116 protein-coding genes, 2 tRNA genes and 1 pseudogene (2 of these 119 cut by a window edge) are annotated in these 115,343 nt (G+C 42.5%); 53 read left to right on the forward strand and 66 right to left on the reverse strand.

Annotation, left to right across the window (positions count from 1 at the left end; genetic code table 11):
- On the forward strand, positions 1 to 994 hold the 3' portion of the coding sequence (locus A391_RS0111720) for an ATP-binding protein (protein WP_019899534.1). Its footprint begins 287 nt before the window's first position; only the last 994 of its 1,281 coding nucleotides appear in the window; the start codon falls outside the window, past its left edge; its stop codon occupies positions 992 to 994.
- A 9-nt stretch (positions 995 to 1,003) separates the two neighbouring features.
- On the forward strand, positions 1,004 to 1,582 hold the full coding sequence (locus A391_RS0111725) for a response regulator transcription factor (protein ID WP_019899535.1): 579 nt from the start codon (positions 1,004 to 1,006) through the stop codon (positions 1,580 to 1,582).
- 39 nt (positions 1,583 to 1,621) lie between these two features.
- Here the strand turns inward: A391_RS0111725 and A391_RS0111730 are convergent, their stop codons facing one another.
- From A391_RS0111730 to murJ, 5 genes are all read right to left on the reverse strand, one after another.
- A complete protein-coding gene (locus A391_RS0111730) occupies positions 1,622 to 2,260 on the reverse strand; it encodes a molybdopterin-dependent oxidoreductase (RefSeq protein WP_019899536.1) in 639 nt (212 codons plus the stop codon).
- Between the two features lie 29 nt (positions 2,261 to 2,289).
- Positions 2,290 to 2,751, reverse strand: a complete 462-nt coding sequence (lspA, locus tag A391_RS0111735) for a signal peptidase II (protein ID WP_019899537.1) — start codon at positions 2,749 to 2,751, stop codon at positions 2,290 to 2,292.
- Positions 2,744 to 5,566, reverse strand: coding sequence for an isoleucine--tRNA ligase (gene ileS / locus A391_RS0111740; RefSeq protein ID WP_019899538.1), 2,823 nt, complete (start codon positions 5,564 to 5,566; stop codon positions 2,744 to 2,746). The genes lspA and ileS overlap by 8 nt, the downstream gene beginning before the upstream one ends.
- Positions 5,567 to 5,667: 101 nt before the next feature.
- Entirely contained in the window at positions 5,668 to 6,582 is a 915-nt protein-coding gene (locus A391_RS0111745; RefSeq protein WP_019899539.1) for a bifunctional riboflavin kinase/FAD synthetase, read from the reverse strand.
- Entirely contained in the window at positions 6,583 to 8,127 is a 1,545-nt protein-coding gene (gene murJ / locus A391_RS0111750) for a murein biosynthesis integral membrane protein MurJ (protein ID WP_019899540.1), read from the reverse strand.
- 183 nt (positions 8,128 to 8,310) lie between these two features.
- On the opposite strand from murJ, the gene rpsT reads away from it, so the two are divergent.
- Positions 8,311 to 8,574 carry a 30S ribosomal protein S20 gene (gene rpsT / locus A391_RS0111755; protein WP_015831476.1) on the forward strand — a complete coding sequence of 88 codons (264 nt, stop codon included), beginning with the start codon at positions 8,311 to 8,313 and terminating at the stop codon, positions 8,572 to 8,574.
- A 331-nt stretch (positions 8,575 to 8,905) separates the two neighbouring features.
- On the opposite strand, the gene A391_RS0111760 is transcribed toward rpsT, so the two are convergent.
- From A391_RS0111760 to rplU, 6 genes are all read right to left on the reverse strand, one after another.
- Entirely contained in the window at positions 8,906 to 10,066 is a 1,161-nt protein-coding gene (locus A391_RS0111760; RefSeq protein ID WP_019899541.1) for a 5-(carboxyamino)imidazole ribonucleotide synthase, read from the reverse strand.
- The gene (purE, locus tag A391_RS0111765; protein WP_019899542.1) at positions 10,063 to 10,569 is read right to left on the reverse strand and encodes a 5-(carboxyamino)imidazole ribonucleotide mutase; all 507 of its coding nucleotides are present in this window, start codon (positions 10,567 to 10,569) and stop codon (positions 10,063 to 10,065) included. Before purE ends, A391_RS0111760 begins: the two co-directional genes overlap by 4 nt.
- 68 nt (positions 10,570 to 10,637) lie before the next feature.
- A complete protein-coding gene (proB, locus tag A391_RS0111770) occupies positions 10,638 to 11,780 on the reverse strand; it encodes a glutamate 5-kinase (RefSeq protein ID WP_019899543.1) in 1,143 nt (380 codons plus the stop codon).
- Positions 11,767 to 12,858, reverse strand: a complete 1,092-nt coding sequence (cgtA, locus tag A391_RS0111775) for an Obg family GTPase CgtA (RefSeq protein WP_019899545.1) — start codon at positions 12,856 to 12,858, stop codon at positions 11,767 to 11,769. The genes proB and cgtA overlap by 14 nt, the downstream gene beginning before the upstream one ends.
- Positions 12,859 to 13,082: 224 nt before the next feature.
- Entirely contained in the window at positions 13,083 to 13,340 is a 258-nt protein-coding gene (gene rpmA / locus A391_RS0111780; RefSeq protein ID WP_015831469.1) for a 50S ribosomal protein L27, read from the reverse strand.
- Positions 13,341 to 13,369: 29 nt separating this feature from the next.
- Positions 13,370 to 13,684: a 50S ribosomal protein L21 gene (gene rplU, locus A391_RS0111785; RefSeq protein WP_019899546.1), complete on the reverse strand. Its 315-nt coding sequence runs from the start codon at positions 13,682 to 13,684 to the stop codon at positions 13,370 to 13,372.
- A 384-nt stretch (positions 13,685 to 14,068) separates the two neighbouring features.
- Here rplU and ispB point away from each other — a divergent pair, with 384 nt between their 5' ends.
- A complete protein-coding gene (gene ispB, locus A391_RS0111790) occupies positions 14,069 to 15,037 on the forward strand; it encodes an octaprenyl diphosphate synthase (protein WP_019899547.1) in 969 nt (322 codons plus the stop codon).
- A 50-nt stretch (positions 15,038 to 15,087) separates the two neighbouring features.
- Here ispB and A391_RS0111795 read toward each other — a convergent pair whose 3' ends face one another.
- Entirely contained in the window at positions 15,088 to 15,459 is a 372-nt protein-coding gene (locus tag A391_RS0111795; protein WP_019899548.1) for a hypothetical protein, read from the reverse strand.
- A gap of 222 nt (positions 15,460 to 15,681) precedes the next feature.
- Between A391_RS0111795 and A391_RS0111800 the strand changes: the two genes are divergently transcribed.
- From A391_RS0111800 to A391_RS14000, 5 genes are all read left to right on the forward strand, one after another.
- Entirely contained in the window at positions 15,682 to 16,551 is an 870-nt protein-coding gene (locus A391_RS0111800; RefSeq protein WP_019899549.1) for a prepilin peptidase, read from the forward strand.
- 10 nt (positions 16,552 to 16,561) lie between these two features.
- On the forward strand, positions 16,562 to 17,179 hold the full coding sequence (gene coaE / locus A391_RS0111805) for a dephospho-CoA kinase (RefSeq protein WP_019899550.1): 618 nt from the start codon (positions 16,562 to 16,564) through the stop codon (positions 17,177 to 17,179).
- Between the two features lie 76 nt (positions 17,180 to 17,255).
- Complete coding sequence (gene zapD, locus A391_RS0111810; protein ID WP_019899551.1) at positions 17,256 to 18,014, forward strand: cell division protein ZapD; 759 nt, start codon at positions 17,256 to 17,258, stop codon at positions 18,012 to 18,014.
- 78 nt (positions 18,015 to 18,092) lie between these two features.
- Positions 18,093 to 18,284: a DNA gyrase inhibitor YacG gene (locus tag A391_RS0111815; protein WP_019899552.1), complete on the forward strand. Its 192-nt coding sequence runs from the start codon at positions 18,093 to 18,095 to the stop codon at positions 18,282 to 18,284.
- 38 nt (positions 18,285 to 18,322) lie between these two features.
- Positions 18,323 to 18,829, forward strand: coding sequence for a copper chaperone PCu(A)C (locus A391_RS14000; RefSeq protein ID WP_019899553.1), 507 nt, complete (start codon positions 18,323 to 18,325; stop codon positions 18,827 to 18,829).
- 6 nt (positions 18,830 to 18,835) lie between these two features.
- Here the strand turns inward: A391_RS14000 and A391_RS0111825 are convergent, their stop codons facing one another.
- The 3 genes from A391_RS0111825 to cysS are packed head-to-tail and all read right to left on the reverse strand — an operon-like array spanning position 18,836 to position 22,600.
- A complete protein-coding gene (locus A391_RS0111825) occupies positions 18,836 to 19,861 on the reverse strand; it encodes a Nudix family hydrolase (RefSeq protein WP_019899554.1) in 1,026 nt (341 codons plus the stop codon).
- 46 nt (positions 19,862 to 19,907) lie between these two features.
- The gene (argJ, locus tag A391_RS0111830; protein ID WP_019899556.1) at positions 19,908 to 21,134 is read right to left on the reverse strand and encodes a bifunctional glutamate N-acetyltransferase/amino-acid acetyltransferase ArgJ; all 1,227 of its coding nucleotides are present in this window, start codon (positions 21,132 to 21,134) and stop codon (positions 19,908 to 19,910) included.
- Positions 21,135 to 21,181: 47 nt separating this feature from the next.
- A complete protein-coding gene (gene cysS / locus A391_RS0111835; protein ID WP_019899558.1) occupies positions 21,182 to 22,600 on the reverse strand; it encodes a cysteine--tRNA ligase in 1,419 nt (472 codons plus the stop codon).
- A 174-nt stretch (positions 22,601 to 22,774) separates the two neighbouring features.
- On the opposite strand from cysS, the gene A391_RS0111840 reads away from it, so the two are divergent.
- The 5 genes from A391_RS0111840 to A391_RS0111860 all read left to right on the forward strand — a co-directional run bounded on the left by A391_RS0111840 (position 22,775) and on the right by A391_RS0111860 (position 27,059).
- Entirely contained in the window at positions 22,775 to 23,749 is a 975-nt protein-coding gene (locus A391_RS0111840; RefSeq protein WP_019899559.1) for a tetratricopeptide repeat protein, read from the forward strand.
- Between the two features lie 26 nt (positions 23,750 to 23,775).
- Positions 23,776 to 25,035 carry a L,D-transpeptidase family protein gene (locus A391_RS0111845; protein WP_019899560.1) on the forward strand — a complete coding sequence of 420 codons (1,260 nt, stop codon included), beginning with the start codon at positions 23,776 to 23,778 and terminating at the stop codon, positions 25,033 to 25,035.
- A gap of 38 nt (positions 25,036 to 25,073) precedes the next feature.
- A complete protein-coding gene (locus A391_RS0111850; RefSeq protein ID WP_019899561.1) occupies positions 25,074 to 25,643 on the forward strand; it encodes a peptidylprolyl isomerase in 570 nt (189 codons plus the stop codon).
- 62 nt (positions 25,644 to 25,705) lie between these two features.
- Complete coding sequence (locus tag A391_RS0111855) at positions 25,706 to 26,197, forward strand: peptidylprolyl isomerase (RefSeq protein ID WP_019899562.1); 492 nt, start codon at positions 25,706 to 25,708, stop codon at positions 26,195 to 26,197.
- 94 nt (positions 26,198 to 26,291) lie between these two features.
- On the forward strand, positions 26,292 to 27,059 hold the full coding sequence (locus A391_RS0111860) for a UDP-2,3-diacylglucosamine diphosphatase (RefSeq protein ID WP_019899563.1): 768 nt from the start codon (positions 26,292 to 26,294) through the stop codon (positions 27,057 to 27,059).
- Between the two features lie 41 nt (positions 27,060 to 27,100).
- Here A391_RS0111860 and A391_RS0111865 read toward each other — a convergent pair whose 3' ends face one another.
- The 6 genes from A391_RS0111865 to A391_RS0111890 all read right to left on the reverse strand — a co-directional run bounded on the left by A391_RS0111865 (position 27,101) and on the right by A391_RS0111890 (position 33,202).
- Positions 27,101 to 28,747, reverse strand: coding sequence for an HD family phosphohydrolase (locus A391_RS0111865; RefSeq protein WP_019899564.1), 1,647 nt, complete (start codon positions 28,745 to 28,747; stop codon positions 27,101 to 27,103).
- A gap of 101 nt (positions 28,748 to 28,848) precedes the next feature.
- Entirely contained in the window at positions 28,849 to 29,574 is a 726-nt protein-coding gene (locus A391_RS0111870) for an FHA domain-containing protein (protein WP_019899565.1), read from the reverse strand.
- 11 nt (positions 29,575 to 29,585) lie between these two features.
- Complete coding sequence (locus A391_RS0111875; protein WP_019899566.1) at positions 29,586 to 30,425, reverse strand: Stp1/IreP family PP2C-type Ser/Thr phosphatase; 840 nt, start codon at positions 30,423 to 30,425, stop codon at positions 29,586 to 29,588.
- Positions 30,426 to 30,480: 55 nt separating this feature from the next.
- A complete protein-coding gene (nusB, locus tag A391_RS0111880) occupies positions 30,481 to 31,020 on the reverse strand; it encodes a transcription antitermination factor NusB (RefSeq protein ID WP_019899567.1) in 540 nt (179 codons plus the stop codon).
- Complete coding sequence (gene ribH, locus A391_RS0111885) at positions 31,017 to 31,466, reverse strand: 6,7-dimethyl-8-ribityllumazine synthase (protein WP_019899568.1); 450 nt, start codon at positions 31,464 to 31,466, stop codon at positions 31,017 to 31,019. Before ribH ends, nusB begins: the two co-directional genes overlap by 4 nt.
- Before the next feature lie 110 nt (positions 31,467 to 31,576).
- Positions 31,577 to 33,202, reverse strand: a complete 1,626-nt coding sequence (locus tag A391_RS0111890; RefSeq protein WP_019899569.1) for an OFA family MFS transporter — start codon at positions 33,200 to 33,202, stop codon at positions 31,577 to 31,579.
- Between the two features lie 207 nt (positions 33,203 to 33,409).
- Here A391_RS0111890 and phoB point away from each other — a divergent pair, with 207 nt between their 5' ends.
- The 3 genes from phoB (at position 33,410) to A391_RS0111905 (ending at position 36,273) form a co-directional block, all read left to right on the forward strand.
- Positions 33,410 to 34,111, forward strand: coding sequence for a phosphate regulon transcriptional regulator PhoB (gene phoB / locus A391_RS0111895; protein WP_019899570.1), 702 nt, complete (start codon positions 33,410 to 33,412; stop codon positions 34,109 to 34,111).
- Between the two features lie 117 nt (positions 34,112 to 34,228).
- Positions 34,229 to 35,527 carry a phosphate regulon sensor histidine kinase PhoR gene (gene phoR, locus A391_RS0111900; protein ID WP_019899571.1) on the forward strand — a complete coding sequence of 433 codons (1,299 nt, stop codon included), beginning with the start codon at positions 34,229 to 34,231 and terminating at the stop codon, positions 35,525 to 35,527.
- Complete coding sequence (locus A391_RS0111905; RefSeq protein WP_019899574.1) at positions 35,524 to 36,273, forward strand: hypothetical protein; 750 nt, start codon at positions 35,524 to 35,526, stop codon at positions 36,271 to 36,273. The genes phoR and A391_RS0111905 overlap by 4 nt, the downstream gene beginning before the upstream one ends.
- Before the next feature lie 142 nt (positions 36,274 to 36,415).
- Here A391_RS0111905 and A391_RS0111910 read toward each other — a convergent pair whose 3' ends face one another.
- Entirely contained in the window at positions 36,416 to 40,285 is a 3,870-nt protein-coding gene (locus A391_RS0111910; RefSeq protein WP_019899576.1) for a DUF3683 domain-containing protein, read from the reverse strand.
- Positions 40,286 to 40,477: 192 nt separating this feature from the next.
- On the opposite strand from A391_RS0111910, the gene A391_RS0111915 reads away from it, so the two are divergent.
- The 8 genes from A391_RS0111915 to A391_RS14005 all read left to right on the forward strand — a co-directional run bounded on the left by A391_RS0111915 (position 40,478) and on the right by A391_RS14005 (position 46,381).
- A complete protein-coding gene (locus A391_RS0111915) occupies positions 40,478 to 40,978 on the forward strand; it encodes a peroxiredoxin family protein (protein ID WP_019899578.1) in 501 nt (166 codons plus the stop codon).
- Positions 40,979 to 41,404, forward strand: coding sequence for a CopD family protein (locus A391_RS0111920; RefSeq protein ID WP_019899580.1), 426 nt, complete (start codon positions 40,979 to 40,981; stop codon positions 41,402 to 41,404). It abuts the gene before it with no gap.
- A 15-nt stretch (positions 41,405 to 41,419) separates the two neighbouring features.
- Positions 41,420 to 42,199: a hypothetical protein gene (locus A391_RS0111925; RefSeq protein WP_019899581.1), complete on the forward strand. Its 780-nt coding sequence runs from the start codon at positions 41,420 to 41,422 to the stop codon at positions 42,197 to 42,199.
- A 63-nt stretch (positions 42,200 to 42,262) separates the two neighbouring features.
- Complete coding sequence (locus A391_RS0111930; RefSeq protein WP_019899582.1) at positions 42,263 to 42,826, forward strand: TetR/AcrR family transcriptional regulator; 564 nt, start codon at positions 42,263 to 42,265, stop codon at positions 42,824 to 42,826.
- Between the two features lie 136 nt (positions 42,827 to 42,962).
- Positions 42,963 to 43,919 (forward strand): carbohydrate kinase family protein, encoded by a 957-nt coding sequence (locus A391_RS0111935; protein ID WP_019899583.1) that lies wholly within the window; start codon positions 42,963 to 42,965, stop codon positions 43,917 to 43,919.
- 39 nt (positions 43,920 to 43,958) lie between these two features.
- On the forward strand, positions 43,959 to 44,411 hold the full coding sequence (locus A391_RS0111940; RefSeq protein WP_019899584.1) for a glycine zipper 2TM domain-containing protein: 453 nt from the start codon (positions 43,959 to 43,961) through the stop codon (positions 44,409 to 44,411).
- 263 nt (positions 44,412 to 44,674) lie between these two features.
- Positions 44,675 to 45,463 carry a GNAT family N-acetyltransferase gene (locus A391_RS0111945; RefSeq protein ID WP_019899585.1) on the forward strand — a complete coding sequence of 263 codons (789 nt, stop codon included), beginning with the start codon at positions 44,675 to 44,677 and terminating at the stop codon, positions 45,461 to 45,463.
- 129 nt (positions 45,464 to 45,592) lie between these two features.
- Positions 45,593 to 46,381 (forward strand): lysophospholipid acyltransferase family protein, encoded by a 789-nt coding sequence (locus A391_RS14005; RefSeq protein ID WP_019899586.1) that lies wholly within the window; start codon positions 45,593 to 45,595, stop codon positions 46,379 to 46,381.
- Here the strand turns inward: A391_RS14005 and A391_RS0111955 are convergent.
- Together A391_RS0111955 and A391_RS0111960 are read right to left on the reverse strand one after the other, a co-directional pair.
- Positions 46,376 to 47,209 (reverse strand): symmetrical bis(5'-nucleosyl)-tetraphosphatase, encoded by an 834-nt coding sequence (locus tag A391_RS0111955; RefSeq protein ID WP_019899587.1) that lies wholly within the window; start codon positions 47,207 to 47,209, stop codon positions 46,376 to 46,378. The genes A391_RS14005 and A391_RS0111955 overlap by 6 nt on opposite strands.
- Positions 47,210 to 47,307: 98 nt before the next feature.
- Positions 47,308 to 48,177 (reverse strand): c-type cytochrome, encoded by an 870-nt coding sequence (locus A391_RS0111960; RefSeq protein ID WP_019899588.1) that lies wholly within the window; start codon positions 48,175 to 48,177, stop codon positions 47,308 to 47,310.
- Positions 48,178 to 48,336: 159 nt separating this feature from the next.
- Between A391_RS0111960 and A391_RS0111965 the strand changes: the two genes are divergently transcribed.
- Positions 48,337 to 48,413: transfer RNA gene (locus A391_RS0111965), tRNA-Arg, on the forward strand.
- Between the two features lie 522 nt (positions 48,414 to 48,935).
- On the opposite strand, the pseudogene A391_RS14770 reads toward A391_RS0111965, so the two are convergent.
- The 5 genes and pseudogenes from A391_RS14770 to A391_RS0111990 all read right to left on the reverse strand — a co-directional run.
- Positions 48,936 to 50,000, reverse strand: a pseudogene (locus A391_RS14770) (recombinase family protein); the annotation flags it as partial.
- 21 nt (positions 50,001 to 50,021) lie between these two features.
- A complete protein-coding gene (locus A391_RS14470; protein WP_019899590.1) occupies positions 50,022 to 50,165 on the reverse strand; it encodes a hypothetical protein in 144 nt (47 codons plus the stop codon).
- A 29-nt stretch (positions 50,166 to 50,194) separates the two neighbouring features.
- Positions 50,195 to 50,389, reverse strand: coding sequence for a hypothetical protein (locus A391_RS0111980; RefSeq protein ID WP_198291937.1), 195 nt, complete (start codon positions 50,387 to 50,389; stop codon positions 50,195 to 50,197).
- A 17-nt stretch (positions 50,390 to 50,406) separates the two neighbouring features.
- Positions 50,407 to 51,492: a hypothetical protein gene (locus A391_RS0111985; protein WP_019899593.1), complete on the reverse strand. Its 1,086-nt coding sequence runs from the start codon at positions 51,490 to 51,492 to the stop codon at positions 50,407 to 50,409.
- On the reverse strand, positions 51,476 to 52,054 hold the full coding sequence (locus tag A391_RS0111990) for a hypothetical protein (protein WP_019899594.1): 579 nt from the start codon (positions 52,052 to 52,054) through the stop codon (positions 51,476 to 51,478). Before A391_RS0111990 ends, A391_RS0111985 begins: the two co-directional genes overlap by 17 nt.
- Positions 52,055 to 52,306: 252 nt before the next feature.
- On the opposite strand from A391_RS0111990, the gene A391_RS0111995 reads away from it, so the two are divergent.
- The 4 genes from A391_RS0111995 (at position 52,307) to A391_RS0112010 (ending at position 57,973) form a co-directional block, all read left to right on the forward strand.
- On the forward strand, positions 52,307 to 52,978 hold the full coding sequence (locus A391_RS0111995; RefSeq protein ID WP_029144166.1) for an NACHT domain-containing protein: 672 nt from the start codon (positions 52,307 to 52,309) through the stop codon (positions 52,976 to 52,978).
- Positions 52,979 to 53,022: 44 nt separating this feature from the next.
- Positions 53,023 to 54,249 carry an IS256 family transposase gene (locus A391_RS0112000; RefSeq protein WP_019897592.1) on the forward strand — a complete coding sequence of 409 codons (1,227 nt, stop codon included), beginning with the start codon at positions 53,023 to 53,025 and terminating at the stop codon, positions 54,247 to 54,249.
- Complete coding sequence (locus A391_RS0112005; RefSeq protein ID WP_157261360.1) at positions 54,224 to 55,417, forward strand: hypothetical protein; 1,194 nt, start codon at positions 54,224 to 54,226, stop codon at positions 55,415 to 55,417. Before A391_RS0112000 ends, A391_RS0112005 begins: the two co-directional genes overlap by 26 nt.
- Before the next feature lie 348 nt (positions 55,418 to 55,765).
- Positions 55,766 to 57,973: an OsmC domain/YcaO domain-containing protein gene (locus A391_RS0112010; protein WP_019899595.1), complete on the forward strand. Its 2,208-nt coding sequence runs from the start codon at positions 55,766 to 55,768 to the stop codon at positions 57,971 to 57,973.
- A gap of 80 nt (positions 57,974 to 58,053) precedes the next feature.
- Here the strand turns inward: A391_RS0112010 and A391_RS0112015 are convergent, their stop codons facing one another.
- A complete protein-coding gene (locus A391_RS0112015; protein ID WP_019899596.1) occupies positions 58,054 to 58,944 on the reverse strand; it encodes a LysR family transcriptional regulator in 891 nt (296 codons plus the stop codon).
- A gap of 113 nt (positions 58,945 to 59,057) precedes the next feature.
- On the opposite strand from A391_RS0112015, the gene A391_RS0112020 reads away from it, so the two are divergent.
- The 3 genes from A391_RS0112020 (at position 59,058) to A391_RS0112030 (ending at position 61,221) form a co-directional block, all read left to right on the forward strand.
- Positions 59,058 to 59,918, forward strand: coding sequence for a pirin family protein (locus tag A391_RS0112020; protein ID WP_019899597.1), 861 nt, complete (start codon positions 59,058 to 59,060; stop codon positions 59,916 to 59,918).
- Positions 59,919 to 59,966: 48 nt separating this feature from the next.
- Complete coding sequence (gene ycaC / locus A391_RS0112025) at positions 59,967 to 60,593, forward strand: isochorismate family cysteine hydrolase YcaC (RefSeq protein ID WP_019899600.1); 627 nt, start codon at positions 59,967 to 59,969, stop codon at positions 60,591 to 60,593.
- Between the two features lie 61 nt (positions 60,594 to 60,654).
- Positions 60,655 to 61,221, forward strand: coding sequence for an antibiotic biosynthesis monooxygenase (locus tag A391_RS0112030; protein ID WP_019899601.1), 567 nt, complete (start codon positions 60,655 to 60,657; stop codon positions 61,219 to 61,221).
- Positions 61,222 to 61,230: 9 nt separating this feature from the next.
- Here the strand turns inward: A391_RS0112030 and A391_RS0112035 are convergent, their stop codons facing one another.
- Positions 61,231 to 62,010: an ankyrin repeat domain-containing protein gene (locus tag A391_RS0112035; protein WP_019899603.1), complete on the reverse strand. Its 780-nt coding sequence runs from the start codon at positions 62,008 to 62,010 to the stop codon at positions 61,231 to 61,233.
- A 283-nt stretch (positions 62,011 to 62,293) separates the two neighbouring features.
- Here A391_RS0112035 and A391_RS0112040 point away from each other — a divergent pair, with 283 nt between their 5' ends.
- From A391_RS0112040 to A391_RS0112055, 3 genes are all read left to right on the forward strand, one after another.
- The gene (locus tag A391_RS0112040) at positions 62,294 to 62,626 is read left to right on the forward strand and encodes a DUF4144 family protein (protein ID WP_019899605.1); all 333 of its coding nucleotides are present in this window, start codon (positions 62,294 to 62,296) and stop codon (positions 62,624 to 62,626) included.
- Positions 62,627 to 63,035: 409 nt separating this feature from the next.
- Positions 63,036 to 63,653, forward strand: coding sequence for a LexA family protein (locus tag A391_RS0112050; RefSeq protein WP_019899607.1), 618 nt, complete (start codon positions 63,036 to 63,038; stop codon positions 63,651 to 63,653).
- A 150-nt stretch (positions 63,654 to 63,803) separates the two neighbouring features.
- Positions 63,804 to 64,112 carry a thioredoxin family protein gene (locus tag A391_RS0112055; protein ID WP_019899608.1) on the forward strand — a complete coding sequence of 103 codons (309 nt, stop codon included), beginning with the start codon at positions 63,804 to 63,806 and terminating at the stop codon, positions 64,110 to 64,112.
- Between the two features lie 88 nt (positions 64,113 to 64,200).
- Here A391_RS0112055 and A391_RS14520 read toward each other — a convergent pair whose 3' ends face one another.
- From A391_RS14520 to A391_RS0112070, 4 genes are all read right to left on the reverse strand, one after another.
- Complete coding sequence (locus tag A391_RS14520; RefSeq protein WP_019899609.1) at positions 64,201 to 64,344, reverse strand: hypothetical protein; 144 nt, start codon at positions 64,342 to 64,344, stop codon at positions 64,201 to 64,203.
- 155 nt (positions 64,345 to 64,499) lie between these two features.
- Entirely contained in the window at positions 64,500 to 64,571 is a 72-nt protein-coding gene (gene pqqA / locus A391_RS14720) for a pyrroloquinoline quinone precursor peptide PqqA (protein ID WP_012777389.1), read from the reverse strand.
- A 138-nt stretch (positions 64,572 to 64,709) separates the two neighbouring features.
- Positions 64,710 to 65,855, reverse strand: coding sequence for a PQQ-dependent sugar dehydrogenase (locus A391_RS0112065; RefSeq protein ID WP_019899610.1), 1,146 nt, complete (start codon positions 65,853 to 65,855; stop codon positions 64,710 to 64,712).
- 246 nt (positions 65,856 to 66,101) lie between these two features.
- Positions 66,102 to 66,186: transfer RNA gene (locus A391_RS0112070), tRNA-Leu, on the reverse strand.
- 62 nt (positions 66,187 to 66,248) lie between these two features.
- On the opposite strand from A391_RS0112070, the gene queA reads away from it, so the two are divergent.
- Together queA and A391_RS0112080 are read left to right on the forward strand one after the other, a co-directional pair.
- Positions 66,249 to 67,286 carry a tRNA preQ1(34) S-adenosylmethionine ribosyltransferase-isomerase QueA gene (gene queA / locus A391_RS0112075; protein ID WP_019899612.1) on the forward strand — a complete coding sequence of 346 codons (1,038 nt, stop codon included), beginning with the start codon at positions 66,249 to 66,251 and terminating at the stop codon, positions 67,284 to 67,286.
- Between the two features lie 104 nt (positions 67,287 to 67,390).
- Entirely contained in the window at positions 67,391 to 68,263 is an 873-nt protein-coding gene (locus A391_RS0112080) for a hypothetical protein (protein WP_019899614.1), read from the forward strand.
- Between the two features lie 93 nt (positions 68,264 to 68,356).
- Here A391_RS0112080 and A391_RS0112085 read toward each other — a convergent pair whose 3' ends face one another.
- The 12 genes from A391_RS0112085 to A391_RS0112140 form a co-directional block, all read right to left on the reverse strand.
- Positions 68,357 to 68,929 carry a lytic transglycosylase domain-containing protein gene (locus tag A391_RS0112085; RefSeq protein ID WP_088177639.1) on the reverse strand — a complete coding sequence of 191 codons (573 nt, stop codon included), beginning with the start codon at positions 68,927 to 68,929 and terminating at the stop codon, positions 68,357 to 68,359.
- Between the two features lie 94 nt (positions 68,930 to 69,023).
- Complete coding sequence (locus A391_RS0112090) at positions 69,024 to 70,745, reverse strand: proline--tRNA ligase (RefSeq protein ID WP_019899618.1); 1,722 nt, start codon at positions 70,743 to 70,745, stop codon at positions 69,024 to 69,026.
- A gap of 96 nt (positions 70,746 to 70,841) precedes the next feature.
- Entirely contained in the window at positions 70,842 to 71,498 is a 657-nt protein-coding gene (locus tag A391_RS14015; protein ID WP_019899620.1) for a hypothetical protein, read from the reverse strand.
- Positions 71,467 to 72,012, reverse strand: a complete 546-nt coding sequence (locus A391_RS0112100; RefSeq protein WP_019899622.1) for a TPM domain-containing protein — start codon at positions 72,010 to 72,012, stop codon at positions 71,467 to 71,469. The genes A391_RS14015 and A391_RS0112100 overlap by 32 nt, the downstream gene beginning before the upstream one ends.
- Positions 72,012 to 72,809, reverse strand: coding sequence for a TPM domain-containing protein (locus A391_RS0112105; protein WP_036317294.1), 798 nt, complete (start codon positions 72,807 to 72,809; stop codon positions 72,012 to 72,014). The genes A391_RS0112100 and A391_RS0112105 overlap by 1 nt, the downstream gene beginning before the upstream one ends.
- 74 nt (positions 72,810 to 72,883) lie before the next feature.
- The gene (locus A391_RS0112110) at positions 72,884 to 73,480 is read right to left on the reverse strand and encodes a LemA family protein (protein ID WP_019899624.1); all 597 of its coding nucleotides are present in this window, start codon (positions 73,478 to 73,480) and stop codon (positions 72,884 to 72,886) included.
- Positions 73,481 to 73,608: 128 nt separating this feature from the next.
- Positions 73,609 to 74,343: a uracil-DNA glycosylase family protein gene (locus A391_RS0112115; protein WP_019899625.1), complete on the reverse strand. Its 735-nt coding sequence runs from the start codon at positions 74,341 to 74,343 to the stop codon at positions 73,609 to 73,611.
- Complete coding sequence (gene rimI / locus A391_RS0112120) at positions 74,340 to 74,801, reverse strand: ribosomal protein S18-alanine N-acetyltransferase (RefSeq protein WP_019899626.1); 462 nt, start codon at positions 74,799 to 74,801, stop codon at positions 74,340 to 74,342. Before rimI ends, A391_RS0112115 begins: the two co-directional genes overlap by 4 nt.
- Positions 74,798 to 75,487 (reverse strand): tRNA (adenosine(37)-N6)-threonylcarbamoyltransferase complex dimerization subunit type 1 TsaB, encoded by a 690-nt coding sequence (tsaB, locus tag A391_RS0112125; RefSeq protein ID WP_019899627.1) that lies wholly within the window; start codon positions 75,485 to 75,487, stop codon positions 74,798 to 74,800. Before tsaB ends, rimI begins: the two co-directional genes overlap by 4 nt.
- 169 nt (positions 75,488 to 75,656) lie before the next feature.
- Positions 75,657 to 76,061 carry an alternative ribosome rescue aminoacyl-tRNA hydrolase ArfB gene (arfB, locus tag A391_RS0112130; RefSeq protein WP_019899628.1) on the reverse strand — a complete coding sequence of 135 codons (405 nt, stop codon included), beginning with the start codon at positions 76,059 to 76,061 and terminating at the stop codon, positions 75,657 to 75,659.
- Positions 76,062 to 76,247: 186 nt separating this feature from the next.
- Positions 76,248 to 76,511: a hypothetical protein gene (locus A391_RS0112135; protein WP_019899629.1), complete on the reverse strand. Its 264-nt coding sequence runs from the start codon at positions 76,509 to 76,511 to the stop codon at positions 76,248 to 76,250.
- Positions 76,512 to 76,732: 221 nt separating this feature from the next.
- Positions 76,733 to 78,664, reverse strand: coding sequence for an ATP-dependent DNA helicase (locus A391_RS0112140; protein ID WP_019899630.1), 1,932 nt, complete (start codon positions 78,662 to 78,664; stop codon positions 76,733 to 76,735).
- 99 nt (positions 78,665 to 78,763) lie between these two features.
- Here A391_RS0112140 and A391_RS0112145 point away from each other — a divergent pair, with 99 nt between their 5' ends.
- The gene (locus A391_RS0112145) at positions 78,764 to 79,318 is read left to right on the forward strand and encodes a C40 family peptidase (RefSeq protein ID WP_019899631.1); all 555 of its coding nucleotides are present in this window, start codon (positions 78,764 to 78,766) and stop codon (positions 79,316 to 79,318) included.
- A 96-nt stretch (positions 79,319 to 79,414) separates the two neighbouring features.
- Here the strand turns inward: A391_RS0112145 and A391_RS0112150 are convergent, their stop codons facing one another.
- Both A391_RS0112150 and A391_RS0112155 read right to left on the reverse strand, forming a co-directional pair.
- Positions 79,415 to 79,873 carry a ferritin-like domain-containing protein gene (locus A391_RS0112150; RefSeq protein WP_019899632.1) on the reverse strand — a complete coding sequence of 153 codons (459 nt, stop codon included), beginning with the start codon at positions 79,871 to 79,873 and terminating at the stop codon, positions 79,415 to 79,417.
- Positions 79,874 to 79,967: 94 nt separating this feature from the next.
- Positions 79,968 to 80,258 (reverse strand): SelT/SelW/SelH family protein, encoded by a 291-nt coding sequence (locus A391_RS0112155; protein WP_019899633.1) that lies wholly within the window; start codon positions 80,256 to 80,258, stop codon positions 79,968 to 79,970.
- Between the two features lie 243 nt (positions 80,259 to 80,501).
- On the opposite strand from A391_RS0112155, the gene A391_RS0112160 reads away from it, so the two are divergent.
- From A391_RS0112160 to A391_RS0112180, 4 genes are all read left to right on the forward strand, one after another.
- Positions 80,502 to 81,947, forward strand: coding sequence for a S41 family peptidase (locus tag A391_RS0112160; RefSeq protein ID WP_019899634.1), 1,446 nt, complete (start codon positions 80,502 to 80,504; stop codon positions 81,945 to 81,947).
- Between the two features lie 124 nt (positions 81,948 to 82,071).
- On the forward strand, positions 82,072 to 83,262 hold the full coding sequence (locus A391_RS0112165; RefSeq protein ID WP_019899635.1) for a (Fe-S)-binding protein: 1,191 nt from the start codon (positions 82,072 to 82,074) through the stop codon (positions 83,260 to 83,262).
- Between the two features lie 117 nt (positions 83,263 to 83,379).
- Positions 83,380 to 84,015, forward strand: a complete 636-nt coding sequence (coq7, locus tag A391_RS0112175; protein WP_036317295.1) for a 2-polyprenyl-3-methyl-6-methoxy-1,4-benzoquinone monooxygenase — start codon at positions 83,380 to 83,382, stop codon at positions 84,013 to 84,015.
- Between the two features lie 19 nt (positions 84,016 to 84,034).
- Entirely contained in the window at positions 84,035 to 84,352 is a 318-nt protein-coding gene (locus tag A391_RS0112180) for a DUF2322 family protein (RefSeq protein ID WP_019899638.1), read from the forward strand.
- Positions 84,353 to 84,533: 181 nt separating this feature from the next.
- On the opposite strand, the gene A391_RS0112185 is transcribed toward A391_RS0112180, so the two are convergent.
- From A391_RS0112185 to A391_RS0112205, 5 genes are read right to left on the reverse strand one after another with little or no spacing between them, the layout of a single operon-like run.
- Positions 84,534 to 86,339, reverse strand: a complete 1,806-nt coding sequence (locus A391_RS0112185) for a TolC family protein (protein ID WP_019899639.1) — start codon at positions 86,337 to 86,339, stop codon at positions 84,534 to 84,536.
- Positions 86,336 to 87,652, reverse strand: a complete 1,317-nt coding sequence (locus A391_RS0112190) for an HlyD family secretion protein (protein ID WP_019899640.1) — start codon at positions 87,650 to 87,652, stop codon at positions 86,336 to 86,338. Before A391_RS0112190 ends, A391_RS0112185 begins: the two co-directional genes overlap by 4 nt.
- Positions 87,649 to 89,310 (reverse strand): ATP-binding cassette domain-containing protein, encoded by a 1,662-nt coding sequence (locus A391_RS0112195; protein ID WP_019899641.1) that lies wholly within the window; start codon positions 89,308 to 89,310, stop codon positions 87,649 to 87,651. Before A391_RS0112195 ends, A391_RS0112190 begins: the two co-directional genes overlap by 4 nt.
- Positions 89,311 to 89,327: 17 nt before the next feature.
- Positions 89,328 to 89,621 (reverse strand): P-II family nitrogen regulator, encoded by a 294-nt coding sequence (locus A391_RS0112200; protein WP_019899643.1) that lies wholly within the window; start codon positions 89,619 to 89,621, stop codon positions 89,328 to 89,330.
- A gap of 12 nt (positions 89,622 to 89,633) precedes the next feature.
- Positions 89,634 to 90,641 carry a sodium-dependent bicarbonate transport family permease gene (locus A391_RS0112205; RefSeq protein ID WP_051089078.1) on the reverse strand — a complete coding sequence of 336 codons (1,008 nt, stop codon included), beginning with the start codon at positions 90,639 to 90,641 and terminating at the stop codon, positions 89,634 to 89,636.
- 246 nt (positions 90,642 to 90,887) lie between these two features.
- Between A391_RS0112205 and A391_RS0112210 the strand changes: the two genes are divergently transcribed.
- On the forward strand, positions 90,888 to 91,784 hold the full coding sequence (locus A391_RS0112210) for a LysR family transcriptional regulator (protein ID WP_019899646.1): 897 nt from the start codon (positions 90,888 to 90,890) through the stop codon (positions 91,782 to 91,784).
- Positions 91,785 to 91,917: 133 nt separating this feature from the next.
- Here the strand turns inward: A391_RS0112210 and A391_RS0112215 are convergent, their stop codons facing one another.
- The 4 genes from A391_RS0112215 to bioA all read right to left on the reverse strand — a co-directional run bounded on the left by A391_RS0112215 (position 91,918) and on the right by bioA (position 95,842).
- Entirely contained in the window at positions 91,918 to 92,346 is a 429-nt protein-coding gene (locus A391_RS0112215; RefSeq protein ID WP_019899648.1) for an OsmC family protein, read from the reverse strand.
- A gap of 188 nt (positions 92,347 to 92,534) precedes the next feature.
- On the reverse strand, positions 92,535 to 93,008 hold the full coding sequence (locus A391_RS14020; protein WP_019899650.1) for an FKBP-type peptidyl-prolyl cis-trans isomerase: 474 nt from the start codon (positions 93,006 to 93,008) through the stop codon (positions 92,535 to 92,537).
- A gap of 108 nt (positions 93,009 to 93,116) precedes the next feature.
- Positions 93,117 to 94,520, reverse strand: a complete 1,404-nt coding sequence (gene dacB, locus A391_RS0112225; RefSeq protein WP_019899652.1) for a D-alanyl-D-alanine carboxypeptidase/D-alanyl-D-alanine endopeptidase — start codon at positions 94,518 to 94,520, stop codon at positions 93,117 to 93,119.
- Positions 94,517 to 95,842, reverse strand: a complete 1,326-nt coding sequence (bioA, locus tag A391_RS0112230) for an adenosylmethionine--8-amino-7-oxononanoate transaminase (RefSeq protein ID WP_019899653.1) — start codon at positions 95,840 to 95,842, stop codon at positions 94,517 to 94,519. The genes dacB and bioA overlap by 4 nt, the downstream gene beginning before the upstream one ends.
- Positions 95,843 to 95,956: 114 nt before the next feature.
- Between bioA and A391_RS0112235 the strand changes: the two genes are divergently transcribed.
- Positions 95,957 to 97,876 carry a peptidase U32 family protein gene (locus A391_RS0112235; protein WP_019899654.1) on the forward strand — a complete coding sequence of 640 codons (1,920 nt, stop codon included), beginning with the start codon at positions 95,957 to 95,959 and terminating at the stop codon, positions 97,874 to 97,876.
- Here A391_RS0112235 and A391_RS0112240 read toward each other — a convergent pair.
- From A391_RS0112240 to A391_RS0112250, 3 genes are all read right to left on the reverse strand, one after another.
- A complete protein-coding gene (locus A391_RS0112240; protein ID WP_019899655.1) occupies positions 97,873 to 99,489 on the reverse strand; it encodes a diguanylate cyclase in 1,617 nt (538 codons plus the stop codon). The genes A391_RS0112235 and A391_RS0112240 overlap by 4 nt on opposite strands.
- Before the next feature lie 161 nt (positions 99,490 to 99,650).
- The gene (locus A391_RS0112245; protein WP_019899656.1) at positions 99,651 to 99,992 is read right to left on the reverse strand and encodes a zinc ribbon domain-containing protein YjdM; all 342 of its coding nucleotides are present in this window, start codon (positions 99,990 to 99,992) and stop codon (positions 99,651 to 99,653) included.
- A gap of 189 nt (positions 99,993 to 100,181) precedes the next feature.
- The gene (locus tag A391_RS0112250) at positions 100,182 to 101,252 is read right to left on the reverse strand and encodes an aldo/keto reductase (protein ID WP_019899657.1); all 1,071 of its coding nucleotides are present in this window, start codon (positions 101,250 to 101,252) and stop codon (positions 100,182 to 100,184) included.
- A gap of 162 nt (positions 101,253 to 101,414) precedes the next feature.
- Between A391_RS0112250 and A391_RS0112255 the strand changes: the two genes are divergently transcribed.
- Together A391_RS0112255 and groL are read left to right on the forward strand one after the other, a co-directional pair.
- The gene (locus tag A391_RS0112255) at positions 101,415 to 101,702 is read left to right on the forward strand and encodes a co-chaperone GroES (RefSeq protein WP_015831377.1); all 288 of its coding nucleotides are present in this window, start codon (positions 101,415 to 101,417) and stop codon (positions 101,700 to 101,702) included.
- Between the two features lie 86 nt (positions 101,703 to 101,788).
- On the forward strand, positions 101,789 to 103,429 hold the full coding sequence (gene groL, locus A391_RS0112260; RefSeq protein ID WP_019899658.1) for a chaperonin GroEL: 1,641 nt from the start codon (positions 101,789 to 101,791) through the stop codon (positions 103,427 to 103,429).
- A gap of 221 nt (positions 103,430 to 103,650) precedes the next feature.
- Here the strand turns inward: groL and A391_RS14205 are convergent, their stop codons facing one another.
- Together A391_RS14205 and A391_RS0112270 are read right to left on the reverse strand one after the other, a co-directional pair.
- Positions 103,651 to 104,088: a hypothetical protein gene (locus A391_RS14205; protein ID WP_019899659.1), complete on the reverse strand. Its 438-nt coding sequence runs from the start codon at positions 104,086 to 104,088 to the stop codon at positions 103,651 to 103,653.
- Between the two features lie 95 nt (positions 104,089 to 104,183).
- Entirely contained in the window at positions 104,184 to 104,906 is a 723-nt protein-coding gene (locus A391_RS0112270; protein WP_019899660.1) for a hypothetical protein, read from the reverse strand.
- A 176-nt stretch (positions 104,907 to 105,082) separates the two neighbouring features.
- Here A391_RS0112270 and A391_RS0112275 point away from each other — a divergent pair, with 176 nt between their 5' ends.
- From A391_RS0112275 to A391_RS0112285, 3 genes are all read left to right on the forward strand, one after another.
- On the forward strand, positions 105,083 to 105,709 hold the full coding sequence (locus A391_RS0112275; RefSeq protein WP_029144172.1) for an FKBP-type peptidyl-prolyl cis-trans isomerase: 627 nt from the start codon (positions 105,083 to 105,085) through the stop codon (positions 105,707 to 105,709).
- A 109-nt stretch (positions 105,710 to 105,818) separates the two neighbouring features.
- A complete protein-coding gene (locus tag A391_RS0112280) occupies positions 105,819 to 106,628 on the forward strand; it encodes an alpha/beta fold hydrolase (RefSeq protein ID WP_029144173.1) in 810 nt (269 codons plus the stop codon).
- Between the two features lie 180 nt (positions 106,629 to 106,808).
- Positions 106,809 to 108,059, forward strand: coding sequence for an OmpP1/FadL family transporter (locus tag A391_RS0112285; protein ID WP_019899665.1), 1,251 nt, complete (start codon positions 106,809 to 106,811; stop codon positions 108,057 to 108,059).
- An 85-nt stretch (positions 108,060 to 108,144) separates the two neighbouring features.
- Here the strand turns inward: A391_RS0112285 and A391_RS0112290 are convergent, their stop codons facing one another.
- On the reverse strand, positions 108,145 to 109,290 hold the full coding sequence (locus A391_RS0112290; RefSeq protein ID WP_019899667.1) for a hypothetical protein: 1,146 nt from the start codon (positions 109,288 to 109,290) through the stop codon (positions 108,145 to 108,147).
- 302 nt (positions 109,291 to 109,592) lie between these two features.
- The gene (locus tag A391_RS0112295; protein WP_019899669.1) at positions 109,593 to 110,495 is read right to left on the reverse strand and encodes a LysR family transcriptional regulator; all 903 of its coding nucleotides are present in this window, start codon (positions 110,493 to 110,495) and stop codon (positions 109,593 to 109,595) included.
- A gap of 174 nt (positions 110,496 to 110,669) precedes the next feature.
- Here A391_RS0112295 and A391_RS0112300 point away from each other — a divergent pair, with 174 nt between their 5' ends.
- Together A391_RS0112300 and A391_RS0112305 are read left to right on the forward strand one after the other, a co-directional pair.
- Positions 110,670 to 111,371: a pirin family protein gene (locus A391_RS0112300; protein ID WP_019899671.1), complete on the forward strand. Its 702-nt coding sequence runs from the start codon at positions 110,670 to 110,672 to the stop codon at positions 111,369 to 111,371.
- 48 nt (positions 111,372 to 111,419) lie between these two features.
- On the forward strand, positions 111,420 to 112,298 hold the full coding sequence (locus tag A391_RS0112305) for an SDR family oxidoreductase (protein ID WP_019899673.1): 879 nt from the start codon (positions 111,420 to 111,422) through the stop codon (positions 112,296 to 112,298).
- A gap of 295 nt (positions 112,299 to 112,593) precedes the next feature.
- On the opposite strand, the gene A391_RS0112315 is transcribed toward A391_RS0112305, so the two are convergent.
- Positions 112,594 to 113,418, reverse strand: a complete 825-nt coding sequence (locus A391_RS0112315) for a DODA-type extradiol aromatic ring-opening family dioxygenase (protein WP_019899674.1) — start codon at positions 113,416 to 113,418, stop codon at positions 112,594 to 112,596.
- A 478-nt stretch (positions 113,419 to 113,896) separates the two neighbouring features.
- Between A391_RS0112315 and A391_RS0112320 the strand changes: the two genes are divergently transcribed.
- A protein-coding gene (locus A391_RS0112320; RefSeq protein ID WP_019899675.1) for a UvrD-helicase domain-containing protein crosses the window boundary here: on the forward strand, positions 113,897 to 115,343 show its 5' portion. Its footprint extends 770 nt past the window's final position; the window shows 1,447 of its 2,217 coding nt (coding positions 1–1,447); it begins with the start codon at positions 113,897 to 113,899; its stop codon lies off the right edge, out of view.

The raw sequence follows: 115,343 nt of genomic DNA on the forward strand, positions 1-115,343 counted from the left end.
TGGTGGTTACAGCAACCCTTTGGTATGGATGTACCTACTACCGTTAACTGTTGCTGCTGTTGCATTAAAACGTGAATACGCTTGGCTACTGGCAATCATAGCCGTCAGCTGTTATTCGACACTCGTGTTTTATTACGTACCACTCTCTCATCTCCACATGCACTACTTGGCAGGGAAGTCCCTAGATATTCATTTGGTAGGCATGTGGCTAGGCTTTGTGGTGAGCGCAGGTATTATTGCCTTTTTTGTCACACGCATTGGCCAGAGCTTGCGTGATTATGATCAGATGATGGCTTCCATTCGCGAAAAGTCACTAGAAAGTGAGCGTGCACTATCACTAGGCACCCTAGCAACTAGCGCAGCACACGAACTGGGGACGCCCTTGGCTACCATGGCAGTCATCAGTAAAGAGCTCGCACAAGACCTATCAAATCAACCAGAACAATTGCAACAGCTAGAAATCATCCGCACTCAAATTGGACGTTGTAAGGAAATATTGTCCTCAATTACCCATCATGCGGGGCAAAGCCGTGCTGATGCTGGACATGGATTGACGCTAAGCCAATTTTTACAAGAAGCAATCCAGCGCTGGCGTGATACTCGTCCAGCAACTGAATTAGTAATTGATTTAAACAATGGAAGCAGCGACCCATTAATCTTTACTGACAAAACGCTGACCCAAGCAATACAGAACTTGTTAGACAATGCAGCAGACGCTTCACCAGAGCGCGTGTTATTCAACGCGATCTGGAATAACGATACCTTAAAAATTCAGATTAGGGACTTTGGTAATGGTCTCAGTGACGAAGTTAAAAAGCAGCTTGGAACGCCATTTTTCAGCTCAAAAAATGGAAATGGCATGGGGCTAGGTGTTTACCTCACAGAAATTATTCTCGCAAAATTTGGCGGCACGCTCACACTAAGTAATCATAGCGAAGGTGGTGTACTTACTGTTGTGAAATTACCGCTACACAAATTACGAATCGCTCACTGAGGATAAACAATGAGTGACCTCAATACAGACACAAGAAATAGTGATGAACACCCTACGCTACTGCTGGTTGATGATGATGATGCTTTTTTAAATGCTCTTGCAATGGCCATGCGTAAACGCGGCTTTCTCGTTACGCTTGCCAATAGTGCTGAAACAGCATTTGAACTTGCACAGGCCGACCCACCAGAGTTTGCAGTAGTTGATCTAAAAATGTCGGGAAACTCAGGTTTGGTATTAGTTAGACAGCTTGCAAGCTTACAGGCCGCTACCAAAATAGTAATACTAACGGGCTATGCCAGCATCGCTACCGCAATTGAAGCCATCAAGCTAGGCGCAACTCATTATTTAGCAAAGCCTGTGGATGCAGATGAAATTGTCGCCGCATTTTCAAAACAATCTGGCAATGAAGAAATTGAGCTATCACACAACCCATTATCAGTGGATCGTTTAGAGTGGGAGCATATTCAACGTGTGTTAGTAGAGAATGACGGCAACATCTCGGCCACAGCGCGTAGCCTTAATATGCACAGACGCACGCTACAGAGGAAATTAGGTAAGAAACCTAGCATCAACCCAACGATTATCTAAGCTAAGTCAGCCTTTGCTCAATGAGCTAATACAACTCATTTAATCGTCACTAAATCGCTCTTCTTTCCACGGATCAGCTTCATTGTGGTAGCCGCGCACCTCCCAAAAACCAGGGCGATCATACTCATGTAATTCAATGGCTTTCAGCCATTTAGCACCTTTCCATGCATAACGCTTGGGCACAATAATGCGAACAGGGCCGCCATGTGCTGGTGTTAAAGGCGCACCTAATACACTGTGTGCAATGATAACGTCATCATCTAACAACGCATCTAAGGGTAAATTAGTGGTATAGCCGTCATAGCCATGCAAGGTAACGTATTTTGCCGTTTGTAACGGCTCAGCCATTGCGATAAGCTCACGTGCTGGTACGCCCTGCCAATCCATATCTAACTGGCTCCAACGCGTCACACAATGAAAATCAGAAACCTCAGTGACTTGTGCCATCGCCTGAAATTGAGCCCAATTAATATTAAGCTCTTTCTCCACTAAGCCATAAATACGGAGAGTCCAGTTCTCTGTCGTCACGTCAGGACGAATGCCTAAGTCTAGGGTCGGAAAGTTTTTAACCTCAGTTTGACCAGCAGGAATACGCGCACTCTCATTAGCTTTACCTGGCTTTGCTCCACGTTTTGCTAATGCAATTTTGCCTTCAATCAGCTTTTTCCAGTCTGGCATAAGTAATCCCGAGATTAACTTTTAAAGATTTAAGATACTTGCGACTTCTTAAAACTATCGATAAGCAACAATCCAACACCTACACAAATGGCACTATCTGCCACATTGAATGCTGGCCAATAGAGTTGGTCGATGTGAAAGAATAAAAAGTCCACCACATAACCCAAGGTCAGCCGATCATACAAATTACCAATCGCCCCACCTAACACTAATGCCAAACCTAGGCTAAATAGCTTTTCTTGATGGTGCTTTTTAATCAGGTAGGTAATCACAATAACTGCAATCGCAGTGACTGCGGTAAAAAACCACTTTTGCCACCCGCCAGCATCTGCTAAAAAGCTAAATGCAGCACCTTCATTATGAAAACGCACTAAATCAAAAAAACCAGTGATGGTTAAATGCTCACCGTACACAAAAGCATTTTGAATTAAATGCTTAGTGTACAAGTCTAGCGCGACCACAATGGCACTGATAACAAACCATTTACGCATGTGAGCGTGCCTCGCCTTTACCAAACAAATTGCTTACACAACGTCCACATATATACGGATGTGCTGCATCGGCACCTACATCAGCACGATAATGCCAGCAACGGTCACATTTAGTATGGGCACTTGGATGAACCAACAACATCCTCAATCCCTCGTTACCAGAGTCTGAAACCACAGCACTTGATGTAATCATTACAAACCGTAAATCATTCCCTAGACTTGTTAACACGCCCAAATCATTATCTGAAACTCTAAAGTCTAGTTCTGCTTGCAAAGATGACCCCAACTCCCCTCTTTCACGACAGTTTTCAATTTCTTTTGCGGCCCAGCGTCTTAAAATCACAATTCGCTGCCAATCCTCAATCCTTTCAATAGAAAGTTCATGTGCAGGCAACGCATACCACACCTCTTCAAATACAGTTTTATCTGCATCCAGCCCTAGCGTTTGCCAAATCTCGTTGGCGGTAAAGCTCAAGATTGGCGCCATCAAACGCATCATGGTGTGCGTAATATGATGCAATGCACTTTGCGCGGCACGACGTGCATGTGACGCCTCACCCGTGGTATACAAGCGGTCTTTAAGAATATCTAAATAGAACCCGCCCAAATCCTCCGAACAGAAACTAACAAACTTCTGCACCGCTAAGTGGAACTCATAGCGATCATAGTCTGCCAAAATTTCCGTTTGCAACTTGTCAGTTAGATGCAATGCATAACGGTCTATTTCCAACCACTCGCTTACTGGCAATAAATCTTTAGAGGCATCAAAGTCAGCCAAGTTCGCCAATAAGAAACGTAAGGTGTTACGAATACGTCGATAACTTTCTGCAACGCGTTTTAAAATCTCATCTGAAATGGTGAGTTCACCAGAGTAATCAGTCGAAGCAACCCATAGACGTAAAATATCAGCACCATAAGTATCCATCACTTTTTGTGGCGCAACGACATTACCTTTCGACTTACTCATTTTATGGCCACTGCCATCCACCACAAAACCATGTGTTAGCAATGCCTTATAAGGCGCATGTCCATCAATCGCACATCCTGTCAGTAAGCTCGATTGGAACCAGCCTCGATGCTGATCCGAGCCTTCTAAATACAAATCTGCTGGGAAAGCTAACTCAGGACGACGCTTAAGCACTGCCGCATGCGTGCTACCAGAGTCAAACCATACGTCTAAAGTGTCAGTCACCTTCTTGTACTGCTCTGCGCTCTCAGGCGCATGCTGTGCCAAGAAAGCTGCACCGTCCAAGCTAAACCAAGCCTCTACCCCTGTTTTTTCTGTCAGTAAGGCTGCCTGCTCTAACAGCTCCGATGTTCTTGGGTGCGGCTCGCCTGTTTCCTTATGCACAAACAATGGCATCGGCACACCCCAGTTACGCTGACGTGAAACACACCAGTCAGGACGATTTTTAATCATGGCTTCTAAACGAGCACGACCCCAACTTGGGAAAAACTCAGTCTCATCCACGGCTTTATTGGCATGCTCACGCAACGCTTTACCATTGATGTCCTGTGCATTCATCCCAATAAACCATTGGTGTGTTGCCAATTGCATTAATGGTGTTTTATGACGCCAGCAATGAGGAAAGCTATGGTTTAAACGCGCGCTCGCAAGTAAGTGGCCACTCTCCTGCATTTTTGCCAAAATTACTTTGTTAGCATCTTGTCTGGTCAATCCGCGGATTGCCTCAAACTCAACCAATTCACTCGCAAAGAACTTACCATCACCACCCATTAACACTCTTGGTTTTTGTTCTGGGAAGTTAGCGCGCATCACCAACCAGTCATCATTACCATGTGCTGCTGCAGTATGCACTAACCCTGTACCAGCCTCTGTCGTCACGTGATCTCCGCATATCACCGGCACTTGGCGGTTGTCGAACGGATGTTGTAATTGTAAGTGCTTTAAAGCCTCCCCTTTACATATTGCAAGCACTTTAGAGTCCAGTTCGCCATAACGTGCTAACGTAGCTTCAGCCAAAGCGTTTGCAAGTATGAGTAAACCCTTGCTTGTTTGAATCAAATCATAATCAAGTTCAGGATGCACACTGACAGCTTGGTTTGCTGGCAATGTCCAAGGCGTCGTTGTCCAAATCACCGCATAAGCATCAGCTGTCACCTCTAAGCCAAATGCCTTGCTCAATGCCGCACGGTCCACCACTTTAAAACCTACGTCAATCGCTGGTGAGTTCACATCCTCATACTCAACCTCTGCCTCTGCTAATGCAGAACCGCAATCCACACACCAATGCACAGGCTTGCTACCCTGATACAAATAGCCATTATTATAAATATCACCCAAAGCACGCATGATGTCAGCTTCAGTTTGATAATCCATCGTTAAATACGGATTATCCCAATCCGCCTGCACACCTAAACGAATAAAGTCTTTCTTTTGTTTTTCTACCTGCTCGGCGGCATATGCACGACACAACTCACGAAACTTGGCAGGGTCTATATTTTTGCCGTGATTCTTTTCTACAACCAACTCAATCGGCAAGCCATGGCAATCCCAACCTGGTACATAAGGTGCATCAAACCCTGAAAATGTTTTAGATTTTACAATGATGTCTTTTAAGATTTTATTAACAGCATGTCCAATGTGAATATCACCGTTGGCATAAGGAGGGCCGTCATGCAGAATGAATTTTTTCGCACCTTTACGCGCTTTGCGGATACGCTCATAGAGCTTTTTGTCCTGCCAAGCCTTCAACCATGCAGGCTCACGCTTAGCCAAGTCCCCACGCATCGGGAAAGCGGTCTCAGGTAGATTTAATTGATACTTACTTTGCTCTTTATTATCTTCAGTCATTTAAAATCTCAACACATTTCATTTTGATTATTTCGGCCTATCCAGTGATTGACTAGATAGCTATTTGGCTAAATTCAGCCGATTAATTTAGCTGGTGATGTTTACCGCGAAGCTGGAACAGCTGCTCCAAAAAAATTTCTTGCCAATTTTACATCATTTGCAATTTGCGCTTTCAACGCATCCAAACTTTCAAACTTCATTTCATCACGTAATTTATGTAAAAATTCTACATGCACATGCTTACCATACAAGTCCTGATTAAAATCAAGCACATGCACTTCCAGTGAAAGCTTAGGCACGCCAGCAATGGTTGGACGCACCCCTAAATTTGCAACGGCATTCAAACCATCTAATTTTACTGCATACACCCCTCTTAACGCAGGCCGTTCGTGACGCATATGCACATTAGCCGTAGGAAAACCAAGTTGCCTACCACGCTTTGCGCCATGCACAACCTTACCACTAATGCTATAACCCCTACCTAAGAGCTGTGCAGCCTCATCTAAGCGCCCATCTGCCAATGCAGAGCGTACGCGTGTACTCGACACCCTAACATCTGCCAAATTCACTTGTGGCAAACTCACTAGGTTAAAACCTTCTGCAACAAAATCGCTCACAGAACCCGCGCGTTTTGCGCCAAAACGGAAATCCTCTCCCACCAAAATCACTTGTGCATTAATTGAGTTACGTAACATGTCGTGCATAAAAGCTTCAGCAGTCACCTTTGCAAAGCGTTGGTTAAATCGACACACATACACACGCTCGACACCAGCCTGTGCAAAGTACTCCAACTTTTCCCGCAAAGAACACAGTCGAGCAGGCGCACTTTCTGGTGTAAAGAACTCACGTGGATGAGGCTCAAATGTCATCACCGCAGCTTCTAAGTTAAAAGTTTCAGCTGACTGCTTAAGTTGCGCCAATAGCGCCTGATGTCCCAAATGCATGCCATCAAAGTTACCAATCGCTAACGCACATGATTGTTGCAACCTAGCAGGTATATGCCTGAAAACCTGCATCTATCGATTCACCCTACGCATATAGTCGCGAGGTCTAAACCCCAGCAATAGCAACAACGCAAAATAACTCACTGCGCCCAACGCTACTAAACCACTCAGATAACTTAAGCGTCGCATTAAACCAAAATCTAACCATAACGCGGTATCACCCATCGCAAAAAACAACACCAAACCCATGGCACTCAGTGCAATCAACAATTTAAACATAAACAACAACCAACCTGATTGCGGATGGAATATATTTGCTTTACGTAAATGATGGTATAACAAGGCGGCATTAAGACATGCTCCTACGCCAATTGCCAACGCTAATCCAACATGCTGTAAATCCAACACAAAAACAAAAAGCAGATTCATCACCTGCGTCATTACTAAGGTAAATATTGCAATTTTCACTGGGGTTTTGATATTTTGTCGCGCATAAAAACCTGGCGCCAGAATTTTAACCAAAATCAAACCAAGCAACCCTACACTATAGGCAATCAAAGCTTGCTGGGTCATTAAAACATCTAATGGCGTAAATTTGCCATAATTAAACAACGTGGAGACCAAAGGGGTAGCCAACACGGCAAGCGCAACCGCAGCCGGGGCAGCTAAAATAAAGGTTAGCCTTAAGCCCCAGTCCAACAGTTGGGAATACTCACCATCATCTTTACCTGCATAAGCTTTAGATAAACTAGGCAACAATATCGTCCCTAGCGCAACACCCAACACGCCTGTAGGGAACTCCATCAGTCGGTCTGCATAATAAAGCCAACTGACGCTACCTGTATCTAAAAATGAAGCAAAGATTGTATTAAGAATAAGCGAGATCTGAGCCACTGACACACCCAGCACAGCTGGCCCCATTAACTTTAGTATGCGCCATACCCCTTCATCATCTGGCTTGAAATCAAACCTAGGCAACAACCCAATCTGCTTCAAAAATGGAATTTGGAATATTAGCTGTAAGAACCCGCCAAAAAATACAGCCCATGCCAACACCTTAACAGGCTCATCAAAATAGGGCGCGAAGAACAGTATGGCAACAATCATAGAAACATTCAGCCATACTGGCGTAAACGCTGGAACACCAAATTTATTATAGGTGTTAAGTACACCACCTGCCATGGAAACTAAAGATATAAAGAAAATATAAGGGAACGTAATACGCAGCAACTCAATAGTGAGTTGCATTTTCACCGCATCCCCTCTAAAACCAGGCGCCACCAAACTGACAATCCAAGGTGCCGCCAACATTCCAAGTATCGTGACCACAACTAAAATCAACCCTAACCAAGTGGCAACGCGATTAATGAGTCGATGTGTCTCATCAAACCCTCGCTGACTTTTATATTCAGACAAAATAGGCACAAATGCTTGACTGAATGCACCTTCAGCTGAAATTCTACGTAATAAATTAGGGATTTTAAAAGCAACAATAAAAGCGTCACTCAACATACCAGCACCAAATACGCGTGCAATTAGCGTATCGCGGACGAATCCTAAAATACGCGAAACAAAAGTCATGCTGCCGACTTTAGCCAGCGCGTTGAGTAAATTCATGCTTTATCGTTATAATGTAGTGGTGAAAAGTTTAGTATTAACAACATATTGCGTAATTTTAACACGCCAATAGTCACTAGGTATTATTTACAAACATATTTGCATTATTTTAACTTGCAATATATTTATAAAATAGCTATGATTATGGGCTTCGAATTTTGAATAGCTTTTTAGGAAAAACAGATGGCAAATACCGCACAAGCAAGAAAACGTGCTCGTCAAGCAGTTAAGCAACGTGCTCACAATGCAAGCTTGCGTTCTACTTTGCGCACAGCAATTAAAAAAATCATTAAAGCTGTAGAAGCTGGCGACAAAGCCGCTGCTACTGCTGCATACAGCGAGAATGTAAGCGTCATTGACCGCATTGCGGACAAAAACATCATTCACAAAAACAAAGCTTCACGTCATAAAAGCCGCTTAAACGCAGCGATTAAAGCAATGGCATAATTAACCTTTTAAGTGTTTACTCACTTAAGTCGTTATTGGTAGTTATTAAATAAATAAAAAAGCCGAACATTTGTTCGGCTTTTTTATTTGATATTGTTATCAACACCACTTTCGCCAACAAAATCTTAGCAGAAGCTTGATGTCAAATCACGATTAAAATATCACTTAACATGACAACGCGTCTTAACGATGGCATCAAAGGTTACAAAAACATTAATAATGGTTTTTATAACTAATCATAAAAAGTAACACACAAAGTAAGCATCAAAAAAATGGCATTGATTTCAAAAAACAATCAATGCCATTAATCGCAACACATCTTAAATAAACTTTAGTTACCGATATTTAACTCAGATCGCACTTGTAGCGCCAACTTAATAGCGTCATCTCGGCTTGTGTTCAATACAGTAAAATGTCCCATTTTCCTACCCGCGCGCGCCTCGTTCTTACCATACAGATGCATCTTCAGTGTAGGTACGCCAAAAGCCAACTTCCAGTCAGGCTCAGTTTGCTGAGTCGCTTTAGCATCTGGCCAGATGTCACCTAATAAATTCACCATCACAGCAGGGCTATGCTGACGACCACTACCCAAAGGAAGACCTGTCATTACACGTACTTGCTGTTCAAACTGATTAGTAACACAAGCATCAAGCGTATAGTGGCCAGAGTTGTGAGGCCGAGGTGCAATTTCATTGACAAGCAACTCACCATCACACACAAAGAATTCCACACCCAGAACCCCAGTGTACTCTAACTTCTCGGCAACACTAATGGCAAGCTTTTGTGCCTGATGATTAACAGCATCACTACCTCGAGCTGGCACAATTGATACATCCAAAATACCATTCAGATGACTATTTTCTGCCGTAGGAAAAGTTGCAACATGCCCATTTACATCACGCGCAAGCACTACGGAAACTTCATAATCCAATTTCAGCATTTTTTCCAGCACGCACTCCTCTTGTGAGAATGCTGAAAATGCAGCCTTGGCTTCATGCAAATTTGCCACACGTGCTTGACCTTTACCATCGTAACCAAATCTCGCCACTTTAAGAATTGCAGGATAGATTTCGTTATCATCCGCAGGCAAGTCGGATTCAGCTCGAATTACTGCATAAGGCGCAACTGGCAAACCAGCATTTTTAATAAAGTTCTTTTCACTCACCCGATGCTGTGCGATTGCCACTGACTCAGCAGATGGTCGAACAGGCACAGACTGCGACAACTTACTTAATGTGGCAGCAGGAACATTCTCAAACTCAGTGGTAATCGCCTGACAAGTTTGCGCCATTTTATCCAATGCAGCTTCATCATCATATTTAGCACAAATATGTACATCAGCAATCTGGCCGGCAGGGCTATTCTCATCCGGGTCTAACACAGTGACTTTATAACCCATTTCATGAGCAGCAATCACAAAAAAACGGCCTAATTGACCGCCACCTAACATACCCAGCATCGCTGGTGGAAGAATCATAGAAGATTGACTCATGGTTTGTCACTTAACTCCATGTTAAATACTTTTTCTGTTTGTTTAGTACGAAACTCTGCGAGCTTATTAGCAAGCACCGCATCCTGATTTGCCAATATAGAAACAGCAAACAAACCGGCATTAGCAGCACCCGCATCACCAATAGCAAAAGTCGCCACGGGAATACCTTTTGGCATCTGCACAATAGACAACAATGAATCTTGGCCTTGCAAATACTTAGATGGTACAGGCACACCTAAAACAGGTAACGTTGTTTTAGCGGCTACCATCCCAGGTAAATGGGCAGCACCACCAGCGCCAGCAATAATCACTTGAATGCCTTTGGTTGCCGCAGTTTCGGCAAACTCAAACATCAAATCAGGTGTACGATGCGCAGAAACCACCTTCGCTTCATAAGCAACGCCAAAATCTGCAAGCATTTGTGCAGCATTTTTCATTACTGGCCAGTCACTGTCTGAGCCCATAATAATGGCTACCAATGGTTGATTATTTGCCACATGCATTCCTTTTATGTAATCTAAATTAAAACTAAAAGACTCTATTAAACCTGATGAATTATTTTACAACTGCCTTAGCCTGCCTTAAGCAAGACAAGATTATCGCGGTGAATCAACTCAGACTCGTCCACATAGCCCAGTATTGATTCGATCTGCTGACTAGGCTTACGCATCACTCTGGCAGTTTCACTTGCAGAATAGTTCACTAAGCCACGAGCAACCTCATTACCATCAACATCAACACAAGCAACAACATCCCCACGCTCAAAATAGCCCTCTACAGCAGTCACCCCTATCGGCAACAAGCTCTTACCTTCAGCCACCAGCACACGCACAGCACCATCATCCAGCACTACTTTTCCCGTGGTGCGCAAATGATCTGCAAGCCACTGCTTACGGGCCGCTATTTTCATTTGTGTAGCCTCAAGGTGAGTACCAATTAGCTCACCAGCACTAAGTCGCACAAGCACATTATGTTCACGTCCTGAAGCAATGACTGTATGCGCGCCACTACGTGCTGCGCGCTTTGCCGCTAAAATTTTGGTGAGCATGCCACCAGTGCCTACGCTACTGCCTGCGCCTCCAGCCATTTGCTCCAAGGCTAAATCACCAGCAGTGGCACGCTGCACAAATTGAGCATTTGGATCCTTACGGGGATCTGCCGAATACAAGCCTTGCTGATCTGTCAAAATCACCAAGGTATCAGCCTCAATCAAATTAGCAACCAACGATCCTAAAGTATCATTATCACCAAACTTAATCTCGTCCGTTACTACAGTGTCATTCTCATTAATAATTGGAATAACTTTTAAATCCAGCAAAGTGCGCAATGTGATTCGTGCATTCAGATAACGTTTTCTATCAGCCAAATCATCATGCGTAAGGAGAACCTGCGCAGTATGCAACTGATGCTGACTGAAGCAGCGTTCATACATTTGCACTAGTCCCATTTGCCCTACTGCCGCAGCCGCTTGCAACTCATTCACAGCAACTGGGCGCTTTTTCCAACCCAGCCTTTGCATTCCCTCAGCGACTGCCCCACTTGAGACCAATACCACTTGCTTACCCTGTTGGACGAGTGTCGCTATTTGTGAAGCCCACTCTGCGATAGCAATATGATCTAAGCCATTACCATTGTTAGTGACTAGGCTAGAGCCTACCTTAACAACAATGACTTTTGCATCTGATACTAAAGAGTTAAATTCAGGCGACTTCATTCCCAGCTTCTTTATCTTCACTAACGCTTGTAGCAACGTCACGATTAGGCACAATCACTTCTTCGTCATGCTGCTTATTGTCTTCGATATGCTGCATGATGGCGTAAGTAAGTTCCTTGCAACCAATGCCACTGATTGCAGAAATAGCAAATACCCGGCCATCCCAACCATAAGCTTTCACAAAATCTTCTACCACCTGCTTAGACTCAGGCAACATATCAATCTTATTCAAGACTAGCCAGCGTGGCTTATTGTAAAGCGCTTCATCATACTTCCTAAGCTCCTCTACAATTGCTTTTGCTTCATACACAGGATCTACAGCCTCATCAAATGGGGCAATATCTACCAAGTGCAGCAACAATGATGTGCGCTGCAAATGGCGTAAGAACTGATGACCTAAGCCAGCACCCTCTGCCGCACCCTCAATAATCCCTGGAATATCAGCAATGACAAAACTGCGCTCAGCATCTACACGCACCACACCTAAATTAGGGTGCAATGTTGTAAATGGATAATCAGCCACTTTAGGTTTAGCTGCTGAAACCGATCGAATAAATGTAGATTTACCCGCGTTAGGCATCCCTAGCAACCCTACGTCCGCCAGCACTTTAAGCTCTAAATAAAGCTCAAACTCCTCACCTGGTTCGCCTTTGGTACACTGGCGTGGCGCACGATTTAAACTAGATTTAAAATGCACATTGCCTAAGCCGCCTTTACCACCCGTGGCCATTTGTGCACGTTGGCCGTGCTCACTTAAATCTACCAGCATTTGCTCGCTAGACTTATCTGAAATCACGGTACCTACTGGCACACGCAAAATCATGTCCTCGCCTTTAGCACCATAACACTCAGCACTACGGCCATTTTCTCCGCGCTGCGCTCTAAAGCTGCGAGTATAGCGATAGTCCACCAAAGTATTAATATTACGGTCAGCTTCAATAATGATAGAACCACCACGACCGCCATCACCACCGCTTGGTCCACCCATTGGCTCGTATTTTTCACGACGAAACGTAGCTACGCCGTTACCACCGTCGCCCGCATAAATTTTAATAGTTGCTTCGTCAATAAATTTCATAATACCTAGAGTGTGTTATCAGTTCATGTAATTATCGCGCAGGATTCTGTTTTGTAGGAGTTTTTTATAAAAAAGTAAGCTATACCAGCATGATTAATCTACAAAAAACTTTAAATAAACATAAAACTAGCAAGAACGCACGAATTGATAAAACATTCTGCCAGCGCGAACCAAATAAAAAAGCCCTATCAAACGACAGGGCTTCTTAAATTAGCGTAAAAAAACTAAGCTGGAATAATATTCACAGTTTTACGTTTTAATGCGCCTTTAATTGTAAAGCTCACTTTACCGTCTGCTTTAGCATACAAAGTATGGTCTTTACCCATACCTACGTTTTCACCAGCGTGCATTCTAGTACCACGTTGACGCACGATAATGCTACCAGCTGAAACAAATTGCTCACCAAATGCCTTAACGCCTAAACGTTGGGCTTGTGAGTCGCGACCGTTACGTGAACTGCCGCCTGCTTTTTTGTGTGCCATGATTTAATCCTTAACTTAACGATAACTGCTTATTTAGCAGCAATTGCTTCAATTTTAATTTCTGTAAAACTTTGGCGATGGCCTTGTGTTTTACGGTAGTGCTTACGACGGCGGAATTTAAAAATCATTACTTTGTCGCCACGGCCGTGTGAAAGAACCGTTGCTTTAACAGTAGCGCCTTTAATAATTGGCGAACCAATTGTCGTGTTATCACCGTCAGAAACCATCAGAATTTGATCTAGCGTCACTGTGCCGCCAACTTCAACTTCTAGTTTCTCAACTTTTAATCTTTCGCCTTGAACTACGCGATATTGTTTACCACCAGTTTTGATCACTGCATACATGATTATGCCTTTAACTCATACTTCAAAAGAATCGCGCATTATACGCAATTTATCCTGTAAAGCAAACCTTAATCTAAGCAAATCCACAAAAATGTTAGATTAAATTTTATTAGGAAAATTGCCATCAGTTTACTCATACTAAATTAGCAATGCGCACCTACCTATTTGGCCGCGTTCCAACCGAAAGAATTATCAAAATTGCGACAGTTGCTAGACTTGCGTCAGGACTAACCCCAACAGCTTTCACTGCATAAAGTCGTCAACGGTTTAAAACCAAAGATACTATTATATATGATGAATAACACTAAAAAACCATGTCATGGAAAATCTTGGATTTAAATAGGCTGTGATAAAATCGAATTTCATTTTATAGGCTATATTAACGTGACTCCGAGCATCATTCAATCCTGCATAGACAACGACATGCGCATGGTGGATCAAACTATCCGCCAATCACTACACTCCGAAGTTACGCTAGTTAATCAGGTAGCAGAGTACATCATCAACAGTGGTGGAAAACGATTGCGCCCGATGCTAGTTTTACTATCTGCAGGATTGTTTGGCGAAATTCAGTCACAGCACCACCAACTAGCTGCTGTAGTTGAGTTTATTCATACCGCAACGCTACTTCACGACGATGTCGTTGATGAATCGTCAAAACGCAGAGGTCAAAGCACAGCTAATGCACTATTTGGAAACGCAGCAAGCGTTTTGGTAGGCGACTTTGTTTACTCCCGCGCATTCCAAATGATGGTTTCAGTACAAAACATGCGGGTCATGGAAGTATTAAGTAATGCAACCAATGTAATTGCTGAAGGTGAGGTTCTGCAACTGCTAAACGTCAACAATGCCGATATTTCTGATGAAGCCTACTTACAAGTGATTCATTATAAAACCGCAAAGCTTTTTGAGGCCGCAACAAGACTTGGTGCAATCATCAGCCATGCCAGCGAAAAGGATGAAGTCGCACTCACTGCTTACGGCATGCATTTAGGTACAGCCTTTCAACTTATAGACGACATTTTGGACTTGAGCGGCAATAGTGAAGATATCGGCAAAAACCTTGGGGATGACCTTGCTGAGGGCAAACCTACCCTTCCTTTATTATATGCAATGCGTAATAGCAACTCAGAGCAAAGCACAATAATCCGTAATGCAATTGAACAAGGCGGACTTGAACATTTATCCGAAGTCATTGAAATAGTGAAAAATTCTGGCGCACTGGACCATGTAAAGAAAATTGCAGAAGCGGAGTCAGCACAATGCCGCTCAGCAATTGCTCACTTTCCAGACTCCCAATTTAAGCAGGCACTAATCGAACTTGCAGACTTTGCGGTAAAAAGAAACTTTTAAGCAGGACTTTTAACCACCCTTAATTGAAAACAGATTAATTAAATACTAAATTAATTCAAGATAATTTTCTCACCGCTATCAGCATGATAATAAGTCAAATGGGCACAATCACTTGTGCCGGCAGTTAATGAACCATCAAACAAAGATTGGCCCTCAACATCAACAACGGCATATCCGTTGTGGTATAAAGTTACTTCAGCTAACTTTGGTGTTTTAACTGCAATTTCACGCATCGCGAAACTAATGCAGTTCTCCTCCTCAGCCTCAGAATAGACCTCCCAATCTTTACCGCCTGCCAATTGGGACAACCAGCTCGGCAGGTCAACCTCAACACGGCAAATAATGGGCTCATCCCACTCTGGATGGTGTAACTCAGCCTGAGCAAGTTCCATTGCGTTCTGTTGATGATTAGTGTCTGTCATATTGTGTCCTTAATACAAGTTACGGCTATATTATAATATCAATTACTCAGTCTATATTTGCGGCGGCATATCAAAATTTCAAGTCTAAAGACGCAAACTAAATTCATGATATCCATGTGCATTTAACGTTAGAAGATGGCATTAAGTTTACAGTTACTTAACGGCGCGTTATAGTTTTATCTTGAGGCGACATTAACAATAAGCTCTGACAAAAGGATTACCATGCTGTCTGCATTGAATGAACTATCAAATATCCTTCAACAAAACAACACGTTATTTATCGCACTATCCACCCTATTAGGCCTCATGGTAGGCAGCTTCTTAAATGTAGTGATCTATCGTCTCCCTAAAATGATGGAGCAAGAGTGGCACAACAACTGCCTAGAACTTCAAGGGAAAGAGATTTCCACCAACATTCAATACAGTCTATCCAGGCCACGCTCAGCTTGCCCGCACTGTGGCCACAAAATATCGGCATGGGAAAATATTCCTATCATTAGTTACCTAGCCCTCAAAGGTCGCTGCAAAGGATGCAAAGCGCCTATCAGCATGAGATACCCATTAATAGAAGCGCTCACTGGCATTCTCATTGGTTTAATCAGTTGGAAATTCGGTTATTCTGGCACCACACTCATGGCGTGGATATTCGCATTCGCACTGATTGCACTTACTTTTATCGACTTTGATACACAACTGCTGCCTGATGACATTACATTGCCATTACTCTGGCTTGGGCTGTTGTTTAATTTAAACTTTGGCTTCACCGATTTAAAATCAGCAGTGATTGGCGCGATGGCTGGATATCTTATTTTATGGTCTGTATATTGGCTATTTAAGATTATCAGAGGCAAAGAAGGTATGGGGTATGGTGACTTCAAACTATTAGCAGCGATTGGCGCATGGTTTGGGTGGAAGCTCTTACCCGCCGTTATTTTGTTATCTTCTACATTAGGCGCGATTATAGGCATCGCCTTAATCGTATTTACAAAACGTGGCAAGGAAGTTCCAATGCCGTTTGGTCCGTTTTTAGCAATAGGTGGAGTTGCGGCTTTGTTTTTTGGCCAGACACTTGCCTCATTCTATTTGCCATAACTTATTACCAATGTACATAGTTGCTCTCACAGGTGGCATTGGTTCTGGTAAAAGTGAGGCTTCTAGGCTATTTGCCAACTTAGGAGTCCCAGTCGTTGATACAGATGTGATTGCACATCAACTCACTGCAGCAGGTAGCACAGTACTCGAAGAGATTAATCAAACATTTGGCGCAGATTTTTTTAACCCTGATGGCACACTTAACCGTGCCAAGCTACGTACACACATTTTTAACGATGCTAATGAAAGAGTTAAGCTTGAGCGACTACTCCATCCTGCTATCTACAATAAAGCACTAGACACACTTCAAGACAATCAACAACGACTGCAACCAATCTACCAATTGCTGGTTGTACCTCTGCTGTTTGAGAGTAATCGCTATCAGTCGATAGTCAATCAGACATTAGTCATTGACTGCGATGAGTCGTTACAAATTAGCCGAGCAATGAGGCGCAGCAATCTCACAGCTAATGAGGTAAAAAAACTGATGCTTGCACAAACATCCAGAAAAAACAGATGCAGTCTCGCCGACACGATTATTGACAACAACGGCACAGTAAGTGAGTTAGCAGAAAAAATTAATGAATTCCATAAAAAACTCATTAATACTTGCATAGTTAGCAAATAAATTTGATAATCCAGTTCAACTTTAAATTCAATGCAATGGCCTAACCTTAAAAAGCATTTGGCTCACATGATAAAACATGCCTAGTTACGACTATCCTTTTAATGAACGCATACGCACGCTGCTGCGCGTAGAGGATTTGTTTGCCAAACTTTTACATAATCTTGCAGCAGACCATGAGTTTCAACATCACTGCGCACTACTAACGCTATTACAGATTTTAGATGTTGTAGATAGAGCAGAACTAAAAGTTGACCTACTTCAGGAGCTTGATCGCCAAAAAACGGCCATGCGTATGTTAATTGGCAATCCAGTCATCTCCGCTGAGGCACTAGAAGCCACACTTGATGATATTAACCTTGCTGCAGATGCATTACGTGCCGAAACGACGAAACTTGGCCAAACCTTACGTGCTAACGAATGGCTAATGAGCATCAAACAACGCGCAGGGATTCCGGGGGGTGTATGTGAGTTTGATGTCCCTTCATATCACTACTGGTTAGGTTTAGGCGCAGAGCGCCGCAAGCACGATTTAGAATCATGGATTAAGCCGCTAATCCCAATGCAGCAAGCTATTATCATTATTTTACGGATCTTACGTGGCAGTGGCAGCACGAACAAACTAGTTGCTACCAACGGTGTTTATCAGCAAATGCTTGGTGGAGTCAGACCTGCACAAATGTTAAAAATCAATTTAGCAGATAACCTCAACTGCTTCCCTGAGGTCAGCGCTAATAAATATGCAATCAACATCAGATTCAACACATTAGACTGCACTCAAAAACCGCAGAAATATGAAGAAGATGTCGACTTCTCGTTAACACTTTGTAATTTATAAGGTTTACACCCCTACTGCACAGGGATTACCTTCAGCTATATAATACCTACTCACAATGCAACAACAAAGTATTGACTCATGAATCAAAGCAAACGTCTTGTCGCATGCCCTACATGCAAAAAACTAGTGGAATTTTCACCACTCAACGCTTTTAGACCTTTCTGCAGTAAACGCTGTGAAATGATTGACTTGGGCGCATGGGCAAATGAAGACTATGCGATACCATCCGTTGTAAAAGACGATGACTTACCTGATGAATTAACACAGTAACCCCTTAATGACTCAATTAACTGCTATTGGGACCAATTATGATAGAACGACATAGACTTCATCTTTTACCTTTTAGTCTTGCGCTCTTACTGATGATAGTGAGCAGCATTACTCAGGCCCAAGATATTGTGTCGATCCAAAACCCTTGGGTTCGCGCCACAAATCCTGGGCAAAATATTAGTGCTGGATATATGACCATGACAAGCACTCAGGATGTCACACTAATAAGAGTCAAAAGCGATGTCACTGAAAGTGTAGAGATGCACAGCATGAAAATGGAAAACAATGTCATGAAGATGCGTATGTTAGATTCTCTTGCATTAAGCTTAGGGAAGCCATATAAGCTAGAGCCCGGCGGCTACCACCTCATGCTGTTTGATCTGAAAAAATCTCTTTCAGATTCACAAACAGTAGATTTTGAAATGACATTTAAAAATAACAAAGGTGCCGAATTTACGCAAAAAGTAAAAGCGATTGTTAAAGGTTCAGAAAACAATCATCAGCAATTGCAACAGAGTGATCATGAGCATCATCATAACCATTAGTCAACTTTATAGCGCACCCCATACATCACGTTGCATAGCGATTCCGTGAGCGCCGTATGACTTGGCCGTACCTAAATCCTCTCGCAGCATTCCACCAAGTGCGAAAACAGGTAACGAGAACCCATAAATTAGTTGATTAAATGCATCCCAGCCGATTGGTCTTGCATCTGGATGGCTCAAAGTAGATTTGACTGGTGACAACATTACGTAATCCAAGGCTAGCATTTCAGCATGCGCTAACTCTGCCGCATTATGACAAGAGGCACCCACCAGTAAACCTTCAGGCTTTACCTGAAGCTGCATTAATCGTTCCGACGACAAATGCACACCTGATGCATTGAGTTGCTGCGCCATTGGAACATCAGCATTGATGAACACTTTAGCCTCGAAAGGCTTGGCAAGGGCAATCACATGCTCAGCAAACAACATTAAATCTCGCTTAGAAAGATGGGGCTCGCGCACTTGTATCATCATCAATCCATTTTCCAACGCTGCTCTTAAGCGTTCAAGAAACGGTGATTCACCCATCTCTTTTAAATTGGTAATCGCGCAAGTGGTCGACAAACTAAGCGCTGTAAGAATTGGCGCATTGGCTGGTAGCATTGGTCCAACCGTTAGCTTTTCTGGATTTTGCCAACTCAGCAATTGGTCCTCCAATCCAACGGGAGCACCTTGCCACTCAACCACGATAAAAAAATGTAACTTTACCGTTTTAGCCGGTGTAACGATTTTGCCAGAAGAATCACACTTAGCTTCATAATCGTAAGTGCGTGTGATCCAAGGATAAAAGCGGGTAATCGTAATGCCGAGCTCTTCCTGCAACTCTCTTTTCAATGCCTGTGCTGGCGTCTCACTTGACTCAACTTTACCCCCCGGAAACTCCCAGTAGCCCTCCCAGGGTTTACCTGCAGGACGCTCACCTAACAACACCATACCATTATCCAATTGCATAATACCAACAGCAGCCTCCGTCACCTTCAAATCAGACTCGCTGGCCGTTGCATTAATGTTGGATAAGTTAAGTTTACTCATTAATATGGTTTCTTTTCAGCACTTGCTTTATTTGGATTCATCCGTATCAAGAGCGGTAATCTGCGTTAATTTTCACGTAATCATAAGAGAAGTCACACGTCCAGATTGTCGCTGACGCATCACCTCGATTAAGTACTACACGCACTAGAATATCAGATTCACTCATGACAGCAGAGCCTTGCTCCTCAACATAAGAGGCAGCTCTTCCGCCTTTTTCCGCTACAAGCACATCACCTAGATACAAATCTAAAGTATTCACATCTAAATCATCAACCCCCGCATAGCCAATTGCCGCTAATATGCGCCCCAAATTAGGGTCGGACGCAAAAAATGCAGTCTTCACTAGTGGTGAGTGTGCGATGGCATAGGCAACTTTACGGCACTCTTCTTCGCTTTGGCCTCGCTCTACAACGATAGACATAAACTTGGTTGCACCCTCACCATCTCGAACAATGGCTTGGGCAAGCTCAATCGCCACCTCAGTGAACGCATCTCGTAGCGCGATGTAGTCTGCGCTATTTTCTTTAACTTCAGCATTGCCAGCTTGATTTGTCGCCATCAAAATCAAGCTATCATTGGTTGAAGTATCGCCATCCACCGTAATACAGTTAAATGATTTATTGACTGCATATTGAATCATGCTTTCCAGAGCAACTTGACTAACGGCTGCATCCGTTGCGATGTACCCCAGCATCGTGGCCATGTTAGGGTGAATCATGCCGGAGCCTTTGCTCATTCCTGTAATCGTGACTTGCTTACCATTGATATCCAAACGACGAGAAGTCCCTTTAGCCACAATATCTGTGGTCATGATAGACTCGGCTGCATTCAACCAATTATCTTCTTTTAAATTTGCAATGGCGGCAGGCAGGCCTGCTACGACCTTATCAACAGGCAACGGCTCCAGAATAACACCAGTAGAAAATGGCAGTACTTGGTTTGCATTAATATTGAGTAAATTAGCTAATGCATCACAACTCTGTTGTGCACGTTTTAAACCATCTTCCCCTGTGCCAGCATTCGCACAGCCAGTATTGACAAGCAGAGCACGAATGCCAGCTTCTTGCGCTAAAAAGTCCTTACACAGCACAACAGGGGCTGCACAGAAGCGGTTTTTAGTAAAAACACCGGTCACACGTGAGCCCTCAACGAGTTTAATCACCAATACGTCTTTACGGTTAGGCTTCCTTACGTGCGCCTCAGCATATCCTAATTCAACCCCTTTGACTGGCAATAAAGATGAAGCCAAGGGTGCAGCTAATTTAACTGGCATAAAATTTCCTTACTCTATTTCAAATAATGTTTGATGCAGCAAGCTGACTAAGCGCTGCGCCAAGTTGTACCTTGTGGTGTATCTTCTAAAATGATGCCAGCTTCTGCCAACTCTTTACGAATGCGGTCTGCCTCAGCAAAGTTTTTAGCTTTTTTTGCTTCAAGTCGCTTTGTAATTAAATCATCAACGTTCAACGTTGTAGCATTATCGGTTAATTTAGCACCATCAGCGTTCGCATTGATTGCGTTTGATTTACCTTGCAAAAAATCGTCTGAATCGCGAGATAACAACCCAAGTACACCAGCCAAGTTCTTAAGCAAACTCACAACATCAGCTGACTTAGTTTTATTGACCTCATTTGCCAAATCAAACAATACTGCCATCGCCTCTGGTGTATTGAAGTCATCATCCATCGCTTGCTTAAAACGCACGGCATAAGGATGCTGCCAATCAACTTTGGCATCAATGACATCGAGACCACGTAAAGCAGTGTAAAGACGGGTGAGCGCTATTTTTGCATCATCTAAATGCTGATCACTATAATTGAGCGGGCTACGATAATGCGCGCGCAAGATAAAAAAGCGAACAACTTCAGCGTCATATTTCTCAAGCACAGTGCGTATAGTGAAAAAATTGCCTAAAGACTTAGACATTTTCTCGTCATCAACACGGACAAAGCCGTTATGCATCCAGTAGTTCACCATCTGGCATGGTTTACCATCGTGACTATGCGCAGCCTCTGACTGTGCTATTTCATTTTCATGGTGAGGAAATTGCAAATCTTGCCCACCACCGTGAATATCAAATTGCTGCCCCAAATGGTGTGCGCTCATCGCCGAGCATTCAATATGCCACCCTGGACGCCCTTTGCCCCATGGAGAATCCCAGCTTGGCTCACCTGGTTTGGCTGCTTTCCACAACACAAAATCCATGGGATCCCTTTTAAAGCTATCCACCTCAACACGCTCACCTGCACGCAAGTCTTCTAATGACTTACCTGAGAGCTTGCCGTAGCCCTGAAAGCTACTAACAGAGTAAAACACATCACCATTCGCTGCGGGGTAAGCAAATCCTTTTTCAATCAGTGCGGCAATCATCGTTAACATGCCACCGACAAACTCTGTTGCTTTAGGCTCTATATCTGGGCGTAACACACCTAACTTGGCGGAGTCTTCATCCATCGCGTCAATAAAACGCTGGGTAAGCTGCGCGATTGTTTCATTATTTTCATTGGCGCGCTTAATAATTTTGTCGTCAATATCCGTCACATTGCGCACATAAGTCACGTCATAGCCAGAAGCCCTTAACCAGCGACTCACCATATCAAAAACCACCATCACGCGTGCATGCCCCAAATGACAATAATCATAAACGGTCATACCACATACATACATACTGACCTTACCTGCAACAATTGGTGTGAATTTTTGCTTTTCGCGGACTAATGTATTGTAAATTTTTAACATATTTTCAAGAGCTAGAGGATTGGTTATTTGTTTTTATCTCAAACTAAGGCCAGTTAGGCTGATTAATGAGAGGAATGAAGAAATATATTGGCTTAAATCAAAATGAGCTATTGGAGGTTGCTTAGGCTATTGATAGAATTACACTTTATTTATTCACACAAAAAGTATATCACAATGAATAATTTTATTGCGTCACTGACTCCTTCAATCGCTCGGTTTGTTCTAGTAGCCTCTGCAAGTTTTGCATTTAACGTTGCCTCTGCAGATGAGCTCAAAGATATTTCAAAACTAGCGGATCAAGGCCAAACGGCTGTTGCACTTGACCGCATTAACACCTTTATTGCAGCAAACCCAAAGAATGCACAAGCATTATTCATGAAAGGCGTTTTGCTCGCTGAGCAAGGTCGCAGAGACGAGGCAATCAAATCATTTACAGAAGTCACTGAAAGATTTCCAAATTTGCCAGAGCCTTATAATAACCTAGCAGTGCTATATGCAGACCAAGGCCAGTTTGATAAAGCACGCAAAGCACTTGAAACCGCGATCAAAACACACCCTAGCTATGCAACGGCTCACGAAAACTTAGGCGACATTTATGCTCGCATGGCAAGTGAGGCTTATGATAAAGCACTGCAACTTGATACTGCTAACACGCGTGCACAAGGTAAGCTATCTTTAATTAAAGATCTGTTCGGTACTGGCAACAAAACAACCATCGCAGCAAGAGAACCAGCAAAGCCAGTCCCTGTAGCCAATGTAGCACCTGCAACTGAAGTTAAAAAGACGCCTAGCACATCAACTAATAATGCAGACAACATTACAGCTGCAGTTAATGATTGGGCAAAAGCTTGGGCTAACAAAGACCTGCCTAAATACTTTGCTAGTTATGCAGATGATTTCAAGCCAGCTAAAGGCCAAAGCTACAAAGCATGGGAAAAACAAAGACGCGAACGTATTAACGCCCCTTCAAATATCAGTGTAGAACTTAACAATGTAGTCGTCACTGCAAATGAAGGCAACTCTGCAAAAGTACAATTTAAACAAAGCTACCGTGCAGACAAACGCTCTCCTATTCGCACTTCAAAAACGCTATTGTTGAAAAAATCTGGTGACAACTGGTTGATCGTAGAAGAAATTGCAAGCAACTAGTAATTAATGGTATTGAAATATAAGGCATGATCATTAATAAAGCACTTACCTACTCGCTATTAGCTGCCATTACTTTGGTGCCATGGAATGCAACTGCCGTCAATCGCTTTAGTTTTGGCAACCTACTACCCAAAACAAGCTTCAGTAGCGCTGCAACTATTGCATCAACCGCGGCAGCTGATCTCGTAGAGGGTTTGTTGGTTAAAAGTTTACTTGAAATATCAGAAGGCAAACACCAACAAGCACTTAATACGATAGATGAACTGATTCAAAGCGTACCTAACTTCAAACTCGCTCATCTTGTACGTGGCGACCTGCTCATGGCACAGGGAAAGTATCTACAAGCTTTTGGCGACCCTGTTAACAACCGCCCAGACGCTGTTCAAGACCTGCAGGAAGAAGCACGCGTACGTATTGAACGTTACTTAGCAAAGCAATCACAAGCTGAAGAAAAACAACCAAATCTGATACTTGCACCGAACGCTCAGCAAAGCCATTTGATGCTAATTGATACAAGTAAATCTAGATTGTATTTGTATCAAAAAAATAATGACCACCTTAAATATGTAGCGGATTATTACATTACGGTCGGTAAAAATGGTGTAGAAAAACAAAGCGAAGGTGACAAACGCACCCCAATTGGCGTTTATTTTGCCAGCACCAAACTGAAGCAGCAATTACCTGACTTTTATGGTGAAGGTGCATACCCACTGAGCTACCCAAATGAATGGGATAAAGCTCATAACAGAAATGGATCCGGCATTTGGCTACACGGCACGCCTAGTAGCACATACAGTCGCCCACCTCGCGCGAGTGATGGTTGTGTAGTTGTTGCAAACCAAGACCTCAAGGCACTAGAACCTGCACTACAGTCAGGAAAAACACCTATTATCATTGCCAATAATTTGGAATGGTTAAATGACTCCAGCACACCTGAGCGAGAGAAAGAAATACTAAACACAGAAATAGACAATTGGCTGAATGATTGGAAGTCACAAGATACGGAAAAATATCTATCGTATTACTCAAAAGACTTCTCTACGAATGGTATTAACTATCAGCAATGGGCTGAACATAAGTATCGGGTACAGGCTAATAAACCTAAGATAGATATTTCTATGTCTAATATCAGTATGTTTAGTTATCCCGATCCACAGAAAAAACTAGTGGTGGTTGACTTCACTCAGAACTTCAGCAGCTCGCATTTAAAAAACAAAATGCAAAAGCGCCAATACTGGATTCAAGAGGGCAACCGTTGGAAAATTATCTATGAAGGCGCAGCTTAGTTTCAGCTAAGTTGCTTTAATCATACTCAAGGAGCTATATGCAAAAATTATATGTTTTTCTTTCCCTGTTATTAATCAGCACCTCTGTCATGGCAGCCAACCCACAAGTCACGGTTGAAACAAATCGCGGCAACTTCGTCATTGAACTTTATCCTGAAAAAGCCCCTAAAACCGTGGCTAACTTTTTAGAGTATGTGAACTCAGGTTTTTATCAAGATACTATTTTCCATCGTGTGATTAATCGGTTTATGGTTCAAGGCGGTGGCTTCGATACTAATATGGTAGAAAAACCAACACGTGCACCAATTATCAATGAGTCGAATAATGGACTTAACAATGATATTGGCACAATTGCTATGGCCAGAACCTCTGACCCGAACTCTGCAACATCCCAGTTTTTTATTAACTTAGAGAATAATCAGTTCCTCAATTACAGAAGCCCAGAACCAGATCTGATTGGTTATTGTGTATTCGGCAGAGTATTAAAAGGGATGGATGTGGTTCGTGATATCGCAGTTACTTCAACCGCTAATATAGGCCCATACGGCGACGTACCTAGATCACCGATCATTGTGCATCAAGTGAGGGTCAACAAAACTGCTTTATAAACCTAAGCCTACTTTTAGTATTCATTTCAACAGCTTTAACAATTATTTTATAAGGACACTCCGTGGTTAAACTACATACAAATTTCGGTGACATTACCATCGAGCTCAATGCTGAAAAAGCACCGATTACCGTCGCTAATTTTTTACAATATGTGGATAGCGGCTTTTATGACAGCACTATTTTTCACCGTGTAATTAACGGCTTCATGATTCAAGGCGGTGGCTTTGACACATCAATGACACAAAAAAGTACAGAAGCTGAAATTAAAAATGAAGCTGACAATGGCTTAGGTAACGAGAAATATACCATTGCAATGGCACGTACTTCAGCGCCTCACTCTGCCAGTAGCCAGTTCTTTATTAACGTTGCTAACAACGAATTTCTAAACCATACAGCACCTAGTGGTAATGGTTGGGGCTACTGTGTTTTTGGTAAAGTGATTGAAGGTATGGATGTTGTTGATAAAATCAAACAAGTTGCAACTACTAGCCTTAAAGGCCATCAAGATGTGCCAGCAAGCAATGTAGTCATTGAGCGTGCAACACGTGCTTAATCATTGCAGCATTGTTACCCATTAGTATTTTTCACAATGCTTGGGTATCAAGAAGACATGCTGAAGTACTTAAGTAAAATAGGGGTTGTTCATTTTGGTTAATCTCGATATCGACAACCCCAATTTGTCAGAAGTGACTATTTTCATTTCTGATCTTCACCTCTGCGCAAGTCGTCCACAAATCACAGAATCATTCTTAGGATTTTTAGAAACCCAGGCAAAGTCTGCACACGCACTTTATATACTAGGTGACTTGTTTGAATACTGGGCTGGTGATGATGACATTGAAGACGCCTTTAACAAACAAATTATTCAAGGGTTTAAATCCTTAGCAGCTTCTGGTGTATTAATTTATCTAATGCACGGCAATCGAGACTTTTTAATCACTGACAAGTTCTGTAAAGCATCAAGTATTCATTTGATTAGCGATCCAACCCTGATTAACCTATATGGAAATACTGCACTGTTAAGCCACGGCGATGAGTTATGTACGGATGATGTAGCATATCAGCAATTTCGCCTGCAAGTGAGAAGTAAGCAGTGGCAATCAGAGTTTTTGAGCCAACCATTACAAGCACGTAAGAATCAGATAGAGACAATTAGGCTACGTAGCGAGCAAGAGAAATCTAGCAAATCAGCTCAGATAATGGATGTTAACCAAGATGCAGTGATTAGCTTGCTGAAAGAGTATCACTATCCTGATCTACTCATCCATGGACACACGCACAGACCTAACCGACACCCAGTGACAGTCGATGGGAAGTTGATGACGAGATGGGTACTAGGTGATTGGTACGAGCAAGGCAGTTACCTTATTTGCGATGCATCCGGCTGTAAAAGCGTTAATCTAAACTCTCATTAGCACGATACATTTTTCTGGTTGCACGGATACAGACACCTTGATTAAGGCTGATATCCGGGTATTTTACTCAAATCTACCAGATCAATTTGCTCAGGCTCTAAAAACTCCTGTGCGTATTTCAAATAGATTTCTTCTCTGATAAAAACATCGAACAAATCTGCATCAATATGCTGATCGACTTTCATCTTACCCAAGATTGCCAATGACTCCGAAAGAGTTTTCGCTTTTTTATACGGCCTATCTTTAGAAGTAAGCGCCTCAAAGATATCAGCGATCCCCATTACGCGCGCTGGAATCGACATTTGTTCTCTTGTGAGACCTTTAGGATATCCACTACCATCCATATGCTCATGATGCCCGCAAGCATACTCAGGAACCCGCGCTAAGCTCTGGGGATAAGGCAACGACTCAAGCATACTAATCGTGACAACGATGTGGTTATTAATCACCTGACGCTCTTCTGCAGTTAGCGTACCTCGCTTGATACTAAGATTGTAGGTTTCATCATCATTCAAAAATGGAACCTTATTCCCGATAGCGTCTAAGATTTGCAAGTTAGCGATATCCTGAATACGCTGCAGATCAGCCGCAGTCATCGACTCACTGCCAATATTGGCGTGTTGCAAAAAAATCCTAGCTTCATCACAGTGGGCATTGAAAGCATCTAATTTAGCCTGCTGATACTTTAATTTCCCCTGCTTTTCTTGATTTAAGCCACCATCTTTTAGCATCTCTACTTGCTCTTTGAGCATAGCAGATTCAGCCTGTTGCTTTAACAGCTCAAATCGTTGATCCACCAACTGAATTCTATCAAAGATTGAAGACAGCTTTGTAGGCTTATCCATAATGGCTTCAGGCGTCGTTACTTTTCCGCAATCATGTAACCAACTTGCCACCTTTAACTCATAAAACTCATTCTCATTTAGGGTAAAGTCTTTAAAAGGCCCAGTTTTAGCGTCAATTAATGCCTGAGTAAGCATCATAGTTAGTTCTGGGACACGTCGGCAATGCCCCCCCGTATAAGGTGATTTTTGGTCAATGGCATCAGCGATTAACTCAATAAAAGCTTCAAATAAACCTTTAAGCCCTTCGATAAGATGATGGTTCGTCATTGCAACTGCTGCCTGCGATGCCAATGACTCGACAAGCGTCTGGTTTGCAATTGAGAATGGAACGATAGCACCAGTATCTGCATCAGTAGCATTAATAAGCTGAAGAACCCCAATTACCTTGGACTCATGATCCTTCATCGGAATCGTTAAAAATGACTGCGAGTGATATCCAGTTTTTTGGTCAAACTTACGCGTACCTGAGAAGTCGAAGTTTTCCACTTCATAAGCATTGGCAATATTGACAGTTTTATTGTTCAGAGTTGCGTAAGCTGCCACTGTCGTTAAGTTCGGACTACCATCTTCCAGGTACAAAGGGAGCGGTAAAAATGGAATTTCCTTACCAGTCGTTCCACCTAAAGACATACTCAGCGTTTTATTACGCATCATCTCAAACTTGAGTTTTTTGTCTTGGGTAATGGTATAAAGTGTACCGCCATCTGCATTCGTGATTTCTTGGGCACCAAGTAAGATCATCTCTAATAAACGCTGATTATCACGCTCTGCTGAGAGCGCAATGCCAATTGCATTAAGGCGCTCAAGTCGCTCTAGCAAGTATGACTGCTGATTATCAAACATTTGATGCTACACCCCGATTAATTAGATAACTGAAGCCTCTAACGCAACTGAGAAATTTGCGCACAAAAGCATGTACGAGTAATACTTAATACACATTAAATCTAACTATTGGATAAATAAAATTCCATTTTCACACCTGCAAGCTCAATCACATCATGGTCTGCTAATGCACGTGCTTGCACTCCAATAGAGTCTCCATTTACGATCGGCAAAACCTTGCCTTCCACATGCGTAATGAAGTAGCCATCTAGGCGCTTTGTAATGACAGCAACCTGTACACCGGTTTTACCTAACGTAGTCAATGCTTTGTTCAAGACAAGCTCTCGTCCACTACTCGAGCCATTGAGCACCTGTATCTTACCAACTAAGGCAGGCTTGGGGTGCTCTTTGCTAGATTGGCCGGTTGAGGAGTGTGATGCTACTGCCGATGCAGGGACTTGCACTTGTTCTGGATGAGAAAAAGCCTGATGTGATTTAGTACTAAATGCCGACGGGTGAACCATCATTGTCTTCTCAAATGCTGAGCTTGCATTAGGTACGCTGTCATCAAGAAACGTTAAATTAAATCGGCCTAACTCAATCACATCTTCATTTTTAAGAAGCTGCTTTTTAACAAGTATATTATTTAGTCGGGTTCCGTTGGTACTATTTGAATCTTCAATATGAAAATCATGACCATCTTGAACTACAACGGCGTGCTCGCCACTAATTGCTAAATTATCTAGGTGAATATGATTAGTGGATTTGCGGCCTATCGTAGTTTTTGAGTGGCTTAAAGTATATTCATTTAAGTATGAGCCGTCTAATGTAAGAATAAGCTTTGCCATCATCGATCCTGTTACTTTAACCAACCAACAAAATTATCATACCAAGTATTCTTATCTTCATACGAATTATTCACTTTGGCTAGTATGACAGAAATATTATCGTTACCACCATGTTCGTTCGCCAATTTCACTAGCGCATCTGCAGCCTTAGTCAAATCTAACAAATGAGAATTAAGCGTTGATTGTATTAATTCATCATCAACTAAATCAGTCAACCCATCAGAGCAAAATAGATAAACATCAGCTATCTCAACATCGAACTCATTAAGCTCCATCTCAACTTTAGGATCTACGCCTAACGCTCGAGTGACTAGGTTTTTATGGGATGAATGTTTGGCTTGCTCTGGGGTAATAATACCAGCTCTAATCTGCTCTTGAAGCAAAGAGTGGTCTTCAGTCATTTGTACTAAGTGCTGGTTTCTTAAGCGATAGATTCGAGAGTCGCCAATATGTCCAGCTAACAATTCATTGTTGATGAACAACCCTAAGACCAAGGTCGTCCCCATGCCCGCGCATTGCGAGTAAGTTTGTGATGCATGATAAATGGACGCATTGGTATATGCAACCGCATCAATCATTAGTTTTTTTAATATCTCTTTATTTAAAACAGGTCGATCAATATCAGGCAAAATATACTGAGATGAGCCGCCGCCTAGCGCCTCTTTTAGTTCCGCGGTAATAGTGAGCACAGCCATCTCACTTGCCACTTCGCCTGCATTGTATCCACCCATGCCATCGGCAAGAATGACAAATCCGATACTAGCATCACTTGCTATTGCGTCCTCATTATGACGGCGCACCAAACCAGTATCGGTTAATCGTACAATATCAAGGACTTCACTCAAATCCATTTAATCCAGCCTTGATTTAGCCATGCAAAAAGCAATTTAGCATGAGCGTTAAAGACTAACTTCTTGCGGCTCTTACCTCAACTTCACGCACATCTGCTGCAAACTTATCTAAAACGCCATTAATATATTTATGGCCGTCTGTACCACCGAATACTTTTGCTAGCTCAACACCCTCATTGATCACTACGCGATAAGGAATACTTAGGTCGAACATTAACTCACAACCCGATATGCGTAAAATGGCATGCTCCACAGGACTTAGCTCATTAATTGAGCGGTCAATAAAGCCAACAATTTTTTCATCAATTGCCACTAAATTTTCAGTGACTGCCTGTAATAAATGCTTAAAATAAGCTTCATCGGCTTTGTTATAGTCTGGGTCATCACGCATGTCACGCAGGATGTGTGATAACTCAGACTCGTTTAGCATGCCGCGGTATACCGCCTTTAATACAAGCTCACGAGATTTTCTACGATTCTGGCTACCACTCTTTTTCGCGCCACTTCTAGTTACTGGCTTTTTATTGGTAGCGTCACTCACACCAGCGTCGTTATCCACTACTAAGCTGGTCACTACTGGTTTATTGTCAGTCATAGCGCTTTAACCAAATTAAACATTTCAACGGCTACCTGTGCAGCTTCTGCACCTTTAATATGCATACGAGCAATTGCCTGATCATCATCTTCTGTGGTCAAAACCGCATTTGCGACAGGTACGCCTGTATTTAATTGCACTTCTGAAATACCACGAGCAGATTCATTTGCAACCACTTCAAAATGATAAGTCTCGCCACGAATAATCGCACCCAGTGCAATCAGCGCATCGTACTTTTCACTTAGTGCCATATGCTGAAGTATTAGCGGGGTTTCCAGTGCACCTGGTACAGTTGCGATTGTAATCGCATCACTAGCAACACCTAATTTTAGCAACTCATTTTTACAAGCCTCAAGCAAGCCATCGCCAATATTGCTGTTGAATCTTGATAAAACAACACCAACCTGCATCCCAGAGCCATCTAGGTTTTTCTTAATTTCTCTCACGTAATACGTCCTTTAACTTGCATAAACTTAATAAAGCGATATTTTAACGCATATCACCAGTTTAATAGGCGATATATTCATGCAAGCTAGGATCTAGAAATTAAGCAACGCTAATTAAACAATATCCAAGCTTTTTGCAAGGTGCTATAAATGCCATATCCTATGGGAATAGCAACCAATGTCCACGCTACAAAAACCAGTAAAGGATGGTTCTCAGACTGCTGGCTTTCCACTTTATCGCCATTTAATTTAATTGATTTTTCATGTGCTAACTTGCGTTCTGCTTCAAGCTCAGCATCCGTCATATAATGTTTTTCAGCTACTGGCTTCACCAGCAAGTTACATACAAACCCCAATAACAAAAGTGCAGCTAACACATACATAATGACATTGTAAGCTTCACTTGCAGGTACTCCATGATCCAATTGATAGTCACGCAGATAATTGACAATCACAGGCCCTAGCACACCAGCTGTAGCCCAAGCCGTCAAAAGTCTCCCATGAATAGCACCGACATGCTGGGTACCAAAAATATCAGCCAAATAAGCTGGTATTGTTGAGAAGCCTCCACCATACATTGTTAATATAATGCAAAATAGCCCAGCAAAGACCGCAACGCTACCTACCGTGCCAGCCCAGGGGGCAGAGACATACAAAAAGAAACCTAAAGCAAAAAAGATAATATACGTGCGCTTGCGCCCTAGCGTGTCAGATAAAGAAGCCCAGCCGATTCGGCCTAAAATATTAAATAAAGAGAGCAACCCAGCAAAACCTGCGCCAATAGCCGTCACTCTTAACAGCTGATCGGATGAAAGCTCAGATAATTTCAACTGCTCTCCTATTAATGCACCACCAAACACCTCTTGTAGCATTGGGGAAGCCATCCCAATCACACCAATGCCTGCACTAACGTTTAGACATAGCACTGCCCAAAGCAACCAAAATTGTGGAGTTTTATGTGCATGATTCACATGGACATGCCGATTAGTAATCATGCTATTGCCATTACTTACCGGTGGCACCCAGCCTTTTGGTACCCAGCCAGTAGGTGGCACGCGATAGCATAATGCGCCTATCATCATGGCAATAAAATAGAATACCCCCATTATTGCAAAGGTCTGCCAGACGCCGACAGAAGTTGGCGTTGAAAAATGAGCCATCAGGGTATTTGCAAGAGGAGCTCCAATCATTGCACCTCCACCAAACCCCATAATCGCCATGCCTGTCGCCATGCCACGTCGATCTGGAAACCATTTAATTAATGTAGATACAGGAGAAATGTAGCCTAAACCAAGACCTATACCGCCAATCACGCCAGAACCCAACCACATCAGCCATAATTGATGTGTATATACGCCATAAGCAGATAAAAGAAGTCCACCACCCCAACATAATGCTGCAACAGCACCTGCTTTACGTGGCCCAGCATGCTCGAGCCAGTGCCCAAACACGGCAGCAGATGTTCCTAAGAATACAAAAAACAATGTGAACATCCACCCCAAGTCGCTGACTTTCCAATCACAATCTGTCGCAAAAGCACGCGCCCAAATACTCATGCTATCTGCACATGCAATCGGATCTTTAATACCAAGCGCTTTAGAAAGAGGTAACCAGAAGACGCTGAAACCATAAGCCATACCTATAGATAGATGGATTGCTAATGCAGCAGGCGGCACTAGCCAACGATTAAAGCTAGGGTTAGCTGTAATTCTTTCTTTTGAAAAAAAATCCGTCATTCCATTATCTCCAAACACATTATTATTTTTCCATCACACTGCTATATTAGACTAAACAGTATATTGTAACAAAATGTAAAAAATGGCAATTTAGTTATCAAATTAACTTGATATTTATATGTTTAAACTTTGTCATGAATATGTCATATTAGCGTCATAAACTGATTAGGCTTAAACATTTCAGGCAAATTAATTAAGGAAATATATATGCCAGCCAATATATTAGTGATTGAAGACGAACCAGCCATCCAAGAATTACTAGCACTGAACATTACACAGGCTGGTCACAATGCCATTCGTGCACTTAGTGGTGAAATTGCGCTAGACCTGATGCGTGAAACAGTACCTGACTTAATCTTACTAGATTGGATGTTACCAGGCATGAATGGGCTTGAGTTAGCACGTAAACTTAAATCAGATACTTACACTAAAAACATTCCTATCATCATGCTGACAGCTCGCGGAGAAGAATATGACAAGGTGAGAGGTCTTGAAGTAGGTGCTGACGATTATGTTACCAAACCATTTAGCCCACGTGAACTTAACGCTCGTATCAAAGCAGTTTTGCGTCGCAGAGCCCCACAAATGACGGATGATCCAATTGAACTTAGTGGCCTGAGATTAGACCCAACCACACACCGAGTCACTGGCAACCAGAAAACAATAGAGTTAGGCCCTACAGAATTTAGACTATTACACTTCTTCATGACCAATGCTGAACGTGTACATACACGTAGCCAGTTACTGGATAAAGTATGGGGTGATCGAGTCTTTGTTGAGGATCGTACTGTCGATGTGCATATTAGACGTTTACGTAATGCCTTATCTATTTCAGGACATGAAGACCTGATACAGACAGTAAGAGGAGCCGGCTATCGATTATCCTCACAACATAATCAGGCAAACTAATACTGAGACATTTAGGTGTTCACAATAAATTAAGCTGGAATGCAGCTCTAAAACTCATGCTAATTGACAAATCCTCGCTATAATCATCCTGATAAAAATAACTGAAAAGTACGCTCCGTGATTGATCTACGTTGGAAATCTGCTTTGTTTATTTGCGCGTTAAGTATAGTGAGCATTTTTTTATGGCTCATTACTAGCTTAACCACAGCATTAATCGTATTTTCTGTTGGCCTTTTGTTTTATGTTGTTAACCATATTTTTTGGATACATCAATTAAACCGCTGGCTAAAATCTCCGGACCTAAGTCAAGTGCCTGAGGGCACTGGGCTATGGGAAGACGTCTACAGTAGTTTATTGAAATATGAGCGTAGCAACACACTCAAGCAGACAGAGCTAAATTCAGCCCTAGAGCGATTCCAAATTGTCGCGAATGCAATTCCTGATGGGCTCGTCATTTTAAGCGCAGCCAATACAATCGAATGGTGCACCTCACATGCTGAGTATCAACTTGGCCTCAGCCTAAAAACCGACATTAATCTACCTATTGTTAATTTACTTAGGAATAGTCACTTTATTGCTTATTTATACAATGAAGTTTATGACGAGCCTTTCAAACTCAAAGATGTTAAAAATGCTGAGTCAACACTTGAGATTTGGTTGATTCCTCTTGCTACCAAACAAAAATTGCTGATTAGCCGCGATGTGACTCAAATCGAAAAAGTCGACGCCATGCGTCGAGATTTTATTGCCAACGTTTCACATGAGTTGCGCACACCACTAACCGTGGTAGGTGGTTTTATTGAAACACTATCAGATATGGAGGGGGCTATACCAGATAGCATACGCAGCTACTTTGGGATGATGCAAGACCAAACTACACGTATGCGACGGCTGATTGAGGACTTACTCACACTTTCACATATTGAAAGCAACACTCAAGCCCCTGATGACAATCCAATCAACATGTCCATGCTAATGAATATGTTGTTGAATGATGCCAACGCACTGAGCCAAGGCAAACATCGCATCAGCGTTCAAACCAATCCACATTTTGATCTATCAGGTGCAGTAGACGAGTTACAAAGTGCGCTTGGCAACTTAGTAAGCAATGCAATTAGATACACGCCTGAGGGTGGTGAAATTAAGATAAATTGGCAATTACGTGATGACCAAGGTATCTTTAGCGTGACTGACAATGGGATTGGCATAGATCAGCAACACATCCATCGCCTAACTGAGCGTTTTTATCGTGTAGACAGAAGTAGGAGCAGAGAAACTGGTGGTACAGGACTCGGCCTCTCTATTGTCAAACATATTTTAACCAGACATCAGGCAAGGCTTGAAATTACTAGTGAACTTGGTACTGGTAGTACATTTAGCGCTGTTTTCCCAAAAGCACGGATCATACAAAAATGAACGCATTCAGCTCAAAGTTTAAAAGAGGCAAACCATATTTATTATGTACACTTTTACTCACCGCATGCGCTACGAATACACAATTAAACACCAACAACAAGAAAAACGTACCTGAGCAAAAAGACAAAAGCACCATCAATCAAATCGTCAAAGCAGATATAGACCGCATGGCGGATGTTGAAATGCGAGAAAATACACAAAGCCTGCGCTTGTTAATGCTCAAGCTATACAAACGAAATCCGCAAGAATTAAAGAAAAGCACCTCAGATCCTGCTGAAAAAATGATTAACTGGGTTTTTGAGGGTGGTGCACAGCATCACTATCAATTTGCAGAGTTGAATAATCTGGTGATGACAGAGGCAATTTTTCTAACATTCAACCCAGACTATAAGGGTGACCGTGTACTTGCTTTCATCGTGGGACTACATACGATGTTATTAAAAGCACATAATGATAAGACAGATTTTTACTTCACCGACAGCATTGATCCACAAAAAGTTTATAACGTTGCACGCAATATAGAAATTGCAGTTTGGAAACTCTCAAATGCAAGAGATGAAAATGGTGCGCTTTATTTACTTAGCAATGAAATCAACGATCATGAAAAGAACTTATCGTTCGAGCGTGAATTTGGGAAAATGATTGGTCGAACTGAGTTATATGCGATTGCACTTGCTGAAAAATCTCAACGTTTAATTTCACGCGTTGTTCAAAACCTTGCAACAGCACTATTTCTACCGTTTTAATTGATTTTCTAGTGCCCATGTATCATGAGCATCATGAACAATCCTCGCTAACACAATACATCTAGATTAAACAACAACTGCAATGCTGAACGATCTCACTCAAATTGTGGTGTGCAATTAAAATGAGATCGTTAAGTAACTATTACAACAATACTTTCTCAATACCGCCATTATTGGCTTTATGCACATATTCTTGCATCCAGTTTTCACCAAGGATATGTTTAGCCATTTCAACCACAATGTAGTCTGCTTCAATGCCAGTATCTTCACCGTAACGTGACAAACCTTGTAGACAGCTTGGACAAGAAGTTAATATTTTAACTTCCATTTCAGGCGCACCTACTGTCAAGCCCATTTGCTGCAGCCCTTTTTCAAGCTCTTCCTGCTTACGCATTTTCACTTGAGTTGAAATATCTGGGCGCGCTACTGCAAAGGTACCGCTCTCACCGCAGCATCGGTCATTCAATGCAACATCCTGCCCCATCAGTGCACTTGTCACTTCTAGCGGTTTGTAGGTTTTCATTGGTGTATGGCAAGGGTCGTGATACATATAGCGTGTACCAGTGACAGCCTGCAAGCGCATATCTTTTTCCATCAAATACTCATGAATATCCAGTAAGCGGCAGCCAGGGAAAATCTTCTCAAACTCGTATTTTTGCAACTGATCCATACAAGTACCGCAAGAGACAATCACTGTTTTAATATCAAGATAATTCAATGTGTTAGCAACTCGATGGAACAGCACACGATTATCTGCCGTGATTTCCTGACCTTTATCATGATTACCCGCAGAAGTTTGCGGATATCCGCAACATAAGTACCCTGGTGGCAACACGGTAATCGCCCCCACTTCATACAGCATTGCTTGCGTTGCCAGCCCTACGTTTGAGAACAAACGCTCAGATCCACAACCTGGGAAGTAAAACACTGCTTCAGAGTCATCTGTTACCTTTTGCGGATTACGAATCACAGGAATCATGTGATCATCTTCTAAACCAAGCATCGCGCGTGAGGTTTTAGATTGCATTTTCTTCGGCATTGGGCGATTAATAAAATGAATCACCTGTGTTTTGATATCAGCTTTACCGACTGTCGCTGGTGGGTGCTTTTTATCACGCAACAATCCAAAACGCTTAGCCAGAGTATGCGCAAGGTTTTGCGCTTTATAACCCCAATTAATCATCACTGTACGCAATAATTTAATGGTTGCAGGGTCTTTAGCATTTAAAAATGCCATGCCCAACGCAGTGCCTGGATTAAATTGCTTTTTACCCTGCTCACGTAAGAAATTACGCATCTTGATTGAAACATCACCAAAATCAATATCGACAGGGCATGGTTTCTCGCAACGATGACAGACCGTACAATGATCCGCCACATCATTAAACTCATCAAAATGCTTAATTGAAATACCACGACGTGTTTGCTCTTCATACAAGAAGGCCTCGATGAGCAACGAAGTACCTAAAATCTTATTACGTGGGCTATACAATAAGTTTGCACGAGGCACATGGGTAGAACAAACCGGCTTACATTTCCCGCAACGCAAACAGTCACTGATGTCATCTGCAATTTCTCCAATTGCAGATTGCTCCATGATGATAGATTCTTGCTCAAGCAAACCAAAACTAGGCGTATAGGCATTTTCTAGACCAGAACCAGCCAGCAACTTACCTTTATTAAAGTGCCCGTTTGGGTCTACTTTATTTTTATAGGTAGTAAAAGTATCAATCGTAGATTGATCCAAGAACTCCATTTTAGTAATCCCGATGCCATGCTCACCAGAAATAACACCATCTAAATTACGTGCAAGCGCCATCACTTTTGCGACAGCAGCATGTGCATCTTGCATCATTCCATAGTCATCAGAGTTTACTGGGATGTTGGTATGTACGTTCCCGTCACCAGCATGCATATGCAATGCAATAAAGACACGGCTTTTGAGTACTTGCTTATGAATTTCATCGCAGCGCTCAAGAATTTTCTGATACTCGCGTCCAGCAAAAATATCTGCCATTGGTCGTTTGAGTTCGCGCTTCCATGAAATTCGCAAATCATAAGACTGTACCGCTCTAAACACATTTTCATAATGTGCGTATGCCTTACCCGCTTCACCTAATACAGCAACTGGTGCATCTAAGTTATCTAAGATGAAACTCCAGCGTGTACGTAAATCTTCTAGTAACGCTAATGCCATTGTTTGTTTGGTTTTCACCATATTCAAATCAGCATTGCCCTCTTCATCCGCTTGCAAAGGTAGTTCACCTTGCATAAAGACTTTTAAGGCGTCGATTAGCTTCAGCTTGTTCTTGATCGACAAATCAATATTAATGCGCTCGATACCATCAGAGTAGTCACCCAAGCGTGGCAACGGAATCACCACATCTTCGTTGATTTTGAACGCATTGGTATGCTTAGCAATCGCCGCTGTGCGTGCGCGATCTAGCCAGAACTTTTTACGGGCTTCGCTTGATACCGCAATAAAGCCTTCGCCATTACGTGCGTTACACAAACGCACCATGCTTGAGGCAACTTCACCCACTGCATTTTCATCATCGGATGCGATATCTGCAATCAATACCATTTTAGGACGTTGTTGGCGCGCGGCTTTAGTTGCATAACCAACCGCCTTAATATAGCGCTCATCCATATGCTCAAGCCCAGCCATAATCACGGCTGGTGTTTGTTTGGCAGTTGCATCTAAGTAATCTTTAATTTCAACGATCGCTGGCACAGCATGTGATACGTTACCAAAGAACTCCAATGCGATGGTGCGCACGTACTTAGGCATACGATGCAAAATGAAAGTGGCACTAGTAATTAAACCATCGCACCCCTCTTTTTGAATGCCTGGCAAACCTGACAAAAACTTATCCGTCACATCTTTACCCAAGCCAACTTTTCGGAAACTTGGCCCAGGTATTTCTAATATCTCAGGCTCAGACAACAGCGTTTTCATATCTTCGCTGTAGCGACTGATTTTAAATCGAGCCATCTCAATGTCATGAATTTTGCCTAGATTGTGGTCTAGACGTTCAACTTCCATCCACTCACCATCCGGTGTCACCATACGCCATGAGGCTAGGTTATCTAAAGCAGTACCCCATAGTACAGCTTTTTTGCCACCCGCATTCATGGCTACGTTACCGCCGATACAAGAAGCATCAGCACTGGTTGGGTCGCAAGCAAATTCTAAACCTGCATCAGAGGCAGCCTCCATCGCGCGCCTGGTCACGACACCAGCACCACACTCTATCGTTGCCACTTGGCGCGCAACGCCAGGCAAGGTGCGCATTTGCACGCCAGTGTGCTGATCCAGTTTTTCTGTATTAATCACTGCAGACAAAGGTGTGAGTGGAATAGCGCCACCCGTATAACCAGTGCCGCCACCACGAGGAATGATAGTAAGGCCCAACTCAATACATGCGCGTACTAACGCAGCAATTTCATTTTCCGTATCTGGCGTTAATACCAAGAAAGGATATTCAACACGCCAATCGGTAGCATCGGTCACATGAGACACGCGTGACAGACCATCAAACTTCACGTTATCTTTACGCGTTATTTTTGAAAGTTTAGCCAATGCTTTCTTACGAAGATTTGCTGTGTGCTTGAACTCATTCTCAAATTTAGTCACAGCCTGACGTGCCGCTACGACTAGCTTAACGACCTTAGCGTTACCAGCACTGCGCTCATCAATCGCGGCAATACGATGATGTAAAGCATCCACCAACGCCTTGCAGCGCTTCGGGTTCTCTAGCAGATCATCTTGCAGATACGGGTTACGGGACACAACCCACAAATCTCCCAACACTTCAAACAACATACGAGCAGAACGCCCGGTTTTACGCTCCCCGCGCAATTCGTTTAAAATGCTCCAAATCTCTTCGCCAAGAAACCGAATGACAATTTCACGGTCAGAGAATGAAGTATAGTTGTAGGGAATCTCGCGCAAGCGCGTGGGAGCTTTAGGCTCTGCGTTTAATATAGTGCTTAATAGAGGTGCGTTCATTGTAGTTTTTGACAAATAGCTTTGCTATTAAAGGTTCATTATAACATGGTGTATGCTAGCAAATAAGCGCGACTTCGATATGGTTATTAGTTATACACACAGGACATAAGATAGCGGCAGTTCAAAAAGATTCATTATAAAATTTATTGAAAAACCACAGAAAAAAACCGTAAATAAAGTTAGACTATCCGTATGAATCAATTATTAAAAAAATCTTTACTACCCATTGTAATTATCGCACTGCTCGCGCTACTTGGTTTACAGCTTACCAAAAAGCCACAGGCGCCTGACGTAACATTTAGCACCCTTGATGGCAGACAAATTTCCATGGCATCTTTAAAAGATAAAGTGGTGATTGTTAATTTTTGGGCCACAGACTGCCCTGGCTGCATCAAAGAGATGCCCGACCTGATTAAAACCTACCATACCTACCAACCCAAGGGGCTTGAAATCATCGCTGTTGCTATGCCTCATGACGAAATTTCACAAATTAAGAATTACAGCAAAGCACAAAACTTACCTTTTCCAGTGATGTATGACCAACAGGCGGAAATGACAGAGCTGTTTGGCAAAGTGAGATTAACACCCACTGCATTTATTTATAATAAAGAAGGTGACTTATTGCAAAGAACAATAGGTGAATTAGATTTTTCTGCATTGCAACAATTATTAAATAAAGAACTGGGTGTATAAATGCTTTGGATTAAAGCGCTTCATATTATTTTCATCACTAGCTGGTTTGCTGGTTTATTCTACCTACCAAGACTGTTTGTTAATCATGCAATGGTGTTAGACGCACAAACACCAAACCAAGCAACCTCTGACCAGCTAAAACTAATGGAAAGAAAGCTTTACCGTTTTATGCTACCACTTGCCTTACTCGCACTCGGATTTGGCCTCTGGCTATGGTTGGGATACGGCATCTCTGGTGCGTGGATGCATGCAAAACTAACACTCGTGGCGATACTTGTTTGTTATCATTTTTACTGTGGGAAACTCGTCAAAGATTTCAACCAAGATAAAAACCAACACGGTCACATCTGGTACCGTTGGTTTAATGAATTACCTGTCATCCTGCTTACAGCAGTCGTAATACTGGTTGTTGTAAAACCTTTTTAACAGAAAGCCATCAGCATGAATTATGATGATTCGGATTTATTGAGCTCGTCTTGGCTAATCTACATGCTAGCAAAATCAAGCGACACACCTGAGGGTCGCTTATTAAGTTTGTTTGATATTCTTAACGACTGGCTAAAAGCACCGAACATGCTTAAACACTGCCATTTAAGCAATGCCAACCACTCATTGTTATTAGATTACTGCATCACACAAGCCCAAACTTTAGGTGCAGAAAACCCTGAGATTCTTGCCGAACATATCGTATTGATCGCTCGTAATGCCGCGCAGCAAAATATTACTCACCCATCCAGCAACAGCCTAACTCACGCAAAAAAAGCAGCTAGTGCACTTATTCTTGCTCAAACCCAACCTGTCATCACAAAGTCAATCAAACCCGCATTATCTAAGCCTGTTACTTACAGCATTGCAGCTACATTAGCATTGGCTGTCTGCGCATCATTAATATGGGCACCTTTCTTAAAAGACCAGCAATCGACAGAACATGTGAATGCTGAGTTAAATAAGGACAATACCTCAATAGTTGCGAAAAAAGATGATCAGCCTTTAACCGCCCACGACGCAACGCAAATGTATGCGAAGTATGAGCTGATGCGTCAAGGCACATGCCAGTTCCCTGAGGCATTATTAATGCCAGACAAACACAAGGCTATCTATTTAGAAAATGTAGTAGGTGGAAAACTACCTTCAAACCTAGAGGATTTAGCCATCGCGAATGACTATTTAGAAAAAGTGAAATGCAACTTCACCCCTATGCTAATGGCAGCATCGAAATAACCTCTACTTAATGCTCAAAAATAATAGTTGCAATCATCCTATACAGATTAGTATAATCGTAGTATGACTGGCTTACGTGAAAAAATACTCACTACTGCGAGCAATTTATTTCAAACGCAGGGCATTAACTCAACTGGAGTTGATACGATTGTGGCTGTCGCCGGAACGACTAAAATGACCTTGTACAAATACTTCGGCAGTAAAGAAGTATTGATTCTTGAAGTACTAAAACAAGGCCACCAAGATTTTCAAAACTGGCTTAACGACAAATTAAGTACCAACACCAAGCAACCGACCGAAAAACTTCAAAAACTGTTTGATTACATTGAAGAGTGGGTAACATCACCAGATTTTCATGGCGTTGGGTTCATTAAGGCTTCGGCAGAGTTTCCTAAAGAGGACAACCCTGTTCATCAACTCTCTTCGCAGCAATCACAACAGTTCAAGCAATATATTCATCATTTAGCGACAGAAGCTAATATTAAAGATGCTGAGGGTTTAGCTCTGCAACTTTCCCTTCTATTTGAAGGTGCAGTCCAAGCCGAACAAATGAAACGTGGCTCTGGCGCAATTAAATATGCAAAAACGGCTGCAAAATTTTTAATTGACGGTGCTCTCAAGCATTAGAGCCACTCCCTGATAGCAGGTAATAGGATCTTAACGGTTTATATTCTAGTTTATCTCCAGCCTGCCCAATCTATCACTTGCTTATCTTAGTAAATACCTAAGATAATGTTTCTTTTTTCAGTTCATCATTGATTTCATGCATACACTCATTTGTGGCTCACTTGCCTTTGACACCATTATGGTGTTTCAAGATAAATTCAAAAACCATATCTTGCCTGACAAGATTCACGCTTTAAGTGTGGCATTTTATGTCCCTGAAATGCGCCGTGAGTTTGGCGGCACCGCTGGTAATATCGCCTACAATTTGCAATTACTGGAAGGTAATCCGCTAATTATGGCAACAGCAGGTGAGGATTTTGGTACGTACACCCAATGGTTAAACAAAAACAAAATCAATACTACTCACATCAAAACTATTCCTAACAGCTTCACTGCTCAAGCATTTATTACCACCGATACGGATGACAATCAGATCACCGCATTCCACCCAGGCGCGATGACAGAGTCACACCAGAATAGCGTGAATGATGCGGCTGATGTAAGCCTAGCAGTCATTGCTCCGGATGGGCGAGATGGTATGTTTCAACATGCACGTGAATGTTTCGATGCAAAGATTCCTTTCCTGTTCGACCCGGGGCAAGGTTTACCTATGTTTAATGGTGAAGAGCTACTGCACTTTATTGAAATGGCTGATTATCTTGCCGTGAATGATTATGAATCACAAATTATTCAAGATAAAACGGGTTTGTCACTCGACGAATTAGCGCAGAAAGTAAAAGCACTCATCGTGACACTAGGCGGCAAAGGCTCTCAAATTTATGCTGACGGTCAACGCTTTGACATCCCTTGCGTTGAAGCTAGTGAGATTGTTGACCCAACAGGTTGTGGTGACGCATATCGTGCAGGTTTACTGTATGGTATTTCTAAAGGCTGGGATTGGCCAACATGTGGCAGACTTGCCTCTACCATGGGCGCAATTAAAATCGCTAGCCGAGGTGGACAAAACCATACGCCAACACGTGCAGATATTGAAGCAATTTATACGCAGGCACTTGTGAATCAAACAGCATTAACAGAAGGCATCACTGCTTAATTTAATTGATTACCGTCAACTTAAACAAAGGAAAAGAAAATGCATATTAGTCGACTGATCGTCATCACATTACTCAGCGTTTTTTTAGCAGCATGTGCAAGCTCTAATTCAGGTTCTGTATATAGCAGAGAAGATGCTAGAAAAACACAAACTGTAAGAACAGGTACCGTAGAAAGCGTACGTCAGGTAAAACTTGAAGGGACAAAATCACCAATAGGTACGGTTGCAGGTGGCGCAATTGGCGGCATTGCCGGCAGTTCAATTGGTAGCGGCAAAGGTAGCACGATTGCTGCTGTCATTGGCGCTGTTGTTGGTGGTATTGCAGGCTCTGCGGCAGAAGAGGTCGCAACCAGAAAAGATGCACTAGAAATCACTGTCAAACTTGATGGTGGTGGCCTACTTGCTATTGTGCAAGAAGCTGACGAGGCATTTTCCGCTGGTGAAAGAGTGCGTCTAATTGAAAGTGGTGGTACAACTCGAGTATCCCATTAAACCGCTCCCACAGAAGCAAACATAAGCCATACTGTCTTAATAGTTGAAGCAGCTTGGCTTATGCTATCACACACTCTAAGTAATCTAGCAACATAGCAGACTTAAGCCAAACATCTCCTGCCCTAAGCTTTACCAGACATGACATAACAACATTGGGCATATCAATACGCTGTCAACAAAGCGTCATCTACGCGTCATCTACGCGTCATTAATTCTTCATATTTACACTTTAAAGTGCTGTTCAATCTTAATAGATAAATTTCATGGAGAGCACCTTGATAATACGCAAAGATTTGAGCTTTATTGACAGTGTTAACACACGGAACCAAGAGCCAGCTTCACAACGCAGACTTTATGTAAACTTAGCACACACACAGGCTGAAATTGAAGAAGCACAGCGTTTACGTTATAAAGTGTTTGCCGAAGAAATGGGCGCACAGCTTTCGGGTACTGGCGGATTAGATATTGATGGCTTTGACCAATTTTGCGATCATTTAATCGTCAGAGATAGTGGTACTAATCAGGTGATTGGTACATACAGAATTTTAAGCCCATCAAAAGCAAATGAAGCAGGCGGCTACTACTCTGCTGGAGAGTTTGATTTAAGTCGACTATCCCACCTATTTGACCGTACAGTTGAAGTAGGTAGAGCATGCGTGCATCAGAACTATCGCAATGGTGGCACGATCACCATGTTATGGGCTGGCCTTGCAAAATACATGCAAATTCACAATTATGAATATATGATAGGTTGCGGCAGCGTAAGTATGTCTGATGGCGGCCACAGTGCAGCGAGCCTTTACAACAAACTACGTGATGAATATCTATCACCTTTAGAATACCGTGTATTTGCGCGCAACCCATTACCAATACAAGCGCTACACAATAACCTACAAGTTGCATGTCCACCGCTAATTAAAGGTTATTTACGCTTAGGTGCGTACATTTGTGGCGAACCAGCATGGGACCCCTACTTTAATACAGCGGATATGCTCGTGATGTTGCCATTATCAAGAATCAATCCAAGGTATGCGGCACATTTTTTAAAATAAGTTGCATCGCTAATAGAGCGTAGATTTGTGAAGGCAATCAACTAGCGTAAGGTGTATAACGTATTATTCATCAATGTAACTACTCAACTGATGTAGAATAAAAGTCGACTTATTGACTAGCCTATTACTTTGCAAAGCATAAAACTCAACACCAATCCAACCAACAGGATCACTCGTTACTTTAGGGTAACGCGCGTTCTGTTACACACATTGATTGGTCTACTGATTGCCTCAATTTTGTTTCCATTCGCTGGCAATACAATAAAAGCGAAACTGATTCAATGGTGGTGTAGCAGACTACTTGCGGCATTCAATATCAAAGTAAACGTTATCGGAAGCCCACCACCGAATAGTGTACTACCCTCTTCCAACTCAATGCTGGTAGCTAACCATATTTCATGGTCTGATATTCATGCACTCAACAGCGTGACTCCATTACGCTTTATTGCGAAATCTGAGATTAAAGGCTGGCCTATTTTTGGTTACCTAGTCACTAAAGCGAACACACTTTTTATTGACCGTAGCAAACGACAAGATGCTAAACGCACTATCGAGACGGCTTACGCCAGCCTACAAAGTGGTGATAATTTATGTTTTTTTCCTGAAGGCACTACAACTGATGGCTCAGAAGTTAAGCCTTTTAAGAGCAGCCTAATACAGGCCGCGATTCTGGCAAAATCTCATATTTGGCCAGTGGCAATTCACTACCCTAATCCAGATGGAAGCATCAATACCAAAATAGCTTACGCTGGGGAAACTACTTTGGTCGAATCGATGCGTAATATGCTGTTGCAACAAAACCCAGTGATCGTACTGAATTTTCTAGCTCCAATTTCACCACCAGATTATGAGGCAATGGACAGGCGGTCACTCACACAGCATATTGAAAGCTTGATTCGCAAGCAACTTATGCTATGACTTTTTAATTTGAATTGGTCGATCTAAAGGGTGAGCGTCGACCTGCACAATCGCTTTTGTATCTAAATTCATCGCTGTTAATTGGCCACCCCATAGACACCCAGTATCTAAGGCAAATACATTTTTTCGCTGTTGCAAACCTAGCGCAGACCAATGACCAAAAATCACCTGCATATCACGACTTGCTCTATTACGCACATCAAACCAAGGTAGATATCCATGAGGAATATCCTGCAACTCCCCCTTAAACTTAAACTCCATTTCACCTTCTACCGTACATATGCGTAATCTAGTGGCCGCATTGGTAATCACGCGTAGACGATCAACACCCGACAAATCTGAATCCCAATGATTAGGTAAGTTGCCATACATGTGTGTTAGAAAATGCAAATAGTCTTTGCCACGCAATGCTGACTCCACCTCTGCGGCATAGCTGAGCGACTGCTCAACAGTCCATTGTGGTAACAAACCTGCATGCACCATTAAATAATCAGCCTCTTGGTAGATTAAAGGCTGGTTGCGTAACCAAGCCAACAAAACATGGCAGTCTTCGGCGGCGAGTAAGGTATCAAGCGTGTCACCTCTATGTGCAGAAACGATTCCTTCAGCCACTACTAATGCATGTAAATCATGATTACCTAAAACAATACGTAAACTATCTTGATGTGCGTAGCACCAGCGCAACACTTCCAATGTACCACTGCCACGATTAATTAAATCTCCCACTAACCAAAGCTTATCTTTATCTTGGTTAAACTCAATACGTGCCAATAGTGCCTGAAAAGCATGATAGCAACCCTGAATATCTCCTATTGCATAAGTAGCCAAAACTCAACACCGCCTTAATGATTAAAATAGCTCGTTAATAAAAAAGCCACTTATACAATAAGTGGCTTTTAATGCACTACTTTAAACTAAATATCTAATTAAAACCCAGCACCCGCTGCATTTGCCATATGTTTTACGGCCGCAGCAACTTCTGCATCTGATAATGCAGGGTTTCCTCCTTTTGCAGGCATTGTACGTATACCTTTAACAGCATGACTAACCAAAGTATCGTAACCTTGAGCAATGCGTGGCGCCCATTGTGCTTTATCGCCAAATTTTGGTGCATTCATTAATCCAGCAGCGTGACACATTAAGCAAACTGATTTATAAACTTCTTCGCCACTTTTGCCAGCTACTGCTGGTGCAGATGCGGCAGCTGCTGCAACAAGGTCAGTTGCCTTCCCTGGTTCAGCAGTTTTAGCTGGCTCAGCCACTACAGGCGCAACTTCGGCTGCTTTGGCTGGAGCTGCTTTTGGTGCAGGTGCTGTAAATTTAGCGCCAGAAGCATTTGCCATTTCAGCAACTGCACTAGCCACTTCTTCATCTGTTAACGCAGGATTGCCACCGCGCGCAGGCATTGTACGAATACCTTCTATCGCATGCTTAACCAAAGTTTCATAACCTTGTGCAATGCGCGGCGCCCACTGAGCGCTGTCACCAATTTTTGGCGCATTCATTAAACCAGCAGCGTGACACATTGAACATACAGCCTTAACTACCTCTGCACCAGACTTACCAACTGGCTCACCAGAAACCTCTTCAGCAACTTCAACAACCGCAACAGGCTTAATGTTCTCTTCAAGCTTTGCAACGACAGCAACAGGCTCATCAACCTCAACTGGATCTGTCACGCCAAAAATCTTGGCGACAATCACCACAAATGCAACAATACCAACGATACCAGCAAAAACTGCGAGCAAAATTTGCCCTAGAGAGTAGCCGTTAGCTTGATTATCTACATTGCTCATTACGTTTATTCCCGAAAATTATCGATAAAAATCTTATTATACCTACACTTTAGCTTAAGGTAAAAAACACATCTGCAAAAAATATCAAGACTTCATGCAATCTCAGTAGCATAAGCCCGCAAACAACACGTCAGTTTGCTATAATGCCACGTCACTTAAGCGCCCGTAGCTCATTTGGATAGAGTATCGGTTTCCGAAGCCGAGGGTAGTGGGTTCGAATCCCGCCGGGCGCACCAAACAGATATAGAAGTGGGCACTTGTTTCAGGTGACCCACTTTTTTATCGTCTATTGTTACCGCATGCGCTAACGCACCATAGCTGCCTCTTATTGTGGCGGTGTTATCTTTCACTACAATTTCATCCACTAATAGATTCAAGTAGCTTTTTGCGATGGCAGAGTCTTTGGCAAGCAGTTTAGCTTTTAAGGTCTTAGCAAACGCGTCTACTTGGCTGGCTTTGAGCTGGTCTACAGGGAGGGAATGTTCACGTCGAACCCCTGCTTGCTCTATCAATAGTGCTTCTCGCGCAGACTTGAGCTGCTGTGCACGTCGTTGTACTGTCTCATCAAGATCAACGATGCCTGTTTCGATGGCATCTAATAGCCGATGTTGGCGTTCCTCAACTACTTTTAATTGGCGATTCAGTTCATTGACGCGTTGTTGCTGTGTGTCTTTGCTGCTTTTAATACGCTTACGGAGTGCAGTCATCATGCTATGCACGCGTTCAGGCGTAAAAACCTTTTCAGCGAGTTTATTGAGCACTTGTTGATCAGTGGCTTCCATTGGGTGGTTACTGCTAGAACAAGCGTGATTGCCTTTGTTTTGTCGTGTGGTGCATTTGTAGTATTTATAGCGCCCACTTTTGCCAGTGACTAATGTCATGCTGCCACCACATACGCCACACTTGAGTAGTCCAGTTAATAATGTGGGTGATGTAGTAATGCGCGGTGGCGTTTTCGCGGGCGCACGCAGCAGGCGCCGCGTGCGTGCCTGCTCAAACTTCTCCGCGTCGATAATCACGGGTATATTAGTTTTGACCCACTCGGTTGGTGGTCGCTTTTGTTTGGTCTTGGAGTCAATGACGTTGAAATAGTAATCACCCATGTAAAGTGGATCAGACAGTATTTTATGGACTTTCTGAATCCTCCATGATTTACCACGCATGAGTAAGCCTTTATCCGTAAGATGCTTTGCAATCTCTTTGCATCCCATCTGTTTGCCTTGATAGCCATTTAAATAGAGATCGTAGATGATGCGCACGATCCCTGCTTCTGCTTCGTTGATCTCTAGCTTTTTCTTTTTGCGTCCATGACTGCCGTCGGTTTCTGTGGAGGCAGCAATATAACCAAACGGTGGTTTTGAGCCATTGAAGAAGCCCTGACGTGCGTTTTCTTTCATGGCGCGTGAGGTGTGCTTGCTGTTTTCTTTTGAGTTGTATTCATCGAAGGTGTTAATGATGCGTCGCATCATTTCACCCGCTGAGTCGTCACTGGTCTGCTGTGTGATAGAAAATACTTTGACTTTGTTTTTGCCGAGCTTGCGTTCATACACACCGAATTGGATGGCGTCTCTAAAGAAGCGTGAGAAGCTGTGAATGATGATCGCTTCAAAGGTTTGTGGTTTTTGTAATGCGTCATTGATGAGCTGCTGGAATATAGGACGCTTGTCATCGGTGGCAGATGCGCCAGGCTCGATGTACTCATGCACGACCAAATGCCCGTTAGCTTTACACCATTCATTGAGCTGTCGTAACTGATCAGGAATTGATAGATCGTTGTCAGCTTGTCTAACGGTAGAAACGCGAGCATAGAGTGCGACGTGCATGAGGTGTTCTCCTATTACCTTTTAATCATCGTCTTGATGTTCCTGCATCATTGCAAGAATAAGATCAGGCATGATTGATTCAATTAAAGCGAGTTCTTCTTCAAGAATACTAAGTGCGAGATGCTGAGTGTTGAAACGAATTTCTAGGTTTGAACTTTCTTCCACTCATGATGGCACCCCCTTTCGCGCATAGTCTATTCCTGCCCATTCCTGTTTTCTACTAGATGATTTCCTTCATCCAGTAATTTTGCTAATTCTGACTCCAAGCCCTCTTTACCTAGCTCGTCCAACACAAGGCTTCTATAGGCTTTGAACTGATGCTCAGTCATACCTACCTGTGCATAGGTTAATATTTTGCTCTTACGTGCATTAAGCAACGTTATTATCATCTGCAAGAGGTGTGCGCTTACCATTCGCCCAATCTCATTTCTTTGGCTCTGCGATTTACATCTTGCTGCCAAGTCAAAGGATCATGTAATTCTGTGACCCTATTCTGTAAATGTTGAAAGGCTTCATCCATGTAGGATTTTTCATTGCCTGTGTATAAGGCATCAATGGCAGCCACTCTTTTAACGTAGCCATACACACTGATGGCAATCCTAGTGAGTCGTTCTTCAAGTAGCGCCAGCTCATCCAGCTCTTTAATGACGCCTAGCCCATCCATTTGATTCACTCGTTCTATCAAGTCCAGCCAAAGTGGATGGATAGCCCAGCGTGATCGGTTGCTATCGTTTGATTTAACTCTGAGTGTTGTATGATCTTTCACTAAGACTCTGAGCAAGTCGCCTTGACGCTCTGCCAAGCTCGCAAATGAGCTAATCCCTAATTGGCGCAGATAGTCTTTTCTGACTTGCCACTCAATCCGCCAAACATCATGATCAATCCCCCACAGATCAAACAACCATGTTTTATGGCTTATCTCGTTGATCTCGTCGGTTTTATTGTAGAGTCGCAGCACGACTTTATCTGTGCCGAATTTAAGCGTTTGGATTTTGCCGTTTTTACGGTGTTGATTGTCTTTCGTTGCCTGTGAGATAAAACTATCTTCATCAAAGTCCAGCTCAGGCAGAAAGTAATCAAAGGCATAGTCTGCCCTTGATAGCCTCTCAGGTTGAGATGGCATCATCCCAACAGATGAAGCCCATGCTAAGAAACGCTCATGCAGTTTTAATGCGCCATGATGCCATAGTGCAATGCTGCGAAATTTCACATAAAAATTGGGTTTATTAAACTCACCAAATTGAATAATGAATGCTTCGTTTTCGATCACAAACGGGTAACCGCTTGTCGTGCCATGTGATGCGAGCAAAAATTCTTCTGAGCCTAGCTTGATGGCTTGTTGTTTGCTATTTTTAGCGCGTGTGAGGTTTTCTTTCTGAACTGCAAGCGAAACAAAATCCAACTGGAATTGATCAGTCGGGATTAAGTAGTAGGCACACTCGATGGTGTCAAAGCCTGAGATCAGAAAGTTAAAATTAGAAGAAATGATCATTTTCCATCTCTTCTTTTAATGATACTAATGATTCTTCATAATCAAATATTCCAAAATGGTCATACCATTTACCCTTTAACCAAATATACTCGGGTAAAAAGAAAAACTCTTCCTCTGCAATTTTAAATGCATCCTCAATTGTTTTTGGAGTTTGACCTGAATAGCGAAAATAAACAAAATTAATTTCTAGATCTTCAAGAAAATACCTTTCATCTTCATTTAAATCTTCTTGACGCTTGTATTGTCTTTGCGACAAGAAATCCAAGTAGATAAGGGAACCTATTTGATGATCATGAATAAAGTGACTGTCTTTAGAAGGAGGATTCTGTGTAGCATCCTTTACATCCATAGCTATAGCGAAGCCCCTCCTATACGACTCTTCAGAAACGGCGGTTATTGCTGCTGACTTTTGAAGGTGCTCCCAATTATTAAAGTCAAGCTTTCTAGCCTCGAGATTTAAAGCCTCATGGTATGGTATGTTTTGGGATTTTTTTTGTGCACGCGCTTCATTACGAAGTTTTTTGACTGTACTTGCACGAATTACATGAATTGTTTGTGACATTTCAATTTCCTAGTAATAACAGCAAATCCCTACCGCTCACCTCATAGTAATGCTGTAACTAAGAAAAAGATTTTCTTGATATTAATAGTATCTCTGGGACTTCGCCTTAAGGTGAGCGACTGGCGTCTATCAAGCCAAGTCATAAATTACATTAATTTTAACTATTATGTCAAGAGGTAACTTTGTGATTTAATATGTTGTATTTATAGCCCCCCGTGTTACATAAACGGGAAATAACTTTGAGGATAGAAAATGGTAGCGACACCCGCAGCTTTAGCATTGAGTCTTTTAAGAAAGCCTTTAGAAGACTTATACAATCTTGGAAAAGAAAAATTTGAGACTGAGCTAAACGAATGGAAAAATGACGCTAAAGCCAAACAGTTAGTAAGGAAAGTTCTTGTTTACGATAAAGTGAGGACGATCTGGCAGAAAACAAAAGATGTTCGTATATCTCAAATGTACTATGCCCCACGAATTATTTTTTCAGATGAAGTTACTAGAAGTGTAGACAGCCTAGCAAAAATACCCACAGCACAAAACTATGTTATTGAAGGTACTGTTGGGCAGGGTAAATCTGTATTTCTTAGATATCTATGCTTGCAAGAACTTAAAGAAAATAGCACTGGAAGAATTCCTATTTTTATTGAATTAAGGACTATTGAAAAACACTTATCTTTAGAAAATGCAATAAAAGCGGGATTAGATAATTTGGGATTTGTAATAAATGATGCTTTGTATGAGTTTTATTTAAAGTCGGGAAAAATAGTTTTACTTCTTGACGGATTCGATGAACTTCCATCTAAGCACATACTTTCTGTAATGGAGGAACTAGAATGCCTTTCTGTGAAATATTCAAGCCTTCAAGTAATTGTAACAAGTCGACCAGATAGGGATATTCAAGGGGGTGTAAATAATTTTGTGTAAACGTCATTTTGCAGGAAACTGCTATTTTCAGGAATGGAATAAAAATGACGATACCAAAAGTATTACCCAATGATCTAATTGATAGCTTATTAGCTAACTATAAAAAACCAGAAGACCTGATTGGTGAGAATGGTCTTCTCAAGCAACTCACCAAAGCACTGGTTGAACGTGCGCTGCAAGCTGAGATGGCTGAACACCTTGGCCATGACAAACACGAAGCAGTAATGAATGGCACTGGCAATGCCCGTAACGGTAAAAGCCGTAAGACGCTCAAGGGTGAATTCGGTGAATTGCCTATTGAGATTCCCCGTGATCGTGATGCCAGTTTTGAACCGCAACTGATTCCTAAACATCAAACACGCTGGACAGGCTTTGATGACAAGATCATCTCCCTGTACTCGCGTGGCATGACGGTGCGTGAGATTCAAGGCCACTTGGCTGAAATGTATGGCACTGAAGTGTCACCTACGCTCATTTCATCGGTCACTGATGCTGTGGTTGAAGATGTGAAGCAATGGCAGTCTCGCCCATTGGATGCTATTTACCCAGTGGTGTATCTGGATTGCATCCATGCCAAAGTACGAGATACCGGTGCGGTCAGGTCTAAGGCAGTCTATCTTGCCATCGGCATCAACATTCAGGGAGAGAAAGAAGTATTGGGGTTGTGGATCGCCCAGACCGAAGGTGCCAAGTTCTGGCTAAGTGTTGTGACTGAACTCAAGAATCGAGGGGTACAGGACATTTTCATTGCCTGTGTGGATGGTCTAAAGGGCTTTCCTGAGGCGATCGAAACTGTCTATCCCAAGGCAACGGTTCAATTGTGTATTGTGCATATGGTGCGTAACAGCTTGAATTACGTGGGCTGGCAGAAGCGTAAGCTTGTGGCTGCTGATTTAAAGCGCGTTTATACCGCGTCAACGATTGATGAAGCAGAACAATATCTGTCTGAGTTTGAAGTAAGATGGGATGATGCCTACCCACCGATTGCACAATCCTGGCGCAGCAACTGGGCGCGTATCATACCGTTCTTTGATTACCCACCAGAAATACGCAAAATCATCTACACCACCAATGCGATTGAATCGGTGAATATGAGTTTACGTAAAGTGACGAAGAGCCGTGGTTCATTTCCAAATGATGAAGCTGTGATGAAATTGTTCTACTTGGCGCTGCAAAACATCAGCAAGAAATGGACGATGCCACTACGTGATTGGAAACCTGCTTTAAATAGGTTTACTATTCAATTTGAAGAGAGGATGCCTCAGCAGTAATCAACCGACGTTTACACAAAATTCGGGACACCCTCATATTCAAAAATCCGTTCGTTTTTCTGTTATTAAAATCTCGCCTCTAAACAGCAATGATTTTGAACCGTTTTTAACAAAAATTAAAGTACCCCCAACTTTAAGAAATCAATTACTTAAAGCGCTGTCTTCTGAAGCATCTAAAATATCAGCACTTTTAACCACACCTCTAATGCTTACATTAGCTGCTTTTGTTTATAGGGCTGAAAGGGATATACCAGCAGAATTGCCACAGTTCTTTGAGATACTATTTCAAACAGTATTCACCGCTCACGATAAATCAAAAATTGCATTTACACGAGAATGTAAAAGTGGATTAGATGACGCCAGTTTACAGCGATTTTTTGAAGCATTTTGCTTTATGTCTATGCAAGCAGGTCATCTGCGCAGTTTAAAAAGTGCGTCTTTTGAGACCGCCTACCAAAAAACATCACAATTCACAAAGCACAATTGCAAAATGAGTGATTTCAAACATGATATTGTTCAGGTTGCATGTTTAATGCAAGTGGAAGGATACGATACAACATTTATTCATCAGAGCGTGCAAGAGTATTATGCCGCCTCATTTATAAAACATTGTATTGATGAAGCCGCGCAGAGGTTTTACGACTCTGTAAGAAAACGTAAAGAATATAAATGGATACAAGTGCTACAGTTTTTGAAATTAATTGATGAGTACCGTTGGGCAAAATATTATCGATTACCTATAATTAAATCAGCAAAAGAATATCTTAGCCAGTGCACCTCATGGGAAAAAACAAAGACTTTAATAATAAAAAGCGAGCTAAAGATTGATTTTGATGAAAACAAAAGAGTGGTAAATTGCAGAGCATTTTATTCAGAAGATAACAGTAATGATGAATTATCTATAATGAGTCATAAAATTCTCTTTAAAGTGTTAGAGTGCCTCCATGAAAACTATGACTTTATTTACAAATTATCTAAGACAAAAAATATCAACTCCTTGCATTTTGACAGTGGATCAACGGTACTATCTTGTATTGATATACTCTCTGAGGAAAAGCATTTAGCTATTTTTAGCGAGATAAAATCAACAGTGAATAACCTCTCCGAAGAAATCTTACAACTTGAAAAAATAGTAAATCTAGAGGAAAGTAAAATTAATATATTTTAAGAAAGATGCTCACTCTTAAAAAGTTAGATTGTAGTTCTATCGTTAGGGAAATTAATAAATCAAATTATAAATATTAACTCCTGCCAGTGCCCATCTTCATTACCTTGGGCGCGCCATATAAAAAAGTCTTACAGTTTAACGACTGTAAGACTTTTTTCTTATGTATCTCGCATCGGTAAATTTTAGATTTTCTTGCACCTCAATACTGACTAAATTTCGTGCTCTACACGGAAGACCTAAATCATTTTAAGCAGTGGATTTGAAATACATCGATGGATTACACGGTATTAGCGTTGTGAGGGATAATAGTGTCCTCATCATTTTTTGCAGCATTTTCGGAATAATCCCATGGAAATTAAAGTCAACTTTCTTGATAAGCTACGTCTTGAAGCTAAATTCGACGATTTCACGGTGATTGCCGATCAGCCTATCCGCTATAAAGGCGATGGCTCAGCGCCAGGCCCTTACGATTACTTTCTAGCATCATCAGCCTTATGTGCAGCTTACTTTGTGAAGCTGTACTGCGACACACGTAACATTCCCACCGAAAATATCCGCCTTTCGCATAACAATATTGTTGATCCGGAAAATCGTTACCAGCAAACTTTCAAGATTCAAATCGAGTTGCCGCCAGATATCTCCGACAAGGACCGCCAAGGGATTTTGCGTTCCATCGACCGTTGTACGGTTAAAAAGGTGGTGCAAACTGGGCCTGAGTTCTTGATTGAAGAAGTCGCGAATTTAGACGCTCATGCACAGGCGCTACTGGCGATGAGTCCAGCTAACGACACACTTACCTATATTGCTGGTAAAGACTTACCTTTAGAACAAACCATTAATAATATGTCTGCCTTGCTAGCGGGTTTAGGTATCAAGATTGAAATCGCCTCATGGCGCAATATCATCCCAAATGTGTGGTCACTACATATCCGCGACGCGCATTCGCCGATGTGTTTTACCAATGGCAAGGGCGCCACTAAGGAAAGTGCTTTGGCGTCAGCCTTAGGCGAGTATATCGAGCGCCTGAGTAACAACCATTTCTATGCCGGGTCGTACTGGGGGGAAGATATTGCTAATGAAGCGTTTGTACATTATCCGAACGAGCGCTGGTTCAAGCCCGGCCGCAAAGATGCGTTACCGAAAGAAATTCTCGATGAATACACGCTAGATATCTACAACCCTGATGCCGAGTTACGTGGCTCGCACCTTATTGACACCAACTCCGGCAATATTGAGCGCGGTATCTGCTCGTTGCCGTTTGTTCGCCAGTCAGATGGAGAGATCGTTTATTTCCCGTCAAACCTGATTGAAAATCTCTACGTCAGCAACGGCATGAGTGCCGGCAACACGTTAGCAGAAGCACAAGTGCAATGCTTATCGGAGATTTTCGAACGTGCTGTCAAACGCGAAATTCTAGAAGGTGAAATCACCCTGCCTGATGTACCGCAAGCTGTGCTGGCGAAATACCCGAGAATTCTGGCCGGCATTCAAGGTCTGGAAGAGCAAGGCTTTCCTGTACTGGTTAAAGATGCGTCACTGGGTGGGGTCTATCCAGTGATGTGCGTCACCTTGATGAACCCGCGCACTGGCGGTGTGTTTGCCTCGTTTGGCGCACACCCAAGCTTAGAGGTGGCACTGGAACGGAGCTTGACTGAATTGCTGCAAGGGCGCAGCTTTGAAGGCTTAAACGATTTACCGCAGCCAACCTTCGCAAGTGAGGCAGTGACTGAACCAAATAACTTTGTTGAACATTTTATTGACTCTAGCGGCATTGTGTCGTGGCGCTTTTTCAGTGCTAAAGCGGATTACGATTTTGTTGAGTGGGATTTCTCTGGCAAAGGTGAAAACTCCAATATACAAGAAGCTGAGACATTGTTTGGCATTCTCGAAGCCATGGGCAAAGAAGCCTATGTGGCAGTGTATGACCAGCTAGGCGCGACAGCTTGCCGAATATTGGTGCCTGGTTATTCAGAAGTATATCCAGTAGAAGATCTAGTTTGGGATAATACCAATAAGTCACTGCTGTTCCGCTCGGACATTCTGAACCTACATCGACTAGATGATAAGAGTTTGGAAGCACTACTTGAGCGTTTAGAGAATAACGAGCTGGATGATTACGGCGATATCGGCACCTTAATCGGCATTGATTTTGATGAAAATACTGGCTGGGGTCAACTCACAGTGCAGGAGTTGAAACTTCTCATTCATCTTGCATTGAAGCAGTTTGATGAGGCGCATGAGCTAGTGGGAGCCTTCTTGCAGTATAACGACAACACGTTAGAGCGTGGGTTGTTTTACCAAGCTTTAAATGTAGTGCTGGAGGTGGCTCTGGATGATGAACTAGAGTTAGACGACTATGAGGTCAACTTCCGCCGCATGTTTGGTGATGATAGGATGGATGCCGTTATGGGTTCGGTCGACGGCAGCGTTCGCTTCTTTGGCTTAACACCAACCAGTATGAAGTTGGAGGGGCTAGACAGACACCATCGACTAATTGACAGCTACAGGAAGTTGCATAAGGCGCGTGCCAATTGGTTATTAAGCCAGTTAAAATGACGAGTCAAGGCCTTTGTGTTGAGGGCAAATAACGTGAATCTTTATTTGTTTGCCAATATTTTTGGTGTAAGCCTAATTGCCTAGCAAATAAATTGTGACACTAGCTCGTTTTGTGCAAGATCTAAAAATGCGCGCAATTTCGGTGGCATAAATCGCTGCTTCGGGTATACCAAATGGACAGGATCCGCTTTACCTTGCCAGTCAGGGAGGACTCTTAACAAATCACCACTAATTAATCCTTGTTTGCAGATAAAAGCAGGCAATAGTGCGATCCCCTGCCCATTTTCTGCCATCGATTTAACAATTCCGATACTATTGGCCATCGTGCGTGCTTGTAGTGGAATACTGAGATTACTTTCAATATTACTTAAATTCCAAATATCCCGCCCCATTGGGGTAAATTGTAAACAATGATGAGCATGTATGTCATGAGGAACGTCTAATGGTGCAGACCTCTCTAAATAATCACGACTAGCAAATATTGCCCAGTGTATTGTTCCCAGTGACTTTGCTACTAGACTGGAATCACGTAAATCACCCGTGCGTATAGCTACATCAACCCCCTCTGCCACTAGATCAACATAGCGGTCAGTCAAAATCAATTCCATCTCTAATTCAGGAAACTCTAGCTGTGTACGCTCTATCAACTTAGCTAGCATGCTATCACCAAGGTCTGCAGGCGCTGTCACTTTTAACTTACCCTGAGGCCGCTTTCGAGCTTCGTCAATAGCAGCCTCTGCCTCTAGCAAATAACTAAGACCCTGAGATGCATGGTGATAGTAAACAGTCCCAGCCTCAGTAAGGCTTAGTCTCCTCGTTGTGCGCTGCAACAAGGTAATACCCAGTCTCTTTTCTAACCTAGAAACTCTGGTGCTTATTGTTGAAGTTGGCAAACCAAGCTGCCTCGCTGCAGCACTGAAACTGCCGGCCTGCACGACTTTTACAAATACTGCAGACTCATTGAAGTCCATGATTGTTCAATCAAATGAAAAGTTATTTCATATTTAACCATCTAGTTTATGATTTGTCATGTGTTTATAGTGATAACCATCGTAACGCAGCACAGAAATAAAGGAAAAATATCATGAAAAAACTAGCATTTATCAAACGCAGCAATGGCAATCATTGGGTAGGTGATGGCTTTCCTGTGCAAAGCATTTTTTCGTACAGAGATATTCATGAAGAGATGTCACCGTTCTTACTCATGGACTACGCAGCAAAAACAAGTTTCGAACCAACCAAGCAACGTCGAGGCGTAGGCAAACACCCTCACCGCGGTTTTGAGACAGTGAGCATCGTCTACGATGGACAAGTTTCGCACCATGACTCTACTAATGCTGGTGGCACTATTGGCCCAGGTGATGTGCAATGGATGACAGCTGGCTCAGGCATTATTCATGAGGAATACCATGGTGATGATTACGCTAGAACAGGTGGACCTTTCGAGATGATTCAACTCTGGGTAAACCTTCCGGCTAAAGACAAAATGACTGCACCAGGCTATCAAGGTATTACGAGTGCACAAATTCCAGAAGTTCAACTTGCTAATGACGCAGGCATAGTGCGCGTGATTGCAGGTGCATTTGCAGAGCAAAAAGGGCCAGCGCATACTTTCAGTGAAATGAATGTCTGGGATGTAAGGTTGAACGCAGGAAGTACATCAGCATTCACTTTACCAGAAGGTCATACCACTGCCATATTCGTCCTGCATGGTCTAGTTAAGATAGGTGATGCTCACCAGATCCAACCTGCAGAACTTGCTGTGATGCAGCTTGATGGTACAGAGTTGGTATTAGAAGCACAGCAAGACGCAGTTTTATTGTTATTAAATGGGGCGCCGCTAAATGAACCAGTGGTTGGCCACGGCCCCTTCGTCATGAATACCTGGGAAGAAATAAACCAGGCAGTTGATGACTACAACCATGGCCGCTTGGTAGCAGCATAGCGTTAAACGATTATTTTATTTTCAGATGATTTATTAAGGAGAAAAACCATGAGCAAACCATATGTACGTCTAGACCGTGATAACGCAGTAGTATTATTAGTAGATCACCAAGCAGGCCTTTTATCATTGGTACGTGATATCGACCCAGATCGCTTCAAAAATAACGTACTGGCACTTGCAGATGCCGCAAAATTTTTCAAACTGCCAACGATCCTCACGACCAGTTTTGAATCTGGTCCGAATGGTCCACTCATGCCAGAACTGAAAGAAATGTTTCCGGACGCACCTTACATCGCACGTCCGGGCCAGATCAATGCTTGGGATAACGAGGACTTCGTTAAAGCGATTAAAGCCACAGGCAAAAAGCAAATTATCATTGCAGGCGTTGTGACAGAGGTATGCGTAGCATTCCCCGCTTTATCTGCAATTGAAGAAGGTTTTGAAGTGTTTGTGGTAGCAGATGCATCAGGCACATTCAATGAAATGACACGCGATGCAGCATGGGATCGCATGTCAGCTGCTGGCGCCCAAATGATGACATGGTTTGGCGTTGCATGTGAGTTACATCGTGATTGGCGCAACGATATTGAAGGATTAGCCACACTTTGTTCAAACCATATCCCTGACTATCGCAACCTGATGACCTCATACAGCACCCTGACAGCGAAGAAATAACTATCAACACCCCAAGACACTTCGTCGCGTCTTGGGGATCTACTAGATTTAGGATGACAGCATGACTACCACACCAGACACTGAACAAACAGCGACTGTTGTAATTTTACACCACGTGAAAGATGACGCTAAAAACAATTATGAAGCATGGTTAAAGGAAATCATTCCAGTTTCTAAGGGATATCCTGGGCACTTAGGGGTGGGCATCGTACATCCCGTTCCTGGCGCTACGGTTACCTATACTGTGATTATCCGGTTTGACACGCGCAAAAACTTACTTACCTGGATGCAATCTGAGGATAGAAAAAAACTCATTGAGAAAGTACAGCCATACCTAATCGACGATGATCAATTCTTTGTTCGTAGCGGCTTAGATTTTTGGTTCACCCCTGGAGAGGCAAAAGCCAAACTACCCACAAAGTGGAAGCAATTCCTCATCACGTGGTCGGCTATTTTCCCATTAGTACTGACTATATCAGCACTAGTAGACTGGCTATCAACATCTACACAGCTTAGCCTAAATCATGAGCTAAAGGTATTGAGTATTACATTTCTTGTAGTATTCATGATGGTGTATGTCGTCATGCCGCGCTATACCAAATTAGTACATCAATGGTTATTTAGTTAACACCAGCGTTTATTCTGTGACGCCTTTCATTTTTAATAACTCAGCAATGTGAGTGTTACCCGAACTGTTGGCTAGTGCTAATGTAGACTTTCCATTTTTACCACGCGCAAAAACATCAGCACCTCTCTCAATCAACAGTTCAGCTACTTCAGCGGTACCGCCTGAAAGTGAAAGTAATAATGGAGTAAAGCCAAGGCTATCTCTGTCATTGACATAAGCCCCTCTTTTAATCAACATTTCTGCGATTGTTTTATAGCCATGCATCTGCTTACCACATACCAGCAAAAGTGGTGTTACCCCTCTCCTATCATAGGCATTAACATCTGCACCTTTGTTAATTAATATACCAGCAATCACTGTGTAGCCTTTTTTTAAAGCAAGAAGTAAAACCGGCGTACCCTCTTCATCAGCAATATGTATATTAAAATTACTACGCACAAAAAGATCAACTACCGCTTGATCGCCATCACTCACCGCACGTAAAAACTGCTCGTCATTGCGCTCAATACCCAGCCGCTTCAACTCATTGATAGCAGTCTCTATCCCTTCTGACTCACGGATATATTGAGACTGACGCACTTGTCTAAGTCTGAGAATATCGTCAATCACATCCTTAGGAAACCCTTGTCGGCCTCCGCGAGAATCAATAATTAAGCTACTAAAGTAATCGTGTATCTGCGGTGTATGCCACAACTGCTCAATCTTGATCAAAATGCGGTCAAAGCGCGCTTCAAGCGCGTATGGGTAATTTTCACCAAGGTATTCGAAAAAAGGATGTTTCACTGCCATAGTTGATTACTTAATTATTCCATCATTTAAGTTAAATTAAATTAAACCCACTTTTGCTACCTTCAACTAATAGCGAATAATTATCATTACAATAGTTGAGAACTAATAATAACTTGGGTTACGAAGTGGAGCAAATTTTGTTAAATTAATCACAGGGGTATGACGTTTATTGTTTCAACAATCGGCGAGTATTAGGTGCACAGTTTATTATAATTCATCACAACAGAGGATAAGCTTATCTGTTGTTGCGCCAACATAAGATGATTTGAATATAATAAGTACCATGAGTCAATCCAACTTGAATTTAGTGAAGTTCCCTGCCGTCATCAAACTTCATGCAGATGATGAGTTGATGTTAATTACAAATAAGTTTGAATTTGAGAATGACCAAAATATCAGCAACATGTACTTTCAGCCGCAAGACATTCTGATTGATAAACGTGGACATGTTTTTAATCTTCACAAAGCTGAACGGCTAACATTATTAAAAACTGATGATATTCTGTCACTTGACGAAGTAATTATGTTGGTAAAATTGCATTTATCCAACCATGGAGCGTGCTGCATATCAAAATTTTCAGCTAAATCTATTGAAGACGCACTTCATTGTCTTTAATAAAAAACTACTCCACATTACACTGAGTATGCGGCTGCATTAGCACTTAAGATCTGAACCTTTTAAAGTAATTGAATGCTATTTTCTTGAAAGCATAAACTCTTGATAAATATTTCTGTGCTTCATGCATGCTGCGCTTGTTTTATCTACGCATGTTTCTCGTAATTTACAAAAGCAAGTCATGGCTACCATTTCATCCAAATTTGTTACTTGATGAGCATTGATAGCATGATGCATATCGGGCTGATTGTTAAAGTTTGAGCTCATACCAAGTCCTAATTAATATATTCAATTGTAAGACTCAGCGCATATTAATTAGTTTAGAAAATATGCTAAACATTTAAGTCATTTTAATGTAATGCTACGAATCTGATTGCGTATTCGTTTTGATTAACGTAACATTAATTAAATGAATGATTTATTTAAAATCAGCAAAGCAGGTGGAAAGCGCGAAGGTGCGGGCCGTAAGGTTGGCTCAGGAAAGTTTCGCGAGTCAACATCTGTACTCAGAGTCCCAACCAGTCAAGCGCCTGTCATCAAAGACTTCCTAGCAGCTTATCAACGAAAAAAAATGATGTCCGACTTAGATGCAGTAACTCAATTTGAATTTCCCGCCTTAAATACACAATCTGTTGAATTACCATTATTTAGCTCAAAAGTATCAGCAGGGCAACCCAGCACTGCTGAAGAACATATAGAGCAAAGGCTAGACCCTAATGATTTTCTCATTGATAAAAAAGACACTACTTTCTTCGTGACGATTCAAGGCTACTCAATGGTGGATATTGGTTTATTGCCAGGTGACAAAGCGGTAGTTGACCGCTCAAAAATTGCCTCTATCGGCGATATTATATTAGCGGTCATTGATGGTGAGTTTACGATTAAAACCTTAAGTAGAACCAAAGAAGGCAATATTCGCCTACTCCCTGCAAACTCTACTGGCACTTACGCTCCAATTAACATCACAGAAGAAATGAACTTTGAAGTTTGGGGTGTGGTGACAGGCTCTTTTAGGCGCTTTAAATAATCTAACTCAGGTAGTTGTTTTGAATATCCAACACCACCTCTTCAAGATTACTCCACAATTTCTGTGGGTAAAGTTGTGGGATGCATGGGTATATATAAGCTAAGTAACTGGTATCTTTCAATATATTCTTTAAGAAGCTTTATTAAACATATGCAACCAGCCACACCGATTAATCGCGAATTTTTAGATCAGCTTTCAGGTGGTGTGATGGTGGAGTTCGGTGCAGAATGGTGTGGATATTGCCAAGCTGCTCAAGCTATCATTAAACATGCAATCGCAGGCTATCCAGATATCAAACATATCAACATTGAAGATGGCAAAGGTCAACGCCTAGGACGTACTTATGCGATTAAACTTTGGCCAACCCTCATTTTTTTAAAGGACGGCGTCGAGATCGAACGAATTGTTCGCCCATCAAACCTGGAAGCCATTACGAATGCTTTAGATATGCTTAAATGACAAACGTCAACTATCTTCAAATGATCCCATCACAAGCCATTCTAAGAACGTATGCTTTGACTGATTTCAAGCAAGCAAATTTTAAATACTAGACCATGAAAAACTGTATGGTGACGACGGGTGGAACGATAAATACGGCAGCAACAAATACTGCGGTGAAAATAAAACGGATAAGTTTGTTTGATTCAAACACGGCAATTTGGCGTGTTTCATCATGATGATTGATATTCATTTAAATCTCCTAAAGAAACTTTTGGTTTCTTGTTTATTACAAGTGAAGTGGGTAACTTCGGCGAATGCTTTAATAGTAGGTAACTATAAGCCAGCTTCATGTCATACAAATGACAAAGGGAGCCTAAGCTCCCTATTGTAACGCATGAACAATAATTATTTGTTCATTACGTACATTGTTACTTCAAAGCCAAAACGCATTTCTGTAGCTGCTGGTGTTGTCCACATAATATTTCTCCAAAGTTTAATCTTGTAAGAACCGACGGCTGTCTTGTTCGTGTGATTGAATTATGCGCTGATTCAAACAATCAACCCTGTTGTTGTTCATGAACAGCAGCTAAGTAAAATCATGAAAAGATAATTAAGTTAATACGCAGGTTTCAGCTGAAACACTTTGTCATCTGCAACCATATATAACAAACCATCAGGACCTTGACGCACATCCCTCACCCTACCAACATTTTTGAATAGGCGCTCTTCACTGACCACTTTATCGCCATCAAGCTTTAGCTTAACCAAGGTCTGGAACTTCAGTGACCCGACAAAGAGCTGCCCCTTCCAGCTAGGGTAAGCATCACCGGTATAAAACGTCATCCCTGAAGGAGCAATTGATGGCACCCATTTATAAATAGGCTGAGCCATGCCTGCTTTGTGCGTGCCCTCACCTATTTTGGTACCAATAAAATAATTGACGCCATAAGTAATCACTGGCCACCCATAATTCACACCTGCTTGCAAAATATTAATTTCATCGCCACCTTGTGGACCATGCTCATGCGTCCATATTTTCCCTGTCCATGGATTCACTGCCGCCCCCTGAACATTACGATGTCCGAATGTGTATGCTTCAGTTGATTGCTCAGATGGACTGATGACAGGATTATCTTTTGGAATACGACCATCATCATGCAATCTAATTACCTTACCAATATGATGACTAATCACTTGCGCACGCTCTTGCTCGCCACGGTCGCCCAATGTGATATACAAATACCCTTGTTGGTCAAATAGGATACGCGAGCCAAAATGATGATCTTTTTGTAATTTCGGTCTTTGTGTAAAGATCATTTCTTGCTGCTGCAGTTGATTGTTTTGTAGCTTTGCTCGTATGACCTCAACCCCAACACCTTGCTGATCTTTGGCGGTATAAGTCAGGTATAGCCAACCGTTTTCACGATAATTAGGGTGCAGTACGACATCGAGCAAACCGCCTTGCCCTATTTCTTCCACAATCGGAACACCTGCAACTGGGGCTGCTAATAACTTCCCATGTTCAATCACACGTAAGCGCCCTGGCTTTTCTGTCACCAGTATTTTCCCATCGGGTAAAAATGCGACACTCCAAGGAGAAGCTAGGCCTGAAGCAATAGCCTTAAGCGCGACATTTTTAACAGTAGTTGTATTTGCTTGCTCTGCTGACAAAGGCATATAAATTGCAACACCAACTGTCGCTAACAACAATAGCAAACCAAAAAGAATAAGTTTTCGTGCCTTCATTAACTTAGCCATCATTCCCTCATCTCTTCAACATCAGTTAGTTAATTACTATCAATTTGTGATTAAACAAACACTAAAAATTGCTCACATCATGTGATCGACCAAGTTTATCATCATAAATTCAAGTTGAAAAAGCAACCAGTCCAGCAATACAGATATCTCTTTTGTTTTGTAGCAAGTGACAATTTGAGAGATGTGTTTTTAGAAAATACAAGATGGAAATAAAAAAGGCTTCTCAAAGAGAAGCCTTTTTTATTATTTTGGTGCCCAGGGCCGGAATCGAACCGGCACGCCTCGCGGCGCGGGATTTTGAGTCCCGTGCGTCTACCAATTCCGCCACCTGGGCCTCTTGGAATTATACATTCCTGTATAATTGCGATTCCGCTATTATAGCAAGCTATCAGCCATATGAAAACCCAAGATTTCGATTTTTATCTACCTTCTTCATTAATTGCACAACATCCTTCCACTGAACGTACAGCTAGTCGCATGCTATACCTGAATAGCGCGACCAGTGAATTAACGGATAAACAGTTTTTAGACTTTCCTGATTTCTTTAACGCTGGTGATTTACTTATTTTTAATGACACCCGAGTGATCAAGGCACGCCTATTTGGCCACAAGCACTCTGGCGGTAATGTCGAAGTATTAATTGAGCGAGTCATTAACCAAAATACTGCTTATGCACACGTTCGAGCATCGCGCGCACCTAAAATTGGAAGCCGCATCACCCTTAGCGAGGCATTTGATGTTGAAGTCACTGCACGTCATGACGACTTATTCGAATTACATTTTTTAAGTGATGTTTCTGTGTTTGATTTACTGGAGCAACATGGTGCATTGCCGTTGCCTCCTTATATTACCCACAGTGCAACAAACCATGATGAAGAGCGCTACCAAACCGTATATGCAAAACACCTAGGCGCAGTGGCTGCACCTACAGCAGGCTTACACTTCAGCACAGAGATTTTGGAGCAACTCAAAGCTAAAGGTGTAAATATCGCTTATGTTACCCTGCACGTAGGCGCGGGTACATTTCAGCCCGTCCGTGTAGATGACGTGGCAGACCACAAAATGCACAGCGAACTATTCCATGTGCCACAAGAAACCGTCGCCTTAATTGAAGCAACAAAAGCGAATGGCGGCATTGTCGCAGCAATCGGTACAACCGCAATGCGCGCTTTGGAAAGTGCGGCAAGAAGTGGTACGCTGGCCGCTGGCGAAGGAGATACAGATATTTTCATTACACCAGGGTATCGGTTTAATGTGGTTGACCGCCTGCTGACTAATTTCCATCTACCTAAAAGCACCTTACTCATGCTAGTCTCTGCGTTTGCAGGAACAGATAATATTAAAAAAGCTTACGCACATGCTGTAGATAATCAATATCGATTCTTTAGTTATGGCGATGCGATGCTAATTGAAAAGCTAGACCCAAAATTGTAATAAAAATAGTACGTTGATTAAAAATAATCATTAGAATTAATTGAACAAAGTTTCATAGTGTTCTGACTAACAATCACTTAACCGTTTCAAGAAATAGAGAAAAAATGCGCGCATTGACCTTACTCATTCCTATTGCCCTAATGACACTAGCGACAACTGCTAAGGCGGAGATCTTACCTGATGCGCAAGTTGGGATTAAGATTCCACTAGTGAAAAAACCAACCACACGCCCAATGACGGTAGCACATATACCAGGCCTGAAGCGCTATTACATTGCAGACGGCGGCCTAGCGCCAATGGGGAGTGAAACAGAGGCGCCTTATTCAAAGTCAATGATTCATGCTTATGATGAAAACAGTCAGTACATTAACTCTTCACGTCCAGGCTACGATAACCGTTCGCTTTACTACAATACCAACACGCACCAGCTAGAAACCATTACCTACAATATTTCTAGCGATTTAGGCTTTGCGCCAAACTCAGGTATTTTCTCGATTCATTTAACTGAATCAGGCGAATTAAAAGACTCTTCTGATGAAATTTCGCAGTTCAATCCAGCATTCGGCGACTCAGCAACCATACCAAGCTATGATGCTGAAAATAAACGGTATTATGCAAAACAGGCACGCAGCAATAAAGTATTGATTGTGGACCCAAAAAGTAGAGAAAAAATTGGAGACATCACGCTAGAACTAGATAAAGCAGGTGCTGCACATGACGACATCAGCGACTCATTTATTGCCTATACTGCAATCAAAGGTGAAGAACTTGCTTTACTCGATGTAGACCATAAAGCAATCTTAGTATTTGATATTACGGGAAAATATGTTGGAAGGTCGGCTTTGCCTAAAACGATGAAGTTACGCGCTAACAACCATTACACTGGCCTAGGCTATGCAAACCAGATGCTTTTTGTTTTCCATGAACCTGAAGGTGAGTTTGGCACTTATTATGGATTTAAAATTCAAAAAGAATAGCTAAGCTGTGCTCGTCATGAAAAAAAACCGCCATCTTTTGAATGGCGGTTTTTTTATACCTAAAACTCAAATACCTAACCCAATAATGTTTAGTTAAATATTTCTAGGCGTGACTTTCCAGCTATTTGGTGTGTAATCCCAATGTTTACGCCAAGCACCAAGTACTAAGTTTGGATATTGCGGCTTACCCAAGCTACCGTTATAACGACCCAGTGCACGATATAAATCACCGCGCTCAATATCGACATAGTGTCTTAAGATTGTGCAGCCATAACGTAAATTAGTACGAAGCAGAAATAAATTATGGTCATTTGCGCCAATGCTACGCACCCAAAAAGGCATCACCTGCATAAAACCGCGTGCGCCTACTGATGAAACGGCATATTTTTTAAAGCCACTTTCAACTTGAATTAAACCAAGTACCATTTGTGGGTCTAGCCCAGCCCTGCTTGCTTCATAGTGCACAGTGCGCAAAAAGTCTTCTCTGTGCTGTTGGTCTGGCATTCTTTTTTGAAGGCGCTGCGACATTTCGTTCAACCATGCGCGGCCTTCCTCTTCCGTTGCAAACGTGAGTGTAGGTGCGGCACGGTCACTCACGCTGCGCTGCATCAGTGCTTTGACACTATTAGAAAGCGGCTCTTCTCTCTGTGAACCAGCAAAGCTCATGTTAGGCACTGAAACACCTAACAACACAAGCAAGCTAATTCGTAAGATTTTAAGCACGAAAATTCCCTAATACATCAATTGCAATATGTTGATACTAAGCCAAACGCTGCACAAACTCAACCACTGACGTTAACGCAACTGCTTGTGCATCAGCTTGTGTTCTAGCTTTATATTCCACATTGCCTTCGTTCAGACCACGTTCGCCAATCACAAAGCGATGCGGAATCCCCATTAAATCAGCTTCGGCAAACATCACGCCTGGACGCTCACCTCTGTCATCTAGCAATACATCAACGCCAGCTGCCTGCAAATCATCATGCAGTTGATTTGCCGCTGCTTTAACGGCTTCAGATTTATCATAGCCAATTGCACAGATGACCACTTCAAATGGCGCCATGCTCTTAGGGAAAATAATGCCGCGCTCATCGTTGCCTTGCTCAATGGCTGCGCCCACAATACGAGACACACCAATGCCATAACAACCCATTTCCATCACTTGGGTTTGTCCGTTTTCATCTAAATAAGTTGCGCTCATGGCTTCTGAGTACTTGGTACGCAATTGGAATATATGGCCAACTTCAATGCCGCGGCATAGTGACAACACGCCTTTACCATCTGGGCTAGCATCACCCGCAACTACATTACGGATATCTGCCACCACGACTGGCTCTGGTAAATCACGACCAAAATTCACACCACTTAAGTGATATTTAGGTTTGTTAGCACCACAAACAAAATCACTCATGAGTGCGACTGTTTTATCTGCAATTACCGTTACATGAGCGCCAACACCAACAGGTCCGATAAAGCCAGGTGGGCAGTTAAGGTTAGCGCGGATTTCTTCTTCAGTAGCAAATCTAAAATCTGCAAAACCTGCTAGCTTGCCCAGTTTCACTTCATTGAGATGGTGATCACCACGCAATAAAGCTAAGTAAAATTTGTCATTGCCAGCATCATCTTTAGTAATCAGCGCAATGGCTTTTACTGTGCGCTCTACGCTAATTTCCAATAACTTAGCCACATCTTCACATGCTGTTTGTTTCGGCGTATCTACTTCACGCATACTTTCTGTAGCATCCGCACGCTTATTACTTGCTGGAATCGCTTCAGCTAATTCCACGTTGGCTGCGTAATCTGATGTCTCACAATACGCCAAACCATCTTCACCAGAGTCAGCTAATACGTGAAACTCATGTGAACCATCGCCGCCAATTGCGCCTGTGTCTGCTTTTACTGCGCGGAACTTAAGACCCAAACGCGTAAATACGTTGCTGTATGCCTGATACATCGTTTCATAAGTTTTTTCTAACGAGGCAAAATCTGTATGGAACGAATACGCATCTTTCATCATAAACTCACGCGCGCGCATCACACCAAAGCGTGGGCGAATCTCATCACGGAACTTTGTTTGTATCTGATAAAAGTTGAGTGGCAATTGCTTGTAACTGCGGATTTCTTTACGCGCAATATCGGTAATCACTTCTTCATGCGTTGGACCAAAGCAAAATTCGCGCTCGTGCCTATCTTGAATTTTAAGCATTTGCGGACCAAACACAGCCCAACGGCCAGTCTCTTCCCATAGCTCTTTCGGTTGTACTGCTGGCATTAAAAGCTCTAATGCACCTGCATTGTTCATTTCCTCACGCACTACACGCTCCACCTTACGCAACACACGCAAGCCTAATGGCATCCAGCTATATAAGCCTGAACCTAAGCGTTTAATGAGGCCCGCTCGTACCATTAAGATATGGCTTTGCAGTTCGGCTTCGTTAGGGGCTTCTTTTTGGGTATTAAAGAAAAATTGAGAGGCGCGCATAGTAGTTTGAGATCAGTGCTAAATAAAAATGCGAATTTTACAGATAATCAGTGTGTTAGTCAGTAATACTTATTACACTGCACCCGCAAGCTTGCATTATTTAACGTCCGATCGACCTTTTAAGATGGGACTATCCGCTGGAAAGTAGCCAGATTTCCACACAGCAAACGGCACAATGGTGGCAGGATAGCCATTATCATAAAACCAACTATCAACAGCATAACGCTCACCAGTTGCAAGCTCATGCATTACCGCAGTACTGTGCGGCCAGCCAAACAGAAAGAAACTGCGTGTACGCATATCTTCTATTTGATGAAGTTTAATTAAGCCATGCTGTTGCATCAAGCGCATATAAGTTGTGCTGTTAATGGCCTCGTCGTTGCAATCTAGCTGCCCAGGGTACTTGGAGTTATCAAAGGTGCCAGCACGATCAGTACTTGTTGCAGTTTTAGCGCCGATTATTTTCTCCAGCATACCAATCGCGTCTGCGATATGTTGTCGTTCTAATTGTGCATCTATATGCTGGTTTGAATTTTCGAATATAGCCGTGATGGTTTTCCACTCATCATCAGCTAAAGAGGTCTGTTTGATTTCTGCACAGCCACCGCCTGTACAGATTTCAAATGCTTTTAGTGTTGGTGTTTGTTTATAAATACGCGTGATGTCAGTGATTGCCGCTTGCAGATTCAATGGTATCAATAAACCGATACTCAGCAAGCTACTATAAAATAACTGGGGCGTTGGGTAGCTCATTGTGATTTTCACCCTGATTTTCACTCTGGGCTGGGTAATATTGAATAAGGTGTTCGCTAATTTTTGAGATGCCATCAACTACGCCAGCCTCAAATTTCCCTTGCCTGAACATCAGTTCCATTTGGTGGCTAATTTGCTCCCAACCCGCGCCTCCCACATGCTGATGTATGCCACGATCTGCCAGAATCTCAAAATCATGATCTGCTAGCAACAGATAGATCAACACGCCATTGTTTTGCGCTGTGTCCCAAACTCTTAACTCCGAGAAAACTTCTAGGGCGCGTTGTTTAGCTGTTTTTCTAGCAATCAGCTCTAAAAATGATAACTTAGCCTCCACAGCAAACCGGATCTCTCCTGAATGCAATGCTTCACTATTAGCAATAGCAGCCTCGATGCGCTGCATTGCAGCGTGAGAAAAATGCTTTTTCACTGCACTTGGTAAAGCACAGAGATGTCGGCACCAACGTTTCATATCTTCGCGTTTTATACACCAGCGTTTCATGAATTTAGCCATTACCAATCTCCAGACGCGCCGCCGCCGCCAAAACCACCACCTCCGCCGCCACCCCAACTATCCGATGAGTGCCCCCCACTGTACATACCGCCACCCAGATTTCCTAACCCAGCTGGGCCAATCAATGTCAGCACAAAGGCGACTACCCCCAACAGCAATGCAATTAACAAACCTACGCCAAAAAACAAAGCCAGCATGACAATCGCACCACCATTCAACATACCGCCGAAGAAATCACCAAATATTGCGCGTAACAAACCACCTAAGATCAACCCGCCTATCAATAATAAAGGTAAGAAGTCGGTAAAACTGCCCTGATTATTTTGCTTCGCTGGTGCAGGTAACTGCTCACCAGAAATTAAACCGATTAGTGTATCAACCGCTTTGGTAATACCGCCATAAAAATCACCTTGTTTAAATGGCGGCGCCATGACTTCAGTAATCACACGCTTGGCAATTAAATCAGGTATCGCGCCTTCTAAACCATAGCCTACTTCAATCCGCATTTTACGGTCATTTTTTGCCACAACAATCAGTACACCATCATCTTCTTTTTCTCGCCCTAGCTTCCAAGCATCAGCGACACGGATACTATATTGCTCAATCACTTCGGGTTGAGTAGTGGGCACAATTAACACTGCAATCTGGCTGCCTTTTTCATGCTCAAATGCAGCTATCTTTTGCTCTAGGACAGTTTGTTGATCGGCGCTAAGTGTTTGGGTTAAGTCGGTAACCCGATGCTGTAAAGTGGGGATAGGCACAAGCTCGGCATGCACATGAAACGATGCAAATAGCATCATAAAAAGTGCAACCAATCTTGCTCTAAAGAGTGAAGTCACGCTAGTCACCTAAGTGGTTGATATTGGCGCGATTATTTACTCTCAAAATTAACAGTAGGCGCAACAGAGATTGCCTTTTCATTTTCTACTGTAAATGATGGTTTCGCTTGATAACCCAGCATCATCGCTGTTAGATTATTAGGAAAACTACGCACCGCAATATTGTAATTTTTAATAGTTTCAATATAACGATTACGTGCAACGGTGATGCGGTTTTCCGTGCCTTCCAACTGCGCCTGTAAATCTCTAAACCCTTGATCTGCTTTCAGATTAGGATAGTTCTCTGACACCGCTAACAAACGTGACAACGCAGAGCCTAACTGCCCTTGTGCCGCCTGAAACTTAGCAAAAGCCTCAGGGTCATTCAACAACTCAGGTGTCACTTGTATACTGCCCACTTTTGAACGCGCATCGGCTACTTCTGTCAGCACCTCTTTTTCATGTGAGGCGTAGCCTTTTACAACATTGACTAGATTAGGCACTAAATCTGCTCTGCGTTGATATTGATTCAATACCTCAGACCAGCCCGCTTTAGACTCTTCGTCTAAAGATTGAAAGGTGTTGTAACCGCAACCAGTTAAATTCAATACAAGTAATATTGCTAAAAATCTCAAACCTAAATTTTTCATGGTGACTCCTCTGAAATTAGTCAATCGTTCGGTATCAATATTGTGCTAAATGTCTAATTTACAAGTACTAGTGCACTTAAAGTTACTCAAATAACGTATTCTAGTACCACTGCTTTAAACTTCGAGCACTACTGTATTAACAGGTTTTGCAAAATACGTTTAGCAGTGCATAAATCTGCCCAAGCTTTCGCTTTATAACTAGCATTACTCAATAAGAATGCAGGATGATAAGTAACAATCACTGGTAAATTTTGATAAAAAATGGGGTTTGCTGATTGAACATTTCGCCAATCTTCAACTGCTTGCAATTGCCCAAGTAAACTATTCGCAGCCGACTCGCCCATGACCATGACTAACTTAACAGCTTGCTCATTGAGTGTATCTACATTGGCATTTGGAATATCAATATGACACTTCATATTAATTGCTTTAAGCATATTGCTCAAAAGCGTTTCTATATCCTGCGCATTGCTACTTTCTATCGCACTATCCAGTACAAACGCAACCGTTGCATCATCATTGATTAATAAACGGAAAGGTTCAGCTGGCGTCGCAACCACCACGTCTTCCTCACGCTGATTATCCAGTGGCGCTGGCTCAACAACTGGCTCAATAACTGGCTCAATAACTGGCTCAATAACTGGCTCAATAACTGGCTCAATAACTGGCTCAATAACTGGCTCAATAACTGGCTCAAATTGCGGGCTTACTGGCGGCGGAGGTTCAACAAAAGTTTCACTCTCTGGAGTTAACGCAGTGACATTTTGAATACTACTTTTAATACTAGGCAGTTGACCTTTTAATTGCCAAACAGGCAGCAGCTCAAGCTCTCTCAACACATCCTCACGCGTCATCAGGCTCATATTGCTAGTCCCATTAAAATTGCGTCTTCACGTCCATGATGCGCTGGGTAATAGCCTCGGCGCACAGCCATTTCATTAAAGCCAATATTCTCATATAAAGCAATCGCAGAAATGTTACTGGCTCTTACCTCTAAAAACATATTGGCAGCTTTAAGGTCTTGCGCAATCTGTATCATGTGTTCCAATAAAAGCCGTCCCAACCCTTGTTTTTGATACGACTGACTGATACTTAAGTTTAACAAATGCGCCTCATCCAGCACCATCATCATCAAAGCATAGCCGATGATATTGGCATCTTGCACCAGCACCCATGCACTATGCGCCGATTTAAGAGAATCAGCAAAATTTCCACGCGTCCAAGGGTGCGAGTAAATATGTGGCTCGATTTCCATGATAGCGTCTAAATCACGCTCAGTCATCGGGCGAAATTGATAGTTTGGCTTAAGTACGGCACTCATAAACGTAAACCTTGCTCTCGCTCCACAGTCTTGAGTGCGACTCGATTACGGATATAAATTGGCATGGCGTCTCCAGCTGGTTTAGCCTCGCCACTTTCAAATGTTGGTTGTGCTAATGCTAAAACAGCACTCGCTATCGGCAACAAAGCGGGTTGTGTAGACTGTATCTGTCCACGATAGGCATCTGCCAACAATTCACCGTAAGTTTGCCAACCACTACCCACACCGACCCAATCATCGCCTACCACAGCGGGAACGGCATCAGGCTTGTACAAACCCGGCTCGATGATAGCCTGCCAGCCAGAAGCTTTTCTCACATAAACTGCATGATAAACCTCGCCCATGCGAGCATCTAAACAGGCGATGACTTTAGACTCACCACTGGCTTCAGCCAAGGCCATCAAGGTACAAACACCCACCACAGGTAAATTCGCGCCAAAACCCAGGCCTTGTGCCACACCGGCCGCGATACGAACACCCGTAAATGAGCCCGGCCCAGCGCCAAACGCTAAGCCATGTAAATCCTTCAAATGCAGCGAGGCTTGATTCAATAAGTTTTGTATCTCTGGCAGAATGATTTGTGAATGGGTTTGCCCAGCCAACACATCATACTTAAAGGCAATACTATCTCGCCTAACGGCAAGTGACAAATATTCGGTTGAGGTATCAAAAGCTAATAGATTCATTGGTCAGATTTTTTAAATTACACGATAAAACAGGTTAAGAAAAACAAGTCATCAAAACAGAGCATGCCAAATTACCCAAAATTGCCTTTTGGGTAATTATTAACACCTTTAGGAGTAACTATTCATATAAGTTAGGCCATGTAAAACAATGCGCAATATGCACGAGATTTTATTCTCCCGCTATTTTGCCACGCAATTGCTTTAAATGCCCACGTTGTGATTTTGTTTCTAACCTGCGTTGCTTAGATCCATAAGTTGGCCGCGTGGCATAACGTGTAGGTTTAACTATACTCGCCGCACTCACAATTTCATGTAAACGTTGAACGGCATCTTTTTTATTCGCTTCCTGTGTACGATATTGCTGTGCTTTGATGATTAACACACCATCATCATTAATACGATTATCCTTTAGATTAAGTAATCGCTCTTTTAACCAATCACTCAGGCTTGAAGCCTTAATATCAAAGCGTAAATGAATCGCACTCGATACCTTATTCACATTCTGGCCACCTGCACCTTGGGCTCGAATGGCGGTCAGCTCGTACTCACCTTCTGGAATCTGAATAAATTGCATGACAATACGGTTTAGATAGCAAACAAAAAAGACAACTATAACGCCAATTACTTTAAAACATTGATAAAAATAAAAAGCTGACAAATTGTCAGCTTTTTATTTTCTTTTAAAACATATGTACGAGTAAATAACATATGTAGTCATTATGTATCTCTAGTGATAATTATCTGACACCAAGATCATCATTTAGATTTGCGGCTTTTGATTACTCGTTTTACTCATTTTCACGTTCTTTGGAACAGACGCATCTTTTACGCTCACTTCGACCGCTTTAACTTTTGCGACAACAGGCTTTACTTGAGGCTGGCTACGCATATGTGCGGCTACACCAGCATCAGCCTCTGCAGTACAGCCGCCACCCATCACTGTTTTGTTGCAATCTCCAGCAAAACTAAGCACGGAATACGAAGAAAGTACGACTGCAAAAAACACTGATACAAAACGAAGCATGATGAATTCCCAAAGTTTAAAACGTATGCGAAACTTTTAGCACCATATGATCTATGCTGCTAAAAATATAAAGGACGCGCATTTTAAACTAATTAGAAAATCAAAAGTACGGGATTTACTCCCTAGTCATCACTTTTACAAATTACTTACATCTGCAGTAAAAAAAGGGCTCAAGAACAAGATAAATGCCATTAACTCATCACCCCCATAATCCAAGTGAATTAATGATCGGCAAAAAACGCCTGCACGTCCGTCAATACACGCGTGCGCTTGAATGGTGGCAAACTTTGCCAAATACGCTTACCGTAAGATTTTGTAATCAAACGCGGATCACAGATCATCAGCACACCTCTGTCGTTTTCATCGCGAATCAAACGTCCAGCACCTTGTTTTAAGGTAATCACTGAATAGGGAAGCTGATACTCCATAAACGCATTTTTACCCTCGGCATTCAGCTTATCTACACGTGCAGACAACACAGGGTCATCAGGGGGAGCAAAGGGCAACTTGTCAATGATCACAACGCTTAATGCCTCGCCGCGCACATCGACACCTTCCCAAAAGCTCTGGCTGCCCACCAGCACGGCATTGCCCAATTGCCGAAAGCGATCAAGCAACTCAGTACGCGAAGTATCGCCCTGCAATAACAACGGGCTCTCTATACCATTTTCGGCAAAGGCATCTTTCAGCAGGGCATGTATTTCACGCATCGCACGCAAACTAGTAGACAGCACGAAAGCTCTGCCACCGCTTGCTTGCAATACTGGCAATGCCGCAGCAACGACACAGGCAGTATAAGAGGGGCTATTCGGATCAGGCATTTCAGGCGGCACATAAAACAAGGCCTGTTCCTGATAGTTAAACGGGCTTTGCCATGAAGCAGTATGTGCATCTTGCAAACCCATTTGTGCCACATAATGGCTAAAGTCATTTTTGACAGCTAAGGTAGCCGAAGTGAATATCCAAGCACGCGGCTGTGCATTCAACTGCTTACCAAAGCCCTCGGCAACACTCAGTGGTGTTGCATGTAACTGCACCGATTGCGTAAACACCTCAACCCAACGTACCAAATTGTTATTCTCAGCAGCATGCCAGCGGCTAAGTAGGTCATGCAATGCCATGCTACGTTGCCAACACTTTTCTAACAATGGGTCTCGTGCTGCTTGAGTTTCCAACACAGCAGATAACGCTTGTAACTGCGTCTGCATATGATCAAATGAAGACTGAAAGTCTTTGAGTGCTAATGCTTTCTGCACTGGCATGCGCGAGCCTTCGTAAGCAAAAATCAGCCTAAAGTCTTTGCACGCTTTTTCTAATACTGGAATCACTTCACCGAGCTGCACACAGTCTTTGGCAAGGCTCAAGTGTGCCGCAGTGCAGTCTCGCGCAAGCTCAAGCAATTGGCTGGTTGAAATATCCTCACCAAAAAACAGGCCCGCCACATCTGGCAACTGATGTGCCTCATCAAAAATCACAGTATTGGCACTAGGCAATAACTCAGCCACACCTTCATCGCGCAACATGACATCTGCAAAAAACAAGTGATGATTCACAACCACCACATCGGCTGCAAGTGCTTGCTTACGCGCCTCCATCACAAAACATTCTTTATAGAAATTACAATCACCACCCAAACAATTATCACGGGTTGAAGTGACGTTAGCCCATATCGTGGCATTTTCAGGCACGGTGTTCAGCTCACCTTTATCCCCTGTTTTACTGTTTTCAGAAAAAGTCTTAATGAGATGCACGTACTGTGCATCGTCACGCGCGGCAAAGCGCCCTTCATTCACAGCACGCTCTAAATGATAATGGCAGACATAGTTTGACCGACCTTTAAGCATAGCTACGGTCACTGGCACTTTAAGTGCATCGCGAACATTGGGCAGATCGCGGCTAAATAACTGGTCTTGAAGGTTTTTAGTACCTGTAGAAATAATGACCTTACCGCCAGTAAGCAATGCTGGTACCAAATAAGCAAAGGTCTTGCCCGTACCAGTGCCTGCTTCCGCAACCAATTGGGTGTTGTTTTCAATCGCATCTGCTATCGCTAAAGCCATTTCCAATTGCTGGGTACGCTCATGATAACCAGCAATATGCGAAGCTAAAATGCCATCTTTTTCAAAAACTTGGCGGATATTGTATTCACTCATAGGGCCGTAATTATCACATGAGTTAGGCTACTCATGTTTGTTTTAACCTAGTAGATAATCACATTTGGTACTTTTGGGTAAGTTTAATATAATGAGTTCGTGTCAAAACTTACTTACGCTCATTATCTAATCTGCATTGCGCTTGCACTCGTAAGCGCTTCTTGTGCGGCAACCCCTAATGGGTTGAGCAACGCCTATACAACAGACCTTGCCCAAGCAGCGGCAGAAAAAGATCATGCAGAAGACAGCCAAGACTGGCCAGACCGAGCACGCGAAGTGCTAGTTAATGCACTTAGCCTCACAGGCATTGCCTATAAATATGGTGGCAGCACCCCCGAAACTGGTTTCGATTGCAGCGGCTTTGTTAGGTATGTATATCAGCAAGCGACCAGCTTAACATTGCCACATGGCGCCAAAGCCATCAGCCAGCTCGGAAAAACCGTGTCAAAAAGTGAACTGCAACCGGGAGATTTAGTGTTTTTCAACACGCTAAAGTCGGCATTTTCACATGTAGGAATTTATGTAGGGAATAATCGATTCATTCACTCACCAAGCAGCGGTGGTGGTGTTCGTGTCGATGACATGCAAAGCACCTATTGGAATAAACGATTCAATGGTGCCCAACGGATAGATTCAGAACAGAAGAAAGATTAAACGAAACCCAAAAATACTCATCATTCATTATTTTTGAGTTTCGCCTTCAAGCTAGCGACTAAAGTCGCCAGCCCACATTAAGCGTATCACCTAAGGTTATGCGTGAAACTTAGCTAAATCACCAGGTTTACGTAACATTTTATCCACTTCACCCAAGTGCAGCTCTTCTTGGTAGATCATTTCACGAGCATACTCTTCTAGCATCACAGAACCACCCTCTACAAGCTTGAGTAATGCTTTATAAGCATTAAGTGCTGCAGTTTCATGTGCTAAAGACTCACGCAAGATATCGCCAATATCATGGTTATGCGTTTCAAGTAATGGGCCTATCGACAATGAAGGATGTCCACCTAAATGTGTAATAATTTCACCCGCTTTGTTCGCATGATCTAAAGACTCAGTCGCTTGACTGCGCAACCAAGACACAATAGGAATGCGGTTATACCCAAATACCATTAATGAGTAATGGGTGTATCTTACAACGCCTGCTAACTCAAACTCTAAAATCGTATTAAGCGCATCCACTATTGGACTGTTATCGTGCTGATCTGACATTTTGTAATCCTTTCTCGTCAAAAAGTATATTGTGAGTTTATCTATGTACCTAAACTAAAACGGTGCTTAAGTGATTTTTGCCATCCCATAGACACTATTGATCAACATACGTTCTATCACTATGCCCCAAATGACGCTCTGGGTCTACTTTATCACGCACCAACTGCTTAATCTCTTTCGCTTCAGGAAACCTTCCTGCCTCTTTTCTAGAGAAAATCAGCTCATCATTTAAAGTCACCTCAAATATGCCACCAGTACCTGGTTTGAGTGCGACACTATATAAATCCTGCTCAAATGTGGTCAGCAATTCCTGCGCTAGCCATGCGGCCCTCAATAACCAACGACATTGTGTGCAATAAGTGATTTGAACAATATATCTACTCAATTTGTATGTCCCGACTGATATAGTTTAATATGCCTAGTAAGCAATATAATAATGACACTCTGAAACTAAAAATTATTTTATAACTCATAGTTATCGATAGATTAAATGAATCTAGTGTAAATAGTGTTTATGTCATTTAATCTACATGGCTTATATATCGACTTAAAACAGATATCTAAGTTAGATTAAGATATTAAAGCATAAAATCAGCAACAGTTACTTTTGTTAGGACACCTTACATTCATGCAAGTAAATAATAAACATCACCGGTTTACAAAAATTGGGCTAGTGGGCTCAGGTTTAATACTTGGTCTAATGCTAAGCCTAACCTACTCTGCCGTCGCAGAGAAAATGGTTAAACCACAACTGCCGCTAGATGACCTGCGTGCTTTTGCCGAAGTGTTTGGCAAAATTAAAACTGATTATGTTGAACCTGTTGAAGACAAAAAATTAATTTCAGAAGCTATTAGCGGCATGCTTACTGGATTAGATCCTCACTCAACTTATATGGATCCAGATGCATTTAAAGACATGCAAGTTGCCACGCAAGGCGAATTTGGTGGATTAGGCATTGAAGTGGGTATGGAAGATGGCTTAGTGAAAGTCATCTCACCAATAGAGGACTCACCGGCATATGGCGCTGGCTTAAAAAGCGGCGACTTGATTGTAAAGCTTGATGACACACCAGTAAAAGGCATGACCCTCAATGACGCAGTTAAACGTATGCGCGGCAAACCAGACACCCAAATTGTGTTAACAGTGGTGCGTAAAACTGAGACTAAACCGCTTAAATTCACGCTGACTCGCGCTATTATCAAAAGTAAAAGTGTGAAATACAAACTCACAGAGCCAGGCTATGCTTACGCACGCGTTACGCAATTCCAAGAGCGCACTGGTGAAGATCTTGCAAAAGCCATCAAGACCATGCATGACGAAAATAAAGGCGCTTTCAAAGGTTTTATTTTAGATCTTCGCAATGACCCAGGTGGTTTACTCAATGGTGCTGTAGGTGTATCAGCGGCCTTCCTACCTAAAGGTGAATTAGTCGTGTATACCGAAGGTCGTGCACCTGACTCTAAAATGCAGTTAACTGCTGTGCCAGAAAACTATGTACGTGGTGGTGCCGCGAATGATTACATTCGTGACTTACCAGCAGATTTAAAAACTGTACCAATGGTGGTATTAATTAACAGTGGTTCAGCATCTGCCTCTGAAATTGTGGCCGGCGCACTACAAGACCACAAACGTGCTGCAGTATTGGGTACGCAGAGTTTTGGTAAAGGCTCAGTACAAACCATTATGCCAATGAATAACGGTGCTGCGATCAAGTTAACAACAGCACGTTACTTTACGCCTAAAGGTCGTTCGATTCAGGCAAAAGGTATTGTGCCTGACTATATTGTTGAGGATGGCACTGACCAGTCTGGCGCAATTCACGAGGCGGATTTATCTCGCCACTTATCGAACCCTAAAGATGGTGAAGCTAAAAAACCAGCAGATACAACAAACGCTGCAAAAGAAGCAGCAAAAGAGAAGTTGAATGAAAAGAAATTTGCAGAACCTAGCGCACCTATCGAGCCTGCAAGTAAAGATGACATTCAGTTTACTCAAGCGATGAATCTGCTTAAAGGTTTGCCTGTGATTCAGTCTGCACCAGCAGTGAAAGCAGAAACACCTAAAGCTGAGTAAGGTTAAACTTAAGACCAAGTTTTGTGCTTATTCGAAATCAAACCGCCTTGATTGTTAAGGCGGTTTTTTTACAACGCTATACTGTTTAGTCAATGTTGAGATTGAAAAAGATTATAATCACACCATGACGTTATCGCTTAAAGAATTAACCGCTGAAGCTGACCGCTGCGTTGCATGTGGGTTATGTTTACCGCATTGCCCCACCTATAGAAAAACAGGCTCTGAGGCAGACTCACCACGTGGTCGCATCCAATTGATTCGTGCTGTATCTCAGGATATTTTGCCTAACAACGCCCGCTTTAAAGAGCATATTGACCTATGTTTAAGTTGCCGCAGTTGTGAATCAGCATGTCCTAATAGTGTTAATTATGGCGCCTTAGTCGATACCACACGTGCGCTTTATATTCAAAAAAAGAGCCTCTGGTTGACTTTAGCAAAACCTTTTATTCGCCACCGTTACCTGAGTCAGGCCATCACGTGGCCGCTATGGTTAATGTCAAAACTGAATTTAATTAGGGTGTTAAAACGTGTGATGCCAGCAGCAAAACTATTACCAACCATTCAAAAGCCGATGGTATGGCAATCAATATACCCAACAACTCAAACTACCCAAGGTGCGGTTAGTTTAGGTGCAGTCAGTTTGTTTTTAGGGTGTGCCACTAACGCTTTTGACAACCGCACACTCAGGGCGAGTATTTATGTATTGAATACCCTTGGCTATGATGTGCATATCCCTAATGCACAAACTTGCTGTGGCAGTATTGCCAGACAAGCTGGCGATGATATTGAAGCGAACAAGCTGATTAAAAGAAATGCAGAGAGTTTTAATACTGCCATGCCGATACTCAGCACCGCAAGTGGTTGTGGTGCCGGCTTAAAAGATTATCTCACCACACATCGCATAGAAGACATCAGTACTTTTTTAGTCACATGTGACTGGTCTAAGGCAGAAGTTGCGCCACTTCAAGAGCGCATTTATGTACAAGACCCATGCTCATTACGCAATGTGCTCAAAGCACAAAAAGCAGTATATGACCTACTAAAAAAAATACCAGGTGCAGACGTTCAGGCACTGCCCGGCAACAGCCAATGTTGTGGTGGCGCTGGCGCCTACTCTGTGACACAACCTGAAATGGCTAATCAATTACTTAACGATAAGCTGGCAGCAATAATGGCCAATCAAGTCACAATACTTGCCACCTCTAATATCGGGTGCAGCCTGCATCTCAGTAGAGGTCTGGAGAGTGCGCACGTTAGTGCGCATGTGATGCACCCAGTTGAAATTATTGCAAAGCAAATGGGGTTTGATGCATAGCGCCCAAAGTAGTATTGATACCCCTGATGAGGCTTGGTTCGTCAACATTAAAACGGCTAAATCAGGCGCCAACCAAATACTAGCCTCACCTGAACAATTAAGCGTAGAATGACTTTTATGAACAGATTACTCACGACAGACAAATTAATTTGTGCGTTTGACACTGGGTTACGCACCTTGTTTGCAAAACCACATAGCGAACGTGCACACCCTGATGCGGGTCTTGAAGAACCTCTGCTAAATGAACAAGAAAAGAAGCACGTCAGCGCACTGATGCGCATTAACCATACCGGTGAAGTCTGTGCGCAAGCACTATATAGCGGCCAAGCACTGACTGCAAAAAATGCAGCCACTAGCATCACTATGCAGCAAGCTGCACGTGAAGAAACCGAGCACTTAGCATGGTGTGAATCACGTATTGAAGCCCTTGGCGGACACACTAGTGTGCTCAATCCACTGTTTTATGCTGGTTCATTTGCGATTGGTGCTGCTGCAGGGGCGTTAGGCGACAAATGGAGCCTAGGCTTTCTAGAAGAAACTGAAAAACAGGTGGGGGCACACTTGGCAAGCCATCTTGATCAACTACCTATTGCGGACGAAAAATCTCGCAAAATTATTGAACAAATGCAAACAGACGAGGCCAAACACGCTAACGATGCAAAACAACAAGGTGCAGCAGCATTGCCACTCCCAGTTAAATTTTGTATGAAAAAGATGTCCGAACTCATGACCAGCACAACTTATCACATCTAATTATTTTTAAGGTTACACAATGCAAAAATTTAGCGACGTACTACAGACTCTTGATGATGCCTCAAACGTAGCGCGTATCGAGCTTTACAACCAAGACGGCAGCTCAGCAGGCGTCATTGAAAACAAACCAGGCAGCCAAGGTTCAATCAAGGTGTATAGCCATTTAGCTCGTATGTATGGCGAAATCTCTTTAGATGCTGCGGTAGAAGGCTTAAGCTTATATGCAGAGCACACAGAAGATGCTGAGAACTGCCCTGGCAAGCATCCAAACGTAGATAGATTATTGAATATTTTAGAGGATGAACAACCACTCACAGTGAAAGTCATTGAGTCATAGACTAATCTATATTTTCACTTAACGATTCTTTTGCTTGGCTGATGCGTGTGAGTGTTTGACCAATGCTACCTGATTGCTGCGGCCCTTATACTAACACTGCATAACTTATTACAAATTCAGCACCTGGATCTTGTTAATTCCATGCCTTGCTAATTCTAGGCTTTGTTAACTTTAAATCTTGTTAATTAAAATCTAACTTACTGTAGCCCAACAGCGTTCCTGTCGCATAGGCAGTATCAATCAGTGCAACTTGATAGTCAGCGATGGCACGGACTTCCTTAGCTTGCGCTTCACCTAGACGAGTAAGCGTTTCTAACACTTCGGTCATCGTGCGCAAGCCCTCATTGAACTGTTTGAGTTCTGCTTCATAATTAAGACCTGCGATAAGCACTTGTTGTCTAGCAGCTAAAATACGTTGCCAATTTTGGTCAACATAATCTAAGGCATCGTAAATTTCTTTTTTTACCGTTAATATTTGTAGGGATTTGGTCGCTAAACGCTGATTACGCTGTTGTACAGCGTAATCTAGCTGTGCTTTTCTTGCTTCGTTGGTCATCGGCATTTCAAACTTCAAACCAATTGACCAATCATTAAAATCACCGTTCAGGACGTTTCTGTAATTCTGCCCAAAATTGCTGTTGGTATTTGAAAGCGCACCATATTGATAGTCCAAACTAAATAATGGAAGGGTCTGATTCTCAAGATAATCAATTTTGGTGAGATCAGCGGCCAATTGAATCTCCTGCTCTAAAAGCTCAACACGACCAGACAATGCATCGTCTAACAACTTGTTTCGGTTAAAATCATATTTAAGCAAACTAGGCTGTGTAGCAGGAACTAAAGTACCGGTTTGAATGGTATCTTCCGCCATCTCATTCATATAAAAACGCAATTGGCGCTGTGCTAATTTAAGATTGGTCTCAGCTACAATTAAGGCGTCCATTCTATCGGCAACCCCAATTTCTGCACGATTAATCTCTACCGCAGCACTCAAACCCTCTCGAACACGATGTTTGACCATGCTTAGATTTTGATTGGCATACTCGAACTGCTGTCGCCTTACATCTAACTGTCCCCATGCCTCATATAACGCCCAATAAGCTTTATCAACGATCGCAATCACTCGTATTGATTGTAATCTAGTTTTAAGCTGTACAGCTTGCTGTGAGTATTCCGCAATACGAATGCTAGCTTCATTCACTTTAACGCCAGCATTTCTTAGCAACGGTTGACTCATTGAAAAGCGCATCGCACTTCTGTACTCATCACTATCAAACCGCCCCCTGCTCGACTTATTTTCTAGCGGAGAGCTTAATGTGACAGAACCGCCTGTGCGTAGTGGTATTCTGATCCCAGCTTCGAGTGAAAGGCTTCGTTTATCTTGCTCTACAGTACTAAGCTTTACTTGCTGACCATCTAAACTGGCATTATCAGACTTAAACTCGACGGTATCTCCTGACATTTTGGGAGAGTCTATTTCCCCATATTTTGCATAGGCAAAAATAATGTTGTCGAACTTTGCTTGCTCCTCACGCACTTCTGCGCCTGAAATCAATGGGTCTATTTGTGCAACTTTAATAGTTAAATTATTTTTAAGGGCTTTGGTCCGTACATCTGCAATCGTAAGTGATTGAGTCGTCTGTCCAGAGATGGTTGAAGCAAGTTGACTAGTATCTCCTGCATGATCTACTGCATTCAATGCCTTACCTATGTCTATCTGAAGTGGTTTAATTGCAGCTTTTTCTCGTTTAGCGTTGTACTCATGAATAGCATCATTAAGTTTGACTGGAGGAGTCACCGAATAATCATCTAGCGATAGTCGTTCATCTAACCTTAACCTTTGATTAGCTTTTTCTGTCATCAAGCTTGGATTAGCCTCTTCTGCGCATAATGGTTGAGCTAATAAACTCACACTAAAAATGACTGACCTCAAAAGAAAGTAATTTCTAGCGCTTAGTTGAATATGTTTGCTGGCATCCATCGTCATTTTTTATCGTACATTACTTTTTCGTTAGGATACGTCTGTAGCTCTGGAATTCTTGCCGGGAATCCATTGAGCAAACGCCATATCTCATAACCAATCGTTACATTTTCTAATAATATCCAACCCTTAGCACTAATCCCCTGCCTTAAAAATCTTGCCGAGGGCCAGTCCGGGTAGTTCTCATCAGGAACCACCATGACTCTAAAACTACCTGTGCCATTATCTGTAGGGTCTACGAAAGAGACTTTTCCTGAAAACGTACCAATCCCTATCTTTGCCCATCCTGGCACTTGAATTGCAGGCCAGCCTTCAAACTCAAGCCTCACTGAAGTATCCGTCGTAATAAGAGGTGCATCACGCCCATCTACCCAAAGCTCTACCGCCCTTGCATTCGTTTCGGGCAATATCACAAGCAAGGGCTGTCCTTGAGAGATCATTTGTGACTGAGAGTTAACTGGGAGCCTAAAGATGGTACCCGCTCTAGGCGCAACAATTCTCTGCATATTTTGGCGTGATAAGTTGATTTCTGAGCTTGTTAAACTGTTTTGACTATCAGCCAACTCCCCTTTGATTTTATTAATGACAGCCGAACTAGAATCTAGTGATGCCTGAGTATCTGCGCGTATTTGTAGGATTTCGGCTTTGGCTGACTGTGCTTCTGCTTTTGCAGAATTATGTTGAGCTTGTGCGCTAATTAAATTGCGATGGGCGATAATCAGATCCCTTTCTGCAACCTCTAAATCACGTTTAGACACTAAGCCATCGACAAACAAACGTTGCATACGGTTACTTTGAAACTCAGCTGCATCAGCTGTGGCTTTTGCAGCGCTAATCGCTTCAGTCGTGGAAAGTATTTTTTGATTAGCCACATCTAACTTGAATCGTGCCGCAGAAATTTTTGCATCCCGCGAGCTCATTAAGTTCTGTTGCTGTATTTGGTAGGACTTCAGCTCATCTTGTTTCGCATTTAATTTAGTTTGGAGATTGTTTCTTTGGGCTTCCAATCTGTCTTTGAACATAGGGTCAATATCACTTACTTCGAGTAAGACATCCCCTTCTTTAACAACGCTACCTTCTTGAACATACCACTTACTGATTACCCCACTAACAGGCGCATCAATCGTTTGCACTCTTTCAGATGGCGAAAATGCGGTGACTTTCCCGATCGCCGTCACATTCTGTTGCCAAGGAAGAAACATCGCAATAATCGGCAAAGCAAAAAACAATATCGCAAGAATTTTCACATAACGAACCACAAACTCCGGCGTTTCCGTTGCTACTAGGGCATCATTAAACACTTTATTATCCGCACTCACGCTAGTTCACCATCTTGCTGATTTAATAAAATCGTATGATTGAATTGATTCGCGATATGTTCAAAACGAGTCGCGACTACCAGCATCCAATCTGCCTGATGAACTTTCAAAAGATTGAGCACTGAGCCCAACTCAGGACTAGTTAAATTATCTAATAGGCCATCTATAATCAGTAAATTAGGTTTACCGACAATCGCTCGAGCTAACATTAAACGTTGAATTTGTGTTGTGGACAAAGGCGCTCCAAAAGCAGTCAGCTGAGTATCAAGGCCATTTTCTAAATTAGTGAGATCCTCCAACAACCCTAACTCATCTAAGATTTGGTTAATATTGTTTAAAGTAATATGCTCCCTATCGAGCACAATATTTTCAATAATAGAACCCTCAATTACCTCAACTCTGCCAGCAATACCAATCGCATTTCTAAGGATGTTTTGATTGAGTTGTCTTAAGTCATTTCCATTAAATTCAATGCGACCAATGGATGGTTGTCTGAGCCCTGTGAGCATGCCGATTAAAGTGGTTTTGCCTGCACCAGACTCACCTAAAATAGAAACACTTTCACCTTGATTGAGTTTAAAACTTACGTTCTTAAGCAACTTAATTTTTTGAGAATAGTTGAATGAGATATTAAATGCCTCAACCTCGGTTAAACCAGTTGTAGGAATAGAATAGGTTCCGATAGTTTCTTGAGGCAAATCCTCCAAAAAACCAATCTTATCAAGTGCAGCCAACATATCGTAAAAATACTCAAGCTTGCTGATAAAACGAACAAACGCCGCCAGTACGCCAAATATAATAAGCTCTGCTGCAACAAATTGGCCTAAATTAATTTGCCCTGTAATCACAAGCCCCCCACCTAAGGCCAGCATTAATGTGCCAACAATTGCGTATAGGGTCACAGCGCCGATATTCTGAAAAAGCAAAGTCCTGAAGTGTTCTTTTCGTTTTTTTGTGTAGAGATTCGCTAAATCATTGCTTAAACGATTAGCACGCGCTAATCCATTAAAAAATTTAAAAACATAAAAATTTCTGGCAATCGTTTCCAACCATGCCGCTGTTGCATACTTTGTTTTAGATTCATCGATAGCTGTATTAATCCCATTTCTACCTAATACAAAAATAATAAATGCCAGTAAAGCTAACAACACAAATACAATGATTGCAAAATAGAGACTATAAAAAATTAAAATGACACTCCCGATAAAGCCTTGTAAGAAGGCTGCTAGGCTAACGGTAAGAAGTGTGGCTGCGGATTTTTGAACCGTGCTGATATCAAAAAATCGATTCATTAGTTCAACTGGGTTACTGTTGTCATACACCGACGCATCAACACCCTGACCATTTTTAGCGGCATTGATTGCAGTTCTCACAAACAATCTTCTCTGTATGAGCTCTACCACATAGGCTTCAAACACATAGAGTGCACCAGACAACAGCAGCAACACAAACAATATTAACGACACCACAAAAAGTGGCTGTAAAAGCCCACCCATCGTGACTATGTTGACAAGTGCCTGCACTGCAATTGGCGTTGCGATACCAAGCACTCCGTACCCAAAAGTGAGCACAACAAGTAGGTTAATGTCTTTTCTCTCTAGAGATAAAAGATCAAATAACCTTTGTATTGGTTTTTTCTTATTGGTGTTATTTTCCATGCAGCTCACTTAATTAATTAATGTATTATCCATTGAGCATCTGATACTAAACACATCCCACCATAACTTTTCAATATGGGGCGTAGTGACTCAATGATCGTAGTTAGCCGATTTTCTGGGCAAGCAATCACAAACGTCACGTTTTCAAACTTTTCACCGAATGCCAAGTCACCTCTTGCCCCCCTCTCACCATATCCGCCCACATGGTTGTATATGGTGTAGTTGAATATATTGACAGCTTTTAAGGTGGAAATCACTCTTTGCTTTTCAACAGCTTCAATGACAAGCTCAATTCTTTTAACACTAAACATGATAAAACAACCTTAAAGTAAAAAGTTAGCGAAACTATAATAAAGTGGGATTCCAAAAAGAACGTTAAATGGAAAGGTAATCCCTAAAGCTAACGTTAAATAAATAGAAGGATTTGCCTCTGGTATTGCCATCCTCATCGCTGGTGGCACTGCAATATAGGATGCGCTTGCCGCCAACACACCCACAAGGGTTGAGCCGCCAACGCTAAAATTTAACAAGTAGGCCCCTATCATCACGCCTATTAACCCAGAAATTAATGGCATGAGTGCACCAAAGCAAATTAAAAACTTACCTGCAACTTTAAAGTCACTTATTTTCTTTCCAGCCTCCATACCCATGGATAATAAAAATACACATAAAACACCCATAAACAAGTGATCAAAGAAAGGTAGGATAGTTTTTATACTTTTTTCTGTTGCAATATCTCCTATCAGCAAACCACCCATTAAAAGTACAATACTTCCATTAGTAAAAGCCTCTTTAATTAATTCAGACTTATTCGACTGTATAGCCCCAGAGTTATTTAAATGCTTTCCTCTTAAATATGACGCCATTACCAACCCCACTAAAATTGCAGGGGACTCCATAATAGCCAACATAATAATTGGATACTTTTCGAAATCTATATGAAGCGCCTCCAAAAATGCAATCGCCGTTAGGAATGTACCCGCGCTCACCGAGCCATAATGTGTAGCGATAGCAACTGCATTTAAATGGTCAATTTTCCCAACTTTATTAATAATCAGATAAGCAATAATAGGCAATAACACCCCAAGTGCTACTGCGGTGAATATTGAGGGCACAGCATCCAAAAATGTTGCATGTGAAAGTTCTATTCCACCGTGTATTCCAACACTGATTAACAAATAAATCGTAATTGACTTTGTCAGTTCGACAGGAAGCTTTAAATCAGACTTAATTAATTGCGCAACAAAACCTAAAGCAAAAAACATGATAGACGGCGTTAACAAACTTTGAAAACTGTTCAATTGATAGTCCCTATTTGTAATAGTCGCCATTTTCACCGATGTTAATTGTTCTGTATAATATATTTTTTGTATTTAATAGTTCTATAATACAGAATGATAAAATACTGACTTTGCAAGCCCAGTATGCAAATGAAAATTAATTATTGACTTCATCTAACACCACTATCTTGTCAATAGTCATTTCAAATAATAAGAAAGTCACGTTTGTTTTGTATTGCGCTCTCACATTAGTTTAATGATGAGAAATATTTTTAATTAATTTCTGCGTGTTGAAATATGGCAAAACTTAACTACCACCACTTAAATTACTTCTGGCATGTCGCCAAGATTGGCAATCTGACAAAAGCGGCTGAGGCGCTGCATGTTTCGCAGTCTGCATTGTCTGTTCAAATTAAACTTTTAGAGGAAAGTATCGGAAACCAGCTATTTACAAGGCAGAATCGAAAGTTATTATTGACTGATGCCGGAAATATCACGTTCTCTTATGCTGAATCTATATTTAATATAGGTGACGAATTAGAGGCCATGCTTAAAAATGGTCTGCATAAAGAAAGCCAGACGCTTAAAATAGGGATGTTATCAACAATGTCTCGTAACTTTGTTGAGGTGTTCGTTAAGCCATTGATGAACAATCCAAAAGTAAAATTAAACATCGCGGCGCGCGGGCAAACAAACTTATTAACCGAACTTGCAAATCATCAGTTTGATTTGGTGCTCACCAATATCGAAGTGAGGGGTACAAATAAGCAACTTTGGCAATGTCAGTTGCTAGTACAGCAGCCTATCTCCGTGATAGGAGCTCCTGGGCTTAAACTAAGTAAAAAGTTTAATGACGACTACAAGTCTTTAGATTGGATATTACCAGCACCAGGGACACCGATCAGATCAGCGTTTGATGGGCTATGCGCACAATATCAATTTCAACCTAATGTTGTTGGAGAGGCGGACGATATGGCGATGCTTAGGCTACTAGCTAGGGACAGCAATGCACTTGCAGTGATGCCTGACGTGGTAGTGAAAGATGAAATCTCTGCTGGCACTTTAACTGCTTATATGACATTACCAAATATCAATGAAAACTTTTATGCAGTTACTGTAAAAAAGCATTTAGCTAACAAGCTTGTGTCTGAGCTCATTAAAGATTTTGCTTTACAGCAAAACAACGCTTTATAAAACAATGGTCTAAAAAGTCATGAATACAGCGAGTTTCAACGAGTATAAAAAAAGGATGAAAATATCATCCTTTTTTTATCATGCCAACTACCACCTAATGATCACGTGGCTTATGCTTACAATTCACTAGAGCCTATGCTTCCAGCGTCAATGGTTTAATTTCAAAGTCATGCGTGATTTCTACGCTTTTGCTTAACATAATAGAAGCTGAACAATATTTTTCAGCAGATAATTTAACCGCACGCTCAACTTGCACAGGGTTTAAATGATCGCCAGTAATCACAAAGTGCACGTGAATCTTGGTAAATACTTTTGGAATCTCATCAGCCCGTGTTGCATCAATTTCGGCAACGCAATCAAAAATTGGCTGACGTGCTTTTTTCAGAATAGCCACCACATCAAATGAAGTGCAACCACCCATGCCGATTAACAGCATTTCCATCGGACGCATGCCAATGTTACGGCCTCCGTTTTCAGGCGCACCATCTAGTACAACCGCATGACCAGTCTCAGACTCGCCCACAAAACTGACGCCGTCTATCCACTTAACTCTAACTTTCACTTCACTTCTCCCAAAAATGTAAATTGCTACCCGTAAAGGGCATCACCATCAATCAGACAAGGCGAGAATGAAAAATAAGGCGCAGCATTCATATAGATGTCAGGCATTATTTTTTGTGAGTAAGCCTTATGATGACGAGATGGCTTAAGCAGGCAATCTGCACAGCAGATGCCCGCAAAAGTACATTTTTATTTAACGCCTAATAACTCCACGTCAAAAATCAAGTCCGCATTAGGAGGAATCACTCCGCCAGCACCACGTGCGCCGTAGCCCATTTCTGAAGGGATAATCAAGGTACGTTTACCACCGATTTTCATGCCAGCAAAACCTTCATCCCAACCCTGAATCACTTGACCACCACCTAAGAAAAATACAAATGGTTCTTTACGGTCTACACTGCTATCAAACTTTTTACCCTTACCATCTTGAGCAGATGGATCATAGAGCCAACCAGTGTAATGCACAGTCACATTAAAGCCAGGCTCAGCTTCACGGCCTTCACCGACTAATGTATCAATCTTTTGTAACGCTTTCACTTGCTCTGACATCGCTTTTACTTCCTTTACTGTTGATTTATCTGATGCTGACTGATTTGGCTCAGCTTGGCAGGCACTTAAGCTTAACAAGCAAAGCCCTGCGAGTAATGATCCTAAAAATTTCATTCTATGTCCTGTAGCGTTGTATTTAAATTAACTGTATCTAAATTAGAAAGACTTAATGCATAATCATACTTCAATTTTGCACCCGACGTTAACCTCTCAGGCGTCAACTCAAGGCAATTGATGCACCCACTCCACCAAGGCATCTTGCGCATCTCGGCTGGCACCCGCATTCGCATGATTCACTAACATCACCATCACATGGCGATGCCCGTTTGCATCTAACACATACCCTGCGATTGCACTTACGCCATTAATGGAGCCAGTTTTAAGATGAGCACGTCCATTCGATGCACTATCTTGCAAGCGTTGTTTCACAGTGCCATCTAACGACAAAATCGGCATAGACGCCATGAATTCAGGCATCACCGGACTTAAGTAAGCACCTACTAACACCTTACCTAACTGCTCTGCACTAATCCGTTCTATACGAGATAATCCGGAGCCATTCTCAAGCACTAATCCATTGGTGTTTATCCCACTTGCTGACAGCCAGCTTTTAATCGCCATCACGCCTTTGGCGACAGTAGCAGGTGTGCTTACTTTTTCTGCGGCGATGGTCAGCAATAATTGCCGTGCCATCAGGTTATTACTCCATTTATTGATATCGCGCACTACACTGCCCAATGGCTCTGAGAACTGCTCTAACAATTGATGAGCAGTGCTGGGAACTGGCTGACGCTTCAATGTGCCTGTAAATTCCCCACCTAAGTCGCGCCATATTTTTTTAAAGGTAAAAAACGCATATTGCGCATCATCAAACAAACTAAGCTCTAAGAACCGCTCGCCACAATCGGGTGCATACACACCATTAAAAGTGACCACTGCTGTATTGGTGTTCATCTGAACGTCATAGTTCATCCTGCTACGCCAATTTCCACAATCACCGTTAACCGCTTTCATCTTGTTAACAATTGTCACCTCAGGTAATTCAAACTCCTGATTCACATTCACCACATCATCGTTCGCGCTAAACCTAAAACTGGTACTACGGCCATTCACAGAAAATGCACTTGGCTTTGCGTTATAAGCACGCCATTTTTCCTCATCAAAACTAATGCCATTATCAACATCATCAGCAAAGTAAGTTTTATCGATAATTAAGTCACCGTTAATTTTCTTAACACCTGCTTGCCTTAAGCTCATTAATAATCGCCAAAAATCCTGCGCTTTAAAGCTAGGGTCACCATAGCCTTTAATCATCAAATTGCCATTTAGCACCCAATTTTTAATGGTCCCATCATGGTACAACGCCGTCTTCCAACGATAAGCAGGAGTAAGCAAATCAAGCGCAGCATTGGTGGTGACCATTTTCATGACCGATGCAGGATTCATACTTTTATCTGCATTGTGTTTTAAGATGGCGACATTACTATCCACCGCTTGCACGTAAACAGACACGTTTTGCTGAGAGACACCCGCTTCCTTAAGCGCATTGGCAACGGGTGCGGGCAGTTCAGCTTGCGCTTGCAAGCAATACCAGGTCAACCCAAGAAATAATGCGAATTTTTTCATAGAATGCTCTGAATCACTGCATTGGTTTGACCCACCATGAACTCAATTTCAGCTTCATTAATGGTGTAAGGCGGCATAAAGTAAACCGTGTTGCCTATGGGTCGTAATAGCAATCCTCGCTGCATTGCCACTTGGTAACATTGCTTTGAAAACTGCGCGTTATCCGTTACCACATCAAACGCAAAAATCATCCCTTGATGACGCAAATGTTGAATCGGCAGGTGAGTAAGCACTCGCATCTCTTTCAAAATCAACGCAGATTTATCAAGATTTTTCTGTACGATATGTTCTGACTCAAAAATATCTAAGGTCGCTAATGCCGCACTACAGGCTAGTGGATTACCCGTGTAACTATGGCTATGTAAAAAACCACGCACCGTACTGTCATCATAAAACGCTTGATAAACAGTATCGGTCGTTAGCACTGCCGATAACGGTAAATATCCGCCAGTAATGCCTTTAGAGAGGCAGACGAAATCAGCGATATCACTGACTTTGCATCCCTCAGTTTTTGCTTGCTCGCTCGCAAACATCGAACCAGTACGGCCAAACCCTACAGCAATCTCATCCACAATTAAATGTACCTGATATTGCGTACAAATTTCGCGTGCTTGAGCAAGGTAAATCGGGTGGTACATCGCCATGCCGGCGGCACACTGTACCAGTGGCTCAATAATAAAGGCCGCCAACTCTGTATGATGCTGAGCAATATAGCTTTTCAGTTGCTCGGCACAACGCAGCGCGTAATCTTCTGCACTTTCGCCTACTTCGGCCAACCTAAAATCGGGGCTAGGCATTTGTGCAGATTGCCTTAACAAAGGTGCGTATGTATCTTTAAATATAGCAACGTCAGTGACACTTAACGCGCCTAGCGTTTCACCGTGGTAACTATTTTGTAGGCTAATAAATTTGGACTTATTAGGCTGGCCAATATTGCGCCAATAGTGAAAGCTCATCTTTAACGCAATCTCAGTAGCACTTGCGCCATCACTTGCGTAAAACGCATGGCCAAGACCTGTGAGTGTAGCTAACCTCTCTGAAAGACTAATCACAGGCTCATGCGTAAAGCCAGCCAACATGACGTGTTCTAAAGTATCAAGCTGTTGTTTGATGGCATCTTTGATATGCGGGTTATTATGCCCAAACAGATTCACCCACCATGAACTAACAGTATCTAAATACTTGTTACCATCTGCATCATAAAGCCAGACACCTTCACCTTTATGGATAGGCGTTAACGGGAAAGATTCATGTTGCTTCATCTGCGTGCATGGGTGCCATACAGATTGCATACTGCGTTTTAATAGATCTTGATTACTCATGGTTGAATTGTACGATAATTGTGCGAGGTTTTTCACTTGCTCAAAAATCAAATGTCGTCATAAGCTGTTGTTTAGTCTAAAATTCAACCTTGATCACCTAAGCAAATAAGTCCCATGCAAAAAACTCGTCGCCATTTAGAACTGCTCGCTCCTGCAAAAAATGCTGATTTTGGCATTGAAGCCATTAATCATGGCGCAGATGCGGTGTATATTGGCGGCCCAGCCTTTGGTGCGCGCGCTAAAGCGCCTAACACCATTGCTGACATTGCACGCTTAGTGAAACACGCACATCGCTACCATGCTGAGGTGTTCGTGGCACTCAACACCATTTTTCATGATAACGAGCTTGAGGGTGCACGTGAGCTTGTGCACCAGCTTTACGACGCTGAAGTAGACGCACTCATCGTGCAAGATATGGGCCTGCTGGAAATGGATTTACCACCGATACAGCTACACGCCAGTACACAGACCGATATTCGTACCGTAGAAAAAGCGGTGTTTCTCGATCAAGTTGGCTTTTCACAAATCGTACTCGCGCGCGAGCTTGATTTAAACACTATCAAAAAAATCGCTGATGCTACCTCATGTAACTTGGAATTTTTCATCCACGGTGCACTATGCGTAGCCTTCAGTGGTCAATGTTTTATCAGTCATGCACACACTGGACGTAGCGCGAATCGCGGCGAATGTTCTCAAGAATGCCGCCTACCCTTTACACTAGAAGATCAAAAAGGTCGGATTATTGGTAAGGATAAGCACTTTTTATCCATGAAAGATAACGACCAAAGTGCCAACTTGCTTGCATTGATTGAGGCTGGCGTTAGCTCATTTAAAATTGAAGGCCGTTACAAAGATTTACCCTATGTAAAAAACGCCACTGCTCATTACCGTGAGTTGATTGATGAAATCCTGAACGACAGACCAGAGCTGGCAAAATCATCGTCAGGCCACGCCACTTACACATTCACACCGCAACCAGAAAAAACCTTTAACCGCAGTGCAACCGACTACTTTGTAAACGGACGCCAAGCCGATATTGGTGCGTTTGACACGCCTAAATTCTCTGGCGAAGCATTGGGCAAAGTCACCAAAGTTGGTAACAATTACTTTGAAGTGGACACCAATATCGAGCTACACAATGGCGACGGCGTATGCTTCTTTGATGTACATAAAGAACTAGTCGGCCTACGCGTTAACACGGTAGAAGGCAAAAGACTATACCCCAACGAAATGCCTGCAGACATCAGACGCAACACCATCGTTTACCGCAATCGCGACCACGCCTTTATGCGCCTGCTAGAAAAAGACTCAGCACAGCGCAAAATTGTGATTGATATGAATTTTTACGAAACTGCTAATGGTTTTGCATTAACCATTACCGATGAAAACGGCTTTAGTGCAACCGCCACCTGTGAAGCTGAAAAACAAAGTGCACAACATCTGGAAAAAGCGGAAACTAGCCTGCGTGAAAACTTAAGTAAATTAGGCGGCACAGACTTTACCGCCCAAGAGATTCAGATTAGCACGGCTCAAACCTGGTTTATCCCTGCCTCGATTATTAATAATTTACGACGTGATGCAATCGAGCAGTTACAGCAAACCCGTGATTTAGGCTACCAACGCCCACCGCGTCGCGAGGCAGCGCAACCGCCTGCGATTTTTCCTGAAGACACATTGAGCTACCTTGCTAATGTATACAACAAAAAAGCACGTCAGTTTTATGAAAAACACGGCGTAAAAATGATTGCCTCGGCCTATGAAGCCAATAAAGAGCTAGATGAAGTACCGCTGATGATTACCAAGCATTGTCTGCGCTTTAGCCACGGCTTATGTCCAAAAGAGGCTAAAGGCGTCATTGGTGTGCAAGGCACTGTCACCGCAGAGCCAATGACACTGATTAACGGGAACGACCGTTACACATTGAAATTTGATTGCAAGCCATGTGAGATGCATGTGATGGGTAAAATCCGCAAAAATATTTTGCAAATACCTGCACCACAGCCGGTAAGCTTTTTCCCTAAGGGGTTCCGCTAATAGAATTGCTCATTATGAGCACGCTTATGGGCGCGCTTGTTTTCATACATACGCATGTCAGCCATGTGCATCACAACGCTGCAGTTATCCACCTCTTCATGGATGAAGGCTGTTCCTGCGCTGACCCCTGCCAACTCAAAACCATTCGCTTGCAAATGTGCTACGGTTTCATCCAGCTTCGCTTGAATCACTAACGCATCTCCATGCTCTGAGGTAATCGCAAACTCGTCCCCACCTAAACGATGCAAAGTGGCCATGCCATCTAATTTTTCCTGCAAAAGATGGCTAAAGTCACACAACAACTTGTCCCCATAAGCATGCCCAAATTTATCGTTATAGTATTTGAGACGATCTAAATCTAATATGGTAATGCTGCCTGTTCTAGGTAGTATCTGAATAGCCGCCTCCAGTGCAATCCGATTAGGCAGCCCCGTTAATTTATCAATTTTAATTTGCGCTTCACTCATACCCAACGCGGCCAATACTTGCTCTTTTTCTTTAAATAACTCACTAAATTGGTAACTAAGTACAAACGACAGCAGCAACGCTTCTACTGTTACCGCAACCAAGCCCATATGTTCAACATAAAGCGTAAATTCAGAAGAATTCTGCGCGGTAATGGTTAAACTACCTAAAACAAAAAACGTAATAATCGCAATCAGGTAGTAGCGCGCGGTCATATTCTTTTTACTGCTGAGATAAATGCTGCTTGCCAAGCCAAGGCAGAGGAAAATACCAACGCCATAACGCGCCATCTCCATCATCCAGTTTGGCGACAACATGCCCCATAGGGCAAACAAAACGAGGATCACCAACGCATATTGAATCCAACGGTACAGCTTCGGATTGTATTGCTTGCGTATACTCAGCAAGCCTTTCACAAAAAATACATAAGCGATATTGGAAAATAAAATAGGAAATGCACTCAAATAAAACCAATGAATACCAAATATGTCAGAAAACACCAATAACGACGTCCCCTGCATCAATAGGTTTCCCAAAAGAAACAGGGCATACATACCATCTACCATTTGCCGTCTGATTAAGCCGAGCACAATGTAATAAGACATTAGCCCCGCTAGCATGCCGAGGCAAAGTATCGCAATCACATTACCAAGCTTAATCGCCTGTTGGTAATGTTGTTTTGAATCTAAATAAGGCTGTGGCTGTGCAATTAGATAAGGTGTTTTAAGCGAAGTCTCCAGCGTGTAATTTCCGGCCTCTAAATGCACCTCACGCCCATGCCTTAAAGCAAATGGATTAATGTCCTGACGACCAATACCACCTTGCAACTCAGCCACGACTACATTCCGACTATCCCGCACGGAGTGTTGAAACATCGCAAACGTGCTGGTATTTTTAAAATCAATCACGTAGTCACCAGCTTGGGCAACTTGTAATGTTCCTTTAAATACAAAATCACCGCCAGTTAAGGGCAAAGCATTAAGAGGTGAAGCAGTTTGATCAACGACATACCACTGACCAATAATGAGGTTGGGGCTCGCATGACATGGCGAGATAATGAATAAAAAAAGACCGATAAAAATCGAAAGATGACGGGCTAAACAAGCAAAACGATTGCGCATTTTTTGTTGATTAAAACGTGGCATCATTTGGTGAAGTATCTGCTTGTTAATGGTAGATATACGACAATATACAGACTAATCAGTATTTGTTGAAGAGCCCCATTGGGTATGCGAAAAACTTTCACAATCAATGGATCACCATCAACTTTTAAAAACCAATGGCGACCACACTCACGATTAAGCAAACACTACGCTTTTTTCACAAACTCCGACTTCAACTTCATTGCACCAATACCGTCAATCTTGCAATCAATGTCGTGGTCGCCATCTACTAGGCGAATGTTTTTCACCTTGGTGCCCACTTTAACAACTAATGAAGAACCTTTGACTTTCAAGTCTTTAATCACAGTAATCGTATCTCCGTCTTGCAACACATTACCGTTTGAATCTTTAATCACGCGCACTTCATCCACGCCCTCGGCGCTACCATTGATTAACCACTCATGCGCACACTCTGGACAAACGTACCTATCGCCATCTTCATAAGTGTATTCAGAGTTACATTGAGGACATGGTGGAAGCTGAGACATACATAAACTTTCTTTACGATTAAATAGTGGTTCAAACCTGATGGTTCACACGTAGTGGTGTGAACAATGCCATGATTGTAATCTAGGCAACACCTTATTAGAAAGACATTATTTCAAATATGGTTATATTAAGCATGGTGATACAAGCATGCTATTTTAAACAATCATCTATATCGTTTTGTTTTATCACTAAGGCGCAGGATTCATCATTGTCAAATGTAAATGCTCAATCTCCTGCATTACTTCTGGCGATAACCGCGTATCCCACGCATCAATATTTTCTTTTAATTGCGTCATCGTAGTCGCACCAATAATCGTACTGCTCACAAACCAGCGGTGATACACAAAGCTCAATGCTAATTGTGTAGGTGTCAATCCATGTGCCCTAGCCAGCTTGGCATAGGCAGCACTCGCAGGAAATACACCTGGCTTTTTGTAGCGCTGCGCATAGCCTAAAAACATCGTGACGCGCCCTTTTGCCTCAGGGTTATCAATGTATTTTGCAGTCAGGTGCCCAAACGCCAACGGTGAATAAGCCAGCAAACCTACTTGCTCGCGATAGAGCACTTCCGCCATGCCAAACTCCATGCCGCGGTTAATCAGGTTATAGCAGTTTTGCACACTGGCAATGTGTGGCAGATTGTAAGCTTTAGCGATACGGACAAACTCCATCACGCCCCATGGTTGCTCATTCGATAACCCGACATAACGCACCTTACCCTCTTGAACCAACTCAGCCAGTGTTTCCAGTTGGTTTTGTATTGATACCCATGCTTTTTCTTCGCCTTGCTGATAAACGCCAGATTCAAACTCACCCGCAGGGTCAAACTGATATTGCCCAAACATCGGCACATTGCGCTCTGGCCAATGCAATTGGTATAAATCGATATAATCAGTCTGCAAACGCTGCAACGAGCCTTCAATCGCTGCGCGAATATTGGCACGGTCTAGCGATGGTGGGCCGCCACGAATCCAATCCAAACCACGGCGTGGCCCTGAAACTTTACCCGCCAAAATAATCTTGTCTCGTGGCTGCTTCTTAAGCCAAGTACCCACCATAGACTCAGTACGGGTATAAGTATCAGCCTTTGGCGGCACTGGGTACATTTCAGCCGTATCAATAAAATTAATGCCGCGCGCCAACGCATAATCTAATTGCTCGTGCGCCTCAGCTTCAGTGTTTTGGTCACCATACGTCATGGTACCTAAACAAACTTTAGAGACATTAAGCGCTGAGTTTCCTAACTTAGTAAATTCCACCGTACAACCTCATTTATTTTAAAAAAATATCAGCATCAGCACTTGAAATTAATTTTTAGTGCCCCAAATTAGCAATCAAGGTGTGCGAGTGCTAAAATACCGCATTACCCATGCAATTCAATATTTAGATGTATATTTTAAGACTTAATCAGGAGAAACCGTATGAAAATTCGTCCTTTACACGATCGCGTTATTGTTAAACGTTCAGAAGAAGAGCGTACAACCGCATCTGGCATTGTGATTCCAGATTCTGCCACAGAAAAACCAGACCAAGGCGTGATTCAAGCTGTAGGTTCTGGCAAGCGCGATGAAAGCGGCAAAGTAATTGCCCTTGACGTTAAAGTAGGCGACAAAGTGCTTTTCGGCAAATATGCAGGCCAAACTGTTAAAGTTGACGGTGAAGAGCTACTAGTAATGCGCGAAGAAGACATCATGGCGATCGTTGAGTAATCTAAAGCTTACAACGGGTGATTGCCCGTTTCAGCACGTTAGAACCAACAAAGTATTAGTAAAGACTAAATTAGGAGATTTAAATTATGGCAGCTAAAGACGTAAGATTCGGCGATGACGTTCGCCAAAAAATGGTAAACGGTGTCAATATTTTAGCAAACGCAGTGCGCGTTACTTTAGGCCCTAAAGGCCGTAACGTAGTGTTAGAGCGTTCATTCGGCGCACCTACGATCACTAAAGATGGTGTTTCAGTGGCTAAAGAAATCGAATTAAAAGACAAATTCGAAAACATGGGCGCACAAATGGTGAAAGAAGTTGCTTCTAAAACCAATGACATCGCTGGTGACGGTACAACAACTGCAACAGTATTAGCACAAGCAATCATCCGTGAAGGCATGAAATCTGTTGCTGCGGGTATGAACCCAATGGATTTAAAACGTGGCATCGACAAAGCAGTTGAAGCAGCAGTAGCTGATTTAAAAGCACAATCAAAACCATGTACAACTAGCAAAGAAATCGCGCAAGTTGGCTCTATTTCAGCTAACTCAGATTCATCAGTTGGCCAAATCATTGCAGATGCAATGGACAAAGTTGGTAAAGAAGGCGTGATCACTGTTGAAGATGGTTCAGGCCTAAGCAACGAACTAGACGTCGTTGAAGGTATGCAATTTGATCGTGGCTATCTATCACCATACTTCATCAACAATCCAGAGCGTCAAATCGCTTTAATGGACAATCCATTCGTGTTGTTGCATGACAAAAAAATCTCAAACATCCGTGATTTATTACCAACTTTAGAGCAAGTGGCTAAAGCTGGCCGTCCATTGTTAATCATCGCAGAAGATGTTGATGGCGAAGCATTGGCAACATTGGTAGTGAACAACATCCGCGGCATCTTGAAAACTGTTGCTGTTAAAGCACCTGGTTTCGGTGATCGTCGTAAAGCAATGCTAGAAGATATTGCTATCTTAACTGGCGGTACAGTGATTGCTGAAGAAGTTGGCCTAAAACTTGAAAACGTAACGCTTGAAGATTTAGGTCAAGCTAAACGTATTGAAGTAGGTAAAGAAAACACAATCATCATTGATGGTCACGGCGTTGAAGCAAACATCAAATCACGCATCACACAAATCAAAACTCAAATCGAAGAAGCGACAAGCGACTACGACCGTGAAAAACTACAAGAACGCGTAGCTAAATTAGCTGGCGGTGTTGCAGTGATCAAGGTTGGTGCGACCACTGAAATCGAAATGAAAGAGAAAAAAGCACGCGTTGAAGATGCATTGCACGCAACACGCGCAGCAGTTGAAGAAGGTATCGTAGCTGGTGGTGGCGTAGCGTTGATTCGTGCACGTGACGCGATCTCTAAAGTGAAGGGTGACAACCTTGACCAAGAAGCTGGTATCAAAATCGTATTGCGCGCTGTTGAAGAGCCATTACGCCAAATCACACAAAACGCTGGTGTTGAACCATCAGTAGTGGTGAACAACGTGGCAGCAGGTACAGGTAACTACGGTTACAACGCTGCTAACGAAACTTACGGCGACATGATCGAAATGGGTATTCTAGACCCAACTAAAGTAACACGCTCAGCATTGCAAAATGCAGGTTCAGTCGCTGGCTTAATGCTAACAACTGACTGTATGGTGGCTGAACTACCTAAAGATGACGGCCCAGCAATGGGTGGAGATATGGGTGGGATGGGCGGCATGGGCGGTATGATGTAATTTCAGTGTCGTCAAAGCGGTGATTGCTGCGTTGCTTCTCCTTGTCGTACTAATCGTACTGCCTACGGATTCTCGCCTTGCACTAACCGCTTTAACTTGCTGAAATGCCCTAACAAGCATTGCAAAATAAAAAAACCCGCTTCGGCGGGTTTTTTTAAAGCAGTTTAGTAACACACCCATTAATACATATTGAAGAAAAAAATACTTTCCCCATAACCATGCTACATGGACTTTGACATCTGATGTGAGAATATCGTAAAGATAAAACATATCAAAAATACAAACCCTGATTTAAGTGTTTTAAAAAACGAAAGCTCTTTTCTTTTAAGTTTATTTAAATCGTAATATCTAGCTTTTTTTATATCATTAGCGAGACTACTAGAAGCGATCTCCAATTCAATATCATTTGCGATTTCTTTGAATGACCTTTTATCATCTAGTTGTAAATAGAGCCTATAAAAGAACACTATCAAAGTAATATAAAATGCCACATTCTGCATTCCTTTATCTGGCACCCCCAAACAACCTAGTGCAGCCAAAAATAACCAAACACCTTCATTATTTAAAGTCTTTTGATAGGCTTTAATATGAAATTTATAATCTATAATTTGCTTCTGTATGTCTTTATTAATTTCAACATCATTTAAGAACTGATTCATAAACCATCAAACCTTTCTAGAGCCTCGTTTACAAATGACTTTTTGATAAGTTACTACCCTTATTGTCTCATTGTTTAGGGCGCCCTATTATTAACTCACTTCATAAGATCATATATATACGAAGCAAATATTGATAAAGTTATTGCAAACCCACTAGAAATTGATAGAGAGAAAATAGGATATATTTTGATAAAGTCTGTAATTCTGTAGAACAAAGTTTTACGAATTTTTCTTATATCTTTCCTACATCGGCTTATTACCTCCTCTGACACCCTTTCTACTTTCATTCTTTGAATGCAGTCAGGACATATAATAGGGCTGTTGCAAGAGACGATAATATCGTGCTTTACTCCATTCATATCAAACAAACATCCTCTCGTTTCATCATGAGTGTAATTTGTGTGATCTGTTGTTTTGGGGATTGTGTTGTTACTTCTTTTATAAAGTAAAGTATAAGAATTAAGCATCCTCAAAAGAACATTCTCAATAGGTATGTTTTCTTTTTTTAGGTACTCTTTAATCTCATAAAAAGTAAAAACAACTCGATTGCCAGAAAGCCGTCGAGAATACCAGTTCAGCTGAAGTGGAACGTTTACTATACAAATCAAAAAATCGCTATTAAAAACTTTAGGTACCTCACTCTCGAATGTGGAGTCATAAAACTCCCAGCTATTGCCATCTGAGTTTTTTGTGAGTGAGTAACTTTCAATTTCACCAATGATTTCAAAAATGCTTGATCTGAATTTTAAAATCTTTTTCTTATCAAACTCAGGCGGCATATGCCCTAAGGTTAAAAGAGTTATTTTTGTTTTAGACATTCTCTTAATTACTCCCTGAAGCTATTTTTAAGTTATGTATGATGGGAAGGTACTCAAAGTATAACCAATTCCTGCAGATTTTGTTTTATCCACCATTCTCCGTCATAATTACGGTTTATGTCGCTTGCACCACTCGCATTAAAAGCATCCCCCTTAAACAACGAAAGAAACACACAATGGCAATTGAATTAAACACTTTAACCCAACGCTTAAGTTATATTGTTGGTGAAAACATGGCGCATCAGCTTAAGAATGATGGCTTAGCCTTAGACGCAGACGCAGTTGCACAAGCTGTTATCGATGTAATGGCGGACACCCCATCACGTTTAACTGATGCAGAAAAACGCAGCACAGTTGAGCAAGTGCAAAAAGAGAGCCAAGAAAAGCAAATGGCAGCACAGGCTGAACAGTCTGCAAAAAACCAAGCGGAAGGCGCGGCTTATTTGGCTGAAAATGCTAAAAAAGAAGGTGTGATCACCACAGATAGCGGCTTGCAATATAAATCATTGGTGGCTGGCGATGGTGAAAAACCAAGCAAAAGCAATAAAGTAAGAGTGCATTACAGAGGCACACTGATTGATGGTACGGTGTTTGATAGCTCTTACGACCGCGGTGAGCCTATCGTTTTCCCAGTCACTGGCGTGATTGCTGGTTGGGTTGAAGGTTTGCAGTTAATGAACGTAGGTAGTAAGTTTGAGTTAACGATTCCATCAAACTTAGCCTATGGCGCAAACGGCAGTGGCCCAGCGATTGGCCCAGATGCAACATTGATCTTTGAAGTTGAGTTATTAGCTATCGAATAAGGCTAGCATGACTAGGGTGGGTAACTTAGTTATCCACCCTGCTGTATTGCCATCTACAATTGCTAGGCATTCAAACTCACCGCCTACTTCAATCTTTTATAATCCTCCCATGCAATTACACTACCAAATCTTAGGCGATAAAACTTCAGCCCAAACCCAACCACTGATATTACTGCACGGCTTATTTGGCTCTGGCGATAACTGGGGCACAGTTGCCAAGCATTTTTCACAACACTACCAAGTGATTAGTGTCGATTTACGCAACCATGGCAGATCACCGCATAGTGACTCACAAACCTACACCGAGATGGCAGATGATCTGCTTAAGTTATGCAATACGCTAGGTTTAGACCGTATCCATTTAGTCGGGCATTCGCTAGGCGGAAAAGTGGCGATGCAATTTGCGACGCAATTTCCTGATCGGCTGGAAAAATTGATTGTGGTAGACATGGCAATACGGTCTTATCCTGATGCTTACACGCATATGATTGATGCGATGATGACCGTTGACCTTAGCACCATGCAAAGCCGCGGTGACGTGGATAAAGCATTGATTAGCAAGATTCCCCACGCGATGGTGCGCCAATTTTTACTAATGAATTTAATCAAGTCAGACGTCAATCACACAGAAAGGGATGTCAATAAAACCGCCCTGACCTGGCGCATTAACCTAGCCGCACTCAAAGCCAACTACCCTAGCCTGCTGCAAGCCGTGTGCGAAAACGTACACTATGAAAAGCCTAGCTTATTTATCCGCGGTGAACGCAGTGATTACGTGCAGGATCGCGATATTGAGCATATCAAAACACATTTCATCAACGCACAATTTGCCAGCTTACCAACAAACCATTGGGTACACGCAGAACAGCCACAAGCGTTTATTGAAGTGGTCGCTGATTTTCTTGGGAGTGGGAAATAACAATCCCGTTAAACCGTAGTTGGCAAATGTGCGTGAATGATAAATATGGATCAGCAACTACAGAATAGAAAAATATTGTCGTAAATGATTAAAGATAGATTATGCTGATTGCGTAATGAAGATCCAATAAAAAATCAAACAAAAAACTAACCGCCCAATCACCAAAGAAATAACAATAAAATGAAACGCAACCACACTATTGCATTAATACTTTGCGGGCTATCGATTACAACACAAAGCCATGCAACAAATGGCTTCAACTTAATTGGCTATGGCGCAGAGTCAACCCTCATGGGTGGCGCTGATACTGCGGTGGCACGCGACACCAGCGCCTTAAACACCAACCCTGCAGGCTTGGCACAGATTAAGGGCAAGATGTTTGATGCTTATGGTTCAATGCTACGCACCACTGATTTGGCACACAAAGACGCTCGCAATGATCAGCATGCTGACAATCGCTACGTCTTTCTTGCTGGTGGCGGTTATGCACAACAGCTAGAAAACTCAACCTGCACAGCTGGTATTGGGTTTTTCTCACAAGGTGGTGCAGGCGCAGTGTTTAAACACATTAAAACGCCGTTTGGTACCGATGACGAAATGAGCTCACTGTTTGCTATTGCAAAAATAACGCCGGGCATTGGTTGCCAAGTCACAGACAACCTTTCCATAGGCGGCTCTGTTAGCTTAACTTACGCAAGTATAGAGCAGAAGTTTTTTTACCACACACCCCCTGCCGGTAGTTTCGCAGGCTTTGAAAATAAAGGCGCAGACACTATTCGCCTCGGCTTTAAACTAGGTGCTCAATATAAACTGAACGAGCAATGGACACTCGGTACAAGCTATACAGAAAAAACTGAATTACCGCTCACTGGCGGTACCGCTAAATTTAACTTTGGCGCGTCTGGCATTGCTAAATATGACAACCTTAGTATTAAAGGATTTGCACTACCGCGTGAAGTAGCGATTGGCGCGGCCTTTAAACCTAATCCCGATTTATTGCTTTCAGCCAAAATCAATTGGCTGAATTGGGCGGATGCCATTAACGATATCACGACCACATGGACTGAAACTTCAAACACCTCTGCATCTGCCTCGATGGTGAGTGTGAACCAACAAGATTGGCATAACCAAATCGTATATGCACTAGGTGCAGCTTACACTTATAACGACAAAACCACTTTATATGCAGGCTACAACTATGGCAAAAATCCGGTACCAAAGAACAACTCCAGTGCTTTGCTTGCTGCAACATTAGAACAGCATGTCACACTGGGCTTTGCTCGAAAATTGGATGAAACATGGAAACTCACGAGCGGTATTGAGTTTTTATTACCGAAAAAAGTGACTTACGATAGTCCATTATTTGGAAACAATACGGAAGTACGCAATGAGGGATTTTTTCTACATTTAATGCTGAGCAAACAGTGGTAAAACTTTCTATGCGATAAAAGAAATAAGCACCTCGCCTTACGCGAGGTGCTTAAGAACGAAGCATCCAATCCAATCACAGCACTATCTAGTGCTGATCGGTATTGACTATTTTCGTGTCAAAACCAAATACATTACCCGCCCATATCCACATTACCAAAGCCAACACACCAAAAGGCATGTAGCCCATATAGCCTAAAAGCGGCATTTCTGAAAAGATGTGAATCACATTTACGTAAGGGATATCGTATACCCAGTAATTAGGATTAGTAATCGGCATTTGTGGATGTGCACTTCCGTAGTTCCAACACTCCCAAACAAAACCATTCAACATGGTTGCCAACGCAACTAGAAGCGCGGGGGTCCAGTTGCCTTTTGCCATTTCAGTAAAAGGGGTCCAAATATTAAGCTTGATGAGTAATCCTGAAAATATCATCAATATACCGATCCACAGCACCCAAAATAATGGATAAGGCCAAAACACCATTAGGAATAATAATACATAGCCTGCATACAATAAAAAATTACCATTGAGAGAAACTTTGGGGCCTTGAGAGTACCTACTGACCAAACTAGGGCAGGTGTTCAACAGCATGTACCATTGAAAAATAGCTGGCCAAACGGTCGTATACGCTAGTAAAAATATCACCACCACAGTCTCATGTGACAATGAAGGAATACTCTCTGTTTGCGGGTAATACCAATTACCTAAAGCAAAATAATTATAATACTCAAACACATACCAGCCAACCAGGGAAACCAAAGCGCTGATTAGCAGTGTTTTTGGTTTAGATGAAAGCAAAGACTCGCCATTGTTATAACGATAAACAACGCCATCTAGTGTAAAAATAAAGCTCCACCAGAGTGGTGTAAATGCATAATAAACTAGGCTGCCAAATATAGTCACTCGCGTCCACATCAGCCATAAGAAAAACAGTGTAGACACTAACCCCACCCAAAACCAAACAGGTAAAGGTAAGGGTTTGTTAGGTGCCGCAGGCACAACCTTTTTAAATCCAAATAGCGTGGGGGCAATAAATAGCGCAAGCACAACCAATTCTATAAAGGCCAACGCGCAGAATACAATTAAATTAAAACCTGGTGCGTCAGCGACATATTGCGGAGGAAATAAACCAAAACCAGGCGGCAAATGTGTATCGGGATAAGCAAACCAACTCGCAATTAAAGGTACTAGCAAAGCTAGTATGATGGGCATGATTAGTTTCTTCTGCATTTGAAATCCCGTTGTTAATCAAAAATTTCGCTACACTTATTCCACAATCTAAATTGATGAATCTGCTTACCAATAATTGGTATGCGTATTATTTTGACATATCCACTCACCTGTGGCTTTTTAACATGTTGAGATGAAAATCTCATCGCATTTCGTCATTAGGCAGGAAAAGAAACGCGTTTGTATGCCTATCAATTAACACTGTGCAAAACATTATCAGTCAATAAAGTTAGAAACAATCACCCATACAGATTACTTCATTTAAATTTAGAGACTAACCGACCACTCAATGCCTACCTTCATCACCAAAGTTTTTCTGCCATATTTTGTGACTTAATTCTATCTATCCACCATTTCAACCCAGCTCCCTCATGTCCACTGCGCCAAGCCATATAGATGGATTCTGGTTGGCGTGGCTCCTCTACCCGCTTTTCTACCAACAACCCATCCGCAATCGCTTGACGGGCTAATGGCTCTGGTAAAAACCCAAAGCCTAGGCCTGCTAACTGAAATTGGTATTTAGTGCGCATATTTGGCACGGCCAAGGTGTCCTGCCCAAATAATAGGCCCACAGTACGTGGTGGCATTTTTCTCACAGAATCACTCACTGTAATGGCTCGATATCGATAAAGGTCTGCTTTACCTAATGCGTGATTAACGTTTGCCAAGGGATGGCTAGGTGCAACCGCAAACACAAACGAAGTGGAGCCAATCAACACAGAGTGATAACCACCACCAGATGGCCCCTCACCTGCTGCGCCTATTAGCAAGTCTACACGCCTATCCATCAGTGCTTCCCAACTACCAGATAGTGCCTCTTGTGAGAATCTTAGCCTAATTAGATTGGCTACTTTGTAAAATTCAGTGATGTCTTCAACCAAAGCGGTTGGAGAAAAAATAGAATCCATGCCGATGGATAGCTCAGTTTCCCAGCCCGATGCTACGCGCCGCACTCTATGTTCAAGGTCTTCAGCTGCTTTAAGCAGGTATCGCCCCTCTTTTAGTAGCTCTTTACCAGCACTTGTTAGGCTGACTTTAGGACCTAACCGCTCAAATACTTGTACGCCTAAGTCTTGCTCTAATTTACTGACGGTATATGAAATGGTGGACGGTACTTTATGCAGCTCAACCCCCGCAGCAGCAAAAGATCCACCACGGTCAATGGCATCAAGAATTAATAGTGAATCAAGGCTTATTCTGAACATTCGATTTTTTCGATGATAGGTTGATAATTTTTCCGTTTTTCATAGTGAAAAGACAGGTTCATAATGCTTATCACATTAACAGCAAGCCATTTATTAACAATCACTATGTTTCAAATTATCGCACATAGAAAAATAAATGACGCAACGATTCAACAAAAATAGGAGTCATTCATCATGTTACAGGTGCTAAAAAATAGTCAACGAGGGGCAGCTGACCACGGATGGTTGCAATCTAACCACTCGTTCTCATTTGGTCATTACTACAACCCTGACCAAATGGGGTTTGGACCTTTACTCGTGATCAATGAAGACCGAGTACAGCCTGCACGAGGGTTTGGCACACACAGCCACGAAGATATGGAGATTATTAGCTACGTATTAAGCGGTGCGCTAGAACACAAAGATAGCATGGGCAATGGCTCTGTGATTCATTACGGTGATGTGCAAAGAATGAGTGCCGGTACTGGTGTGAGCCACAGTGAATTCAACCACTCCAGCACTGAGCGTGTGCACTTTTTACAAATATGGATTAGCCCTAACGTCACTGGGATTAGCCCAAGCTACGAGGAAAAACATTTTGATAGCGCATCAAAAATAGGCCAACTGCGCTTGATTGCCTCTCAGGATGGAAAAGATGGCTCAGTACTGATTCATCAAGATGCCAGCATCTATGCATCGATATTGAATAGCAACGCCTCATTAACACATCAATTAGCGCAAGGCAGAACAGGCTACGTGCATTTAATTAGAGGCCAAGTTGAAGTCAATGGCATCAAATTGACCACAGGTGACGCCTTAAAAATTCAAGAGGAATCATTGCTTGAGTTCAGCAATGCAGTGGATGCCGAGTTACTGATTTTCGACCTCCCTTACTAATTTTTATTTACTTTTTTTAATGACTTTATATTTTTTAGGAGCAATACCATGACACAAGAAACCATTTTAATTGTAGGCGCAGCAGGTAATAACGGCGTAGCAGCAATTGAGGCCTTAGTGAACAAAAATGATCGTAATATCAAAGTGGTTGCTGGCGTAAGAAGCGCAAGCAAGGCTACCCAACTTAAAGAAAGATTCCCAACGATCGAAACTGCTATTTTTGATTTAGATGAGCCAGCTACGTTAAAACCAGCGTTTGCAGGGGTGACGAAAGTTTACATTATTCCAGGTAACGTAGAGAACAGAGCAGAACATGCCAAAAATACGGTAGATGCAGCGGTAGCGGCAGGCACAGTGAATCAAATCGTGTTGTTATCGGTAGTAGGCGCAGAGTGGGAAGCGATTCTGTTTGCTAAACAGTTCCGCCAAGCAGAGAAGTATTTAGAAGCTTCAGGTTTACCATGGACGCATCTGCGCACTATCTGGTTCCAAGATAACTTTTTTGGCTGGGCAGATGGGGTAAAAAGTGGCAAATTATATTTTGGCATTAGAGATGGCAAACTTGCACCATTAAATGTGCAAGACATTGGCGAGGCAGCAGCCGTGACACTCACGACAGCAGGCCACACCAATAAAGCTTACAACATCACAGGGCCAGAGCTGTTATCAGGCAGCGACATTGCCGCCGTATTCTCACGCGTCACAGGCCATAGTGTTGACTACGTGTCACCAGATGAGGACACAACGTATGCATCACTCACTGGTTCTGGCTGGCCTGAGTGGCAGGCAAAAGGTGTGCTTGAACTGTTTGAAGTCTTTGCCTCAAACCAAGCAGCGGTAGTGACTACTGATGGTGAAGCTTTACTAGGACGCCCATTAACCAGATTTGAAGATTTTATTACTGCCAACAAAGCTGCTTTTATTTAAGCAGCACTAAATAAAGTAGTGTACTCACGTCAATACATCTCCCGAGCAAAAGCTTGGGAGGTTAATCCAATCAACGACATAAAGAAAAGACAGCAAGATGATTTTAGAAAGAATTCTTACTTGGAGAAACTCAATTTTCAGCATCAGTGCTGAAGGAGAGTGTAATAGCTCAGACACACAGCCAATGGATTTAGATGCAAAATTTAGAGAAGAAGAAACATGGCTGGGGATAGGATGACACCCCTTCACTGGCATGGCGATCATTAGCTCGCTAAGCCAGTGGACGGCCTAAGCATTAACCAAACTGGTAAGAGGCCATGACCACGCCAAACACCGCATCAGTAAAAATACGCTCACCAACACTATCACCCGCTGCACCAGCCACGACCATCAACGGGATAAGATGATCTTCTCTTGGGTGAACCAACCGCGCATACGGCGCTTGCTCCCAATCTACCAACGCTTGATTACGCTGCTGTGGATCATGACTAGTGACTGCTTCATATAAATACTGCTCAAATTGCACAGAAGGCTCCAGCGATGCCGGCCTGCCAAAACCACGCATATTATGATATGTGAGCCCACTACCGATAATGAGCACGCCTTCATCTCTTAAAGGCGCTAAGGCCTCACCAAGCTGTATATGCTCAAGTGGATCGTAAGTGGTTTTCATGGAGAGCATTACAACAGGAATATCAGCATCAGGGTACATCAACATGAGCGGGACAAAAGTACCGTGATCAAACCCTCTTTTTTCATCTTTCAATACAGCTACACCAGTTAATGCCAACAGCTCACTAACTCTTTTCGCTAACGCAGGGCTACCGCTCGCAGGGTACTGCACATGATAAGTATGTTCAGGGAAACCAGAATAGTCGTACACCATCGCTGGTTGCTTTGCGGTAGATACCGTAAATTGCGGCTCTTCCCAATGGCCTGTAATCACCAAAATCGCTTTAGGTTTTGCTGGCAAACTTGCTGGCAACTTGGCCAACTCCGCCTCTGTTACTGCAAAACGCTGACGCATGTCTTCAATATAAGGCCAAGGCCCACCGCCATGAGAAATAAACAACGTAGGAAATCGAGTGCTTAGTTTTATACTCATATTTTGTTGTTTCATATCACTAAGCTACTCCTAATTTCTTGCCTTTAAAACATCCTCGCAACAAATTTACAAACAATTACATGTTATTTACATTTGGTAAGATTTGCGTTTATACTAATGCTTATAAATTAAAGCCTTTGCATAAATAGCAGGCAAAAAAAGACCCCAACCAAGGGGATGAAATTGGGGTCCAAAAGTGCCTCATCGTCTAAGGCTTCCGCTCAGGGAGGATTGGAGCGGAAAGGCAACTTGCGTTACCTGTAAGGTCTGACTGAGCCTTTTCAAAATAAGTTCCCAAAATAAATGAAGACTTTCATTTTTGGAAACCCCCTATTTCTTGTCAGCATTAATTTTTCGTTCTTTTAATAAATCTACGTCATACCTGATAGCAGAACCTGCATCTAGCATATGCAAAAAAAGATATTCGAAACCTGTATAAACGCCAGCCACATATGAAATATTCGGTTTAGGTAGTCATGCTAAAATATGGGCTATGAATAACCAACCGCAAACCACCATGCAAGACCCTCTGTTAGCTGGATTGAATAATAAACAACTTGAGGCGGTCACATTACCGCAACAGTCCGCATTGATTTTAGCTGGTGCTGGCAGTGGTAAAACACGCGTACTCACCGCGCGTATTGCATGGCTGATCCAAACTGAGCAAGTTTCGCCTACTGGTTTGCTGGCTGTGACGTTTACCAATAAAGCGGCAAAAGAGATGCTCACCCGCATTACGGCATCGCTACCCATCAATACACGCGGCATGTGGGTTGGTACTTTCCACGGCTTATGTAATCGCTTATTACGCGCACACCACCGCGAGGCTGGGCTGCCAGCAAGTTTTCAAATTTTAGATATTGCAGATCAGCTTTCCGTCATCAAACGCTTAATGAAGCTGATGAATGTGGATGATGAAAAATTTCCGCCTAAGCAAGTACAAAACTACATTAACGGCTGTAAAGACGAAGGGTTACGTGCGCATGCGGTTGATGCTTACGACCCACACTCACAAAAATTACGTGAGATTTTTGAAGAATACGATAAACAATGTCAGCGGGATGGTGTAGCTGACTTTGCAGAGCTGCTATTACGCTGCTATGAGTTGCTGGAACGTGACGCCAATATCCGCCAACACTATCAAAACCGGTTCAGATATATCTTGGTAGATGAGTTTCAAGATACCAATCGCTTGCAATACCAATGGCTAAAATTATTGGCGGGTAAAGAAAACTGCATGTTTGCAGTAGGTGATGACGACCAATCCATTTACGGCTTCCGTGGTGCACGTGTCGGCAATATGCGTGATTTTGAAACCGACTTCAACGTACAAAGCGTAGTCAAGTTGGAAGAAAATTACCGCTCACACAGTAATATACTCGACGCCGCCAATGCCATTATTTCGCACAACAAAAACCGTTTAGGCAAAAACTTATGGACCAGTGCTGGTGCTGGTGAGCCTGTGCGTGTATACCAAGCTTACAACGATAACGATGAAGCCCAATTTATTGTCGATGAAATTAAAATGCTGCATGCAGAAGGCACTGAGCTAGGCGAAATGGCCCTGCTCTATCGCTCCAATGCGCAATCTCGCGTATTAGAGCATGCGCTATTCTCGGCTAACCTGCCGTATCGCGTTTATGGTGGTTTGCGCTTCTTTGAACGCGCAGAAATTAAACACGCACTTGCTTACATGCGCCTGATTGCCAATGCCAATGACGATACCGCATTATTGCGCGTGATTAACTTCCCCGCACGTGGCATCGGTGCCCGTAGCTTAGAGCAGCTACAGGAGGCCGCTCGCGCAGAGAATTGCAGCTTATGGCAGGCCGCCATTAATAAAGTGGGGCATGGCAAAGTTGGCGGTAAAGGGATTGATGGTTTTGTTGCACTGATTAGGCAAATGGTAGATGAAGCTTATGGCATTAGCCTCTCTGAAC

Origin of the sequence: Methylotenera mobilis 13, from assembly GCF_000384255.1 — a bacterium.
Classification (GTDB): Bacteria; Pseudomonadota; Gammaproteobacteria; order Burkholderiales; family Methylophilaceae; genus Methylotenera; species Methylotenera mobilis_B.

What these genes read in the sequence shown, in the direction of transcription:
- A391_RS0111725 (WP_019899535.1), top strand. Translation starts at nt 1,004, where the DNA reads ATGAGTGACCTCAATACAGACACAAGAAATAGTGATGAACACCCTACG.
- A391_RS0111730 (WP_019899536.1), bottom strand. Translation starts at nt 2,260, where the DNA reads ATGCCAGACTGGAAAAAGCTGATTGAAGGCAAAATTGCATTAGCAAAA.
- lspA (WP_019899537.1), bottom strand. Translation starts at nt 2,751, where the DNA reads ATGCGTAAATGGTTTGTTATCAGTGCCATTGTGGTCGCGCTAGACTTG.
- ileS (WP_019899538.1), bottom strand. Translation starts at nt 5,566, where the DNA reads ATGACTGAAGATAATAAAGAGCAAAGTAAGTATCAATTAAATCTACCT.
- A391_RS0111745 (WP_019899539.1), bottom strand. Translation starts at nt 6,582, where the DNA reads ATGCAGGTTTTCAGGCATATACCTGCTAGGTTGCAACAATCATGTGCG.
- murJ (WP_019899540.1), bottom strand. Translation starts at nt 8,127, where the DNA reads ATGAATTTACTCAACGCGCTGGCTAAAGTCGGCAGCATGACTTTTGTT.
- rpsT (WP_015831476.1), top strand. Translation starts at nt 8,311, where the DNA reads ATGGCAAATACCGCACAAGCAAGAAAACGTGCTCGTCAAGCAGTTAAG.
- A391_RS0111760 (WP_019899541.1), bottom strand. Translation starts at nt 10,066, where the DNA reads ATGAGTCAATCTTCTATGATTCTTCCACCAGCGATGCTGGGTATGTTA.
- purE (WP_019899542.1), bottom strand. Translation starts at nt 10,569, where the DNA reads ATGCATGTGGCAAATAATCAACCATTGGTAGCCATTATTATGGGCTCA.
- proB (WP_019899543.1), bottom strand. Translation starts at nt 11,780, where the DNA reads ATGAAGTCGCCTGAATTTAACTCTTTAGTATCAGATGCAAAAGTCATT.
- cgtA (WP_019899545.1), bottom strand. Translation starts at nt 12,858, where the DNA reads ATGAAATTTATTGACGAAGCAACTATTAAAATTTATGCGGGCGACGGT.
- rpmA (WP_015831469.1), bottom strand. Translation starts at nt 13,340, where the DNA reads ATGGCACACAAAAAAGCAGGCGGCAGTTCACGTAACGGTCGCGACTCA.
- rplU (WP_019899546.1), bottom strand. Translation starts at nt 13,684, where the DNA reads ATGTATGCAGTGATCAAAACTGGTGGTAAACAATATCGCGTAGTTCAA.
- A391_RS0111795 (WP_019899548.1), bottom strand. Translation starts at nt 15,459, where the DNA reads ATGACAGACACTAATCATCAACAGAACGCAATGGAACTTGCTCAGGCT.
- A391_RS0111800 (WP_019899549.1), top strand. Translation starts at nt 15,682, where the DNA reads ATGCTGTCTGCATTGAATGAACTATCAAATATCCTTCAACAAAACAAC.
- coaE (WP_019899550.1), top strand. Translation starts at nt 16,562, where the DNA reads ATGTACATAGTTGCTCTCACAGGTGGCATTGGTTCTGGTAAAAGTGAG.
- zapD (WP_019899551.1), top strand. Translation starts at nt 17,256, where the DNA reads ATGCCTAGTTACGACTATCCTTTTAATGAACGCATACGCACGCTGCTG.
- A391_RS0111815 (WP_019899552.1), top strand. Translation starts at nt 18,093, where the DNA reads ATGAATCAAAGCAAACGTCTTGTCGCATGCCCTACATGCAAAAAACTA.
- A391_RS14000 (WP_019899553.1), top strand. Translation starts at nt 18,323, where the DNA reads ATGATAGAACGACATAGACTTCATCTTTTACCTTTTAGTCTTGCGCTC.
- A391_RS0111825 (WP_019899554.1), bottom strand. Translation starts at nt 19,861, where the DNA reads ATGAGTAAACTTAACTTATCCAACATTAATGCAACGGCCAGCGAGTCT.
- argJ (WP_019899556.1), bottom strand. Translation starts at nt 21,134, where the DNA reads ATGCCAGTTAAATTAGCTGCACCCTTGGCTTCATCTTTATTGCCAGTC.
- cysS (WP_019899558.1), bottom strand. Translation starts at nt 22,600, where the DNA reads ATGTTAAAAATTTACAATACATTAGTCCGCGAAAAGCAAAAATTCACA.
- A391_RS0111840 (WP_019899559.1), top strand. Translation starts at nt 22,775, where the DNA reads ATGAATAATTTTATTGCGTCACTGACTCCTTCAATCGCTCGGTTTGTT.
- A391_RS0111845 (WP_019899560.1), top strand. Translation starts at nt 23,776, where the DNA reads ATGATCATTAATAAAGCACTTACCTACTCGCTATTAGCTGCCATTACT.
- A391_RS0111850 (WP_019899561.1), top strand. Translation starts at nt 25,074, where the DNA reads ATGCAAAAATTATATGTTTTTCTTTCCCTGTTATTAATCAGCACCTCT.
- A391_RS0111865 (WP_019899564.1), bottom strand. Translation starts at nt 28,747, where the DNA reads ATGTTTGATAATCAGCAGTCATACTTGCTAGAGCGACTTGAGCGCCTT.
- A391_RS0111870 (WP_019899565.1), bottom strand. Translation starts at nt 29,574, where the DNA reads ATGGCAAAGCTTATTCTTACATTAGACGGCTCATACTTAAATGAATAT.
- A391_RS0111875 (WP_019899566.1), bottom strand. Translation starts at nt 30,425, where the DNA reads ATGGATTTGAGTGAAGTCCTTGATATTGTACGATTAACCGATACTGGT.
- nusB (WP_019899567.1), bottom strand. Translation starts at nt 31,020, where the DNA reads ATGACTGACAATAAACCAGTAGTGACCAGCTTAGTAGTGGATAACGAC.
- A391_RS0111890 (WP_019899569.1), bottom strand. Translation starts at nt 33,202, where the DNA reads ATGACGGATTTTTTTTCAAAAGAAAGAATTACAGCTAACCCTAGCTTT.
- phoB (WP_019899570.1), top strand. Translation starts at nt 33,410, where the DNA reads ATGCCAGCCAATATATTAGTGATTGAAGACGAACCAGCCATCCAAGAA.
- A391_RS0111905 (WP_019899574.1), top strand. Translation starts at nt 35,524, where the DNA reads ATGAACGCATTCAGCTCAAAGTTTAAAAGAGGCAAACCATATTTATTA.
- A391_RS0111910 (WP_019899576.1), bottom strand. Translation starts at nt 40,285, where the DNA reads ATGAACGCACCTCTATTAAGCACTATATTAAACGCAGAGCCTAAAGCT.
- A391_RS0111915 (WP_019899578.1), top strand. Translation starts at nt 40,478, where the DNA reads ATGAATCAATTATTAAAAAAATCTTTACTACCCATTGTAATTATCGCA.
- A391_RS0111920 (WP_019899580.1), top strand. Translation starts at nt 40,979, where the DNA reads ATGCTTTGGATTAAAGCGCTTCATATTATTTTCATCACTAGCTGGTTT.
- A391_RS0111925 (WP_019899581.1), top strand. Translation starts at nt 41,420, where the DNA reads ATGAATTATGATGATTCGGATTTATTGAGCTCGTCTTGGCTAATCTAC.
- A391_RS0111930 (WP_019899582.1), top strand. Translation starts at nt 42,263, where the DNA reads ATGACTGGCTTACGTGAAAAAATACTCACTACTGCGAGCAATTTATTT.
- A391_RS0111935 (WP_019899583.1), top strand. Translation starts at nt 42,963, where the DNA reads ATGCATACACTCATTTGTGGCTCACTTGCCTTTGACACCATTATGGTG.
- A391_RS0111940 (WP_019899584.1), top strand. Translation starts at nt 43,959, where the DNA reads ATGCATATTAGTCGACTGATCGTCATCACATTACTCAGCGTTTTTTTA.
- A391_RS0111945 (WP_019899585.1), top strand. Translation starts at nt 44,675, where the DNA reads ATGGAGAGCACCTTGATAATACGCAAAGATTTGAGCTTTATTGACAGT.
- A391_RS0111960 (WP_019899588.1), bottom strand. Translation starts at nt 48,177, where the DNA reads ATGAGCAATGTAGATAATCAAGCTAACGGCTACTCTCTAGGGCAAATT.
- A391_RS0111980 (WP_198291937.1), bottom strand. Translation starts at nt 50,389, where the DNA reads ATGATAATAACGTTGCTTAATGCACGTAAGAGCAAAATATTAACCTAT.
- A391_RS0111985 (WP_019899593.1), bottom strand. Translation starts at nt 51,492, where the DNA reads ATGATCATTTCTTCTAATTTTAACTTTCTGATCTCAGGCTTTGACACC.
- A391_RS0111990 (WP_019899594.1), bottom strand. Translation starts at nt 52,054, where the DNA reads ATGTCACAAACAATTCATGTAATTCGTGCAAGTACAGTCAAAAAACTT.
- A391_RS0111995 (WP_029144166.1), top strand. Translation starts at nt 52,307, where the DNA reads ATGGTAGCGACACCCGCAGCTTTAGCATTGAGTCTTTTAAGAAAGCCT.
- A391_RS0112000 (WP_019897592.1), top strand. Translation starts at nt 53,023, where the DNA reads ATGACGATACCAAAAGTATTACCCAATGATCTAATTGATAGCTTATTA.
- A391_RS0112010 (WP_019899595.1), top strand. Translation starts at nt 55,766, where the DNA reads ATGGAAATTAAAGTCAACTTTCTTGATAAGCTACGTCTTGAAGCTAAA.
- A391_RS0112015 (WP_019899596.1), bottom strand. Translation starts at nt 58,944, where the DNA reads ATGGACTTCAATGAGTCTGCAGTATTTGTAAAAGTCGTGCAGGCCGGC.
- A391_RS0112020 (WP_019899597.1), top strand. Translation starts at nt 59,058, where the DNA reads ATGAAAAAACTAGCATTTATCAAACGCAGCAATGGCAATCATTGGGTA.
- ycaC (WP_019899600.1), top strand. Translation starts at nt 59,967, where the DNA reads ATGAGCAAACCATATGTACGTCTAGACCGTGATAACGCAGTAGTATTA.
- A391_RS0112030 (WP_019899601.1), top strand. Translation starts at nt 60,655, where the DNA reads ATGACTACCACACCAGACACTGAACAAACAGCGACTGTTGTAATTTTA.
- A391_RS0112035 (WP_019899603.1), bottom strand. Translation starts at nt 62,010, where the DNA reads ATGGCAGTGAAACATCCTTTTTTCGAATACCTTGGTGAAAATTACCCA.
- A391_RS0112040 (WP_019899605.1), top strand. Translation starts at nt 62,294, where the DNA reads ATGAGTCAATCCAACTTGAATTTAGTGAAGTTCCCTGCCGTCATCAAA.
- A391_RS0112050 (WP_019899607.1), top strand. Translation starts at nt 63,036, where the DNA reads ATGAATGATTTATTTAAAATCAGCAAAGCAGGTGGAAAGCGCGAAGGT.
- A391_RS0112055 (WP_019899608.1), top strand. Translation starts at nt 63,804, where the DNA reads ATGCAACCAGCCACACCGATTAATCGCGAATTTTTAGATCAGCTTTCA.
- A391_RS14520 (WP_019899609.1), bottom strand. Translation starts at nt 64,344, where the DNA reads ATGAATATCAATCATCATGATGAAACACGCCAAATTGCCGTGTTTGAA.
- A391_RS0112065 (WP_019899610.1), bottom strand. Translation starts at nt 65,855, where the DNA reads ATGATGGCTAAGTTAATGAAGGCACGAAAACTTATTCTTTTTGGTTTG.
- queA (WP_019899612.1), top strand. Translation starts at nt 66,249, where the DNA reads ATGAAAACCCAAGATTTCGATTTTTATCTACCTTCTTCATTAATTGCA.
- A391_RS0112080 (WP_019899614.1), top strand. Translation starts at nt 67,391, where the DNA reads ATGCGCGCATTGACCTTACTCATTCCTATTGCCCTAATGACACTAGCG.
- A391_RS0112085 (WP_088177639.1), bottom strand. Translation starts at nt 68,929, where the DNA reads ATGAGCTTTGCTGGTTCACAGAGAGAAGAGCCGCTTTCTAATAGTGTC.
- A391_RS0112090 (WP_019899618.1), bottom strand. Translation starts at nt 70,745, where the DNA reads ATGCGCGCCTCTCAATTTTTCTTTAATACCCAAAAAGAAGCCCCTAAC.
- A391_RS14015 (WP_019899620.1), bottom strand. Translation starts at nt 71,498, where the DNA reads ATGAGCTACCCAACGCCCCAGTTATTTTATAGTAGCTTGCTGAGTATC.
- A391_RS0112100 (WP_019899622.1), bottom strand. Translation starts at nt 72,012, where the DNA reads ATGGCTAAATTCATGAAACGCTGGTGTATAAAACGCGAAGATATGAAA.
- A391_RS0112105 (WP_036317294.1), bottom strand. Translation starts at nt 72,809, where the DNA reads ATGCTATTTGCATCGTTTCATGTGCATGCCGAGCTTGTGCCTATCCCC.
- A391_RS0112110 (WP_019899624.1), bottom strand. Translation starts at nt 73,480, where the DNA reads ATGAAAAATTTAGGTTTGAGATTTTTAGCAATATTACTTGTATTGAAT.
- A391_RS0112115 (WP_019899625.1), bottom strand. Translation starts at nt 74,343, where the DNA reads ATGAGCCTGATGACGCGTGAGGATGTGTTGAGAGAGCTTGAGCTGCTG.
- rimI (WP_019899626.1), bottom strand. Translation starts at nt 74,801, where the DNA reads ATGAGTGCCGTACTTAAGCCAAACTATCAATTTCGCCCGATGACTGAG.
- tsaB (WP_019899627.1), bottom strand. Translation starts at nt 75,487, where the DNA reads ATGAATCTATTAGCTTTTGATACCTCAACCGAATATTTGTCACTTGCC.
- arfB (WP_019899628.1), bottom strand. Translation starts at nt 76,061, where the DNA reads ATGCAATTTATTCAGATTCCAGAAGGTGAGTACGAGCTGACCGCCATT.
- A391_RS0112135 (WP_019899629.1), bottom strand. Translation starts at nt 76,511, where the DNA reads ATGCTTCGTTTTGTATCAGTGTTTTTTGCAGTCGTACTTTCTTCGTAT.
- A391_RS0112140 (WP_019899630.1), bottom strand. Translation starts at nt 78,664, where the DNA reads ATGAGTGAATACAATATCCGCCAAGTTTTTGAAAAAGATGGCATTTTA.
- A391_RS0112150 (WP_019899632.1), bottom strand. Translation starts at nt 79,873, where the DNA reads ATGTCAGATCAGCACGATAACAGTCCAATAGTGGATGCGCTTAATACG.
- A391_RS0112160 (WP_019899634.1), top strand. Translation starts at nt 80,502, where the DNA reads ATGCAAGTAAATAATAAACATCACCGGTTTACAAAAATTGGGCTAGTG.
- A391_RS0112165 (WP_019899635.1), top strand. Translation starts at nt 82,072, where the DNA reads ATGACGTTATCGCTTAAAGAATTAACCGCTGAAGCTGACCGCTGCGTT.
- coq7 (WP_036317295.1), top strand. Translation starts at nt 83,380, where the DNA reads ATGAACAGATTACTCACGACAGACAAATTAATTTGTGCGTTTGACACT.
- A391_RS0112180 (WP_019899638.1), top strand. Translation starts at nt 84,035, where the DNA reads ATGCAAAAATTTAGCGACGTACTACAGACTCTTGATGATGCCTCAAAC.
- A391_RS0112185 (WP_019899639.1), bottom strand. Translation starts at nt 86,339, where the DNA reads ATGACGATGGATGCCAGCAAACATATTCAACTAAGCGCTAGAAATTAC.
- A391_RS0112195 (WP_019899641.1), bottom strand. Translation starts at nt 89,310, where the DNA reads ATGGAAAATAACACCAATAAGAAAAAACCAATACAAAGGTTATTTGAT.
- A391_RS0112200 (WP_019899643.1), bottom strand. Translation starts at nt 89,621, where the DNA reads ATGTTTAGTGTTAAAAGAATTGAGCTTGTCATTGAAGCTGTTGAAAAG.
- A391_RS0112205 (WP_051089078.1), bottom strand. Translation starts at nt 90,641, where the DNA reads ATGGCGACTATTACAAATAGGGACTATCAATTGAACAGTTTTCAAAGT.
- A391_RS0112210 (WP_019899646.1), top strand. Translation starts at nt 90,888, where the DNA reads ATGGCAAAACTTAACTACCACCACTTAAATTACTTCTGGCATGTCGCC.
- A391_RS14020 (WP_019899650.1), bottom strand. Translation starts at nt 93,008, where the DNA reads ATGAAATTTTTAGGATCATTACTCGCAGGGCTTTGCTTGTTAAGCTTA.
- dacB (WP_019899652.1), bottom strand. Translation starts at nt 94,520, where the DNA reads ATGAAAAAATTCGCATTATTTCTTGGGTTGACCTGGTATTGCTTGCAA.
- bioA (WP_019899653.1), bottom strand. Translation starts at nt 95,842, where the DNA reads ATGAGTAATCAAGATCTATTAAAACGCAGTATGCAATCTGTATGGCAC.
- A391_RS0112235 (WP_019899654.1), top strand. Translation starts at nt 95,957, where the DNA reads ATGCAAAAAACTCGTCGCCATTTAGAACTGCTCGCTCCTGCAAAAAAT.
- A391_RS0112240 (WP_019899655.1), bottom strand. Translation starts at nt 99,489, where the DNA reads ATGATGCCACGTTTTAATCAACAAAAAATGCGCAATCGTTTTGCTTGT.
- A391_RS0112245 (WP_019899656.1), bottom strand. Translation starts at nt 99,992, where the DNA reads ATGTCTCAGCTTCCACCATGTCCTCAATGTAACTCTGAATACACTTAT.
- A391_RS0112255 (WP_015831377.1), top strand. Translation starts at nt 101,415, where the DNA reads ATGAAAATTCGTCCTTTACACGATCGCGTTATTGTTAAACGTTCAGAA.
- groL (WP_019899658.1), top strand. Translation starts at nt 101,789, where the DNA reads ATGGCAGCTAAAGACGTAAGATTCGGCGATGACGTTCGCCAAAAAATG.
- A391_RS14205 (WP_019899659.1), bottom strand. Translation starts at nt 104,088, where the DNA reads ATGAATCAGTTCTTAAATGATGTTGAAATTAATAAAGACATACAGAAG.
- A391_RS0112270 (WP_019899660.1), bottom strand. Translation starts at nt 104,906, where the DNA reads ATGTCTAAAACAAAAATAACTCTTTTAACCTTAGGGCATATGCCGCCT.
- A391_RS0112275 (WP_029144172.1), top strand. Translation starts at nt 105,083, where the DNA reads ATGGCAATTGAATTAAACACTTTAACCCAACGCTTAAGTTATATTGTT.
- A391_RS0112280 (WP_029144173.1), top strand. Translation starts at nt 105,819, where the DNA reads ATGCAATTACACTACCAAATCTTAGGCGATAAAACTTCAGCCCAAACC.
- A391_RS0112285 (WP_019899665.1), top strand. Translation starts at nt 106,809, where the DNA reads ATGAAACGCAACCACACTATTGCATTAATACTTTGCGGGCTATCGATT.
- A391_RS0112290 (WP_019899667.1), bottom strand. Translation starts at nt 109,290, where the DNA reads ATGCAGAAGAAACTAATCATGCCCATCATACTAGCTTTGCTAGTACCT.
- A391_RS0112295 (WP_019899669.1), bottom strand. Translation starts at nt 110,495, where the DNA reads ATGTTCAGAATAAGCCTTGATTCACTATTAATTCTTGATGCCATTGAC.
- A391_RS0112300 (WP_019899671.1), top strand. Translation starts at nt 110,670, where the DNA reads ATGTTACAGGTGCTAAAAAATAGTCAACGAGGGGCAGCTGACCACGGA.
- A391_RS0112305 (WP_019899673.1), top strand. Translation starts at nt 111,420, where the DNA reads ATGACACAAGAAACCATTTTAATTGTAGGCGCAGCAGGTAATAACGGC.
- A391_RS0112315 (WP_019899674.1), bottom strand. Translation starts at nt 113,418, where the DNA reads ATGAAACAACAAAATATGAGTATAAAACTAAGCACTCGATTTCCTACG.